Source organism: Methanosarcina sp. DH2, from assembly GCF_020804225.1.
Taxonomy (GTDB): domain Archaea; phylum Halobacteriota; class Methanosarcinia; order Methanosarcinales; family Methanosarcinaceae; genus Methanosarcina.
Genome location: NZ_WJBI01000005.1, coordinates 186,965 through 272,212 on the forward strand (window position 1 = coordinate 186,965; position 85,248 = coordinate 272,212).

Consider the following 85,248-nt stretch of genomic DNA (forward strand, 5'->3'; position numbering starts at 1 on the left):
GGCAGGCTGTTGAGAAGTCAAAGGCTGAATTTGCTTATTTTGACCGGAAATCCATGAAAAGCGATGACAGGAACAGAATCTCTGAAATCCTTGAGAAGCTCGGGCTCACAGTCTTAAAAGAATCTGAAATCAGGGAAAAGTACGGGCCTGATAGTTAATCAGGGGTTTAAAACGGCTCATTTCTCCAAAAATGTGTGTAAAAGATGTTCCATATGTGCGCTGTCATAGATAGAAGGCGTTTCAGTATACAGGTCGGCAAGTAATGTTCAGCATTAATATCTCTCCAATTCTCCTCCGTTTCCTTTTTGGCGGGAGTACAGTTGTAGCTTCCACACTGATTGCGCGGAGTTTCGGGGGTAGGCTTGGAGGAATTTTTGCAGCTTTTCCCGCAGTTTATCTTGCAGCAGTTGTAGGCCTGGGGACGGAGTACGAAGGCAGTGAATTGATTCTTGTTTCCGAACAGCTTTCGAAAGGTGTACTTGTGGGAATGGCGGCAGATATCTGCTGTGCCCTTGCAGCCAGCTACCTTATCCTTAAATACGGATGGAAAATAGGCCTTATCCTCTCCCTTCTTTTCTGGGCTATGCTTGCCCCTCTTATTTACATTACATGGTTCGGATTCTGAAGAATATAGAAACCGTAGCTTAAAAAAAGCGATGACAGATAAAACTAAAATAAAAATAGAAGGTGAAAACCAGATTTATCATGAGTTTTTTAATGAAACTGGATATCCGGGACCTTGGCGTAAGGTTTCTTTTTGGGGGCACGGCTGTTGCTGCCTGTTATATCCTGCTTCAACACCTTCCCTCAAAGTCCTTTGCAGGGATTTTTGCCGCTTTTCCGGCATTGATGTCTGCAGCCGTAATAATGGCAGAGCACTTCGGAACCTCTGAGCAGGCGGCAGACATTGCACTGGGAGCCAGTGCAGGGATGCTGGGCTGTACAGTCTGCATGTTCACTGCAATTTTTTGCATGGAACATCTGAATAAGTGGGGTTTATCCATGGCGATCGCCCTGTCAGTCTGGTTTTTCAGCTCATATGCAGCGATCATGCTGATGCAGGGGATTATTGAAAAAAGAAAAAGATAGAGAAACAGCAGGGAAAAAACATTTTAAAGATTCAAGCTTCAAAAAAGCCTCAGAAGTTATGCTTCTAGCCCTATCTTTAACATTCGTTTTTTATTTTATTTTATTTTATTTTATTTTATTTTATTTTATTTTGGCTTTCTATTTACCTTTATTTTTTCTTTTTATGCGCCCTGTTGCTTTACTTATTGTTTCATTTTCATTGGTTCTCCGCAACAAGTTATATTGCCGGTACAGCAGGCATCTGTAGCGCAGCAGGCTTCCCCACATGCGTTTACTACCTTAAGTTCGAACCCGCATCCTTCACAAATAAGAACCTGACCCTCTTTCAATTCGCTGCAGTTCATTTTATGTCACCTCAATTTGCTTGATAGAAAAAGTATGTAACTCAGGTTCAAACTGCTTTTGAAACAATGATTCTGAATATTGTTCCATAAAGGATGTTATTCCATAATGAATATTTTCCATCATGAGTATTGTTCTATATCCTGAAAAATTTCTATTAACCTGAATTTAAAGAAAGAATCTGTATCTAAAGGAAAAAGGGAAGAGAAAAGAGGAAAGGAGCAGGAGTCAAACTTCTGTCTTCATCTCAGCGTGCCCGATTTTATTCGAACCCGCCGGGAACTGCCATTTCTGACCCTGTGCCGACTCCTGAAGGGACTGCACGTTCTTTAAAAGTCCTGTACACTCTGAAAAGCAGCAGTCCGGAAAGCAAAAATGCCAGAAAATCTGAGATCGGATAAGCTGCCCAGACTCCATCCAGACCATAAAAACCGGGAAGGATGACAACAAGGGGGATCAGGAAAAGGAGTTGCCGGCTAAGGGAGAGAATGAAAGAGGGCCTGGCTTTACCCAGAGCCTGGAAAAGGGTCATTGCGACTACATTCAGACCTATCAAAGGCATCCCAAGTAGCATAATTAATACAGCCCTTTTTCCAACTATAAGGTATTCTGGATCAGCACTGAAAAGCCCGAGAAGTTGCTCTGTGAAGAGATTAACGACAATCAAGCCAAGGAGCCCGAAGGTCGTTGTCACTATAAGAGATAATTTTACGGCTTCGGCTATCCTTCCGAACTGCCTTGCTCCGTAATTATACCCTACAATTGGCTGCAGGCCAAATGCCATACCCAGGAGAGGCAGGAAGATGAAGGAATTAATCTTTATTATAATGCCAAAAACAGCAATTGCTACATCTCCTCCATAGCTTGCAAGGGCATTATACACAAAGATCATCATGATACTGCTCGAGGCCTGCATAACAAAAGATCCGAGCCCTATAGCTCCTATTTCTTTTATAATGCCAGCATCCGGTTTCAAGTTTCTGGATTTGAAGTGCACAGCTCCTTTTCCTTTAAGGCAGTACTGCAGAAGCCAGACCGAACTCACTGCCTGGGACAGTACAGTTGCAATTGCAGCTCCCTTCACACCCATTCCAAATCCGAAGATAAAAAGCGGGTCAAGAAGGATATTGATAACAGCTCCTATCAGCATGGCATTCATGGCAAGGCGGGCATTCCCTTCGGCTCTGACGATGTGCTGGACCGAGACTCCGAAGACGAAGAAAAGCCCTCCTGCAATTATATATTCAAGATATTCCCTGGCATAGGGCAGGATTCCGGGAGTAGCCCCGAAGATTTCCAGAATAACGTCGAGGTAAAGAAGGCAGGGAACTGCAATAAGTATGCTGAGTATCAGGCTCAGGGAAAAAACATTTCCGAGAGTTCTCTCGGCCTTTTCGATTTCTCGAGCTCCAAGGGCGCGTGAGATGATAGAAGAGCCTCCTGTCCCGAGAACAATTCCAAAAGCCATGATTATCATCTGGATTGGAAAAGCTATCGAAAGCCCGCCTATGGCCTGGACACTTTCTGTCCCATATGCCCTTCCTACAAAAAGGGTGTCCACAACATTATAGAGAGCCTGTACCAGCATTCCGATGATTACTGGGGTTGAAAGTTTGAACAGGAGCTTTTTTATACTCTCTTTTCCCAGAAATTCACTTTTTTCTTCCATATTCTATGCTTCCGTCTCGTTTATTATTTCACGTCATCCTGCCTATCCGGACACGAAGGCTCAAATCCGGGTTCAGAGAGCTTAAACGCAGCCTTCTGGACCAGCTGTCTGAAAATTTCCTTTTCTTCCGGTGTGAAATCCGAAAGGAGAGTGTCTATAAAAGAAATCAGCTTTTCAAGGATTACTACTCTGATCTCCTTCCCTTTTTCGGTCAGGTAAACCTTGTAAGCCCGGAGGTCACCTCTATCCCTTTGCCTGTACACGTACCCTTCTTTTTCCAGGCTCTGGATTGCTCTTGTGCTTGTTGCTTTGCTGACTTTCAGGGCTTTTGCAAGGTTATCCTGAGAAATGCCGTCTCTATGGTATAAAACCATTAAAAAATCAAATTGTCCACTCCCGATCCGGTAAGCTTCGAGTTCCTTTGCCATGTATGCCAGGTGGCTCCGGTATATATGGGCGATCGGGCCGCAGATCTCTCTTGGATCTTCCATAATTTTATCCTGAGTTTTTTGTAAAGTTGAGAATTTTTTGAGATAAAGGATGTTTGGGTATAGTTTCATATGAAACTAATCTGATGCCCTTAAGGTTTCATATGCATATAATAGTTACGAATGAAACTAAATAAAACAGGAATCCGGCGGATTTCGGCATACTTCCATAAGAGCAGGAATTTCCGGGTTTACATGCTTAAAATTCCGGGCTTATATGCTTAAAAAAATGTATATAGAACATGCTAATATGTTAGAATATGTTCGATAAGGACCTGATCCGGAAATGGCTGGATGAAGGCACAATTAATCATACACAGGCAGATAAGATGCAGACAGACCTTGTCGAGTACAAACAGGAGCATAGGTCAAAAAAACAAATCATTGCCTTTTCGACTATCGGGGCGATTTTAATCGGGATTGGAGCTATTCTGTTTGTGGCGTCCAACTGGGAGAGAATCGGTAATAATATTAAAGTTTTTCTGCTTATTGGAAGCACGGTGGGAATACATTACACGGGTTATCGTTTAAAATATGAGACCCAGAAATACCCCAGATTGGGTTCTGCCCTTGTTTTACTCTCAGCCTTTCTCTTTGGAGCCAGTTTCTTTTTAATTGCCCAGATTTATAATGTCAACGCCAATAACAGCACCCTCGTCCTGATCTGGATTATTGGAGTTTTTCCTCTCGTCTATGGCTACCGGTCTGCGTCAATTGCCGGGCTCTGTTCTCTGCTCTTTTATCTCTGGATTGGCCTTCTTTACATGGAAAGGACCGACCTGAGTGAGCTGGTTACCATATGGGACCTCTGCCTTATATCAGGCATTGCTGTCTATTTTACTGGCACTCTTCACGGGCTGGCAGAAAGGGTAAAATATGCCGAAAAGTCGTTTAAGTTTATAGGGTTGCAGGCTGTACTCCTTGCCTTATTTATACGTACCTTCGAACTTGGAGGATATGAAGTTGAAAAAATAATTCCTGTAATTTACGCTATCTCAGGAATACTTTTCCTGGCAGTCCTGCTCCGAAAACCTCTTCGTACAGGTCTTGGAAGCTTTCAGGCAGACATGAGCATATCCATACTTGCGCTATTGATGGCAGGAGTTACTCTTACAACAATATACATTCCTGGATCGGAAAAAACTTACATGATTTTCTTTAATATTATCTTCCTTGGACTTTTAACCCTGCTCCTCTATGCCGGGTACAGTACTGAAGATCTGGGGATCATCAATACCACAATGTTCTGGTTTGTTCTCCTGATTTTTGCGAGATATTTTGATTTCTTCTGGAAACTGCTTCCGAGATCACTCTTTTTCATGCTGGGAGGGCTTGTCCTGCTGGTCATAAGTGTGTTATTGGAAAGAAAAAGAAGGGAATTTAAAGCCCGGTTTTCCGGAGGGGAACAATGAAAAGCGGCCGTTTGAGATTTAAGGGATGTGAAACCAGAGCTCATTCAGGAGCAGGGAGGGTTCAGGGATGACTCAAAAGAAGATTTTCTACCTTACTATAGTTTTCTGGCTCCTGATTTTTTCAGGCTTTATTGCCTACAAGGAATACACCCTTATGACCGGAACAGAAGTTATACTTAAGACCGAGCCAGTAGACCCAAGAGACCTTTTCAGGGGAGACTACGTGACCCTTAATTACGAGATCAGCGCTCTGGACCTGGAAGAGATTCAGGCTGCAGATCCTTATTTTGAATATAACGACCGGATATATCTGGCACTTGAACTGGAAGACGGATACGGGGTGCCTAAAAAAGTCTACAGGACTTCTCCAGACAATGAACTTTACATCAAAGGCACGGTAAAGGAAGTCATCTACGATTGGGAAACCGACGAAGACGGTATTACAACAGAAGGTCCTTACTCTAAAGAACTCAGAGTTAAGTACGGTATCGAGAGCTATTTTGTTCCCGAAGGCAGAGGAATAGAGATAGAAAGTCAACAGTGGGCAGGGAGAGCAGGGGTCGATGTAAAGGTTGTTGTTGACAAATATGGAAATGCTGTGATTAAGAGTTTATTGGTTGAGGGAAAAGAGATTGAGATTTAAGCTTGTTGCAAAAACAGAGGTCGTCCACATTTCATGGTTGAATCCCCAGTTACGCTTCCCGAATCGCTATTCGGGAGTCTACTGTCCTTTTTGCTTCACTTCCTGAATTGCGTCTCGGGATCACAGAAAATTATAGATTTTCTGGGAATTACACTGTAAGTTTATTAGCTCTCTGTCCTTCCCGAGTTTCGCGTCGGGATCACAGGAAATCAGAGATTTCCTGGGAGTTGCACTGCAAGTGCAACAGCACGAGGTCCTTTTGTTTTTCAATTATTCGTCGGTCTCTCCTAAAGATATTAAGATATACCGGTGGCTAGTCCTTTAATTTTAATTATATTGTAGAACTTCTCAGAATCAATCTTAATGGCATCTTTCATCGTTCGTGCCCAGAGCGTCAGGGAGGCCAGAGCAGTTTAAGAAAGTGAACTACTCCTCCCTTTCGCTTACGCTCCGAGGAAGGAGCTTCTTATTTCATTCCCTGAACCACTTTTCATGAGTCCACAGGCTCAACCCTGCGTTCCACAGGTGAATTATATCGTAATTAAGTTTTGATCTATGAGTGCAAATTTCTTGATGTTAATTGCGGAGTTTGCATCCCTATCGTGAAATGTGTTACATTCAGGACAAAACCATTCTCTGACTTTGAGAGTCAAATCCCTATTGTAATATCCGCAATTGTTACATACTTTACTTGATGGTTGGAATCTACCTATCCTTAATATGGTTTTTCCACTCCATTCAGCCTTATACTGTAATTTTGTTACAAAGCTACTCCATGATGCATCACTAATTGATTGTACTATATGATGATTCTTAATCATACCATCAACGGAAACAATTTATGTTGATAGAAGTTTCACTGAAAAAAAGAAGGTTTTGCTTTTACTTACTTAATAGGGGCAGTAGAAGGTTTTGCTTTTACTTATTTGATAGGGGCAGTTATTGGATGTAACTATCGGCTTTATAGAAAACTGATTTAAATTAGCTTCAAGAGACCGAAGATAAATATGTAAAAGCATATCAGACCATCCGGTTCAAATTTATGGAGATTTTTTATTCTAGAGGATTTCTACAGAGCCAACAATCATATTTTATAAATTCACGACGCAAAATTCACTCCTTCATGAACTCCTTAACTTCCTTTAACATTTCCCTGATCTTAATATTCTGTGGGCATACCTCCTCACATTCCCCGCACTTAACACATTTCCCGGCCTTTTCCTCAGGTGATAGAAGAACTCCATACTGGAATCTGGCATTTTCCACATCATCAAGCATTAAAATGTCATTCAAGTAACTTAAGTTCCGCGGGATATTTACACCCTCCGGACAGGGCATACAGTACCTGCAGCCTGTGCAGTTGACCTTTGTCCGGGCCCTGTAGATTTCCTTAACTTCTGCTATCAGGCTTTTTTCTTCGGCTAAAAGAGAGTTGGGGTGCCCTTCTTCTGCAATTTCCAGGTTTTCTTTCAGGTGCTCCGGTTTCGACATCCCACTCAGGACAATACTGATTTCGGGATAGTCCCAGAGGTAACGAAAAGCCCATTCTGCCGGGGTTCTTTTGATTTTGGCACGGTCCCAGACCTTCCGGGCTTCTTCCGGGACTTTTGAGGCCAGGTTCCCACCCCTCAAAGGTTCCATGATGACCACTGCAAGGCCCTTTTCAGCCGCGTATTTCAGGCCCTCAACTCCTGCCTGGAACTCTTCATCCAGAAAATTGAACTGAATCTGGCAGAGTGACCAGGGATAGGCGTCCACGACTTCCTTGAAAACGTCCAGCTCGTCGTGGAAGGAAAAACCGGTGTATTTGATTTTCCCGGTTGCAAGGGCCGAGTCCAGGAATTCCATTATTCCGAGTTTCTTCAGTTTCTTCCAGTAGCTCTTCTTTACAGCATGCAGGAGATAGAAGTCGATATAGTTCGTCTGGAGTTTTTCAAGCTGCTCGTCCAGAAAACGATCCATGTCCTCTCTGGTTTTCACACGCTTGCAGGAAAGTTTGGTCGCCAGGTGGACTTTTTCCCGGTATCCATTTTTGAGAGCTTTTCCCAGGAATACTTCATTCATTCCGCCGTGATAGGAGTATGCCGAATCAATGTAATTTACTCCGTGATCAATGGCATAACGGAGAAGTTCAATTGCCTTTTTTTCGTCTATCTTATCGGGCACCCCACCGAGAACCGGAAGCCTCATGCAGCCGTAGCCTAGAATAGAGGCTTTCTCACCCGTGTTTCCTAATTTGCGATATAGCATTTTTTGCCTCAGTAATTGGATCTATCCGGCAATATAGAGCTAATATATCTAAAACCTTTACCGCCCGAGTTTCGCTTCGGGAGCCCGAGGTCCTTTTCGCTCCACTCCGTTTCGCTCAAGAGGACTAATATATATTAATATCTGCTATCTGAGCTCAAGAGGAAGAATTAGAGAAACTTTTAAGAGCTACGGTTAAGAGTTACTGTTAAGATTTACTGTTAAGATTTACGATTAAGAGCTACCGTTAGTAAATACTGTTAAGGAATACTGTTATATCCAATCCTTCCCTATGACATATCGATAATTATGGGGAAGAATATCCAAGAAATCAAAGAAGTTAAGGGCTTTTTGCCCAGGTCTATTGTTTACGCTGAGCGAATAAATGAGGATTTTGGCGAAGGGCTTGCAGGCTTCTATAAAGCTATCTGGGCTGAGAGGGAAGGCGGACTTTCCATGAAGCAGAAGCACCTGATGGTCTTTGCTATCGCCTGTTCCAACAACAACGTGGAAAGTGCGGTCAAGATCCTGGAAAGGCTTCATAAATTCGGAGCTACAAGAGCCGAAATTTCGGACGCTATGATGATGGCTGCCTGGACCGGCGGGATTCAGAATTTCACGGATTTCAGTGCAGCTGTACTGAAGGAAATGGAGAGGCTTGGCTTTTAAAAAGTCGAATCTCTCATTTTTTTGAGTGTTTCTTTTGAAAATTCGTTTTTTTGTTATTACCGCTTATTTTTTTAGTTCTCTTTCCCCGGATCATATTTATATCTATATCATCTCTTTCATTCTCTGAATAACTTTCAAATAAATTTTAATGCTGTGTGCAAAAAATCCTTCCAATTTATATAAAATGATAGTTAAATATTGATAAATATTCGGAGACCGGAAAAAATGTACTGTGCAACTGAAGGAATGAGCAAGATACGCAGCCAGGTTCTCTTTAGAGAAGTCCAGAAGATGGACCAGATGTGGGTCAGGCTCGTCGTCGGGGTTCCGGTACTTTTTTCCTGGTATGGCGCCTACCAGCAGCTCTTTCTCAGGAAACCCTTCGGGAACAATCCTGTTCCTGACTGGATGATATTTGTTTTACTGCTGGCTTTTGGGGTTCTTTTCCCTCTTTTTTTCTATTCCCTTAAAATGATCACCGAAGTCCGGAAAGATGGCCTATACGTCCGCTTTTACCCTTATCATCTTTCTTTCAGACCCTTTCCTTTAAAGGGTATCAGGAGTTATGAAGTCATGACCTATAGCCCAATCAGGGATTACGGAGGTTGGGGCATACGCTACGGGCTAAAAGGGACTGCGTACAATGCAAAGGGCAATAGAGGCGTGCTTTTCGAATTTGCGGAAGGGAGCAGAGTAAAAAAACTGATGGTTGGCTCACAGGTCCCGGAAAAACTTGCTGAAGCTGTCAGCAAAGCAATAAAAATACAAACTTCAGGATGATACGGCAATTTAAATGGCTGCCTTTATTAAGATATTCTCTAATTCAATAAACCCTGTAACTCCAAAATTCACTTAATTTTTCCTGTTTATTAATTTTTCTATAATGTTCTGTAATTAAGTTTCTTTTTGCAGATTTTCTTCAAAAAATTTATTACTATAGCTATGTTCTGCTCATTACCTGGACTTTTAAATTAAACGTGATATAGAATTCCTACTTTTTTTCGGAAGGTTTATTTACTCAGTTTTAATAGAGAAAACTAGAAGGATTTTCAATTATGAAGGATTTTCAATTATAGACCTTTCCAGTCAAAAACGTTTTCAAGAGCAGGGCACTTACTTATTTAACCACTTTCTTTGAAAGGAATGTCTTTAAATTAAGCTAAGATATATATTAACTGTAAGATATGTATTCACTGCAAAGTTGCTAAAATATGTTTAAGTTGCCGGTTTCGTATAAAAGGGCACTTGCCTGATATAGTAGTGTAAATAATGTGTTGATAGGGCATGTGTCTGGTCAGGTCATAGTACAAGGAGGGGCTGCCACGGAACATACGGAAACAGGTTTAATCTTTCGAGAAGTACAGGATCTGCACAATAATATTTTTCTGGTTTCTGTCCTTTATCCTGCTCTTCTGCTATGGTATATTGAGGTCTACAGCCTGGTCTTTGGAAAACCTGCCGGGATTCAGAATGTCCCTGACCTCTACCTGTTAGCTCTCTGGTTTGTCTTCGGGGTATTTTTTCCTCTTCTGTTCTACTGTACAAAACATATCACAGAGGTCAGAAAGGACGGAATTTATATCCGTTTAATACCTCTGAACCCCTCATTTAAGAAAATCCCTATTTACGTGGTTGAAGAGTGCAGGATTCAGGCATATGACCCTTTTACCGGAAAGGATTGCAACGATACGACCCTTTCAAAAAGAGCAAATTTCGTTGTAACCCTGAAACTCATCACCGGAAAAAGAGTGGTAATCAGCTCTAAGAACCCAAAAGAACTTCACCAGGCTATTATGTCTGCTGTGGCTAGCTTTTGATCAAAGACTAAAGAACTGCGGGATTAAAGGAAATAAGAAAAGAAATCGATTTTTAGAAAGCTGTTCACTCCTGCTTCCGGAAATCCTGGACAAAACAGAATTATAACGTACCTGAAAAATACCCCTCTTCAAACTTTTTCGTTTCTTTTGGCACGCTTTTTTATGTATGTCTTATTCCCTTTTTTTGAAGGTTATTTTTCCTTTTTTTGAAGGTTATTTTCCTTTTTTTGAAGGACCGCCAGACAATCTGGTGGAAGCACTCTGTAATATTGGATTTAAAAACGATTTTTTCGGATTATCTTATAGTTTATATCCTGCCGATCCAATATTAAATATTGATTTCGGGCAGATAAAGAACGGGAAGCCTGACAGGAGGAAGAAGTATTAGAGCAGGTACCGGAGCAGGTGAGATGAAAAAGTTCTCAGGTGAAGGGACGGAAGCTCTTTACAGGGAGCATGCAGGAAAACCTGTTATTGAACTCGAACTTAAAAGCTTGTTGCAGCTTTTTGATTCTTTTGATCCCGCTCCGTTTAGAGAAAAAGACCTTGATCCGGACGCAGAAGAATATATTTACAATGCCGTAGATGAATTTCCCCTGAAAAAGCCCCTTGAAATAATGATACATCTTCCATCTGCCGAAGTCAGCGCCGAAATCGAAACTGACCTTAAAGAAGCTATAAAGAACCATTTTTCTTACAAAAAGCTCCTTACCGAAATAGAACTGAAAAGGCTTCTTTATCAGGGGAGAAGAAACCTTATAATAGCCCTTACCTTCCTTTTCGTCTGCCTGCTCGTGATCCGGCTGCTTTCGGCTTTTGAAGAAAGCCTTGTAAACACCCTGTTCTCTGAGGGGCTCCTTATCATTGGCTGGGTTGCTATGTGGGAGCCGGTACATATTTTCCTCTACGGCTGGTGGCCGATTGTTCACAGGCGTAACATTTACGAAAAAATTGTACATATGGATGTCTATATAAGGACAGCGCCTCCAGCAGAGGAGAGAGCTTCAGGGTATTCTTTTACGCTAAAAAAGAGTTCTGAATAACTTAATTTCTGAAACTCACAAGTAAATCCTTATATACAACATAATAATAGTTTAGAGAATGTTTACATTAATTTAAAAGTGTTACGTAAAAATAATCCATAAAAAATATTCTGTAAAAGAATATTCCACAAAAAAATGTTCTGTAAATAAATATTATGTAAAAGGTAGATAAAAAATGGTCAGAAGGGTGGATATCTCCCCGAAAGGGACAGAAGCCCTCTACAGGGAGCGTGAAGGAAAGCTCTTAATTGAACTTGAACTTCACAGTATGATGCAGATCTTTAATTCATTTGATCCTGCTCCTTTTCACGAAAAAGAGCTTGATGAAGAAGCAGAAGTGTATATTTATAACATAGTTGGGGAATTCTCTCTAAAAAAACCTCTTGAAATTGTCGTATATGTTCCACCGTCCGAATTTTCTCAAGAAACGGAGAGCACCCTTAAAGAAGCAATCAGGAACCATTTCCTTTACAAGAAAGTTCTTACCGAGGTAGACCTGAAAAGGCTCCTGCAGCGGGGAAGGAGAAACATGACCATTGCCGTTATTTTCCTTTTTCTCTGCCTGCTTATGATCAGGCTTGTATCAACCTTTGAAAGTGGGCTGTTAAAGACCATGCTTTCTGAAGGCCTGACTATAATTGGCTGGGTTGCTATGTGGGAGCCTATTTATGTTTTTCTTTATGGGTGGTGGCCTATTGTGCAAAAAAGAAATGTTTATAGAAAGATTCTTGATATGGATGTAAGTGTATTATCATACTCACAAGGAGTAAAAAAGGCAGATAACCGTTTATTCCCTGATAGTCATTTATCCCCGGACAAAAGCTGACTGCAGACTAAAAAACCCTGGTTAAGGCCTTTATTCAAAGATCTGCGCGTCCACGACCACATGCAGGACGCCCGGAGAATACTTCTTTATCCTTCGGGTTGCCAGTATCTCCGCTTTCTTTCCCAGGGGTTCGGCAGCTTTTTTGATCCTTTCTTCAGGCCTGGTCCTGGCAAGGTTTTCGGGCACTGTTTCATGGTAATGCAGGACCCCTCCGCTTTTTTTCAAAGCTTTTATAGCCGGCTCCAGATAATGGTGTGTTGTCCCCACATAACCCATAATTACCCTGTCCGCCACCCCTTCGGGAGCAAACTGAGAACAGTCTCCCGGAACCGGGGTGATAATGTCCTCCACATGGTTCAGCCTGATATTTTCCTTCAGATAGGCAAAGGATTCAGGGTTTATTTCAATGCTTGTAATCTCTTTTGGCCTGGCGTGGACAGCCATAGGAATTGAAAAATAACCTATTCCTGCAAACATATCCACAACAGTTTCCCCTTCTCCAAGCCTGCTCATCCTTTTTCTCTCTTCCAGGTTGCCTTTGGAGTACATCACTTTTGTTACATCCTGCTTGAAAAAACAACCATGCTCTTTATGGACGGTTTCGGTCCCGTTTCCAAGAAGAAGTTCCCTTTTTGGCTGGCGGAACTGCCCTTCAATTCCGAAGTCTCGGACAACGCTCCTGCACTTTGGGTATATGGAAAGCAGAGCTTCTGCTATCCTGATTTTCTCACTTTCGAGCGCATCCGGGATGCTGATTATTATTATATCTCCAAGGACCTGCCAGCCTGAAGGGACATGGGAAAGTTCGGCTGCGGAGAGGGAGCCTTTCAGGTGTCCTTTGAGGGAGGCTGGGATTTCCAGGAATTCTGGATCTTTCTGTTCAATTACAGGAAAATCTTCCACTTTTTTTCCTGCAGTCTCAGTTACAGGAATTTCTAGAAAAGTACCTTCTTCGGCCTTAATCCTCTGGATTTTTCTTGCGGTATCCAAAAATTTCCCGGCAATTGCTTTTTCCCTTATTTCTTCTCCTTTTTCAGGCGGAATCCGGATTGCTCTATACATTGGAGTTGAAGGATAGCATGCATGAGATTAATGTTTTGTGTTTCAGGTCTTTTTCTGGAAACCGAAAAGTTAATTTTTACTCTTCTATACCAGATGATTTCGCTGCGCCAATGTTGGTTAAAGTCCCGACAACGATATCCTCTTCTTTTTCCAAACCTTCCAGAATTTCTGAAGCAAGAAGGTTGTTGACTTCTCTTCTTTTTAGGGGGTCAACCACGTACCTCAGCCTTAGTTCTATCCAGTTCTCTCCTATTGATGTGTAGGTGTTGGTTTGCACATCATAAGTAGCTAGAAAATATTTCTCTTCCATATTCAGTAGTTCTTCTTTTGCGGTAGATTCAAATTCCTTTACTATGGGGTCTGCAATTTTGAGTATAATTTCCTGAGCTTTCTTCCAGTTGCTTCCATAGATGAGCATAATCCGAATTTCGTCCCAGATGAAAGAGAAGTCTCGTGTATAATTTTTGATCGGCTGGTTAAGGACAAAGCTGTTCGGGAGCTGAATTATCCTGCCTGTGTACTGATCCGAATTTTCCCACTCCCGAATTTCCATAAGCTTGGTACTGAAGTTCCCTATATCCAGCACATCGCCTATATTATCTCCTACCTGAATTCTATCTCCGGCTTTAAAGGGATTTGATGTGATTATGAGAATTCCCCCGGCTATGCTTCGCAAGAGGTCTTGAAGTGCGATTGCAATGCCTGCACTCAAAATCCCATAGGCAATAATCAGTGTGCTGGTTCTTTCAATCCAGATTGCAATAAATGAGGCAAAAGCAAGAACTGTGACAAGAATAGATACGGTTTTCCGCAGAGCATATCTATCCCTGGCAGTTGTCACTCTTTTCAGGATAAAGTCACCTGCAAGAGAGTTTATAATGTAGGCAAGAAGGATCACAATTAGTGAAGCCAGAAGAGAATCCAGAAGAGCATTATTCTCATCAAAAAAATCAGTTAAGTACCGCATGTATGCGGTAAAAAGAATCAAAGCCAGAAAGATAAAAGTATTCAGGCTCTGGATAACCCTCATGTATTATTCTATTAGGGGTTTTTATATATCAAGGTGGCCAGAGCCTTCTGATACTTAATTTAGCCAGAGTTAAGGTTTATTTCCAGGGATTTTTTATTCAGATAATTCAGACAATTTTTATTTTTTATTCAAATATTTTAGTGTTTTCTTCTGACCAACCAGGCTGGTTTATGGCCAGGAATTTGAGAGTAATATTTCCGGTATTGTATGCAGTCTGAATAGCTCCTGCAGGGATGTATATTAGCTGATCCTGGCGCAGTTCTACCGGGATTCCATCAATATAGAGGATACCTTCTCCTTCAAGGATATAGTGAACTTCCGGATTTTTCATCATATGGGGAGCGATACTTTCTCCAGGTTCGATAACCGAATGAGCTATGCTGTAGTTCAGGTCAAGGTTTCTATCAATGTTTCCGGGGTTCAGCAGTTCCGCAACATGAATATTTCCAGGCTCTTCAAGATATGTGCATTCGGTCAGGTTCTTGCAGAAGATGTAGTCATCTGCATAGAAACTTGAACCTATTATGTAAGCCCGCCCCTCAAAAGTAGCCTTTTTAACGAAGGTAAACCTGTGGGCAGGTTCGGAACTTTCCGACTCCTTCCAGCTGTAATCTATCCAGCCTTCACCACTTCCACTCCGGGCTGCCTCAATGAAGAGATTTCCTATGGGCTTTCCTTTGGCGTCCAGAAGCCCACTCATGTTTTCTCCTTCACTTTCTATATCAGGAGGGCAGACTACCTGAGTCCCATTCATTGCCCAGACAAAAATATAGAAATTATCGCTGTACCACGGGGATTTTGCCTCTCTGAATGAGGGAAAGAGCTTCTCTCCCTGTGACTCAACAAGTCTGGCTGTAGCCCTCACTTTATATTCAATGTTTCTCCTTTCTGTCGCCATATTACTCTCCCCTTTTGCAAGGATAAGAGAGTCCGGAGGCGCAGGGCCCAGGGAAGTCTGTTCTATGGTTGTATTTTCTCCTGCAGCCAGGGCTTCTCCTGTCACTCCCGAGGGAGAGTCACTCAGGTTTTTATTTTCAAGTTCTTCTGCAATTGTTGCCGTTTCGTCCTGAGTTCCACAGGTAAGAATGCCCATGAAAAGTGCAACTGCAAGCATTCCGCATATAATCTTTATTAAATCCATATGACTTCCTTACTTTTTTGACTTAACCTTCAATGCTTCTTAAGTTGTCTTCAGAACTTCAGAATCTGCTTGAATATATAGTTATAATAATTATCAGAAGTATTATTTTATTTTTTTCACTCAGTCTATGCAGGAAGCTGTTTAAAGAAGCTTTCGTTTACTGAAATTCCGGATAATTTCATAGTAAATCAGATTATTCTATGTATTGTATGGCAATATGACTCAGAAATTAATGACTTCTTTATGGTTCTGTGACCTTATGTTCAATCCTGAATAACTTTATATCGATTTGAGCTGAAAAATCCAGAAAATATAAAAAGAGCAGAGAAGTAATGTAAGAGGTAATAACGCAAAAAAGTAGTAACGTAAAGAGGTAAAAATGCCGGAACATTATAACCTTATTTCCTGGAACGTAAATGGTCTCCGGGCTGCTGTCAAAAAGGGCTTTCTGGACCTTTTAATCGGGTATGAGTTTGACGTTGTTTGCGTGCAGGAGACCAAGGCTTCTCAGGATAAGCTTCCGCGTGAAGTCAAGAATATTCCAGGTTACTATAATTATTTTGTTTCCGCAGAGCAGAACGGTTACAGCGGAGTCGGAACTTTTTCAAAGAAAAAACCTCTGAACACCGAAAAAGGCATGGGGATCGAGACTTTTGACAGGGAAGGCCGCTTTTTAAGGACCGATTATGAAGATTTCATCTTAATGAATATATATTTCCCGAACGGCAAAGCCTCCCATGAGCGCCTGGGATACAAAATGGCTTTTTATGACACCTTTTTAGATTACGCAAATGCCCTCAAAGCCGAAGGCAAAAAGCTCGTCATCTGTGGGGACGTGAACACTGCCCATAAAGAGATCGACCTTGCCCGCCCAAAGCAAAACGAAATGATATCCGGTTTTCTTCCAGAAGAGCGTGTATGGATGGATAGATTCCTGGCTGCCGGGTATCTTGATACCTTCCGCATGTTCAACCCTGAAGGCGGAAATTATTCATGGTGGTCAATGAGGACCGGTGCGCGTAAAAAGAATGTTGGCTGGCGGCTTGACTATTTCTTTGTCAGTGAAAACCTCAGGGGAAATGTAAAGGCTGCCCTTATTTATCCTGAAATCACAGGTTCGGACCACTGTCCGGTAGGGCTGGAGCTTGAATTTTAAGTTTGGCTTTATTTCCAAAGTTTTATTACCCTTTCTTTTTCATATATTATTTCTAAGAATCTTCATATGTTGTTGTCTTAGCTTGTCTGCAAGTGGAAATACACTGTAGGAGGCTAAAGTTGATCTTATTGCGATTAACTGCATACTAAATTACTATAGAAATGATGAATGGGAATATTATCCTTATAACGCGTTAAAATTGGCTTTTAGATAAGTTGAAAAATGAAGATTTAACTAAATCTCCATTTTTATTTTTTCCTTCCTTTTCGTTTCTCTGTTTCTTCACTTTTTTTCTTTTCTGTTTCTTGAACATTTATCAACTTTTTCTTTTTCTCTTTGAGTATTTGTATTCCCTTATCGAAATCATTTGACAGGTCCTTTTTTTCAATCTCACTGGTTAGATTACTTAATGATTCTATTTTCCTGTTTTCAAGAAATTCTATCGCCCTGTCGAAATTATTTTCTGGTTCTTTCATTCCACTATTAACCAAGTTTTTAGCCCCCCCATAGAGTCATCTTAAAGACGAATAATTATTTCACAGCCTAACTTTGCGAACTACCTGAAACCACAAATCTCGTGGCTTTTTGGCTCATATTCAAACTATTGTTTACAAATTCTTAGGAACTACCCAAACCCCTTGAATATTGTTTTAACTAGTTTTATTTCTTTATCTTTAATTTCACAATTAGGAAAATCCGTGTTATATACAAATTAATAGCTGATTAAGGCTATTCACCGCGAAAAGAATGTTAGGAAAGTTGACGTTTATATTCCCCGGGTCTTTAGCCCAGGGTTTTGTGTTTCTTCATATAAACCATGGTATAATTCTGGTAATGAGCTTGTTTTAACTACTGCACTTCCTCATGATCGATGCTAATCTGGACAAAAAAAGTCAATAGAATACTCGACTTTTACTTATGATACTGAAGGGGCAAAAATTGAGTTTTAAAAAATCTCAATAAAAGAAAAGTAATAGACAGTGTAAGAAGAAGCCCAGAGGCGCTGCATCTACTGTATCCCCCAATACAATTTCTTCGGAATATTATGCTCCCCCAAGCACATTGATTCGAAGAAGGATTAGCGACCTCCAGGAGATTCTTTTATTTTGATGATACACCAGCTCTATTCCCCAACTCCAGCACATAGTAATAGCAGAAACTATATTAAATAAATTATATCAAAAATGGTTTTCAAGCAAAAAATTGTTTGACGTAAAAAATTTCAAGCTCATTATGCATTTTTCTTTATATTCACGGTTTTTTCAACGACATTAAAATTTTCAATATAATATAATTATTTAATTATACCAAAGTTTAAATTAAAAACTAATTTTTCATATCAATTATGATATATATCTCCATGGCATTATGATACATGCTTAGATTGAGAGAAATAGGGTTTCCTCTCAATCCAGGGTTGGATCGCAGGTAGGGATTGAGAATAGGGACTCAGATCCTACCATCTACTTCTAAACTGAACTTCTGAAAGATTACCTCTTTTTATCCTTCCTAAATTTATCCTTCCTGAATTTATCCTTCCTGAATTTACCCTTCCTGAATTTACCCTGATCTCACACTTTTGAGTTTGTGGCGCTATTTTGGTTTACATTGACTTTGGTCTTTAATCTTAATTTAACCGAAAAAAGCTGAAATAGATGTTTATTTTTATTTTTCCGGGATTAGGGAATTTATTTATATTTGAGATATTAATACTATAATATGTCTTCATTGGTTGGTGATGCTGAAGCTATTAGTCAACAAATCCCTCCGGAGACGGCTTTTGGATGCGTCCTGATCCTGGTGATTATTGGCCTGGCTCTGCTCCTCCTTTTGTTCTTCACTCTACGCCATGATATCCGGAGTAATCCGAGCATCTAATTTCCCCTACTCCGGGATCTTTCAGGCTGATTTAGCTGTGATTTTCCTGTTTCTTCAAATAGTCAAGGCTACGATTGAGTATGTCCAGCTGTCAGGTCTACCTGATACCATCGTTGAAAATTATCCCTACTGACGGTTTAAGCCTACAAGGAAGAGAACTCCCCGAGAACTGGTCCAACAGCTTCTTTGAGATTTTATTCAAACAATGACTCCTCTCCGTCCAAACCCATATTTTGTCTGTGTAACTGTCCTGTACAGTAGTTCCAGGAATGTCAGGAAGCTTCATTGTCCTGGACTTATACATTAGCCGAAATTGGCGGTGGCCAGATCTTATTCTGAAGGCGAAAACTCTGGTTTAAAAATATCTTTCTTTGAATTATTCTTCTTTGAAATACTTAAAAAAGATGAAGAAAGCAAAGAAGGCCACGTATCCTGCCAGTCCGTAATTTCCAGTTGCAATTCCAACTATTCCCTGAATTCCTAAAAAGCCAAAAAATCCTAAATAACCTAAATTTCTACGATTTTCCATAGAGTTACTAATATAAATATCTACTTAAAATTTTCTAAAATTTAATGCTTATAATTCGTTTATACACTAACTTTGTCCCTCTTGCCTGCCCCTTGAGAACCTACTTCATATGACATTTATTAAACAGCCTACCTTTTTTTCTACTATTTCTGATTCAGAACGCCACCAGTTTCCCTTTTTCTATCCTGGCAACCTTTAAAGGTAAGGTCCACTTTTTAATTTTCCCATGCTCTCACCGGACGCAGACGACCGGTCTTTCAAAAAATATCTGGAAAAGAACCTTGAAGCCTGAGTGACAAATTTTAAACCTTTCACGCTTATTTTGAAACTTTTTTCTGGCTCTTTCTCTTTTCTTTCCCTTCTTATTTTCCTTCATTGACACGTAACATAAAAATTAATTCTCTTGACTCTGGATACGCGTTAAAATTCGCAGATACATATAAACGCCCCCGCCAGCTTTTCTGACGGCCCTTCAAAAAAAGAAGAAATAAATAAGAAATAAGTAAGAAATAAGTAAGAAATAAGTAAGAAATAAGTAAGAAAGAAGTAAGAAAGAAGTAAGAAAGAAGTAAGAAAGAAGTAAGAAGGAAAAAGAAGTAAAGGGAAGGAAAATAGGAAAAAGAAACGTGAGAAAGCAACAAAGAGCTATAAAAGCAGAATTGGGTATTATCTACCGATTCTTTTCTTATTTTTCTCTTTATTTCTTCTTCTTTGTCTTTTTGGGGAAGACCGCTCTCCTTAGTCGGGAGTGACAAAAACCACACAATATGGCTAATACGGTTTTACGGGTCAGAATTCAGGATTCAGGATTTCGAGCCAGTCTTCAGGATTCCGAATTTCGAGCTAACCGCTTATGATTCAGTTCCCTATAACTTCATTTTTATGAGACCAGTTCACCTGTGAAGGCTTTCTACATGAGAGCGTCTATTTTTTAATTTTTTCCAGATATGAATCTCATTCGATTCTGGTTTAATGTCCTTTCAAAAATGTAAATTCCGAAATATTTCTTTCTTCATTTTTTGTATTGATTTTTCGGAAGGGAAATCAAGGATTCTTTTCTCGTAAAAACTCACAGATTCATTTATCAAGTTTCTATTGTCTGAGATATATTTAGGGAATCTTGAATCCAGGGTAAATGTGTAAGCCCAGTCTTCTTCCGATCTTATAGACCTTCCAATACTCTGGCACACTGAAATAGCAGTTTTGTATTTATAAAAAAATTTGTCTTTGTCCTTTCTTGTTGAGATGTAAAGATCACTTATATCCGGATACGGGACTTTAATCAAAATTTGAAACCTGGAGGAATCATCTGCAAGGTCTACACCCTCTGTCATGGAAGGGGTGCAAAGCACAGTAGGTTCAGGGGATTTTAGATGGCGGTTCAGAACCTCCAATCTATTGTGCTGGTTATGTGTTAAAATTCGGGAATGCCCTTCTTTACAATAAGATTTTAAGTATTTCGAGATGTCGGAATTTGATGTATGAATGATTCCTTTATATTTCGGGAACATTGATAATATGAAATCCACAGCCACTACCAGGTTAGCCCACAAAATCCGGTCGTTATTCAGAACCAGGTTTTCAAAATTCAGTTTGCCTATGGAAAGATGATATACTCCATGGTTTTCCGATGGGAATGTGGGAGGAATTGGAATAAAAATAGTTTCTTCCGGGTCAAGCCCCATGTTTCCGGCAAAATAAGAACAGTCCAGGATAGTAGCAGACATTATTATGCGGATTTTTCCAAACCTGAAAAATTTGTCTTCAGCGTATTCATTAATAAAAATGGGTCTGAAATTAACTGACTCAATTTCCTTATATTTTTCTTTTCCTTTTTCTTTTTCTTTAATTTCTAATATCCAGTTAGAGGGGTTTTTCCAGTATTCTAACAAAAATCTCGTTATTTTACCATGTAAGTTTACTATTTTATTGAGCCTCTCTACCCTGAGCTGGGCTTCATATTTCGATTTCTCGTTCTGGTCCCTTTGTGAATTAGCAACCAGGGATGAAATATCATCTTCATTATCACGTTTTTCTTTTCTTAACCTATCTTTGCAAACATCAATTAAATCCTCAATTCCACTATCAACTTTACTCCGTATAACTTTTACAATCTTATGGAGCTCCTTATCAGGATAATTTAATTCTTCCAGATTGAGAAATTCTTTTGCTATTTCTTCAGGAATTGTGTTTTGAATATTCTCCAGCCAGGAAGCATATACTTCCAGCTTTTCCTTCATTGTAACTTCTATGTTGCTAAGATCCGGAAAGTGAGAATCCGGCAGGAATTTTAAATTATTATTCGAAAATGTGAATTTAATGAAGTTCGCTACCTGAAATTCTATGTTATGCCCTTCATCAGCGATTAAGACTTCCCGTTCCCCAAAGTCGCCTACATAATTAGATTCTATTAAAAAATAATTGTAATTAAAAATCGTAATTGGCGAGTTTAAACCTTTCATTTTCTGGACATAATACTCGCATCTCTCCCGTTCCGCAGTTTTCCAGCATAGACCTCCTCTACTGGAAGAAAAGCCTGCAAAAAGAGTATTTTTGTCCTTTGCATTTTCATCCTTTGCATTTTCATCCTTTGCATTTTCATCCTTTAACTCTTTGTAGTCCAGATCGCATTTAACAGGTTTTCTGTCACATTCCGGTATTATATCCAATTTTTCCAGAATCTTATGCTTTTTATTTTCGCTGTCCTCATCTTCCTCTTCGTCTATGGAAAGTTTACAAAGGCCTTCAGAACACAGGTAATTAGACCTGTCTTCCTTTTTTTCTCCCATTTCTTTCAACATTTTACAAATCCAGTTTCCTCTTCCAGTGACTTCATTTACGCATTGAGGGTAATCTTCAACGTATTGTTTCTGGAGGGATTTCTGGTTGGTGCAGATGTAGGCATTTTTAAAATACCTGGCAATTGCAATAGACAACGCAGTTTTTCCCGAACCCGTTGGAGCCTGAATTATAAAGTTTATCTTTCCCCTATCAAGTCCTTCCTGAATTTTATCTAAAACATGTTCTTGATAGCCCCTGAATTCACCATGAGGGAAAAAGTCTTTTATGACCATATAAATTCCAGTTTAAATTTATAAATGGTATATATACTATAGTGTTCTGTAAGATTTATTAAACATTGCTTGGGCATGTTTAATCTGTTTTGCTCTTAACTTCTATCCAAGTCCATTTTTCCCATTTATGATCTCTTATCCTCTGTATCTCTTTTACGAAAAAATTAATTTTGTCGTCAACATTAACATCAACGAAATTTAGTGTTCTGAAAAATCCATCTCCAGGTATCCCGTGTTTATTTACAACAAGTGCAGCCAGAAAAGGATCTCCTTTCAGTTTGTTGTATACAACTATAAGGTTTAATACGTCTGTAAGTTGCTGCAGATTTTTTGGGTTATGCTCAAGCCCACATTTTTCTTCCATTTTCCCATATGTTATTGTATTTTTTGGACTATTTGCGATGGTAATAAGATAATTATAGACATTTTCTGCATTCAGTTTTATCTAAAATTATCACCTGTGAGATTCATCTTCGTTGAGCAACCATTTCAACTCCTCAATATCTTCGAGAATCTTTCCTTCGAGTTCCTCTATCTTTTCAATTATAATTTCCGGCTTTTCGTACCTGACTTCTTCATACTCGATCTCTTTGTATCTGGAAATGGAAAGATCGTAATTGTTAGCTTTGATTTCGTCCGCTGGCACGTAGAAGCATTTCCCTTTTTTATCGGCCGGGTTTTCTTCTCTTCATTTTCTGAACCGCTCGATAATGTCCGGAATATTTCCTTTTCTGTCTACCGAAGTCCGTTTATCGTCCAGGGAATACCCATCTGTTTCCATGTCGTAGAACCAGACATTTTCCGTGTTCCCGCCCTTTGTGAAGATGAGCACTGCGGTTGAGACGCCTGCATAGGGCTTGAAGACGCCTGAGGACATGGAAACTACCCTTCGACAGGCATTTTTCGAGCAGGAGCTTCCGGAGGTCTTTGTGAGCATTCGAGCTTCCGAAGAGCACGCCATCAGGTACGATAACGCCGCACTTCCCGCCAATTTCAAGCAGCCTGATCATTTTCTCTACGAACAGGAGTTCTGTCTTTGTGGTGCCAGGGTCAGCCTGTCGTTGATATCGTTTTTATCAATGCTCTCTTTGAAGGGAGGGTTTGCCAGGATAACTGTGAACTCTTCTTCTCAGCTATACTGGTTGGGAGCATGTCAGTAGGTTCGATAGAGGAGCCCTGATCCCGTGAAGGACCATGTTCATAAGCGCAATCCTCTGACCATTGTCGAGTCAAAATCAAAACCGTAGAACCTGTCCTTATGCAGTTTGTCCCACGCCTTTTGCTCGGTTATGTGGTCTCCGATCAGGTTGTGCCAGTCCCCTTCCTCGTCTTCAATGACCATGTCAGAACTTGTGTATTTCCAGAGGATATACCTGTAAGCCGTAAACAGGAAACCAGCCGTCCCGCACGCAGGGTCGCAGATCCTGTCATTAACGTCAGGGTCAACAAGCTCGACATCATCCTGATTATGTGCCTCGGCGTCCTGAACTGCCCGTTCTTCCCTGCAGTTGCAAGCTGGCTCAGGAGGTACTCGTAAATATCTCCCCGCACATCAGAACTCTGCCCTGAAATGTCGAGCTCATCAATGATCCCTACCGCTTCCTGCACAAGAGACGGCTTAGGGACCATGAATACAGTGTCCTTCATATGCTCTGAAAAAAGCGTCTTCTCCCCATCATGAATATCTTTGATAAACGGAAACACAACATCCCTGACGTGTTTCATCATCTCCTCAGCCGGTTTGTGCTTCCATTCCGACCACCTACACTCCTCATGTCCCTCAAAGATAGAAGCATAAGCCTGTCAGGTAGCATTCGCCCGCCTCTGTTCCAGCACGTCCATATCCTCAAGCCTTTTCATGAAAATGAGGTACGACATCTACTCAATGGACTGCAAAGGATTGGACAACCCTCAGCTCCAGAACCTGTCCCAGAGGGCATCTATTTTTGACTTTTTTTCGGGTGGGAGTCTCATGCGATCACCTGTTTCTAACCTGTTGTGAACGTTAGTTTCGGGTATTGGATTTTAAATGTTGTGCTTTGTTGTGGATTTTAAGTAGCAGTACTGCTAAAAAACAAGATTACAATCGTTATTTTTTTATATCATTACTTACATATATAAAATTGGTCCATAGGGTCAGTCCCTGATGTATGAAGAAGACGTACAAAGAAGATATGTGACTTAAGTAAGTAGAAACTTGACTAAGTAACTTGACTAAGTAACTTGACTAAGTAATAACTTGACTAAGTAATAACTTGACTAAGTAATAACTTGACTAAGTAATAACTTGACTAAGTAATAACTTGACTAAGTAATAACTTGACTAAGTAATAACTTGACTAAGTAATAACTTGACTAAGTAATAACTTGACTAAGTAATAACTTGACTAAGTAATAACTTGACTAAGTAATAACTTGACTAAGTAATAACTTGACTAAGTAATAACTTGACTAAGTAATAACTTGACTAAGTAATAACTTGACTAAGTGACTTAACTGAGTAATAACTTAAATAAGTAGTAAATTAACTGAGTACAGAACTAAATTACATAAAATTGGACCAGACCTTATGGATCACTTTAAAAGATTCTAAAAGGCTTTTCTAGTAAATTAATTCCTTATTTTAACTCAATTTTGGTTTTGGATTCTAATTATTCCAGGTTCCGTTTCGTGCTTGTTTTAGCCCGCATATGCTATCAGTTATTTCCAGTTTTCAGAACCCCGTACTCTCACCGGTCGCAGGCGACTGGCCTTTCAAAAAAAGCCCTTAAAAAGAGCCTTGAAGCCTGAATGTTGAATTCTTAAGCTCTGGAGTTCAGTTTTTTATGTTCCGGTTATCAGGAAAAGGCTTTTGCATGAAACTCTTATTTTTAACCTTTTTTGATAAGCCTTTTATTAGCTTGATGTTTTAACTTTTGGGTATTGTTTAGAGCATTCGTTTCCGGTGTTGGCTTTTAAATATCATTCCTATGCCACAATATGAGAGCATTAAGCATGCCTTTGTGACAAATTTCAGGATAATTCTCTCCCCATTAAGGTTTTTAAGGATTCTTTTCTGTAATCTGGTCATTTAAGGCTCAATAACTGATTTTCAGGATAAACTTCAGTATAAAAGCCAGGCTTGAGGGTTGAAGAAAACATACAAAGAGTATATATAATAATAACAGAATAAACTAATTAATTTAATCTTTGTAAATTAAGATCTTAAATGGACTGAGGAGGAATATAGTGGGACTTATTAGCGAATTTAAAGAGTTTCTTTATGAGTACAAAGTAATTCCCCTGGCAATTGCTTTGATCATGGGTCTTGCAGCTACTGCTTTTATAAAATCTTTTGTAGATAACATCGTCATGCCGATCATAACACCTTTCGTTCCCGGAGGGGCCTGGAGGACGGCAACGCTTGAAATTGGACCGATAGTGCTGGGCTGGGGTCCCTTTTTGGGAGAATTGATAAACTTCATTATTGTTGCATTCGTGGTCTTTATCATTGCAAAAAAAGTGATGAAAGAAGAAAAGGTAACCAAAAAGTAACTGAAAAACGCAGCTGTTTTATATCTCAATACAGTTAAGAATTAGAGTTGGTCTATAGTCTAAAGCCTTTCCAGCAGCATACAACCTGAATTTATTAAACAGCCCACCCTTTTCTTTTCCACTTTTTCCAGATTCAGAATGCCGCTAGTTTCCGTTTTTCTATCCTGGCAACGTTTAAAGGTAGTTGATTCACGATTGAATCTTCCCCGCGCTCTCACCGGTCGCCTGCGACCGGCCTTTCAAAAAAAGCCATGAAAAACAAAAATTAACTTTGCCAGCCGATTTTTTTAAGTTTTTCGTGGCCCGATTTATTTATGAAACCAATTTTCCTGTGAAGGCTTTCTGCATGAGGGCATCGAAGAGAGTATTGATTTAAGGGGAAGATTGTTTTGAGATTGCTCTATCTGCATCCTCACCGGTTTTTTTCTGTCCCTCTGAGTTTGTGGCTGCTTTGTGGCTTTTTTTCTTCTTTTTCTTCTTTTCCTTCTTTTTTTGTAAGACCGCTCTCCTGCGTCGATCGTGTCAAGAACTTCTTGATCCTGGAAACCGTGTTATAATTCACAGGTAAAAATAAACGCCCCCGCCAGCTTGTCTGGCGGCCCTACCTATAAAGAAGAAACAAGTAAGAAATAAGTAAGAAATAAGTAAGAAACAAGTAAGAAATAAGTAAGAAGGAAAAAGAAGTAAAAGGCAAAAAAGGAAGAAGAGGTTTGAGAAAGCAACAAAGAGCGATAAAAACATAATCGGGTTGTTATTTGCCTATTCTCTTCTCTTTTGTCTTTTGGGAAGGCCACTCCCCCTCGTCGAGCGTGACAAAAGGGTTCAATAGAGTCTCTTCGAATATTATGCTCCTCCAAGCAAGTTTATTCGAAGAAAGGATCAGCGACCTCCAAGTGATTCTTTATGTGGTAGATTATACCCCACCTTACTTCCCAACTCCAGCATATAATAATAAAATAAATTATTTTAAATCAATTATATCAAAAATTGTTTTCAAGCAAAAAATAATTTCGCGTAGCTTATTTTAATGACATTAAAATGTTTGACATAATATACTTTTTTCAATTATATTAAATTTCAAATTAGAAACAATCTTTCGTATCAATTATGATATATATTGCAAATGCATTATAAATGTACAGATTAAGAGTAATAGGGTTTCCTCTTAATCTTTGGGCTGGATCGCAGGTAGGAACTTGAGAATAAGGACTCAAAACTCTACCGTCTACTTCTTAGCTAATTTTTAGAAAACATTAACTCACTTTAAGAGTTCTTAACTTATTTTAAAAATCCTTGTTTATAATACCTTGGTCGTCCATCATTACGTGATTTATTTATTCTTACCCAAATTTGACAGATTCTAGTATTAATACATTGCATGGTTGCAAAAACGTATTGCTTTGAGGCATATCTATAGAATTATGCAAAGTCGCGAGGAATTTAAGAACATTATACTTAATAGAGGACGACTTGCTTCTTGTTAAACGGCATTATTCGATTACCGTGAACCTTATAGTGAATTCTGTCCCATTGTTCCTTTTCAGTTCAAACTCTCCACCTAACTGGTCTACAAGGGAAGCTACCAGCTGAAATCCAAGACTGTCAAGATCTTCAATTTCAAAGTTTTCAGGAATGCCCACGCCGTTGTCGGAAATGGTCAGAACGAAAGCGGTACTCTTACAGTTTTCGTTTTTGATTTCTTCTATACTGCTTATGCATTCTCTGTTTTCATCTCTACGTAGTTTGATTTGAATCTCTCCTTTGTTTCGGTCTGGAAACGCATGTTTGAGAGAATTAGAGGTGAGTTCATTGACAATTATTCCTAAAGGAACTGCAGTATCCATGTCAAAGAGAATATTTTCTTCAAGGTCCAGTTTTAAGCTGATATCAATATTTCCAAGCCTGTAGGTTCGGAAAAGATTCTCAACAAGTCTCTGAAGGTATGGCGAAAAGTTCAGGGTATTAGTTTCTCCACCTTTGTACAGTTCTTCATGAATAAGAGCCATAGATATAACTCTGTTCTGGCTTTCCCTGAAGGCTTCCAGAATTTCCGAATCTTGAATACACTCCCTCTTGTTGAACTTTTCAGCCTGAAGGTCAAGTAAAGAAGAAATTACCTGAAGGTTATTCTTGATCCTGTGATGAATTTCTTTCTGACGGGTAATATCTATTTTTGCCAGGGCTTCTTCTGCCTTTTTCCTCTTCAGAGCCTGTGTTATCGCCGGCGCTATAGCTTCAAGATCCTCCTGTTGCTCAGAGGTATAGCCGCCTTCGAGGTTTGCAACCGCAAGTATGCCCACCGTTTTTCCGTCCAGGATAATTGGCACGCCAAGAAATGATTTAATCGACGGATGTCCGTACGGTAAACCTATACTATTAGGGTGTGATTGCAGGTCATTGGTAAAGAAGCTTTTTCCGGTGTCAATTACACAGCCGTATAGTCCGTGCAGGATAAAATTACCTGGAGGACGGTGGTGTCCAGTTTTGTCATGCATCAGACACTGATTCCATCCAATTTCACTTATTGCGATATCGTGCAGTAGCCCGTCAGTGCCCACTTCACCAATGAAACCAATTTTACTGTCGGTTATTTCAAGAGCTACAGATAAACATTCTTGCCCTAATTTTTCTTCTGTTTCAGCCTTCACAATGCTGCCGAAGATTCTGTTAATTCCTTCAAGAATAAGATTGTATCTGCGTATCTTCCGTTCTTCTTGCTTGCGCTTTGTGATGTCGCTGGCGGCACCGAACCATTCAACAATTTTGCCATTTGCATCCATTATCGGAACCGCACGCGAGTACGTCCATCCTACACTGCCGTCAGCTCGCCGGACCCGATGCTCCAGTTTGAAAATGCTTTTCGTCCTTATTGCCTCATTGATGACGGCACTCACATGTGGCTGATCTTCCGGGAGAATGTATTCCTGAATCCAGGTAGGGCTTGAGCTTTCCGTGTCGGCGAGAAAACCCCGGCCACAGAGCCGGTTCATCTCGCTCCAATTTGGGTTCATGCGATATATCACTTCCGAACTGGCCGTCACAAGAGCGCGAAAGCGCTCTTCACTCTTCCGCAACGCCTCCTCGGTCCGTTTTCTCTCGGTAATGTCCGTCACGAAGCTGCGGTAGTGCAGCAGATTGCCCGGGGTGTCGAACACCGGCTGCACGAAAAGTTCTACGGGTACACGCGTGCCGTCCCTGCGGAGGTATTCTTTTTCGTAACGGACGGGTTGCTGGGTGCGGAGAGCCTCAGCTAGGCGTGCGGCCTCATCCTCACGCCATTCAGGTGGGGTCAGGTCGGTATTCCAGGTCAGTTGTTGCTGGATCAGTTCTTCGCGGCTGTAGCCGGTGAGGTCGACAAACGCCTGGTTGAACGTGAGCAACCTGCCATCCGGCGCGCCGATACCGAAGGGCATGTCGGCTTTCTCCACCACGTCGGCCAAGAACCGTTCGTGCTCCGTCACCTGGTGTAGCGTCTCCTCGCTTTGTGCCCGCTCTATAATATCTGCCGCATGCCGGGCGAGAAGGTTAAGCAGATGAAGAGCGTGATCATCAGGCCGGCCCGGCGTTTTATAGTGTGTCGAGAATATGCCGAGGGGCCTTCCCGACCGACTCACGAGTGGTGTAGACTGAACCGCTCGCACGCCGGCCTTAAGCTGGATTTCCAGTGCAGGGGTGCCGACAAAGATAGGGCTTTGTTCAATGTCTTCTACAATGACTCTCTCTCCGCGCCCGAGAGCCGTGCCACAGACTCCCCTGCCCTCAGAGACACTGTTCCAGAAGTCCAGCCACCACTTTGGAAATCCACGCTGAGCCACGATCTTGAGGGCAGATGATTTTGGGTCCAGTAACTGGATGTTGCCAAAGTCAGCGCCGGAAATGGCGATTGCCGCATCAACGATCTCGCCAAGGACTGGTTCCAGGTTACCTTCACGCACGAATAGCGTGCCGAGTTTCTGCAGCCTTTTCATGACGTCCAAGTCGAACACCAGCTGTTTTTCGTTCTCCTTCAACGCGTCTTCTGCCTGCTTTCTCTCGGACAGTTCCATTTTAAGATTTTCAAAAAGGCGAGAATTTTCCAGAGCCAGTGATATCAGTGAAGCAAGCTGAGATGCAAAATCTAAGTCATTATCATCGAATGTAAAAATAGACCTATGATAGTTGAAAAAGAGCACTCCGACACCTTTATCCCTGATGATAAGAGGGACAACCAGTACGGAACGAACGCCCCGTTTCTTCATGTGATTGCGATTCACCCGTTCGTCATTAAAAGCATCATTGATAACAACAGGCTTTCTTATTTTGATGGCAAGCACAGCATGCGGCTCTTCCTCATCGTTCATCTCCGATCCGATTATATCTTCTGGGAAACCATGAGCATAGCGCATGACCCAGCGCTTACCTTTTCTCAGAGAGATGGCAGCTGTTTCACACCCAACTGCCCTGGCTGCTTCTGAAACAGTCTTCTGCATCATCTCATCGAGGTCGAGGGTTGAATGAATGATCTGATTGATGCTCTCGATTGCCTCGCGGATAGCATCCCTCCTATCGAGCTCGATGACACTTTTCCGCGCGGAACTTTTTGATTGCTCCCATTTTCCTTCCTTTTTGATCAAAGCAAACTGGTGATTTGTGACAATATCGATAATTTCGATTGTATTGCATTTATCGAGGAAATAGGTACACAGAGCTATTATTGGATACTTGCCTATAATAGAATCCAGTTTTTTCTCATAATTAACGAAATCATTCAGGCTCTCTTTTTCCAGCCAGCATACACTTTCTGTCACTCTCAATCCGTCATAGCCACTGGCCAGAGCCAGATTGAGTTTTTCAATCCAGCCATCTAAAATTTTTTGTGAATTGAAAGCCCCTTCTTTTAAGTACCAATCAGCATAAGGAATGACTTCGATTTGCCCTTTATTAAAATAAGTATCAAAATTGGGAATAGACTTTCTCAAAGCTTTTTTTGCTTCTTCTACACTTAGAGATTCTGACGTAATCCAGATACAAAATTCATTATTTTCCAGTCCTGCTTTAAAGTAAGGGATAACTACATTCATCAGTTCTTTATTTATCTGGTGGAACTGGCAAAAATGTGTTCCCCAGGGTATATTCCCAACAACATCAACACCAGAAACTCTAATGTTATTCATGTTTTTCTCCGATACAAGGGTACAAAGTCAAAAAATTCTTGTCTCAATGTCCTTACTTTAAGTAAAGCCACAGATTTTATTTTATCTGATTCTAAATGTATTTTTGGGAACATACTTTTATTTTTTACGCCTATATAATTATTTGCTTATAAAAGTACAATTGATAAATAATTATCTACAGAGTTTTCTATAAAGCTGCATTTATGTTTCTGCATATCTAAGAGAATTTGTCAAAGAATTGCGACAAAAATATAATGGTCTGTTCCGACAAACTCCTGAAGCTTGGAAGTAGACTATTGGAACAATATATTTCTTTAATGAATTTCTTAATTTAAAATCTGGAAGATATCAATCTATTATCAGACAAATAACAGATAGATTTAGACCAAATTGAAGACATTAAACAATTAAAGGCAGTAAAAAAGTAATGAAAGAACAACTCCTGAAGGCATATATCAACTGCATTCCCAAATATAGCCTCTCCGAAAATGTCATGCTCTCCCAAGCGCGTTTATTCGAAGAATGATCAGGGCCTCAGGAGATTCTTTTATTATGGTACAGATGATGCCCCATTCCCTAATTGGACTTCCTAACTCCAGAATATACTAATGACATAAATTATTTTAAATTAATTATATCAAAAATTGTTTTCAAGCAAAAAATAATTTGACGTAAAAATTTCAAGCGTATTATAGAAATTTTCTTATGTAATTTCTGTTCTTATGCAATTTCTGTTCTTATGCAATTTCTGTTATTTTCAATTACATTAAAATTTTCAATATAATATAATTATTCAATTATATCCAAGTTTAAAATAAAAACAAATTTTTCTTATCAATTATGATATATATGACCATGCCATTATAAATGTACAGATTAAGGGTAATAGGGTTTCCTCTTAATCTATGGGTTGGATCGCAGGTAGGGCTTGAGAATAGGGACTCAAAACCCTACCATATCTACTTCTTAGCTGATTTTCGGAAATCTTAACCTATTTTAAAAGTTTTTAACTCATTTTAAAAGTTCTTATTTGTAAAATCTTATATCCGTCTTAAATTCACACTTCTACCTAACTTGCGTCTCGTGAATGCTGAAACTTTTATCCTTTCTAAGGCAGGCAGGATGCATACACCATTTTTCCATCATAACTGAAGTTAAGGTTCCTTCATTAGAATACTAATCGGGGTTATCTTCTATAGCGTTAGATTGCTTTAAGGATACTCTGAAGGGTTTTTCGCACACAAAGGTATTAAACTGCTTCTTTTCCCATTCAATCCCTTTAGCTGTTCAATTCTGCTTTACATTGAACCTTATCTTGAATTCAGTACCTTGATTCTTTTTTAGTTCAATTTCTCCTTCCAATTGATCAACAAGGATGGCTACCAGCTGCAGGCCAAGAGTATCCGGGTTTTCAAAATGGATGTTTTCGGGAGTGCCAGCTCCATCATCTGAGACTATAAGGGTATATCCGATATTCTTTCCAGTAAGTTCTTCGTTATCATTATTCGATTCATTGCCGGCTTTTTCTTCTTTAAACAGTTTAATTCGAATTTCTCCTCTGTTTCTGCCTGCAAATGCATGTTTGAGAGAATTGGAGACAAGTTCATTAACAACTATACCCAGAGGGACTGCAGTATCCATATCGAAGAAAATTTTTTCTTCGAGGTCCGTGTTCAGGTTAATATCGGTATTCCCAAGCCTGTAAGTATGGAATAGATTCTCAGTGAGTCTCTGCAGGTATAATGAAAAATTAAGGGTATCTGTTCCTTCGCCTTCATAAAGTTCTTCATGAATGAGGGCAATTGATATTACTCTATTTTGGCTTTCTCTAAAAGCTTCCAGAACTTCCGGATCTTTTATACATTCTTTATTGTTGAACTTTTCAGCCTGAAGGTCGAGTAAGGACGAGATTACCTGCAGGTTATTCTTAATACGGTGATGAATCTCTTTCTGGCGGGCGATATCTATTTTTGCCAGAGCTTCTTCTGCCTGTTTGCGCTCAGTGATGTCCCTCGTGGTAATAACTACTTGCCCATCGGAGGAAGGCAGAGCGATTGCACTCACATCCGTCCAGATGATGCTGCCGTTTTCCTTGATTATCCCTATCTCTGAACTTTGAATCGACCCTTCCTCTTTCAAAGCCCTTACGCTTGGTAACTCCTCAAACAACATCTCTGTGCCATCTGACCTGAGATATTTTCGGGTTGCTTGCTTTCCTTTAAGTAAATCTGATCTAGAGAGACCCAGGATGTTCTCCAGGGCAAGGTTTACATCCAGGATATTTCTTTCTTTATCGGTGATAGAAACTCCAACAGGCAGCAGCTTAAAGAGAGCTTTCAATTTGCCTTCGCTCTCTTTCAACGAATAATAAGCTTTCTCAAGCTCTGCTGTACGCTCTTTAACCAGGTTTTCTAAGTTGTCCAGCGTCTCTTTTAGCTTAATCTCTGCCTCTTTTTGTTCAGTGATATCATTGAAAAGAATTGCTACTTTGTTACTTTCTCTACTTCCAAACTGAAAGGCGTAAATATCGTACCAACCGCCCATTAGTGGTTTTGCTTCACTAATGAAGTGCCTGGGTTCGCCAGTCAAGGCAATAATGCCATATGTGTCAAACCAGTGTTTTTCATGATCAGGAACGAGCTCTCGCATCGTTTTTCCTGCTGCTTCGTGCAGTCCTGTTTGCCTCTCGAACGCTGGATTTGTCTCCAAAAATCGGTAATCAATTGGCTTGCCACTTGCATCAAAAATCATTTCGATGATGCAAAAGCCTTCATCAATCGAATTGAACAGAGTTCGATATCTCTCTTCACTCTGGCGTAGCAATTCCTCAGCTTGCTTGCTTTCAGTGACATCACGGGTGTAAGAGAGTACACCAGTTACCTGCCCGGTCTCATCATAGCGTGGCTCGTAGATTGCTTCAAACCATCGTGGTTCGCCGCCGGGGGATAGTTGCAGGAGAGCCTGCTCGCGCATTCCCGTATTAAGCACGCGGCGCTTGATTGACTCCAGCTGCTGTGCCTGGTCTGGCGGCAGTAAATCAGCATCGGTCTTGCCTATTACATCCGATACAGATAATGGGGATGCCGGATTGTATATCCAGGTATAACGCAGGTCGTGGTCTTGTTCAAAAATGATCTCCGGGGAGTTTGCGATGATGATCTGCAGCCGTGCCTCGCTCTCGTGAAGTGCTTTGTTTGTTTCCTGGAGTTTCTCATACTGAGTCTGCAATTCCTCATGGGATACTTGCAACTCCTCGGACTGTTTCTGGATCTGCTCGTATGCCTTATACAGAGCTTCATCAGCCTGCTTATGTTCGGTAATATCTCTAAAAATTGCTGCGAACTTACCTTTCTCAGGGCTGAATGCATAAATATCTAAATATTTATCCGTCGCCTGACTAAATATCTCAAAATGCGTTGACTCGCCTGAAAGTGCCACTTCGCCGAATTTTCTAATCGCTATAGGGCTCGCGTTAGGAAATACTTCAAGGGCAGACTTGCCCAGTATTTGTTCCTTCTTTATACCTGTAATGATCTCATAAGCAGGATTTAATTCCAGGTGAAGATAGTCACACGGCTTACCATCTTTGTCACAGATTATCTCTGCAAGGAAGAAAGCCTCGGTCATGTTTGTGAAAAGCATCCTGTAGCGTTCTTCACTTTTCTGAAGAGCTTCCTCAGCCTGTTTGTATTTTGTGGTCTCACGTAATGATAAGACTAAGCCAGTCACGTTTCCACCGGAATTTTTGACTTGAGCTAGACTCCAGTCCCAATAAGTGACTCCGCGTTCGGGCTGATCGGGATAGACAAACGGCTTGTCCTTGTAGAATATCTCTTCGCCAGTATCCCGGACCTTCCGGAAAATCGCCTCGTTTTCCGCGTGAGGATATAATGCGAAATGGTTCTTCCCGATCATCTCCTCCGGCTTCATCTGGCACGATTCGGCATAGGCGGGGTTGACCCACACAAAATTGAACTGCGGATCGAGAAAGACCAGCATAACGTCGGTCGCCCGCATGACGCTTTCAAGCAAGCTTCGCTCATGGCTAAGCACCTCTTCAGTTCGCCTGCGCTCGGTGATATCTCGGATGATAACGACTGTCCGAGGCTCTCCATTGTTATTAATTAAGAAGGCAGTGCTTACTTCTCCTGGGAAAGTAGTTCCATCTTTTCTCCTGTAAGTAAGCTGAGCTTTTGCTGATCCAGAGCTTGCACGTTCGTCCAATAAGGCAGATAACTTCGGATCTGTCAGGTCAAACATTACATCTCGATCCTTGCCAATAAGCTCTTCTTCAGACCATCCAAGCATTCGACAGGCAGCCGGATTAGCTGAAAGGATTTTTCCACCATTTCTTGGGTCTGTTAGAATAATTGCATCCATGCTGTGGTTAAAGAGCAGGCGATATTTCTTTTCGTTTTCATTCAATAATTCACAAACTTTCTGGCGTTCTTCAGTCTGAGTCCGTAAATCTTCTGACTGGACCTGCAATTCTTCTTTGGATGTCTTCAACTCTTCAGATTGGGTCTGGGACTCCTCATAAGCCTGGCGTAGTGCCTCTTCAACCCGCTTGCGCTCTATGATATCTGCAGCCTGCCGAGCCAGAATGTCGACCAATATTAGTTCGCGCTCAGATGGCATGTGAATCTGGCTGAAATAGGTAGAGATAATGCCTATAAACTGACCCGATCGGCTGACTAGAGGCGTGGATTGAACGGCTCTTACTCCTTCACTAAACAGCATATCCAGAGCATCACTCCCAAGGAAAATGGGACTTCGAGTGATATCCTCCACGATCACACGTTCCATTCGTTTCATTGCAGTTCTGCATGCTGCTGCTTCCCCTGTGTCAACAAACTCAAAAAACTTTAAAAAAGGAAGCTTAAATCCCCTCTGGGCTACAATCTTCAATTTTCCTGTTAACGGATCGAGAATCTGTATGTTTCCTTTGTCAGCTCTGGTTATTGCAATTGCAGCCTCGACCATTTCCTGGAAAATAAAATAGGAATCGCCACCTTCTATATACTGCGTACTCAATTTGTGGAGAATATTCGTGTCTCTAACCTCGACTTCGAGCTTGTCCTTAAGTTTAACCAGCTCATTCTCCGCACGCTTGCGTTCAAAAATCTCGGCACGTAACCTTTGATTGGCTTTTTCGAGCTCGGCGGTTCGTTCCCGTACCCGGCTTTCCAGTTCGTTGGCATACAGGCGGTCAGAATTAGTCATAATTTTCCAGCCTTGTTTTTAAAATAAGAGACTAATACATCCATCAGGTCTTCTTTTATGCGGTTAGAATTGGCAAAAGTTTATTTCCAGGGTAATATTTCCAATAATATCAACACGAGCAGATCTAATTTTACTTCTCGTGTTCTTCTCCGACACTCAGGTATAAAGCTGAAAAGTTCTTGTCTTAAATCTTTATACAGCAAAAAATAACACAACTTTCGAGTCTATCGGAACAAATTAACTCTATCCGTATGATTTTGACGAAGATTTAGGTATACAGAAATTTAATGTACAATTTATAAGTAAATTGCACAGACAAGTATTTATTATATTGTATTTATGAACTTTAAATTTATAATCAATAAAAAATAAAAGCAATTTTTCCAAAAATACTTTTAGAATTAGATAAAATAAAACCTATAGTTTTAGATAAAATCCAGTCTGGCATCTTAGACCGCATAAGCCTGCGGAGCACCCGCCAGATTCCGAAGGGCAAGTCGTGTCGATTCCTTGCGGAGCACTATTTACGGGATGTAGCAGTGAATTACATCCCGCTGGCTGAGAGGATCTGGGCTTATCTTTCGGTTTTAGTCGTGTGGGCAGGGATGAAAAGAGGCTTTCAGAGCCTCTAACGAGGTAGGGTTTATGGAGGAGTAAATACCCCATCATAGCTCATTTTTCTATATTTCTAAACCAGATAGTGAATTCTGTTCCCTTATTCCTTTTTATCTCGATTTCACCATCTAATTGATCTGTCAGAACGTTTACAAGTTGCAGACCAAGTGTATCAGGGTTTTCAAAATCAATTTTTTCGGAAATGCCAATTCCATTATCTGAGACTATGAGGGTGTACCCAGTACCTTTTCCGGCATGTTCTTTTTTATTGCTCAGCTCGTTTCTAGTCCCTTCACTAAAGAGTTTGATTTGAATTATCCCCTTATCCCTGCCTGGGAATGCATACTTGAAAGAATTGGAAATAAGTTCGTTAACAATCATTCCTAATGGAACTGCAGTATCCATATCAAAGAAAATGTTTTTTTCAAGATCTAAATTTAAGCTGATATCGATGTTTCCAAGACTGTATGTCCGGGAAAGGTTTTCAACAAGTTTCTGAAGGTAAGGCGAAAAATTCAGTGTATCTGTTCCTTTGCCTTCGTGCAATTCCTCATGGATAAGTGCAATAGATATTATTCTATCCTTGCTTTGCCTGAAGGCTTCGAGAACTTCCGAATCGTTAATACATTCTCTGTTATTGAACTTCTCAGCCTGAAGATCTAAAAGGGACGAAATTACCTGAAGATTATTCTTGATCCTGTGATGGATCTCTTTCTGGCGGGCACTTTCTATTTTTGCGAGAGCTTCTTCAACCTTCTTGCGCTCAGTAAGCTGCATCTCGATCTCCACCCTTGCCTTCTGTATTTCCTCATGAGTCAGGAATTCCCGCCTGCGCCAGAAGTGAAGCAGCCAGCTAGATGCAACGGCAATGGCATTGGCAGTGAACATGCTGAGAAGCACCGTAAAAGAAGCTTGTGGTGACATCCAAAGATTGGGTGCAATAATCAACGTCCCCCCGACGGTGTACACCAGGGACAGAATAAGCTGGTTGATGAACCGATTTGGGATGGCGAGAACCATGACGAAAACAGCGAGAACCGTGACAATGGTATGGGCGACGAAGTTATCAGGCCGCGTCGCACTCACAGCAATGTTGGTGAGCGCCATAAAGAGACCCCAAAAAAGTTCAGCCCGGTCATAGGAGCGGTAGTTAGGAAGTCTTCGCAGGCTTTTGAGTAACAGGATGGTGTATGTAACGATAGCAAGTCTAAGCGCTAAAAGTCCATAGAACATCCGTGAGAGCCCAAAGAAACCATAATCATTGACTATAAGAACTGCAAAAGGCAGCATGGTCAGAAAAATGAAAATCCGGGCTAAAGTGACGTCCGCACCAAAGTTTATCTGTCGAAAGTGATCCTCTTGCTCCGCGTTCAACCCGAATGTCAGCCATTTCTGGATTCTTCCGACTTTGTTCATTTATCATCCCTCCTGGATTCGATACGATAGGGAAGCAGCTCGCTGAGCCTGCGGCATAGTTCGTTCATTCCCCTCCTTAAACCCGATCATCTACACCCTACCCAGCATTGCGCAGTTGAAGCGCGCCAGCTCCTCACTCGCTGCACGTAGTCCTTCGACGCGCGCCGGATCTTACTCTCCGCCTGCTTACTCTCGATGATGTTCAGAACTTCCAGATTAATATCAAAATCAGGAACAGATAGTCTAAAGGCTTCTTTTGACTCTTTTACTTCAAGAGGTTGTGATGTGATCCACATGCACAGCTCATTGTTCTCCAGTCCTGCTTTGAAATAAGGGACAGGTATTTTTACCAAGTCTTCTTTTCTCTGATTGAATTGGCAGAAATGCGCCCCCCCATGGAGTATTTCCAGAAACATTAACACCAGAAGTTCTAATGTTATTTCTCATATTTTCTCTGACATTCAGGTACAAAGTCAGAAAGCTCTTGTGTCAAAATTTTTGCTTGATCGAAAGTTGCAGGTTTTATGTTATCTAATTTTAAGTATCATATGTTATCTAATTTTAAGTATCATCCAAAAAATTAATTATATTAAATACTAATTATAATAATTGGGTGTTTAAGAACTAATTATAAAATAAATAATAAAATAAATATTTATCTATAAAGTTTTCTTATAAAGATTTCACACTATAATTTTACATATTTAAGAACATTCATCAAAAGAAATGTTGACCGAAAATAAAGTTAACTTGTTCCTTTAAGACTTCTAAAAATTGTAAATAGACAGTCGAAACATTCTATTACTTATTGAGTGTTTCACTTAGAAATTAGAAATTATTGGTCTAATAGCAGATGGATAATAAACAGATTTAGACCAAAGTAAAAACCCCAAAAAAGATGATGGTAAAAGGCAATAAAACAAGTTATACAAGAAGAAACCCAGAGGCACTGCATCCTTACTGCATCCCCCAATGCAGTCTTCGAATCCTATCTATGCTTCCCAACTATTGAATTCGAAGAGAAGATCAGCGGCCTCACGGGTGATTCTTTATGTGGTAGATTTTACCCCACCTTACTTCCCAACTCCAGCATATACTAATAAAGTAAATTATATTAAATTAATTATATCTAAAATTGCCTTCGAGAAAAAAATAATTCGGCGTAAAAAATTTCAAGCTCATTATGACATTTTTTATGTAATTTCTGTTATTTTCAATGGTATTAAAATTTTCAATATAATATAATTATTTAATTATATCAAAGTTTAAAATAAAAACCAATTTTTCGTATCAATTATGATATATATATTGATGCTGTCTTAGATGTACAGATTAAGGGTAATAGGGTTTCCTCTTAATCTATGGGTTGGATCGCAGGTAGGGCTTGAGAATAGGGACTCAAAACCCTACCATCTACTTCTTAGCTAATTTTCAAAAACATTAACTCTTTTTTGGAAATTCTTTTTCTTTGAATTGAACTTATAACTTAGTCCTCTTGAGCGTAGCGAAGCTCACTGCTAAGACCATAATTTAGCCTCTTGAGCGTAGCTAACTTCTATAACCCACAAATTAGTCCGCTTGAGCGCAGCGAAACGGACAGCACACTACAGAGCCGTAACTCTACCGAAAAGGACAGCGAGCTGTTGCACTTACAGTGCAACTCCCAGAAAATCTCCGATTTCCTGTGATCCCTAATCTCAATTCGGAAGGTAAATTATCAACCCGTAAAGGTGACAGTCTCAAATTAAGTTCAATGAATCCAGGCCTACTTTAATAAAAGTCAGTCCAAATATAATCTGGGCAATTCCCAAAGCGCGAACGATAGAAAAGTAATATTTACTGTTAATAAAATACTTTGACTTCTCTACAATTAACGCAACAATTACTTTTGACCCTACAAGAAGTAAATAGAAACCTGCTATGAATAAGATTGTAGCCCATACATGAACACTTAAACTCTTAAAGATTATCGGACCTCCAATGGAAAGCCAGAAAACGTATGGGTGTGGGTTCCCGAAGTTGACAATAATTCCTTTTTTAAGGGCGTCTTTCTTTCCTACATTTAATTCAACGCTGTCCTTTTTGATTTTCATGGATTCGATTCCTGAATATATCAGATATGAAGCCCCGAAAAAAGCAATAATTCCGATAAAAAGATCAGAACTTGTTAGATGCGACAGAACAAACAGTACAGCTAAAATTATTGGCAGATCTGTAATTAAAGGAGAGACTGCAACTTTTATTCCTTCCCACTTGCCATGCTGCAGTGTTTCAGAGATAGTTACAGCCAGGAGCGGGCCCGGAGATGTCCCTGCAGCAAGGCCGAGAAACGCTCCCATAGCTAAATATTCAATAAGATCCAGCATCTGTAATACCTCATTTTTCACATGTCAGTTCAAAGGACCTGCTGTAAAAGCTGCTTAGCAAGCCAAGAGTTCCGTATTCATTTAATTTAACACAATTAATTTGACAGATAATTAATTTGACACATTTAATTGGACACCTAATTAAACATCTACTTCAACCCTTAATTAAACACATAATGTGCATGCATCCATTCATACAATGAAGGCGAGATGAATACTTTAATGCCGTAAATAGTACAATGTATTATGCCTGCGAATAAGATTTAATGCTATATAACCACATACTATTTTAAAAGGAATTTCGGGTCTTTAAACCCTTATTTAAACCCTTATTTTTTTGGAAGGAGGCACTCAGGCCTCAAGTTTCGAAAACAATAATGCTCCAATCGCACAGACAAGGGCTGACAATGCACCTATTACCGCCAGATCACTGTAAATGCTAAATGTGCTCATCCCGACAAGGACTCCTCGAAGTCCGTCAACCCCATATGTAAGGGGGTCGATCCTGCTTATGAAATAGATTGCAGGGGGGAGGTTTTCAAGGGGGAAGAGGGCACCGGACAGGAAGAAGATGGGCATTATCAGGAAGTTCATGATCAGCTGGAAGCCGTGCATATCTTTCATTTTTGAGGCTATGGCGAGGCCAAGTCCTGTAAAGAAAATTGCTATAAGGGACATGAAAATTAACCCAAACCCAAGGCTGGCTAGGCTGGAAATCCTGAATCCCAGTACATAGGTCAGGCTCAGCACGATCAGGCCCTGGATCATGGCTATTGTTGCGCCTCCAAGGGTTTTTCCGACCATGATTTCCGTCCTTGAGATCGGAGCCACGAGGGTCTCTTTGAGAAAGCCGAACTGCCTGTCCCAGATTACTTCCAGGCCTGAAAAGACAGCTGTAAAGAGGATTGACATTGATATAATCCCGGGTGCGAGGAAGTCCATGTAGTTTGCTCCTCCGCTTGCTTTTGTATACATTGGCCCGAAACCGAACCCGAAAGCGACCATAAAAAGAAGGGGCTGCCCGAGAGACCCGATCAACCGGGCTTTTGAGCGCCAGTAGTGTTTGAGCTGCCTGAGCCAGAGGATGTAAATTACTTCGATCAATTCCTGCTCCTCCTTCCCATACCTCTCATAAACCTTCTTTTGTTTCCTCCGCCTCCGTTTTCGTCTCGTATGTCCCTGCCTGTAAGCTTGAGGAAGGCTTCTTCAAGGGACTCGGTACCGGTATTCTCTTTTATCTTTTCCAGGGTGCCGGACTCTATGATTTTTCCATGGTCTATGATTGCTATTTCGTCAGCTATCTCTTCGGCTTCGTCCATATAGTGAGTAGTCAGAAAAATCGTCATACCCCTTTCTTCATTCAGGTTTTTTATATGGGTCCAGATTGACTTTCTCGTCTGGGGGTCAAGTCCCACAGTAGGCTCGTCCAGGAAAAGGATCTTCGGGTAATGGACAAGAGACCGCGCAATCTCAAGTCTGCGCTTCATTCCTCCAGAGTACTTTTTTACATAATCTTTCCTTCTTTCCCATAACCCTACGATTTCAAGGGCCTGCCGGATCCTATCCTCCCTCTCTTTTCTGGGAACTTTGTAAATCACGGCATGATACTCCATGTTTTCGTATGCAGTAAGTTCTTCGTCGAGGCTGTGGTCCTGAAAAACGATCCCGAAAGAAGCCCTTGCATTATCCTGTTCTTTCAGGGCATTAAAGCCGTTAATTCGGATTTCTCCAGACGTGGGTTTCAGGACTGTTGTAAGCATCTTGATGGTCGTGGACTTGCCTGCTCCGTTAGGGCCGAGGAAAGCAAAAATCGAACCTGTTTCTACATTAAAACTGATGCCCTTCACTGCCGTAAAATCCTCGAATTTTTTTGTCAGAGATTGGACTGAGAGTATGTTTTGCATGACTGGACCTGAAATTATTTTTTTAATAAGGAAAGGATTAGTTTAGAGATATCTAAGTAAAAAGTATCCTGCTCCTGAAAGAAGGTCTTGAGCAGTTTAATTAGATATATGTAAAGAATGATATTTATTAAAAGTATATCTTTCTGCTACTGGAAATGAAGACATTATTTATAAACTCTTTTGTTGAAATAACATCTCAATTCTAAATCGTCTGCTATTATTATGTTGATTCCATTACTATTATGTGAATTACTTTACTATTATATAAATTCCCTTACTATTACCTGGATTCTACTACTGTTATGTGAATCCTGCTATAATTCTGTGTATTTTGTGGATCTGTTTCTGCTGTGCTTTGTCTCTTCAAACCGGTTTCCGGCTTTACTCTTATTTTTTTAAAAAGGAAAGGGTTTAAATCTTTGAGGAAATGTTTTATTGAAGACAACACGAGCAGGCTTTCTGGTTTTGATGAAACAGCAGCCACGCCTTACTATTATTTGCGCGTCTTACTATTGTTGACACGATTTACTATTATTGATGTTTCAACTTTTGGTTCTTCGAATCTGTTTATTGATTACTCTTCGATAACCATTAGTCAATAATTATATCAGATACTTATTATATCGATACTTATCGTTTAGTTTATGGTCTATCAGATATTTATGAATCTACCATAATACCTGTGAATCTACAATGATATTTATCATTTAATCCTTGTCTGTCAGATATTATTCATTAATTCATCAATTCATTGATTCATTAATTCACGAATTCGTTAATTCTCAACTACTTACATTCAGTTCGGCACATCAAATGTCATCTTATTTATCAGCCTATCTAACAGGCGGGAGCAATTAAATATGAAAAGAAAATGGGAAAGGGACCTGGGACTTCAGGGACGGATGCTTTTCACGATGTTTCTTCTGGCAGTAGTTTACCTTTTTTTCCTTGCATTCCTTTCATACTATGGAACGTCTCAGGTTTTCATGATTTTATTTATCGGACTTTTCATGGGCATTCAGTACTTTTATTCGGACAAAATGGTGCTCTGGACAACAGGAGCACACATTGTCTCAGAAAGCGAAGCCCCGCAGCTGCATGGTATGGTAACCAGGCTATGCGCAATAGCCGACCTCCCAAAACCACAGGTAGCAATTGTCCAGACCCGGGTCCCAAACGCCTTTGCCACAGGCAGAAGCCCGAGTAAAGCTGTTGTTGCAGTCACAACAGGGATTATGGAAAAACTCTCTCCAGCCGAACTTGAGGCAGTGCTTGCCCATGAACTGAGCCATGTCAAGAATAGGGACATGGCTGTCCTGACGATTGCCAGTTTCATCTCAACGGTGGCTTTCTACATTGTCCGCTACAGCCTCTACTTCGGAAATATGGGAGGAGATAGGCGGCGGGATGGAGGAGGCATTATACTTGTCTGGTTAGTTTCAATTGCAGTCTGGGTAATCAGCTTCCTGCTGATCCGTGCCCTTTCCCGCTACAGGGAATTTGCTGCAGACCGGGGGTCGGCAATCATTACAGGGCAGCCTGCAAATCTTGCCTCTGCTCTTATGAAGATAAGCGGGCTCATGGAAAGGGTGCCAAGCGAGGACCTCAGGAAGGTGGAGGGAATGAATGCCTTCTTCATTATCCCTGCAATCTCAGGTTCTTCGTTTATGAATATCTTTTCCACTCACCCTTCTGTTGAGAAAAGGTTAGCCCAGCTTGAAAAAATGCAGCAGGAAATGAGTTAATAAAAGAGGAAATAAAAAAACAAAAAAGGTAAATTAAATAAGAAATGACTAACGGGATCGATTAAAAAACGAATGATTAAGGAGATAAGTTAAGATGGGTTTGCGGGATTTTATGGATGCAGTCATGGGGAGGAGCAGGCTCCCGAAAGCAAAGAGTGACAAACTGTTTGCGATCTCTACAGCAAGCATCACTCTGGAAAGCAATCTGGGCCTCAAACCTTCGGGATCTGCAGGCATCTGCTTTAAGCCAATGGGGACTACATCTTATGAATCTGCCCGAAAGGAGATTCAGGAACTTCTAGAGTTCAGCTCAAAGGAAACCGAAACCGAGTTCAGGCTGGAAAAAGACGAGTTCAATTTCCTCTGGGCTATTTTTAAGGACCCTGATTTTGAAGATCTCGTTGCAAATATCCACCTTGTGAGCCAGACCCTTGAAGACCGCGGCTTTGGCGAGCAGATTCTATGCGCCATTTACAGGTTTGACAGTGAACCTGAAGCCGGGACATCCGGACATGAAGGAAAAACCGGTGGAAAAGCTGGCGGCAGAAAAGCTGTCTACTGGATTTACAACTTCAAACAGGGAGCTTATTATCCCTTCATCCCGCTTGCAGGCAAGCAGAGAGACAGCCCCTTTGAATTCAGACTCAGGTCAGAGATGGAAAGGGAAATGCCTGTCGAGAAGAATGTGGAAAAATGGTACCCTCTCTGGGGAATTCCTTTCTAAACTGGCGTATCTGAGTTTTCCCTTTTTCCTATTTTCGGCCTTAGCTTTCAATTCTCTTTCAGCCTTAGCTTTTAATTCTCTTTTCAATTTTCCAGACCTTTATCAGTTCTTTTTTCTGTTTTTTAATTTGATTTGAGTTCAAATTTTCTTTTATTTTGAAGTTTCTGCATTTTGCCTTCCAAAATTAAGGTTTATATAGAAACCGACAATATTTAAATGTAAAAAGACAGTTTAATTTTCAATGCTTCTCTTTGGACATCTGGGCGTTACGCTCGGGATATTTTTTGGGCTTGGGATTTTTATACCCAGATTAAGGAATATCATAGACCCAAGGTATCTGGCAATCGGAGCTATCCTGCCTGATCTAATAGACAAGCCTATAGGCGAAGTAATCTTTGCTTCAACTTTTTCAAGCGGACGCATTATAGGTCATACCCTGCTGTTCTCCTTTCTTCTCTTTCTGATAGGTTTATACCTGTACGAAAAAAGGAGAGACATAAGGGGGCTTTCCCTGACTTCGGGCTCTCTTTTACACATTTTTGAAGATCAGATGGGGTCAGATCCTCAAACTTTCCTCTGGCCCCTGTTTGGATGGAGTTTTCCTAGAGACTCAAGGGATTACATTGGGCTGGAACATTTAATGCAAATGCTGGTAGAATCTTTCCACCTTGAGTTTTTGCAAAGCCACATGACTGAAATTCTGGGAGTGGTAATAGGGTTTGTTCTGGCTTTTTATTTGTCAAAAAAAATTGTAGGTCGAGAAGAACTCTGATGAGATCGTAAGAGAAGAAGATAAGACCGTAAGAGAAGAAGATAAGATCGTAAGAGAAGAAGATAAGATCGTAAGAGAAGAAGATAAGATCATAAGAGAAGAACTTTGAAAGAGCTGCGAGAAAAGAATTCGGATGAGATTGTAAAAAAGCAGTTTATAAGGTCAGAATGAATTTTATAATGAAATAGCCGCATATTATGAAGCCTGTTATGTAAAGTCCTGCTGTCAAGGTATCTGGTTTTTCATTCTTTTTTTTCATTCTTTTTTTCATTCTTTTTCCTCTGTTTTTCTCTATGTGATTTTTTTCTCCTGTTCAGGATATTACATCTATAATATATGAACCTGTTATACAACTGTTGTACTAAGTGCCTATCCGAAAAGTCAATAGTGGCACGTTGTAAAGTCACAATAGGTCTATAATATCGAGTATCTGTTCAGGCCCTGTATATCTCTAATTGTAAAAGTTACAGCAGGTCACAACACTTTTCGGATAGGCTCTAAGTTGTATTTACACTTTTGAAGTGGGCTTTTTGTTTAAGAGCAGAAGGATAACGCCCAGTAAAGTAACAACAATACTATTGATGATGATTATTTTTCGCAGAACACTTTCGTTAAATGTCTTTTTCCATACCGAAACATATTCGCTGGAAATGTAATTTTCTGCAGGATATTCTTGAAAAAGCTTGTCCAACACTGACTTTTCCGAGCCATCCGCTGTATAGATGAAGATTTCGTTTGCATATTCCGGATGAAAATAATCATTCGTTTTCTTATAGTCGAGATTCCTTGTTACAAATTCATTAAAAGTGTCCGCATCATACTGATAGAGTCCATAGTTTCTTTTTGCATCAAAGGAGACGTAACAAATATCATAGCTGTTTATGCCTGCTATGGTATAGGTTTCATTTTCATAGTTAACCCTGCTGCCGATTGCCCGGGTCAGCATTTCATCGGTATATGCAAAGTGCTTTTTCAGCAATTTCTTTGAAATTGTAATTTCGTGGACGCCGTCCCGAGGAAGCCTGCCTTCTTCCAGATATCCTGTACCGTAGGGGATAACAGTCTGATGAAGATAATCCTGTGCTATGGATTCAGGTACAGCAATGAGATTCAATTTATCCAGTAATCTGTCTTCGCTTGCAGTCTTATAAATAAGGGTATCTAAATAACTGGTATCATAAAGAATTACATTTTCAATCCCGTCCATTGAAGCAATATGAGGAATGTCCTCGTAGGTTATCATCCGATCATAGTTTTCGGAATCGATATCCAATCCAGCACCTCTGGCATAAACTGCATTAAGGTCACCATATGTGTGGTCTACCTGATAGATAGCAATGATATTGCCTGGGGGTATGGTTTCCGTACAATAACCATTGGTAATCTGAGAATATGTGAACAGGGATAAGGCTGTGATAACAAGTAATGTTAGTAAGACTGACAGAATTTTGGTTTTTTTATTTGTGGGGATTATTTTTAGCCAACTCCATGCTGCGAATGGGGAAGTGTATCATAATACTCGGTAGATTCTACTCTATAGATATTAATCTTATTTTTTGTTTACTGGTCCGTTACTTATCAATATACGAGGCATTATGCGAGGGATTGTGTAATCAAACATTTTCGCAAGTTTTTTAAGCTGTTATTTAGTATTTAATGCGCATGCCCGTGCTAAATCTATACTTTCTCGCCTTCGAGATTCTGGTTTTAGTGCTCTTTCTGGCCTGTCTGCAAAATGCATGGCAGCGAGGCTCCTATGTAGTCTGGCAATTTCTTGCCGGGGTGCTTTTCGGCTTGCTGCTGGAATGGGCTACAATCCAACAGCTCGATGCCTACGAATACGGACGCTTTCTTGTAATGCTTGGGCCTGTCCCTGTGGTCGTTGGGGTAGCCTGGGGAACTATCATCTATAGCGTTTGCTCCTTTTCCGATAAAACCAACCTTCCGGAATGGGTACGACCGGTGCTCGATGGCCTGATGGCCTTGAATATCGACCTTTCCATGGATGCAGTAGCCATCCGCCTGGGCATGTGGGATTGGGGAAAAGGTCTTGATTATCAGTACTTCGGTGTTCCTTACAACAACTTCTGGGCATGGTTCTGGGTTGTGTTCTCATTTTCAGCAAGCCTTCGATTGCTATCAAAGCTTCCCGGCTTCTGGGGACGCTGTTTCTCCCCTGCAGGAGCTATAATCTGCGGCACTACAGGCGTGCTTATTACCAACGAGCTCATTACCAACATTCCCAATGACCTGATACATTACGCTACTATCATTGCAGTCTTAGGAAGTGCTCTGTTATTGGTTTTGGCATTACGCCCGGAAGTCTCGGTCCAGTCTCAGGCTGCATTTGTCTTTCTTGTACCTCTCGGATTTCATGCCTACTTCCTGATAGCAGGATTAGTTTCAGGCGCCCTCCTGGACCCACCCTTTTTGCTGGTGGTAAGTATAGTTATGAGCATAGTAGCAGTTGGGCTTCATCGAGATGCTCTAAATTACTGGTATCGGTCTAACAGAGAAAGCAAAACAGAGAAAACAGGTAATTAGACCACTGACTGACCTCACCTTACAATCCTTTTACGCCTGTCTTTTAAGGGCCAACCCAACGAGGGAGCATTACAAACGAACATATCTAATTAGTGAGGGGAAAATAATGTCCAGATTTCCATTCTCAACTGGGGTGTAAAACTTTTAACAACAATACTTCCTCCTGAAAGTACAAATGTAAAAATTAAATTTGCTCAGTATCATGCTTTTGAAGATCAGGCAAAAAGGCTTGAGATAGCAAAGAAGTTTATTGAGGCCAAGTTTAACAAGTCCCAGGCACTTCTTGATTACCTTAAACTTGAGGTATCCATAAATTAAATTTGATATTTCGGATGAACTCAAAAAGTTAGAAGAGGCCAAAACCATTAAAGAGGTTATGGGGGTTGAAGGAGGCCTGGCTTGGAAATACTGGAACGAATTTTCAAAAGCTATCCCTAAGAAATATGAGTTCTGTTCAAGGATAGATCAGTACAGGCGGCCTATGGGCTCAGGAGATATGGTAAATACATGCTGAACTATGGCTATGCTCTGCTTGAGGCTGAATGCTTGAAAGCCATAAATACTGTTGGGTTAAATGCTCATGTAGGGTTTTACATGAGATGAACCCAAGCAAGAACAGTTTAGCTTATGACCTTCAGGAAACTTTTAGATTCCTTGTGGACCTGGCAGTTGTCAACCTGATTGAAAATGGAACAATGGATAAGAAAGACTTATCACGACTGAGAATTACAACCTGAGGTTAAGGGGGTCAGGGGGTTATCTCATTACTTGGCAGGGAAAACTAAAGAACTTGATTTTGTTCTCCCCGAGTTTGGGGGTCAGAGAGTTGATTCCCACGAAATTAGGCAAAAGACCCTGAATATTTCCTATTCAGATTGGAAAAAGCTAGGGTTTTCTAAGGGGACTCTACATTACATGAAGCAAAACGCCATGTCAGATAAACCATTCACTCTAAACAGCCATGTTTTAGAAAGGGTTAAAGCTTGGGAAAACTTAGTTTCTGGGGGTCAGGTTAAGGCTTAGGAGGGTTAGATTTTAGAGAACTAGAATATTAAGTCTTTTCTGTGAGTTATTATAGAGCGGATCCTAAAACCCAAAATATGCCTTTTTGAATTCCACATTTTAAATAGCTAATTGGGTTTCTCATTATATGGGCATTACTGAATTCTGAATAATAAAAAAGTGGATCTTATGATCAACTTATTTACTATACATTTTCTTATTTTTAGAGACTTAGAAGATTTACACAAAAAAGAACTACTCAAATCAGAAAGTGCGGAAATTTAGCAATTATCTATGAAAATAAGAATATGAGAAGGCTGAACTTGTAGATATTTAGATATAGTTTTTTAATAATATAAACGCTAATAGAATATATTCAGTGAATTTTAACTTAAAAGAGTTCCTTGATTTTAAAAATAAATTTGTATCATTTTTTAAAAAAAGCGTTTTTTAGAGACTCCTTGGTTCGGGTCTTCCTTTCTGTTCCTTGGAACCAATTTAATATTTTGTGGTAAGACTTTCTTAATGTATAACTGCATCTACAGCCCCTATAATCATACTATCAAAAAATATAGTTTAAAAAGAATGGATATTTATACCCTCCACCCTCCCAATCTAATGCATAAACTTGACCAATCTTATCAAAAGCTACTCTTTGTTATTTCAATCTGATTTATTTCAATCTGATTTTCATAAAGTATTGATAGATTTAAGTATTTAGAGGGTTTTACAAAGCTCATTTCTCCATTGTTGAAATTGTTGATTTGTCTTTATACAGACCTGCGTTGTAACTTTCTCCAATATCACAATTATTTATGCTTCCTATAGCTGTGGCCTCTCTATATAAATTACTGAAACTAGTTCTCGATATATAGCCAGGGAATTTTGACATATCCTTAGAGATACCCCCAATAATATCACCTTTACCTACCCAGTCGGCTTTAACGGTCAAAATCTCTTTCTCACCTGTGTTCCCGTTATATATCTCCATCTCAATCTCAGATAGACTTGCAGAATCTAGAGTATTAGATATTTTGAAAACTTTATCCTGTGTAACCATGAAGCCTGACTTGTAAGAGCCATAACCTGTCATTTGGTCATATGTATATACTGATAAAGAAATATAAGTTCCATCATCTTTTTTGGTTACAGACATACTAGTGTCAGTAACTATACTTCTTTCTTTTTCAGTCCAAGATGCAGATGCGTAGGTTTGATCATCACGAATCATTGTTTTTTGTTCTAGCGCGTCTACGTTCACTGCCATTGAAAGCAAGAGAACAAGGAATAGTAATATCTTATATAGATTTTTCATATTATCTCCTTCATATAATAGCTAGCAAATAAATAATAATATATTATTATTTATTTACATTATTTATTAAGAATAAGATAACTAGTCTATTAAATTTACGTAATTGTTATATCACTAAAATTAGTTACGCAGTGGTACATAAGGTGTCAATATATTAATCAAGAATAAATAATAGATATGTCATGTTTTTCATAAATGAGGTCTATATGCTCGCTTTTTCAGAATTGATTAATAACTTATGGACATTACTACAATAAATCCATTTACTAACTCAGTTGAGATTAGCAGGCAGAGATCTGGCAAGATATTCTCAAACTACATTATGGGCAGGTTACTGAAAGGAATATTGAGGAGAAATATTCTAACTTTTATGTAATTTCTCAGCTTGTAGTTGCTACTTCCAATGTGTTGAACAGGTTCAAGAAGCTGAATAAAGGGAAAGCCTTGGAAAGAGCAGATTAAGCCTTTTAACTTCTGCCTTGTAGGTACCCAAGCATTTGAGGAAAACGGTAAGGTCGTTAAGCCTTTAGCTCCTTTCACAAAAAACTATCAGAAAATAGTACATGAACCATTTATTGATTATGAAACTGGGGAAGTTAAGGAAGGATCTCAATATTTCAAACCATTAAGCAGAACCATCATGCAGTATGTTGAGCACCCAGAAAATAAGTTCGAGGGTAATATTGGAATTTTAGATAGAAAATATATTCAAGCTGATGGGTTGATCTATATTGGAAAGGAAGCAAATAATATTGAAGATCAGCCTTTGGACGTTATCAAGCCTCAAGTTTTCATTAATGAGGAAGAGATAACAAACTTTATTTTGGATTTGACTCCTGAGGACGCCAGAAAAATAGGGATTAAGCATAGGAGTGAGCTAAAGTATCTTAAGAAAAATGCGAAAGAGGGAAAGTTAAATTTTAATTCCAAAAATGTGAGAAAAATCATAAACTATTACTATACATCAATATGTGAGCATGATCCAATTTATTAAACCTGATGTCATGAAGCTAGTTGACTAGCTTCGTGATTAAGCTATGGAAAACTTGAATTTTCAGTTAAACAATAAGCAAGCTAATCTATGTTGCGTTTTGTTTTCAAAGTGTTTATCTGTTGGAATTTAAAGTTGCGTTTATCATCTTTTTCTTAGTTTATCTAATCTTTTTTCTTTATTACTTATCGTGGTTGATATATGTTCTAATAGCTCTTTGTATTTTGGTTCTGTAATTTGGTTCTTATGTATCTTCCATTTTTCTAAACGTTCATCTGATTCTTCAATTGTTAAATTTAGTTCTTCTAGTTTTTCAAAAGTCACTTTGTTGCTCTTTATATCATCGATATAAGCTTCGAGATTTGTTATTGTTTCTTTCTCTGCTAAGTCACGCCGTATTGTCATTTCTTTTGTAATCTTACATGGATTTGATTCCATACTTTCTTTTAACGGATAGTAAAATTTGTCAAGGCTATCTTCTAAGTTTCTGATTTCTTTTTCGTTTTTCGTATATATTATCGCTACCATTGACAGGATGAGTGAGAGCATTGCTATTCCTGTATCTAACATTGCTTGTACTTCCGTATAGTGACTTCTGATCCTGAACATTCGTTAATATATTTGTCTCAATACTAAACATATTACTTTATATATTCGTACTAAATATCTGGATCTGTGGCATCACTGTTTAAAAAGTTCTTCAGAATATTTAAAATTAATATAAACATCTGGCTGTTGATAATACTATTATTTTTTTTAACTTTAATTTTGATGATTTCTGTATATGGATCATTAATCGTAGCAGGACAGCTCAATGAATTGCTATTGGGAAACTTCTCTTCAGTGAATTTAGAGGTATTTACTGAGTTCATTATAATAGCCGGGATAGCTTTTACTTGCTTTATTTTTCCTTTGAATTATATTTTACTAAGAAATTCAAAGCCCGAAGAAAAATTTATTAAACCTAAATATTTAGTTCCTCTTTTTATTATTCATATCCTATTAGTATATGCCACTGTATATGTGTCCATAGCGTTTTTTTATGTGATAACGTATGGAGTTTTTATGCCTCCTGAAATATATTACATATTCAATAATAATGTAATAAACTTGAAGGAGTATCAGTTAATTCACGCTCAGTCTTACGTAACAGGAATATTTTGTGTATCAATAATTTTGTTGACGTACACTTTATATTCTTTATTTTGTGCATATGAGATAAAGAAAGGCTTTTTCAATTTATCTTACTCTCAAATAATTAATAAAATGAGTAGTCATTTCGAAGTAGAGAAAAACGAAACAAAGACTGGAGAATCTAGATATCGAAGTTTAATAGAAAAAATGTTTAATTATAAAATGGCAGAAATCTATTATAGATCTTTTATTTACTATTTTTCAGCCATATGGATTATAGAGCCGGTAATTATTACGTTTGTTGTTTTGAGGGACACTATCTCTAAAGAATTTCTCACTGTTGTTTTAACTATGAATGACCGGTTTACAATTACATTTTTTTTGCTGAATATAATTTTTATTTTTATTCCTGCCTATATTTTTTCCAATCTGAGAGAAATTTACGGGTTTAATATTACAACGTTTCTTAATAAAAACAAAATTGATAAAGGCATAGATTTTTATTGCAAGTATTTAAGTATAATTACCTCGCTTTTCATAACTCTGAATATATATGGAATATATCATATCCTTGAGGAGTATGGGAATATCGTTCCTAACACCAACGCCAAAGCTGCTCTTTCACTTATTGTAATTTATGCAACAAATTATGCTTTTTCGAAACCAAGGGAATTACTTAGTGTATTTCTTAAGTATATAATATACGAATCATAATTAACTCCTAGTGGAAACGAACAGAAGAATAAAGCAATAAACTTGGTTTCTTAAAAGTAGGGCTGTGATCATTTCTACAAAAGCATTCAAAAAATTTGCTTTTTTATTAATCTGACTTTATAGAAAAGAATTAATTTTAGCTAGGGCAATTTTGAAAATTAATGGTTGTGCATAACTTCTGCACAAGCGTACAAAATATTCGAGATCCCTATATCCCCTTAATTTAGTGCGGGGTAATAGGGATCTTGAATTTTTAGTGCGTTACTGACAAATTTTCACAGCACTGCTTTTTCTAAAAATTACCTTAACTAAAATTCGTTCTTTTCTATAAAGTCAAATAAATAAAAATATCAATTTTTGCAGAGTAATCACAACCTCTATTTTTCAAAAATTTACCATGTGAATAAATAATACGTTTTATAATAAATGGTTTATAATAAAATTAAATTTCTTACCTTTTGCAGATGCATTACTCAATTTTTAGAAAGTTGCCTCGACCAAAAAATACGTTTTTTTCATAAATTTGTTAAAATAAGTGAAAGTTTTTGTATTGTATATTTATCCTGTGCCACCTTCTCAAGTTCTGCCCTTAGCTTGGAATTGTGCCTTTCTAGCCCCTCAGATCGAGCCCGGCTCTTTGCAAGTTTTCCGGGATCAGTGGACTTTGATAATGATAATTCATTATTTTATCTATCAACTTCAGCATTTTTTTTCCGGTAACACCTGTTTTAGATTGTGTTTTTCGAAGTTTTTAACTTCTCGCATCTTTTCCCAAATTTCACCCCCCCAAATTTTTAGGGTTAATAATAAAAATACAATGATTGAAAAAACAAAAGCAAATAACGGTGGTTGGTTAAGTTTTTTATATGTATGAGCATAAATTGTTATAGATATGAAAATACAAGCGAGTATAGCAGTTGTATCTAAAAAGTCAATTTTACAAATTCTCTTGAAAAAGGTAATATTATAAAAATGGGGAGTATCCTGTTCTAAAGAAATAAAAAAAGAAATCATGTAATAAGAAAAACAAATTATGTACACAAGGAGAACTATAAAGAAAAGATATGAGATAAGTAAAAGCCAATTAAATTTTTCAAATATAGAGTCAGAGATGAAATAAACAAGCATGCCGTTGTACATTTCAACGGAAATTACAAAATAAGCAAGAATAACGAATAAGCTTTTAAATAAATCGATTGTAGAGTTAAATTTGTCATTAAACTTTCTTTGTTCTTCTTTTGTTTTATTTAGTTTCCTTAATGGATTTAACTCAATATCCTTCTTATAATTGAATAGACTTTGAAGTACCAAAATAAAGATCGCTATGAATATTCCATACAATGCCCCAATTGTTTGCATTATTGTTGCAGGCAACCACGTAGGATCACTCATCGAATAAGTATACTATGCATCTATTTAATAAATTTTTTGATGTGTTGATTAAGGTGTCCAGATACACATACATAAACTGAAGTTACCAAAACTTCCACCATAGTTCATTATTCTCAGCGAACTTGTTGTTTAACTTGGTTGTTGTTTAACTTAAGTGTTGTTTAACTTAAAATCCAAGTGAAATATGTGGTGTTTTAATATCAGTTTTGAGCGCTTTATAATACCTGTTTGGGTCAAATCTACATACTAAGATACTTCACAAATAGCAGTAGAAAGCATTTAAGTTATATCGAAATAGAAAAAGTTGAAGATACTGGTTTTACAAGAAGCAGAAAAAAACGGTAAGACAGTTTATAAAGCTAAGCAGGCATATTAATTGAATAAAGTACGCAAAGTGTATTTAGTGATAAGAGTATAATGAGATAAATGTTCAAGCTTGCAAATATAGTAGAGCAGATTGCTGAATACGAAAGAATTATTCAGACAGAAAACTAGATTTCTTTAAGTTAATACTTTTTTTTATCTATATACGCCTAAATCAGCTTATACTGTTGACACAGCTGTATTATTTGAATCATAAATCCAATAAATGTAACTATACTTGCAGGTGTTTGGACTAAATCACCTAACTTTGATTGTTTAGATTCATTCAATTTACTTAGAATCTCCATTGTTTTATCGTTTTGAGGAAGATAGCTAATCGACTTTTCAAGTTCATCCAAGCGATCTTGTAAGATTTTGTTTAAATCATCTATTTGTTTAGCTAAATTAGAGTTTGATACTTCGTCAGAATTAATGCCTAGTTGTGATATCTTGTTTAGGTTTTCAACATCTGCTTTAACTGTGCTGAGCATCAAAATAACATTAGAATAATTTAATCCAATGTTAGAAATGTTAAAACTCATACAACTTAATTTATCTTTAGTATTGACAATTTCAGCTGTTACTTCTTCTTTAGCACTGACAATTTCACCTATTATTTCTTTTTTAGCACCTATTATTTCACTTTTCATATCTTCTCTAAATTCAAGAAGTTTACCATCTAACTTTTGCGCTGGGACTACTTTCATCGTAGGGATCTGCCCAAGCACAAAAAGCAAGGCATCATATTGTTTCGCCAGATCTCTTTCGTTTTTCATTACCTCAATCTTGTTTAGAAGATATCTATTTTCAGGAAGATCTGCTACTTTCATTTTCAACAAATAAGCAAGATCCTCTACTCTTTGTGTCATTTCCTCCTGACTACTAACTTCCCATTTCTGAACTTCTCCATTGATTTCACATGCAATGTCTTCTGTATCAGTTCCTTTCGCTTCTTTGCATACGGTCTTTGCTTTTTCTTGGATTTCTTTTAGAAGCTCTTTTAAATGTCTGTCCAATATTGGTAATCCTTTTCTCAGAACTTCTGTCGCAAACGGTGTCTTTTTATCGGTGTTTCTCATTAGTTCAGCTGCATGATCACAATATTTTCTATAAAAACTAAGTTCATCTTTTTTTGCCCCAAAGTCCAGATTTTCTAGATTCTGGACTTCTTTTAGTGCATTCGCAAGGTTATTAATAGCTTCAAAGAGCAATTCTTTGCTTTTTGAACTGCCAACGGCATATTTAGCTTCTGCCAGATATTTGTCAACTTCTTCTTTTGCCTCCTGCTTTTTGAAAATTATTATATGGAAAGAACGATAAAAATGGAGACAAAACTGAGAAGGATTATCCCATCTCGGCCCCTGTGCTGCTTTTTCAAAAAATGAGATTGCTTTTTCCAATTCCTGTTTATAATCTTCTTCTTTTTCTGCTGTGGATGCCTTGAATATAGAAACCTTTCCAAGAGAGTGGTTTGCATAGGCTCTCACTGAACTGTATTTATTTGTGGTTAATTGAATTAAGTCGTTCCATGCCTGTTGTTTATCTGGAACTTCAGGAAAAATAGAACCAAGGACATCGGCGACCTCCATCCTTACATCACTTCTCTCATCACTGGTAAGTCTATGCAAATCGTTCCACGCCTGTTGTTTATCTGGCACATGAGAAAACGCAGAACCAAGGGCAAAGGAGGCCTCCATCCTTACATAACTGTCTTCATCACTGGTAAGTCTGTGTAAGTCGTTCCATGCCTGTTGTTTATCTGGAACTTCAGAAAACATAAAACCGAGGGCAGGGGCGGCTTTCCTCCTTACATAAATGTCTTGATCATTGGTCAATTTATGTAAGTCATTCCAAGCTTGTTGTTTATCTGGTAGTTGTGGAAAATTATCTTTTAATTGATTCAACGCCTCATAGCGTTCTATGAGATCATCACTTAGGCAATGTTTGTGAATCTCCTCTTGGTCTATCAACTGCCTAACACCATAGGTTTCGATAAATCTTAATGCTTAAAACAGTTTCTTTTTGCTTGTTGTTTAACTCGAGTGTTATTTAACTTGGTTGTTGTTTAACTTAAGTGTTGTTTAACTTAAAATCCAGGTTTTTTTTTTTCAATAGCTTATTCATGAAGCTAGTCAATAAACCAGCTTCATGGAGCCGGAATTAATAATGTTGGCTTATACTATTTACTTTGAAACCTAACTCATTTATAGATTAATTTTCAATGAGCTATTTTAACTAGTATAGTAGTTGCAAAATTAATCAGTGAAATTGCTGCTGAGAATCTTTGAAGTATTCTATCATATTTTGATTGTTTAAACTCGTCAACCCTTTCAGAATATTCTTTATATAGTTCATAGTTATCTTTAGAAGATTCATATACTAAAATTTTGATCTCTTCCAAGCGTTTGAAAATATCATTGTTTAAACCATTTAGCTTCTCAGCCTGTATGGAATCCAATTTTTCGATAGAGATTGTATTTAGGCCTTCTATCTTACTCAGTTTTTCCAATTCCTCTTTTATGGATTTGAGATTTGATATAACATCAGCCGAATTCAGTTTGATTTTTGAAATATCAAAGCTTATGCAACTCAACTTATCTTTAATGTAAATAATTTCACCGAAGATGAGGTCAAATTTTTGAAATTTTTCATCTAACTTTTGGTCTAATTCTTGCTCTGAAACTACTCTCACAGTGGGGATTGATCCAATCACATAGCTCATAGTCTCAAGCTGCTTCATAAGATTTGTTTCATGCCTCATTGCTTCAATCTTGTTTAGAAAATACTCATTTTCGGGAAAGTCTTTAACTTTAATTTTTAAAATACAAGCAATGTCTTCTACTTTTTGCGCTACTTCTTCTTGACTACCACCAATTTCCCATTTCTGAACTTCCTTACTGACAGCGCAAGCAATTTCTTCCTTAGCAGTTCCTTTCGATTCCTTGCAAGCTATCTTTGCTTTATTTTGAATTTCTTCGAGAAGCTCTTTTAGATTTCTGTCAAGAATAGGCAGCCCTTTTTTCATAGCTATTGTTGCAAAAGGTGCTAATTCTTCAGCATCTTTCATCAGTTCTTCTGCACGATCACAATGTCTTCTATAAAAATTAAGCTGACTTTTCTTTATCTCCAAGTCTAGATTCTCCAAATTCTGGACTTCTTTTAATGCTTCTGAGAGGTTTTCAACAACTTCAAAGAGCAATTCTTTGCTTTTTGAACTGCCAACGGCATATTTAGCTTCTGCCAGATATTTGTCAACTTCTTCTTTTGCCTCCTGCTTTTTGAAAATTATTGTATGGAATGAACGATAAAAAGGAAGGCAAAACTGAGCTGGATTAACCCAGCTTTTATTTGATTCTTGTGCTGACTTTTCGAAAAACTCAATAGCTTTTTCCAATTCATTCTTGTAATCTTCTTTATTTTCTGACTGGGAAGCCTTAAAGATAGAAACTTTTCCAAGAGAGTGATTCGTATAGGTTCGCACCTCCCAGTCTTCGTCATTAGTCAATTTATATAAGTCGTTACACGCCTGTTGTTTATCCGGCATGTGGGAAAATGCAGAACCAAAAGCAATGGCGGCTCTAGACCTCACATCACTGTTTTCATCACAAATTAATCTATGTAAGTCGTTCCACGCCTGTTGCTTATCCGGCACGTGGAAAAATGCAGAGCTAAGAGCATTGGCAGCCCCAGACCTCACATAACTATTTTCATCAGTAGTCAATTTATGTAAGTCGTTCCAAGCCTGTTGTTTATCCGGCATGTGGGAAAATGCAAAACCAAAAGCAATGGCGGCTCTAGATCTCACATAACTGTTTTCATCAGTAGTCAATTTATGTAAGTCGTTCCACGTCTGTTGCTTATCCGACATGTGGTAAAATGCAAAACCAAGAGCATTGGCAGCCCCAGACCTCACATAACTATTTTCATCAGTAGTCAATTTATGTAAGTCGTTCCACGCCTGTTGCTTATCCGGCATATGGGAAAATGCAGAACCAAGAGCAATGGCGGTCCAAAATCTAATATTTCTGTCTTCATCATTAGTCAATTTATGTAAGTCGTTCCATGCCTGTTGTTTATCCGGCATGTGGGGAAACGCGGAACCAAGGGCTTCGGCGGCCCTAGGCCTCACGTTACTGTTTTCATCAGTGGTCAATTTACGTAAGTCGTTCCACGCCTGTTGCTTATCCGGCACGTGGAAATATGCAGAACCAAGAGCATCAGAAACCCTATATCTCACATACCAGTATTCATCATTAGTCAATTTATGTAAGTCGTTCCACGCCTGTTGCTTATCCGGCACGTGGAAATATGCAAAACCAAGAGCTTCAGCAGCGTCAGATCTTACACGACCGTCTTCATCAGTTGTCAATTTATGTAAGTTATTCCATGCCTGTTGCTTATCTGGCAACGATGAAAATTTATTTCTTAACTTATCCAATGCCTCGTTACATTCTTCCCACTTATTAAAATATTGGTTGTGAATTTTCTCTTGATCTATCAACTGCCCAACACCATGAGTTTCGATAAAACTTAATATTTAAAACTTTTTCTTTTTGGTTGTTGTTTAACTTGAGTGTTGTTTAACTTGAGTGTTGTATAACTTGGTTGTTTAACTCAAAAAAACCCGAATTTTCCCTGATGTATTCATGAAGCTAGTCAATAAACCAGCTTCATGGGACCGGAATTAATAATGTTGGCTTATATTCACACATTCAAGAGTAATAATATTTTAGAATTTTTTTCACATTTTTGGAATTAAAATTTAACTTTCCCTCCCTCGCTTTTTTCTTTAGATAATTTAATCCATTTTTGGACTCGATTCCTATTTTTCTGGCTTCTTCAGGGGTTAAAGCCAAAATAATGTTCTTTATCTTTTCTTCATCAATGAAAAGCTGCGGCTTTTCTACACCCAAAGGCTGGTCCTCAATATTGTTTGCTTCCTTTCCAATGTAAATCAAGCCGTCAGCTCGAATGTGTTTTCTCTCTAAAACTCCAATATCGCCCTCAAACTTGTTTTCAAGATGATCAATATACTGCAAAATTGTTCTACTCAGCGGTTTAAAATACTTAGATCCTTCTTTGGTTTCTCCAGTTTCATAATCAATGAATGGTTCGTAGACTATCTTCTGGTAATCCTTTGTAAACGGAGCCAGAGGCTTGACGGCCTTACCGTTTTCAATAATTGCCTGAAATGCTACAAGGAAAAAGTTAAAAGGCTTTATCTGCTCTTTCCAGTCTTTCCCTTTATTCAGCTTCTTGAACCTGTTCAATAGATTGGAAGTAGCAACTACAAGCTGAGAAATTGCATAAAAGTTAGAATATTTCTCCTCAATATCCCTTTCAGTAATCAGCCCATAATGCAGTTTAAGAATATCTTCCCATATTTCAGCCTGCCAATCCTCAATTGATTTAGGAAAAGGATTTGTCAAGTGTCCTAGCCCATGAAGCTTGTAAGATCGTTCATCTTCCATAAATTTGATTTTTTCATTTTCATAAGTATACAGAGCATATCTTTTCGAGGAAATTCCATAAAACCAGAGGTTTTCTTTTTCAGGTTTAAGTAGAGGAATATCCAAGTTATAGGGATTAAGAGGTTGAAAGAACTCTGAAAGTTCCTTAGCTCTTTCAGGAGGCACAAACACAGAATCAGTATCCGTGTAAGCGTGGATAACTCCAAGCTCTTTTAACCTGGCTTCAGCCATGGTTAAGAAAAGCCTGGCTCCTGAGGTAATCATAGCACCAAGGAGAGGATGAAAATACTTGCCAGGCTCCTCAAACCTGTTTTCTCCTGTCACAAAACTCTCAAGCCCATAAACTTCAATTTTACTTTTCTTATCTTCTGGGTTAAGCTCAATGAATATTCCATAGCCGAGAGCATTAACAAGGATCTTCATAGCCTGAGCTCTGCTTGATAACTGCTGAAATTCAGGTTCCTTTTTATCAATCTTCTTTAACTGTCCTTTGATCTTTTGTCTTTCTTCTACAAGTACCTGGATAACGTTGTCTTTTTCAGGATCAATATCAATTCCAAGAATCTTTGTTTTCTTTAATCCCTTCTGTATCCCTTTAGGAATGAATTTCACAGCCTCTATGATCTTTGGAACCTTACCAGTAAGGAGGTATGAACCTATAACATCAGGTAAAGAATAGCACATCTCAGAACTGGAACTCAGATAATTGATTCCTACATTAAGTCCTGTGTTGTCTTCTTTGAAATCCATCCTAGTAGGTAGAATATCTTCGTCAGGCTGAATTTTAACCATAACATTAAGCAATTTCCATATGTCCTGGTTCTGAAGATCTGAAAGCTTCAGGCTTGAAAGGAACTCCTTAATTTCCTCCGTAACGTCCTTAATTTCCAGACTTTCAGCTATTATATATTCCCAGATTCCCATTAACATAATAACTGTAGGATACATGCTTGTAAAATCAAGAACTGTAACCTTTGTGGGTACTTTCCTGATTTTACACTCTGTTCTTCCTCCATAATAGGAAGACATTATATGTCCAATGACTTCATCTGGAAAATTTGGATTCATTTCCAGGAACGGTTTTACTCCTAACTGCTCAAGAGCATGTTTTCCAATGGAAGCTTCACTATAAATTTTCGTTGGAGGTATGCGAATCTGATAAACCTTGAGTTCCTTAATTAGTGCCTCATATACTTCATAGGTAGCGTCAACATCAGTAATGTTGTAATCAATGTACTTTTCAGTAACCTTTCCATGTTTAACTCCCTTCATCTTCTGAGTAGGAGTGTTAAGCATCTTTGCTGCTTGCTCAAGGGAAATGTGCCTGGTTTCTTTTTTCTGAAGGAGAACTTCAGCTATTTTTTGGACGTCCAGAAAATAACCTGAGAAATAATTCTCTCCTTTGTTTTGCTTGGTAGTTGTGAATCTGAAACTGTAGGCATCTCCAAGCTTTTTAATTACTATAGGTGGGTTGAAAGGGTCATCTGAGAGGGTAAGGGTAAAGCCTCCCCTGTTTCTACCTTTTGAATCTCCTGATCTCTTTGCTAGCCTGCTTAAGTCAAAGGCCAGATTAAATCCAACACAGAGGGTTTTAAGCCTAAAGATTTCAGGATAAAAAACATCGTCTACAAACTCGTCCAGGGAATACAGGCTTATATCATGTTTTCTTGCATACTTTTCTACGGTTTTTATTTCCTTTTCACTCAAGTTTGTTGGATCATAGAACAAACCCTCAAACTGAAAATAGCCGTTATGGAAGATCTGAAAAGATCCAATTGTGAGGTTTTGTTTCTGATCTGTAATAGTTTCCGTATCAAAAACCAGTAACCTTGAATGCATTAAAGGATCTCTGAGGATTTTAAAACTCCATTTTGCTTTAGGCTTTCCTGGTTTACGAGTGAAGGGGCGAACTGCAATTTTGGGCATAGTCTATCAGCTCATGACCAAGTTTGATTAACTGTTTTCCAATTTCCCTTAGATATGCTCCGACGCTTATCAGCTGAAAAGCTACCTTTTCCAGATACGAGGCATTTTTTGACCTGGATTTTCGAGGTACTTTATTTTGTTCAGCTGTAATTATGGCATGGCAATTTTTGCAAAGAGTTGTTACAAGGTCAGAATTACTTCTCCCGAAGATATGATGTTCCTCAAATTCCTCATGATCAAATTCCCAACAAATATTGCAATGAAGATCTGACTCTTCATTTTGCTTATTTTCCGTTATATTTTTTTGATTAGTTTCTTTGCTCATTTGGCTCGCTTCCTATTGTTTGTAATTTTGGCATAGCAGTTTTTACACAGTAACTCTTTCCTTTCGGAACCTGCTCTTGTAAAAATTTGATGTTTTTCCAATACAACTGAACCCTCTCTTCCACACATTCTACAACGAGGGACAGCTTTTCCATTCCTAATGTCCTCTTTTAAACATTTTTGATAGGTTTCTTTATCCATGGTTTCACCTCTTAGTCCTGGTAAATTTCCAAAAATTCTGGCTCCTCCTGTGCTTCCATTATCTCATAGAGAGCTTGAAGATCTGTCTCAAAATGATGAGTTTTGCCTTTAGCATCTACTATCTGAATATCTTTGAATTTGTCAAGGACAGAAGGATCATTGTTTTTTACAGCTTTCTGAACACAGGCAAAATACTCTCCGATCAAAGACCTATCCTTAGAACTGGCTGTGATAATCGTTTTTTGCCCTTCTGTGGAGTAGATCAACATTCCAATCTGGATGGAATCTGAAGCTGTAACTTTCCAATTTGCTCCTGATTTGTACAGATTCTTTCCAAGATGCTTGAGTGCAAATTCTGTTCTTAAGCCCATTTTTTCAAGCACAGAAGTAAGATTTCCATCCTTCCTCATTTCTCTCAAAACTTGGATAGCTAGGTTTCTATCTCTCTTGTCCTGAGCTGAAAGACTATCCCATGCACGATTACTCAACTCATAGTCTGATATCCGAGTTTTTCTAAGCTGACTCAGGCTTCTGTCAGGAAAGTACTCATGTTTCCTGATGATTTCTTTAGCATACTTGGAATCTCTGGGCTGTGCTTTCTTCCATTCGCCATAAGTTCTATAGTCTTTGGAAAATCGTGGCCTGCTCACTTGTCAGCCTCCATCATTCTTATGAAAGCTGTTCTCATAACTTCAGCTTGAGAGCATCCAAATTCTTTCGACTTCTTTTCCAGTTTCTCCTTGAGGTAAAAGGGTAAACTGACTAATAATCGGATTTTTTTTGCCATGTATCATAAAATATGACCAGTTTTTATATAGGTATTTGATAGCTATTTTGATAGCAAAAGTGATATATCTAATTAAAATAAGTAATAGTATCTGAGAAAAAAGTGATGCAAACTTTTGATACAACATAATTTGACATGGATGGTAACATGAAGAAAAACAACATGGATTTTGAGACTACCGTTCTTGATTATTTGTCACGGCATCTCTATGAAAGGAGGGAGCGACTTATAGAGTATCTTATGAAGAGTCATCCTGATGACACAGGATATAGCGAAGCGAGCATTAATCGAAAACTAGCAAACATGCGTAAGAATAATTTGATCTTAATTGAGAGAGATCCTGATGTCCTAGCACTATATGGAATTAAAAAAGAGGCTGAAAATGCATCTTATATAATTGATAAGAGTGCTGGGGAGATATTAAAACACCTTAATTATGTTTTTAAGAAATATGAAACAGGGGAAATTATTGATAAAAAAGTATCATTAAAAGACATGTCAAAATACGGTATGACATCATTTTTGAGTTCAAGTCATCTTAATATCATGGTATCAGATTTGGATAAAGAAGACGATGGTTTAATAAATATTCTACTTGAAATTCTATATCATCAGATCATAAATAAGGGAAACAAACCAGACAATAAAGAAATATTTTTGGAGAACTTAAGGAACCTGTTGAGCAAATATCCAGAAGAGCATGAAAAATACACAATGATAAGACGCCGCGTTATCAGACTTCTTGGTTATTACAATGATAAGGCTGTCCTTAAGCAGTTGAAAGCCGATATAGAAGCAGGTAGATTATCGGAAACTAAAGAAGATTATTGGGACAGGTTCACAGCTAGGGTCATTGAGGATGGGAGAACAGAACTTTTCGATCTCGAAATTTACCTGAGAAAAGAAGGAAACACAGAAGCAGCCGATACTCTTGTTGAAATTAGAAATCAAGCATTTGCTAAAGCTAGAAATTCCAAAGATTCTGATTTACCTTGGGAGGCTGCGGTTAGTAGTACGCTACCTGTAGATAAAAAATTACCAAAAGTAATAACAAAGTTAAATGAGGCCTTAAAATGAGGTCGCTTCTTCTCAATGGTCATGGCATAGATATGCGTGTTGATGGGGGTAAGCTTCACATTAAAGAGGGTAGATCCTCGCCAGATGAAGAACCTGAAGAATATGTATTTGCTCCAAAAAGGATAGATATTGACAGCATTGTGATTTATGGGAGAAAAGGGAACCTTACTTTAGATGCTATTCGATGGCTGATTAAGCACAATGTCCAGATTTCTATCTTAGATTGGAATGGTAAGCTTTTGACAACAATGCTTCCTCCTGAAAGTACCAATGTAAAAACAAAGTTTGCTCAGTACCACGCTTTCGAAGACCAGGAAAAACGGGTTGAGATAGCAAAAAAGTTCATCGAAGCCAAATTTAATAAATCTCAGGCAGTTCTTGACTACCTTAAATTAAGGTATCCAGAAGTTAATTTTGATGTTTCAGATGAACTCAAAAAATTAGAAAAAGTCAAAGCCGTTAAAGAAATTATGGGAGTTGAAGGGGGTTTGGCCTGGAGATACTGGAATGAGTTTTCAAAAACAATTCCAGAGAAGTATGAGTTTTGTTCAAGAATCGATCAATATAGAAGACCTATGGGTTCAGGAGATATGGTAAATACTATGCTCAATTATGGCTATGCTCTGCTTGAGTCTGAGTGCCTGAGAGCCATAAATACTGTTGGGCTAGATCCTCATGTAGGGTTTTTACATGAAATGAATCCTAGCAAGAACAGCTTAGCCTATGACCTCCAGGAGCCTTTTAGATTCCTTGTTGATTTAGCTGTTATTAACCTGATTGAAAATAACGCAATGGATAAAAAAGACTTTATTATAACCGACAGTTATAATCTAAGGTTAAAGGGGTCTGGGGCCAAGAAAATAGTTAATGAGTTTTCTAACATGTTAAGCAAAAGTGTGGGTTATGGAGATAAGCAGACTACCTGGGGGTCTATCTTACTCTTAAAAACTAGAGAGTTAAGCCATTATTTAACAGGAAAAACCAAAAAACTTGATTTTGTTAATCCTGAATTTGGGGTTTTTAGGATTGATTCTCAAGAGATTAGGCAAAAAATCCTTAACATTTCTTATGTTGATTGGAAAAAACTAGGGTTTTCAAAGGGAACTTTACATTATATGAAACAAAATGCCACGTCAGATAAACCCTTCACCCTTAACAACCATGTTTTGGAGAGAGTTAAAGCTTGGGAAAACTTAGTTTCGGGGGGCCAGGTTAAGGCTTAAGAAAAGTTTTAAGTTTTAAGATTTTGGGGCTAAGTTTTAAAATTTGGGAGGCATGTTTTAAAGTTTGGGGTTAAAGAAAAAAAACTAAATGTTTTTTACAATTTTTTTTTAAACTAGTTTTTTACAAAGAACTTTTAAGAACTGTTTTTAAAAACATTTTAAGAACTTTTTTAAACAAATATTGCTCATGAATTCCTAAATCCCACTTTCCGCAGAAGTCCGCAAAAATGCCAATCATTTTCCCAATAAGGCAATGGTTTAAAAACTCATCTCGCCTCTAAGATTTAATATTGGGCAAATAGGCAAACAGATTATACTTCTGTGTACATCTGCGGAATACCGGCTAAATCCAAAAAATAATATTTTTTCCTATAAATGAACGAATGCATTAAGAAAAACCAATAATTCTGAAGGCTTTGAGTTAAACAACATTCAAGTTAAACAACACTCGAGTTAAACAACAACTAAGTTAAACAACAAGCAAAAAGAAACCGTTTTAAGCATTAAGATTTATCGGAGCTTATGGTGTTTGGCAGTTGATAGACCAAGAGAAGATTCACAATCAATGTCTTAACGATGATCCAAAAAAGCGCATATATGCATTAAGACATCTTGGTTTAGATTTTTATCAAATACCTGATAAACAACAGGCATGGGATGACTTACATAGACTGACCAATGATGAAGACAGTAATGTGCGGTCTAGTGCTGCTGAAGTTCTTGGTTCTTTGTTTTCTCAAATGCCAGATAAACAACAGGCATGGAATGACTTGCATAGACTGGTCAATGATGAAGACAGTGATGTGAGATATAGTGCTGCCGAAGCTCTTGGTTCTGCTTTTTCTCAAGTCCCAGATAAACAACAGGCATGGGATGACTTACATAGACTGGTCAATGATGAAGACAGTGATGTAAGGTATTATGCTGCTGAAGTTCTCGATTCTACGTTTTCTCAAATGCCAGATAAACAACAAGTATGGGATGACTTAGTTAAACTAACCAGTAATGAAGACAGCGATGTGAGGTATAGTGCTGCTGGAGTTCTTGGTTCTTTGTTTTCTCAAGTCCCAGATAAACAACAGGCATGGAATGACTTACATAGACTGATCAATGACGAAAACAGTTTTGTGAGGGATAAAGCTACCTCTGCTCTTGGTTCTGTTTTTTCTCAAGTCTTAGATAAACAACAGGCATGGAATGACTTATACAGACTTACAAATGATGAATACGGTAATGTGCGGTCTAGTGCTGCTGAAGTTCTCGATTCTATGTTCTCTCATATGCCAGATAAACAGCAGGCATTGGATACCTTAATTAAACTGACCAATGATGAAGACCGTTCTGTGCGGTCTAGTGCTGCTGAAGTTCTTGGTTCTTTGTTTTCTCAAATGTCAGATAAACAACAGGCATGGAATGACTTGCATAGACTGGTCAATGATGAAGACAGTGATGTAAGGTATAGTGCTGCCGAAGCTCTTGGTTCTGCTTTTTCTCAAGTCTTAGATAAACAACAGGCATGGAATGACTTACATAGACTGACCAGTGACGAAAACAATTTTGTGAGGGATAAAGCTACCTCTGCTCTTGGTTCTGCTTTTTCTCAAGTCTTAGATAAACAACAGGCATGGAATGACTTACACAGACTTACCAGTGATATAGATAGATCTGTTAGGTATAGTGCTGCCGAAGCTCTTGGTTCTGCTTTTTCTCAAGTACCAGATAAACAACAGGCATGGGATGACTTACATAGACTGACTGATGATCAAGACATGTATGTGAGAATCTATGCAAATCATTCCCTTGGGAGAGTTTCAATATTCATGGCTTCCAAGTCAGAAAAAGAAGAAGAATATGAAAGAGAGTTGGAAACAGCAATCACGTTTTTTGAAAAAGCAGCAAAGGAAGCAACTCACTATAATCCAGCTCAATTTTGCCTTCCTTTTTATCGCTCTTTCCATACAATCATTTTTGAAAAACAGGACGCTAAAGAAGAAGTGGACAAATATCTGAAAGAAGCTAAAGACGCAATTAGAGGCTCAAAAAGTAAAGAAACACTCTTAGAAGCTGTTGAAAACCTTGCAGAAGCATTAAAAGAAGTTCATAGTCTTGGAAATCTGGACTTAGAGGCACAAAAAAGTGAGCTTAACTTTTATAGACAATACTGTGATCGTGCAGCAGAACTTATGGACAATGCCGAAGAAACAGCACCTTTTGCGGTTAGAGCAATGAAAATAGGTCTGCCTATCCTGGACAGAAATCTAAAAAGGCTTATCGAAGAAATTCAAAAGAAAGCAAAGATCGCATGCAGGGAATCGAAAGATACAGATGCAGAAGAAATTGTATGCGAAATAAACAAGGAAATTCAAAATATTATAAGTGATGACCAGAAGCAGTATATAGGAATCTTAGAAGATATTGTTTCTATTCTGAAGATAAAAATCCCTTCAATTCCTGAGAATAAGTTTATTTTTCGCAAAATTGAATCACTAGACAACAAAATGATTTCTCCTGAGAAATATAGTGATTTGCTTCTTATTATTTCTATGATGCCTACTATGAAAGTAGTCTCAGAGCAAGAATTAGACCACAAACTTCTCAAGTTGGATCTTATCTACGATAAAACGGTTAGTATTGAAGCCAAATTGGACTTGATTCAAAAAGAGCTGGATAGAGGTCTTGAGAAGCTGGATATTCTTTCTCTGGAGGTCGGAGGAAAAGAAGGAGAACTCATCCAAACCTTTTCAAAAAAGATTCTTGAATTGACAGAAAAAGGGGATAAAGAAGCACTGAATAGTTTCCTTGAAAATATAATCAAAAAGGAAAATATACTAATTGAAGAAATCGAAAACTCTTTTGCATCCCTGGAAGAAAAGAAAGAATCAAAAAGTAATGTCTCGAAAATCAGGTCAGTACTCGATAAAGTCAAGCATCCCATAAAATCATTCGGGAAAGATGTTACAAATGAGATTATTGTGGGTTATGCCGCTGAAGAAATCGTGAAGCTTGTTTTTCAGTTAGTCTCAATGGCAACTTTGGGAGTTCCAATTCCTCCTCAGATTTTAAATCTCATAAGTAGCATGACAAAAGACCTCAAGAATTACAGGATTTGACCAGTCTTCTGTTTTTATCTTAATATTATGAACTTACCTCATTCCAAACTGCGAATTTACTCTCAAATAATGGATACTCAAGTCAGTTTTAATTATAAAACGGTTTAAAATTCTTGTAGATATGTAATTAAGTTTGTTTTAAGTTAAACAACATCTAAGTTAAACAACAATCAAGTTAAACAACAACCAAAAAGAAACCGTTTTAAGCTTTAAGTTTTATTAAAACTTATGGTGTTGGGCAGTTGATAGATCAAAAGGAGATTCATAATCAGTGTTATAGCGAAGATCCAAAAGTGCGTAGACATGCGTTAGAGCAATTACAGAATTTCTTCTCTTCCATTCCAGATAAACAGCAGGCATGGGATGATTTACATATACTGATAGATGATCAAGACAGTTCAGTGAGGTCTAGTGCTGCTAAAGCTACTGGTTCTGCTTTTTCTCAAGTGCCAGATAAAAAACAAGCATGGAATGATTTACATAGACTGACCGATGATGAAAACGGTTGGGTGAAATCTAGTGCTGCTAGAGCTATTGGTTCTGCGTTTTCTCAAGTGCCAGATAAACAACAGGCATGGGAAGATTTACTTATACTGACCTTGGATCAATCCAATTGGGTGAGGTTTAGTGCTGCCTCTGCTCTTATCTCTGCTTTTTCTCAAATGCCAGATAAACAACAGGCATGGAATGATTTATTTGCATTTACCATTTATGAAAAGTGGATTGTGAGGTCTAGTGCTGCCTATGTTCTGGGTTATGCATATCCCCACGTGCCAGATAAACAACAGGCATGGGATGATTTGCATATACTGATAGATGATCAAGACGGTTCAGTGAGGTCTAGTGCTGCTGAAGCTATTGGTTCTGCTTTTTCTCAAGTGCCAGATAAAAAACAAGCATGGGATGACTTAATTAGACTTACCAATAACGAGGACGATTCAGTGAGGTCTAGTGCTGCTGAAGCTATTGGTTCTGTGTTTTCTCAAGTGCCAGATAAAAAACAAGCATGGAATGATTTACATAGACTGATAGATGATCAAGACGGTTCAGTGAGGTCTAGTGCTGCTGAAGCTATTGGTTCTGCGTTTTCTCAAGTGCCAGATAAAAAACAAGCATGGAATGACTTACATAGACTGATCAATGATGAAGAAAGTTATGTGAGAGCATCCTCGAATCATTCTCTTGGAAGAGTTTCTATATTTATGGCTTCCCAGGCAGAAACAGATGAAGACTATAAAAAAGAGTTAGAAATAGCAATAGAATTTTTCGAAACTGCAGTAGAGGAAGTATCTTACGATAAATGGGCAAATCCGTCTCAATTCTGTCTCCCATTTTATCGCTCATTCCATACAATTGTTTTCAAAAAACAAGAAGCTAAAGAAGAAGTGGACAGATATCTGGAAGAAGCTAAAGCCGCAATTGGAGATTCAGAGAGCAAGAAACAGCTTTATGAAGCTGTTGAAAACCTTGCAAACGCATTAAAAGAAGTCCAGAATTTGGGAAATCTTGACTTGTTGAAAATGAAAGGTGAGCTTAATTTCTATAGGAAATACTGTGATCGTGCTGCAGAACTAATGAAAAATACCGATGAAAAAGCTCCTTTCGCGACAGAAGTACTGAGAAAAGGGTTTCCTATACTGGATAGGAATTTTAAAAAGCTTCTCGAAGAGATCCAAGAAAAAGCAAAGATAGTATGTGAGGAATCGAAAGGAACTGCTACAGAAGAAATCGCATGTGCAGTTAATAGAGAAGTTCAAAAGTGGGAAATAGATAGTCAGAAAGAAATGACATTTTGCGCAAAAAATCTTTGCCGTGCTCTAAAATTAATTATACCTCCAGTCTCAGAAAATAAATTCATTCTTAATGAAATTGAAAACGCCCTCAATGAAAAAAATCTTATAAATTTATTCACAATAACTTCCACTTTTATAGGTTCAATACCAGCGTTAAAAATGGTAACTGATAAATTAAACAATCTTGAATATTTAGTCCTTGAAGTTAATTCAAAAGTTGATGAGTTAGTAATTCTTTCAAAACCAGGATTTAGTGAAGAATTTGTTATATCATCGGGAATTCAATTACCTGGCTTAAGTGCTGAACATGTGGTTACAATACCTTTGCAAGAAATTTCTTATTTTGAATTAAAAGAGGATTTAGAGAAGATTAAGGGTAAAAGTATCGAAAAAATATCACAATTACCAATTAAATTAGCTGAAAAACTTAAAAATTATCTTCTAAGAATTGAAAGAAATGACATTCTAAAAAGAATGTTATAACTATTCATATTAATTGTGATAAGCAAGTCAAAAATATTTAAATGAAGTATATTTTCAGTTAATAGAAAAATTTTAATTTGCCACAAAAATTTGACCTTTTTATTACAGAGAGGTTATAAAAATACATTGATTTTTACGTAGGGCAACTTTCTAAAAAAACGATTGTGCATAAACTACACAAAAAAAAATACTAAAAAATTTGAGATATTTACTCGAAGAAATATATAGAATTAACTTGCATTTTTGAGTTAAACAACAACTGAGTTAAACAACAACTAAAAAAGAGGTTATGCAAAACTCTCACAAAACAGCGTACAAAAAAATGATTTTTTTATTAAATCATGTTTATGAAAATACATAGTTTTTTGGTTAAGGCAAATTCAGAAAAAAACGGTGCCGTTGAAATTTATCAGTAGCGCACTAAAAATTCAAGATCCCTATTACCCCTTAATTTAGTGCGAGGGATTAGATTCGAACCCACGAAATCCTTCTATGTCAGATTGTAAGGCTTACAAGAAAGGAGGCTTGCCGAATCTTCAAAGCCCCAGGTTTATTACAGCAAACTCACATGCATGAAAAGAACGAGTTCGTGTCTGTTAGTTTATTTTGTATATTTTTGCAATATTGTGTAATCATAACTATTTCTTCTCTCACTCTAAAATTTCCAACTCCTTAATAAGTTCTTCAGAATACTCCGGCACCGCCCCTGGTTTTGATGCTACATAAGTCCCGAGCATGCTGGCAACTGAAGCGGCTTTTGAAACTCCGTACCCTGAAAGATAAGTATAAAGAAAACCTGCAGAAAAAGCGTCTCCTGCTCCGACAGTATCTGCAACTTCTACAGGAGTGGTTTTTATTTCCTCATAGACTCCATCCTGATAGACAGCGGCTCCCTCAGGTCCTTTTGTTATGCAAATTACTGATATTCCCGGGTATTTGTCACTAAGCAGGCGGCAGAGAGTTCTACAGGCATATGTGGTGCCAAAAAGCATACCGGAAATTTGGGCTGCCTCTTCCTCATTCATTTTCAGTATTGTGCAGTGCTCAAGGGAAGATAAGATCCATTCTTTTCTGTAGAATCCGGCTCTCAGGTTTACATCGTAGAAAAAGTGTTTTGCCTTTATTTCCGAAAGCAGCCTTTTCAGCGTCTTCCTGTTTTCTTCCGACCTCTGGGCAAGGGTCCCGAAACAGAAAACGTCCCATTCCTCAGCTGCAAGAGCCTCAAATTTCCTTTCATCCGGGGTAATCGCATCCCAGGCCACCACTTCATTTATCATGAAAATAGGGATTCCTTCGTCTTTAAGTTTGACAGTAACGGTTCCTGTAGGCCTGTGCTCATCAATCAGAATATATGAGGTATCGACTCCCATTTCTTCAGCTCTGGCAAGGAGAGTTTTACCAAGCTCATCCTTTCCGACTGCGGTGATTACAGCCGGTTTTGCTCCTAATTTCGCAAGGTGGGCTGCAAGGTTAAGGGGAGCACCTCCTAAATGGGCTGTGCCTTTGATGATATCAAAAAGGGCTTCTCCGAATGTCAGGGCTTTAATTGGCTTCGCCTGCTCTCCTTTCACTTTTCCACTCCATATTACTGATTCATTTTCACTCTAATTTACTAATTGGCGATCCTCTATTAATTGGTCGCCGTTATTCCCGAATATCCAGAACAGCATCTATATAGTTTCTTTTCCTACGCTGCATAAGCTGTTCAACTTAAACTTGTTTCGTCTCTGCTTACGGGCCTTTACTTCTAATTCTGGTTTACTTACAAAACGGCTTTATACCTTACTTGCTTACGGGAAACCCTGTTAAAGTTAAAGACAGGGGAAAATTAACATACACGAACACAGCAGCTTTCTTGGCACTGAAAAAGTGGGTAAACTCCTTTTCAGGCTCTCAGCCCCTTCAATTATAGGGATGCTTGTTTACGCCTTTTACAACATAGTGGACACTATCTTCGTTGGCAGGGCTCTCGGGGAAGAAAGCGTATCCGGAATTGGTGGGCTGGTAATAGCTTTTCCAATCCATATGCTAGCAATGGGAATTGCGATAGGGCTTGGGGTAGGAGGAGCTTCAATTATTTCAAGGTCTCTGGGATCAAAAGAGCCACATAAAGCTGAAAAGGCTCTTGGGACCGTGTTTTTCCTGGGAGTTTTCCTGGGGCTTGCCTACTCGCTTACAGGGCTTGCTTTTCTTGAGCCTTTACTAAAGCTCTTCGGGGCAACACCTAACATTATGCCATATGCTAAGGCTTACCTTGAAATCATAATGGCAGGTTCGGTTGTTTTTACTCTTGGGATTGCAACCGAAGACCTTGTAAGAGCCGAAGGCAACGCCCGTTATGCAATGTTTGGAATGCTCCTGGGGGCTGGCCTGAACATTCTGCTTGACCCTATCTTCATCTTCGGGCTTGATATGGGGGTCAGGGGAGCTGCCATTGCAACTATACTTGCCCAGCTTGCATCCGCGGTTTTCCTGCTGCGCTATTTCCTTGCCGGAAAAAGCTCGGTCGCTTTCAAACCGAAGATGCTGATCCCAAGCTCTGCAATCTCAAAAGAAGTAATAGCAATAGGCATCGGTCCTTTTATCGTTGAGGCTTCAAACAGCACCATGATGATTTTTGTAAACAATGCCCTTGCAACTTACGGAGGTGACGTCTCAATTGCAGCCTTCGGGATCATTCACCGCCTTCTCCTGCTTATCTTCCTGCCCATGCTAGGGATATCTTTTGGTCTCCAGCCCATTGTAGGCTATAACTACGGCGCAAAACATTTCTCAAGAGTAATCGAATCGGTCAAAGTCGCACTGAAAGTCAGCACTCTCTTCTCCCTCCCGGGTTTTCTGGTCTTGTTCTTTTTCCCTGCTCCTATAATCCATATCTTCAGCTCTGACCCCGAACTCACATCTGTGGGAACCGAAGCCATGCGGATTGTGGTACTTATCCTGCCCTTCATCGGTTTCCAGCTTGTAGGCACCACCGTGTTTCAAGCTCTTGGAAAACCCAGACCAGCCTTCATTCTGTCGCTTGCAAGGCAGCTCCTTTTCTTGCTGCCTCTTGTTCTGGTCCTGCCGAGATTTTACGGGCTGGACGGAGTCTGGGCTGCGTTTCCGATTTCGGATTTTCTGGCGTGCGTGCTGGCTGCCGGGTTGATGGGAAGGGAGTACAGGAAATTCAGGATAAGAGAGAAAAAGAGAGAAAAGCTGTAAATCGGGCTGGAAAATTGAAGCTAGATCGGGATAAGAGACCAGGGTTGAAGGTTGAGTAAGAAAAATAAATAAAGATACAGGAAATTTAAAAAGACGGAAAGGTTATCTGGCACTCATGTCAGACTGCATTATCCCGAATATATTTTTTTCAGTGTCGAGACAATATGCAAGCCAGCCTACGCCGGGTATGGATCTCTTTTCCATAGTCACTTTGCCGCCGTGCTTCTGTATCTGAATCAGGTATTTATCTATGTCCGGGACGTCTATCGTGCAGATATAGGCGATTATCGGGTTGTCTACTCCCAGTTCTCCTACCTGCCTTCTCATCAAGCCGCCATTGATTCCCGGCTCGTCTCGTTTACCGGTTGTTATGCTCCAGTATTCGATGGGACCTTCCCACTTCTCTATCTTCCAGCCGAAAACATCCTCGTAGAACTTCTTTGCCCTTTCAATATCTTCTGCATGTATCTCGAAATGAACTACTCTTGGCGTGACAACTACCTCCTGTTATAATTAGATAATTTGGATGGTATTTATATATGAATTTAGGCTTTGCTTTTTTTAGACATTTGGTTTTTTCAATTCAATAGAGTATAAAGAGATCAGGCAATCGGAAAATTCAGACAATTTTTCATCTTGTCGCTCACAAGCAGGGTTGTTGTAGAGAGTAGAGGAAATTTATGAAGAAGGAAAAGAAAAGAGAAAAGCTGCAAATTGAGTTGGGAAATTGAAACTAGATCGGGATAAGAGATAGGGGGTTGAAGGTTGAGTAAGAAAAATAAATAAAGAAAAGGTTATTTATAAAGAAAAGGTTATTTGGCGCTCATATCAGGCTGCATTGTCCCGAACAAATTTTTTTCTGTGTCGAAGCAGTATGCAAGCCAGCCTATACTGGGTATGGGACCTTTTTCCATAGCCACCTTGCCGCCATGCTGTTTTATCTTATTCAGGTACTCGTCGATATCCGGGACATCTATGGTGCAAACATAACTTTTTATTACAGTCTCTTCTCCAGGTTCTTTTCCCTGCCTTTTCATCAAGCCACCATCGATTCCTGGCTCTCCCTCTTTACCGGTTGTTATACTCCAGTAATCCATGGGACCTCCCCACTTCTCTATTTTCCAGCCGAAAATATCTTCGTAGAACTTCTTTGCCCTTTCAACATCTTCTGCATGTATCTCGAAATGAATTACTCTTGGCATGATACTTACCCCTATTTGTTCAGATGGTATTCATATAAAAAATTAACTTTTGGTTTTATTAGACATGTATTTATTCTGTTTCGGATTTCTGATCTTTGGGCTGGCTGCTTTAATAGTAAAAAATATAGGGGATTTAGTCACAGGAAAGAAAAAAAATGAGGTGGAGAAAAGGGTTGAGAGAAGGGAAGGAAGGTAGAGATAGGAAGGAAAGGATGGGAAGGAAGGTAGAGATAGAAAGGAAAGGGATGGGAAAGAATGCAGATTTTGATAAAACGCTTCTCTATTCTTGATTTCGGGAGAGTTTGAATGGAAGTAACAGCTTATTAACCTGTCACAGGTCCTATCGGGACAATATATGGCCTCTCTACATCATTTTTCACCAGGGCCTGTACACCATAGACCTGTTTTATGTTCTCGACGGTAAGGACTGAAGCAGGATTCCCAGCCGCGAATATTTTGCCCTCCTTCATCATGATCATTCTATCGGCATATCTCGAAGCCAGGTTCAAATCATGAAGTGCCATGATCGCAGAGATTCCTTTATTCTTCACAATACCCTTCATAATTTCCATAACCTCGAGCTGGTGCCTTATGTCAAGATTGCTGGTTGGCTCGTCAAGAAGAAGAATATCTGCCTTCTGTGCAAGTGCCCGTGCGATAAGTACCTTCTGCTGCTGGCCTCCGCTGATTTCGTTTATGTCTCTCATGGCAAAATCCATCATTCCGAGCAGTTCCAGCACTTCCAGTACATAATCCAGGTCTTCCTTACTGCTCTTCCATCCAAGGTAAGGGCGTCTGCCCATAAGAACGGTATCGATAACAGAGGCAGGAAAAACACCTGCAATACTCTGCGGTACATAGCCCAGTTTCCTTGCAATTTCCATCCGGGTCATTTTACTGATATTATGATCGTCCAGCAGGATGCTTCCTCTTTCAGGATTCAGTATCCGGTCAATACACCGGATCAGGGTGGATTTGCCTGTACCATTAGGACCGACAATGCCAAGAACTTCTGCGCTATTCAGTTCCATTGATATGTTTTCAAGGACAGGTATGCTATTATAAGCAAATTCAATGTTGTTTACCTTCAGTTTCACCAGTATTCCCTCTTTCGTTTCATAATCATATACAGGAAAAGCGGAGCTCCCATAAAGACGGTTATCGCTCCGACAGGAAGAATTATTGGAGCCAGAACTCTTCTTGCTACAAGGTCTGCGCTAATCAACAGCAATGTGCCGAAAAGGCCGGATACGGGAAGAACAAACCTGTTATCGCCTCCTATAACAATGCGAGTGAGGTGCGGAGCAACCAGGCCTATAAAGCCGATTGTTCCCGTAAAACACACAATGCATGCAACCAGCAGAGTTGTAACTGCCATCAGAATTATCCGGGTACGTTTGACATTCACACCCAGGCTTGCTGCGGTTTCGTCTCCTGCAGCCATTAGATTGAGGTCCAGCGACTTAAACATGAGCAGGGGAAAGCAGCATACAAGTGCTCCGGTTATAATGGTAACCCTGGGCCAGGAGGCTCTATCAAGGTCGCCAACTGTCCAGAAAACTGCTTCTTTTACGGCTTCCGCTTCGCCAAAGTATTGAAGGATCGTTGTCATTGCAGCAAACAGATACATCATCGCAATGCCAGCCAGAATCATGGTTTCAGGAGTTGCACCTTTTCGGTTTGATAACCCCAGGATTATAAAAGAACATAAGAGGGCGAATATGAATGCGTTGCCTATTACAAGATAATCTCCCCCGATGATACCCGCACCTGTAAGGATTGCAAGGGACGCCCCGAAACCGGCGCCCGAGGATATGCCAAGCGTATAGGGACTTGCAAGAGGGTTCTTGAGTAATGCCTGCATTACGCAGCCGGCAACCCCAAGCCCGAAACCTGCAACAATCCCCATAGATATACGGGGAAGCCTGAGGTTCCATATGCATACATCTGCAAGCCAGCCAGGTTCAAAGTAAGCTGGAAATAACCTGTTCAGTATTGAAGAATAAGTCTCCCAGATAGAGAGATTTGCAGATCCTAAAGAGGCAGATATGCCTGATACGAGGATTATTGAAGCTAAAAGGAAGAAAATAAGGAGTATTTTTCTTCCAATGAACTTATTATATTGTATTTTAACTTCTTCTTTGGTCAAGGTATGCTGTTTTGTTTCCAAGGATACACATCCAGTGCAACAGGCAATTTATTGTATTTTTATTTGGTAAGTACAGGAAGTGGCCTGATGACGGAACAATCTATCATAAAGCCAGCACCAGAGTAAGAATCATTAAGACGGTCAACCCCAGCCTCAAACATGCACTTACCGAGATTATTTTGAGGCTCAGCACAGGCCCGAAAATCCCGGAATAATAAGGGAGCCTGTGTGTAAGGATATACCGGGTACTGACCAGGAGATTTCCCGTAAGTAAGGTTAACAACGCTAACTTGAAATCCAGAACCTCTGTTTCTATTAAATCAGCAATCGTGATGTATGCAGCCGTGGGATTGGCAACTACAAGCGGAATAATTGCCAGAGCCTCTGGAGGCAGCGGCATCCAGCCAAGATATTGAGAGAGAGCATCAAATGCTCCCAGATCAATGAGAACAAAAACGAGAATGCTCACAGGAAACGCTACGAGTACAACTCGTTTTAAAAGCTTCACCGAATTGAGCACACTTCGTTTGAGAGCGGTCCTTACAACCAGTTTCTTGCCCTCGGTTTCAGGAGCAGATGCACAGTCTGTACAATCTTTCCGGGTCAAAAGCGCCCTGCCGGCAATAAAAACAAGCAGAGCTACTATCGTGCCGTTCAATAAGAATAAAGAGAGATAGGCAATGCCCACTACCCCCAGGACAGGTATGATTGTAGGGGAGATATAAACAAGGCTTTCGTAGATAGTTTGGGGGAACCAGGTTGCAACGGTTGCCAGCAAAGTTTCTTTCTGGTCTATCTTACCTTCACCGTAAAATTCCGAGAGCATCGCTACTGCTGCGATTGGCGAACCAAAAGCGGTTATAAACACAATTCCCGAATGGGGAGTGAAATGCGCGCTGTGCAATATCGGTTTCACCACCGGGAACAATCGGTCAAATATACCGAACTCAACTGCGATGCTCGCTAACAGTATACCAGCGACCGTGAAAGGGAAGACAGATATCCAGAGTTCAACTGCACGGACTACCGAAACAATTATCATGGCTATTGCCGTGGCTATTACCGTGGCTTATAATTTTTTTCCTTCCACCAGCATCATTTTATTGAACATTCTTACAGACACGTTCACAAGCCCTGCAGCTTCAAACATACTGATAACCTCTCCCGGGTCAGCCCCATTGTAAAAAGGCAATTCTTTTCCGATTTCTTCCCCAAAGTGATGGTTTCCGGGATGAGAACGCTTGACAGGGATATCGGTAAGGACTTTGCCTCCGGGCTTTGTCACTCTCGCCCATTCTTTAAATGCCGAGTCCGGGTTTGCCAGGGTCCAGATCAGGTGTCTGCTGACAACCGCATCGAACTGCTCAGCCTCAAACGAGAGATTTTCTGCATCCTCCACAACAAAATTTACAAAATTTCCAGTTTTTTCCATCTTCTCCTGTGCCCTTTCCAGTTTACTCCGTGCCCAGTCCGCGCCTGTTACATCATAGCCCATCTCAGCCAGCAGCAGCGCTAAAAAGCCGGTACCTGTTCCCATATCCAGCACTTTCAGTTTCCGGTCGGTTCCCAGGAGCTGAGTGATCACTTCTGTCCAGAGTTCCCTTTCTTCTTCAGAATGCACTCCATGTGCTGCAATGGCATCGTAATCATGTTCTGCAGTGTTCCACCATTCCCTTATTTGCGGTTTTACTTCCATTTGCGGTTTTGCTTCTTGCGGTTTTACTTCCATACGTTCTCACCTACGTCCATAATTGTAAAAGTTGCAGTCATTACTTTTTTGTCATAAAGGTCCTTCACGCCTTTTTCAGGGTCCCTATATCCGACCTTGAACATCCACTTCCCACCTTTTTCCAGTTCAATGTCAACCATGCCTTCCTGGTCGGTTGTTACTTCAATAGGATTCTCCCGATTGCCGGCATGTATTCCATATACAATTATATCCGGCAGTCCATGCCCGTCATACAATATTTTCAGCAGGATATGTTCTCCGACCTTATACTGTCTGTAGCCCAGCGGAATTATTTCCAGTTCGTGCCCGACTGTCGGATCATATTCTGCCTGACAATTTCCTCCTGCCTGACAATTTACGATCTGACAATTCCCTACCTGACAGTCCCCTACCGGAAGGATGGTCTTCGTATATTGCTGGTAATACTTCGGCCCCTCCAGTCCGGGATGGGGCAAATTGAGGATTCCGCCATCGTATTCTACTCCAATGGTGTGGTATCCTGCAAAAGCCGGTATGAATTGCATCAATAAGTGATCCTCTGCGGTACTGACCTCAACTTCATGATTTTCTCCCCAGGTGCCAGAGATAGCGGGAGTCACTTTTTCGACCTGAACCGCTTTGTCACTTTTCATATTGTGCCCGAAACAAAGGTCACACACCACAGGATCTCCGGGAGAAACATTCTGCATGCCGTGTTCAACCCAGATCTCATGCCCACGTACGATATCGGGAATATCCTCAAGAAAAAATGGAGGAAAGGATTCTTTTCGGGAAGCTTTTTGCGACATAGTCCCTCACTCCGGAAGAGGATATGCCCAGGTTCCGGCGACCTCGAGATTATGGAATTTTTTGAGGTACTCTTTGTGGATTTCTGCCGGGTCAATATCTTCAAAAAGCTCAGGGTGCATACTTTTGGCAAAATAAATATGCCCTATTACCCACCTGGGCCCGCCGATAATATCCCTGTCGACCAGGTAGACGTTGTTATTTTTCACAGCATTGACCTTCTCGAAGCCCGGCCTGTCTGAAAGGACTTCTGTCAGCAGATTTTCCATATCTTCTTCCGTTTTTCCAGGGCCACTGTCAAAGCCTTTCATTAAATCCGCAAACATGAAGTCAGGGTTTTTCTCGATCACCCACTCGGGATCTACTTCAATGGAGGTCCCGGCTAATCCAGTAGCGATATTGAGCCCTCCAGTCTCTTCAGCCACCTGGCCTGCACTGGGATCGTCCGGGGTTATCACCCACCACTTTTCCTCGCTCCCTGACATGTACTCATAATAGAAAGTCGGCATCTCGTCGGCAGTCAGGTCACTGGTGCGTTCTTTTACGAGCTCCTCATAGTCCTGCATCCAGCTGAGGAGTTCGTTAGCCTCTTTTTCTTTTCCCAGAACAAAACCCATGGTTGTTAAGTCAGAATCTATGCTTTTCTGGGAAGCTAGGCCCATTACAACCACAGCCGTATTGGGAAGATTTCTGGCTATATCGTCGGCATTTTCTGCCCGCGAGAGAGGCAGGAGGACTATATCGGGCTCGAGAGTCAGCACCATTTCATAATCAACCGATTGGCCGTGCATTGAAACCTCAGGGAGATCCAGGAGCCCAAACTCAGCCATACGCTCATGGAAAGCTCGATCAACCCCTACGATCATATCTCCTGTTCCGAGAGCAAGAAGGGTTTCTGTAGTGCGGTAATCCGTGGGAATGATGTTTTTTACCGGCAGAGTCACGTTTACCTGCCTGCCAGCTCCATCAACAAGAGTAAGCTCTTTCGCTTTTCCAAGATTGATAAGCTCTATTCTGGTTACATCAAGCATATCGATGCTGCTATCGCCTGTTGCATCTGCAAACTCTGTCTGACTGCCTGAGCCCAGAATGATGCTTTCTGTGTACTCCACATCTTTCATATCTATGGTTCTGTCTCCATTCGCATTTCCGAGGATGTTGAGTGTGATATCTGATGTAGCTACAAAATCCGGTGCAGCTGCAGAATCCGATACCACAGCTGAATCAGACAAATTCGCAGTATCAGAGGCGTTCGCAGAACTTGATGCTGTAACAGGTGATGTCAGCAACGTTAGCAGCAGTAAGCCGACGATTATTCCAACCATGACTTTTGTTTTCATGCCATTCACATCTGTTTACTCCTGGTCAGATACATAGCCGTGGTCAAACCGATCAGAGTAAGCACTGCCTCAAACCCGGATGCGGTTTTCTGCGTATTTTCTGCTTCGATGTCTCTCATGTCTGCATCAATATCACTGGCTTCGGGAACTCCCCAGTCCGTATCGATACTATGAGCTTCTGTATCTCCGAGCAGGCCGTTGGAAATACGAAGATCGCCTTTCCCACCGCCAATAACTTCAAGACCGACGCTGGCAAGCTGTCCGGAACCGCTTACCCCGGTTACTCCTTCCAGATTAAAAATCACTCTGACCTTGCCGTTATCAACCGAACGCCACTGCACCGGTACTTCTGCCTCCCCGATACTCCCGTTTTCAACACCGACAATTTTCAGGACATCCGGGTTGAAGACGAGAACAAACTGCCCCGCATCAAGGTTCTCAACACTATCGATATTTACAGTAGCATAAACCGTGCTTCCCTCCACTATTTCTGGAGTATCTATACTGACCGTTGCTTGCTGCGCCTGAACCGGGACTGCTGCAAATGCCGCAATCAATGCAGCAAAGCAGATCCCGAAAAAAGCACTTCTTTCCAACCCCTTCCACAGTTTTTTTTTCATCCGATCACCCTTTGAATTCTTATAAAACAACTGTTTCAATACCAGTCAGGACATCGCAACTGGATAACAGATGCCATTATTTTGTATGCAGGAGCAGCAAATTCACTGAAAGTACTGCTACACCCAGCAAAGCGCGACATCCAGCACGGCTAGTGAATTTAATGCCATTAAGGCTCGCTGGAAATACAGGCAGAGAAAGCTGCTCTTTTCCTGTGTTCTTCCACAAAGTGGTAAAAACTTTTGAGTTCATTCTTTATTACTAATTTGAAAAAAAGTATTATTTATGTAAGATATTAAGTTTCCTATTTAGTCCTATATTTATATTAAACTAATTTTAAGTAATACGAGTTAGCTAATTTCTTTCACCTCTTATTACCTAATTTATTAAACAGGGAGACATTGTGCAAAAACGAGAGTCAATGCTTTTTATGCTAAGAAAAATCCAGAATCAAATGAAATCTAATAAAAACTTATAAATAAGAGGGAGCTCCAAAGAACCAGAAACTGATAAGTATCTTTTGCAAAAATGATACTTAGAAGCCTCCAAAGAAACGAATTGATCAGGTTTAATCGGCTAGTTCTCAAAGTGGTCTCGAGCTAGGAAAAAAATAGAAATTGATCTAGCAGCTGCCGATAAAATATTTGATTCTTCATTTCTTCCCGTCAGCTCGATGAACCGATAATGACCGATAATAACCGATAATATTCTATCAGGTCGGATTCGGGGTTTTGAAAGTTTTTGAGTAAACAACAAAAAAGAGGTTTTAATCCTTTTTCAGCTAAAAACAGGTCTATGTATTCGATGAAAAGTTCCATATCTTCAACACCGGTTTATCCCAATTTGCCTTCGCCATTCTCTTTCAATAGCTCTTTTCATATACCTTCTGATATATTACTGCTCATCATAATATCTTGACATCATCATTGTTTCAAAATTCACTCTTTCTCTCTCGGAGGATTTCAAAATTATTCCGCCGCGTATGATATTGAATGTAAGAAGCACAGAGAAGGTCATTGAGAATGAGACGGTCCATATTGTTTGTTTTAAGAAGGCCTCCCAGATCAACTATCGTCCTCAAATGAAGGTATTCACCATTTCACTGGCTGGTTGAGATTTTTTGCAGTTTATGATCAAAAGGAAGTTGGATTCAACTTTTTAAACGAAAACTCTGGTTGGCGTCGCAGGTTAATACGATTGCCCAAGATCGCCAAAACAATCAAAAAATAAAAAATAAGATTTAAAACTTTCTCAGGCCTGACATTATTTTTCTCATCTAAAAAAATTCTGTTTTCCTTATGAAACATATCTAGTTTCGACTTCTTATATCGTATTAGCCATAAAATCCGGGCTAAATTATATAAAAATCAATAGGGGAATAGAAAATATGCTGTTGTTGGACATAACAACATTTGATCCTGGACAGGGTGTGGAGTTGTTTAAACGATGGGAACTGGTAGAAAGCATGGAGTTTCCAAAAGGGTTGAAAGTCATAAAGGGTTGAAAGTCATTAACCAGTGGTTTGATTCCGGAGGAGGACGTGCCATCACTCTATGACGTGGAGACCATTGAAGACTATATGGCATATAATTTCCCATTTACCGATTTGTGCCATGTTGAAGTCTTCCCGGTAATGGAAGCCGGCGCCTATAAAAAATTCGCCGCACAGCATATGGAAAAATTGAGCAGTCTCTGTGGTTGTCCAGAAGATATCTCAGCCGGCAAAATTTTACTTTTTTTGTTTTCCGACTCTATAAATTTTATGGCACATCCGGTTCTGAAGAGAAAAAAGAAATCCTCTTACTTCTCTTACAGAGATAGCTAAAAATTCATGAAATGATAAAATCCCCAAAAAAATGTTTTGCCGGAAAAGCTTATTCGAACACTGTTACGATGTTTTTAAGTCGCTTTTTGTGAGTTTCTTCTCAATAATTTCAAAATAAGCAATGAATATGCGATTAATGGGAGTTAAATAATTTTTCAGGGCGAGCAGTATAACGATGGAAAGCGATGCAACAAGCAGGGAACCCGCTATATCCATTGGAAAATGCAGCCCGGAATAAACTCTCGCAAGCCCGCTGATTAACGCAAGCATGAAAAATATCGCGCCACTGCGCCTCAAAGATATAAATGTCAGGAGCATCAGTGAAACAGAAAACATTACAGTAGCATGGTCAGAAGGAAAAGAAGACTCTGCGGCATGCGTTATAAGGAGTGTCCCTGTAGGAACCATAAAAGGCCTCGGGTGGAAATAGAATTGGGTAATGATGAAATTTATTCCCAGGCCAAGAATTGATGCGTATCCGGCAAACAGTGCCTCCTGTCGATATTCATTTTTTGCAAGCCATGTATATGCAAGATAAGCAGCGAAAACATAAATGAGATACTGCGCTGCGAATACCATCGTGGTGTCAAGAGCAGTGTTCTTTCCAGCCATATCATTGATGATATTAAATAGTGCAAGATTCGGGTCCGTTATCATAAAGCTCACTTTTAAGCATACAAACTTGACTTACATTATTTTATACCATTAATTGACTTTTGGTCGTCCCCACTTGCATGCTTGATTATTTAGGACTTACGCGGTTGAAGCACATTTTCATAAGTTACATTAAAATACTTTTTTTAATATATTGGTATAAATATAATCAAAAAAAAAAAAATCTCTGGGTTGAATTAAATAAATCCTCCTAAATGCACTGATCTTGATTACATCAACTTTCTTATCGCTTCTTCTCGCGTATTTAGCTGTACCGAAGCTTCTAAGTGCAGTTATTTAGATTCTAATMATCCAGCTCATGAC

The 85,248-nt window shown here is 39.3% G+C and carries 69 protein-coding genes and 7 pseudogenes (1 of these 76 running past the window's edge); 30 read left to right on the forward strand and 46 right to left on the reverse strand.

Going from position 1 to position 85,248, the window contains the following annotated elements; translation table 11 throughout:
• The 3 genes from FXV91_RS09650 to FXV91_RS09660 form a co-directional block, all read left to right on the forward strand.
• On the forward strand, positions 1 to 158 hold the 3' end of the coding sequence (locus FXV91_RS09650) for a D-aminoacyl-tRNA deacylase (RefSeq protein ID WP_229390374.1). Its footprint begins 739 nt before the window's first position; 158 of the gene's 897 nt are visible here — the last part of the coding sequence; its start codon lies beyond the left edge, outside the window; its stop codon occupies positions 156 to 158.
• A gap of 104 nt (positions 159 to 262) precedes the next feature.
• Positions 263 to 625, forward strand: a complete 363-nt coding sequence (locus FXV91_RS09655) for a DUF3147 family protein (protein ID WP_229390375.1) — start codon at positions 263 to 265, stop codon at positions 623 to 625.
• 80 nt (positions 626 to 705) lie between these two features.
• Positions 706 to 1,089, forward strand: coding sequence for a DUF3147 family protein (locus tag FXV91_RS09660; RefSeq protein ID WP_229390376.1), 384 nt, complete (start codon positions 706 to 708; stop codon positions 1,087 to 1,089).
• Between the two features lie 182 nt (positions 1,090 to 1,271).
• Here the strand turns inward: FXV91_RS09660 and FXV91_RS09665 are convergent, their stop codons facing one another.
• The 3 genes from FXV91_RS09665 to FXV91_RS09675 form a co-directional block, all read right to left on the reverse strand.
• Entirely contained in the window at positions 1,272 to 1,433 is a 162-nt protein-coding gene (locus FXV91_RS09665) for a hypothetical protein (RefSeq protein ID WP_229390377.1), read from the reverse strand.
• A 260-nt stretch (positions 1,434 to 1,693) separates the two neighbouring features.
• On the reverse strand, positions 1,694 to 3,100 hold the full coding sequence (locus tag FXV91_RS09670; RefSeq protein ID WP_229390378.1) for an MATE family efflux transporter: 1,407 nt from the start codon (positions 3,098 to 3,100) through the stop codon (positions 1,694 to 1,696).
• Positions 3,101 to 3,123: 23 nt separating this feature from the next.
• The gene (locus FXV91_RS09675) at positions 3,124 to 3,591 is read right to left on the reverse strand and encodes a MarR family transcriptional regulator (RefSeq protein WP_229390379.1); all 468 of its coding nucleotides are present in this window, start codon (positions 3,589 to 3,591) and stop codon (positions 3,124 to 3,126) included.
• Between the two features lie 257 nt (positions 3,592 to 3,848).
• Between FXV91_RS09675 and FXV91_RS09680 the strand changes: the two genes are divergently transcribed.
• Together FXV91_RS09680 and FXV91_RS09685 are read left to right on the forward strand one after the other, a co-directional pair.
• Positions 3,849 to 5,000: a DUF2157 domain-containing protein gene (locus FXV91_RS09680; RefSeq protein WP_229390380.1), complete on the forward strand. Its 1,152-nt coding sequence runs from the start codon at positions 3,849 to 3,851 to the stop codon at positions 4,998 to 5,000.
• Between the two features lie 67 nt (positions 5,001 to 5,067).
• Entirely contained in the window at positions 5,068 to 5,643 is a 576-nt protein-coding gene (locus FXV91_RS09685) for a GDYXXLXY domain-containing protein (RefSeq protein ID WP_229390381.1), read from the forward strand.
• 530 nt (positions 5,644 to 6,173) lie between these two features.
• Here FXV91_RS09685 and FXV91_RS09690 read toward each other — a convergent pair.
• A pseudogene (locus FXV91_RS09690) lies at positions 6,174 to 6,479 on the reverse strand (zinc ribbon domain-containing protein); the annotation flags it as partial.
• A 277-nt stretch (positions 6,480 to 6,756) separates the two neighbouring features.
• Positions 6,757 to 7,893 (reverse strand): aldo/keto reductase, encoded by a 1,137-nt coding sequence (locus FXV91_RS09695; RefSeq protein ID WP_229390382.1) that lies wholly within the window; start codon positions 7,891 to 7,893, stop codon positions 6,757 to 6,759.
• Positions 7,894 to 8,199: 306 nt separating this feature from the next.
• On the opposite strand from FXV91_RS09695, the gene FXV91_RS09700 reads away from it, so the two are divergent.
• The 5 genes from FXV91_RS09700 (at position 8,200) to FXV91_RS09720 (ending at position 12,245) form a co-directional block, all read left to right on the forward strand.
• Positions 8,200 to 8,559: a carboxymuconolactone decarboxylase family protein gene (locus FXV91_RS09700; protein ID WP_229390383.1), complete on the forward strand. Its 360-nt coding sequence runs from the start codon at positions 8,200 to 8,202 to the stop codon at positions 8,557 to 8,559.
• A 225-nt stretch (positions 8,560 to 8,784) separates the two neighbouring features.
• On the forward strand, positions 8,785 to 9,339 hold the full coding sequence (locus tag FXV91_RS09705; RefSeq protein ID WP_229390384.1) for a DUF6141 family protein: 555 nt from the start codon (positions 8,785 to 8,787) through the stop codon (positions 9,337 to 9,339).
• 491 nt (positions 9,340 to 9,830) lie between these two features.
• Positions 9,831 to 10,376, forward strand: coding sequence for a DUF6141 family protein (locus tag FXV91_RS09710; protein ID WP_229390385.1), 546 nt, complete (start codon positions 9,831 to 9,833; stop codon positions 10,374 to 10,376).
• Between the two features lie 410 nt (positions 10,377 to 10,786).
• Positions 10,787 to 11,419: a hypothetical protein gene (locus FXV91_RS09715; RefSeq protein ID WP_229390386.1), complete on the forward strand. Its 633-nt coding sequence runs from the start codon at positions 10,787 to 10,789 to the stop codon at positions 11,417 to 11,419.
• 175 nt (positions 11,420 to 11,594) lie between these two features.
• Positions 11,595 to 12,245, forward strand: coding sequence for a hypothetical protein (locus FXV91_RS09720; protein WP_229390387.1), 651 nt, complete (start codon positions 11,595 to 11,597; stop codon positions 12,243 to 12,245).
• 30 nt (positions 12,246 to 12,275) lie between these two features.
• On the opposite strand, the gene FXV91_RS09725 is transcribed toward FXV91_RS09720, so the two are convergent.
• The 3 genes from FXV91_RS09725 to FXV91_RS09735 form a co-directional block, all read right to left on the reverse strand.
• Positions 12,276 to 13,307, reverse strand: a complete 1,032-nt coding sequence (locus FXV91_RS09725) for a class I SAM-dependent methyltransferase family protein (protein WP_229390388.1) — start codon at positions 13,305 to 13,307, stop codon at positions 12,276 to 12,278.
• A gap of 76 nt (positions 13,308 to 13,383) precedes the next feature.
• Positions 13,384 to 14,337, reverse strand: coding sequence for a mechanosensitive ion channel domain-containing protein (locus FXV91_RS09730; protein ID WP_229390389.1), 954 nt, complete (start codon positions 14,335 to 14,337; stop codon positions 13,384 to 13,386).
• A gap of 124 nt (positions 14,338 to 14,461) precedes the next feature.
• Positions 14,462 to 15,478, reverse strand: coding sequence for a cache domain-containing protein (locus tag FXV91_RS09735; RefSeq protein WP_229390390.1), 1,017 nt, complete (start codon positions 15,476 to 15,478; stop codon positions 14,462 to 14,464).
• Between the two features lie 379 nt (positions 15,479 to 15,857).
• On the opposite strand from FXV91_RS09735, the gene FXV91_RS09740 reads away from it, so the two are divergent.
• Positions 15,858 to 16,634 (forward strand): exodeoxyribonuclease III, encoded by a 777-nt coding sequence (locus tag FXV91_RS09740; protein ID WP_229390391.1) that lies wholly within the window; start codon positions 15,858 to 15,860, stop codon positions 16,632 to 16,634.
• 248 nt (positions 16,635 to 16,882) lie between these two features.
• On the opposite strand, the gene FXV91_RS09745 is transcribed toward FXV91_RS09740, so the two are convergent.
• Positions 16,883 to 17,125, reverse strand: a complete 243-nt coding sequence (locus tag FXV91_RS09745; RefSeq protein ID WP_229390392.1) for a hypothetical protein — start codon at positions 17,123 to 17,125, stop codon at positions 16,883 to 16,885.
• A gap of 1,228 nt (positions 17,126 to 18,353) precedes the next feature.
• Between FXV91_RS09745 and FXV91_RS09750 the strand changes: the two genes are divergently transcribed.
• Positions 18,354 to 18,512, forward strand: coding sequence for a hypothetical protein (locus FXV91_RS09750; protein WP_229390393.1), 159 nt, complete (start codon positions 18,354 to 18,356; stop codon positions 18,510 to 18,512).
• 376 nt (positions 18,513 to 18,888) lie between these two features.
• Here FXV91_RS09750 and FXV91_RS09755 read toward each other — a convergent pair whose 3' ends face one another.
• The 6 genes and pseudogenes from FXV91_RS09755 to FXV91_RS09780 all read right to left on the reverse strand — a co-directional run.
• The gene (locus tag FXV91_RS09755) at positions 18,889 to 19,041 is read right to left on the reverse strand and encodes a DUF3796 domain-containing protein (protein ID WP_229390394.1); all 153 of its coding nucleotides are present in this window, start codon (positions 19,039 to 19,041) and stop codon (positions 18,889 to 18,891) included.
• A 980-nt stretch (positions 19,042 to 20,021) separates the two neighbouring features.
• The gene (locus FXV91_RS09760) at positions 20,022 to 22,115 is read right to left on the reverse strand and encodes an ATP-dependent DNA helicase (RefSeq protein WP_229390395.1); all 2,094 of its coding nucleotides are present in this window, start codon (positions 22,113 to 22,115) and stop codon (positions 20,022 to 20,024) included.
• A 79-nt stretch (positions 22,116 to 22,194) separates the two neighbouring features.
• A complete protein-coding gene (locus tag FXV91_RS09765) occupies positions 22,195 to 22,479 on the reverse strand; it encodes a hypothetical protein (protein ID WP_229390396.1) in 285 nt (94 codons plus the stop codon).
• Positions 22,480 to 22,569: 90 nt separating this feature from the next.
• Complete coding sequence (locus tag FXV91_RS09770) at positions 22,570 to 22,761, reverse strand: hypothetical protein (protein WP_229390397.1); 192 nt, start codon at positions 22,759 to 22,761, stop codon at positions 22,570 to 22,572.
• Positions 22,762 to 22,803: 42 nt separating this feature from the next.
• The gene (locus FXV91_RS09775; protein ID WP_229390444.1) at positions 22,804 to 22,992 is read right to left on the reverse strand and encodes an N-6 DNA methylase; all 189 of its coding nucleotides are present in this window, start codon (positions 22,990 to 22,992) and stop codon (positions 22,804 to 22,806) included.
• A 76-nt stretch (positions 22,993 to 23,068) separates the two neighbouring features.
• A pseudogene (locus FXV91_RS09780) lies at positions 23,069 to 23,125 on the reverse strand (hypothetical protein); the annotation flags it as partial.
• Positions 23,126 to 23,151: 26 nt separating this feature from the next.
• Between FXV91_RS09780 and FXV91_RS09785 the strand changes: the two are divergent.
• Entirely contained in the window at positions 23,152 to 23,295 is a 144-nt protein-coding gene (locus FXV91_RS09785) for a hypothetical protein (RefSeq protein ID WP_229390398.1), read from the forward strand.
• Positions 23,296 to 23,313: 18 nt separating this feature from the next.
• On the opposite strand, the gene FXV91_RS09790 is transcribed toward FXV91_RS09785, so the two are convergent.
• Together FXV91_RS09790 and FXV91_RS09795 are read right to left on the reverse strand one after the other, a co-directional pair.
• Positions 23,314 to 23,457, reverse strand: a complete 144-nt coding sequence (locus FXV91_RS09790; protein WP_229390399.1) for a hypothetical protein — start codon at positions 23,455 to 23,457, stop codon at positions 23,314 to 23,316.
• Complete coding sequence (locus FXV91_RS09795; protein WP_229390400.1) at positions 23,418 to 23,843, reverse strand: N-6 DNA methylase; 426 nt, start codon at positions 23,841 to 23,843, stop codon at positions 23,418 to 23,420. Before FXV91_RS09795 ends, FXV91_RS09790 begins: the two co-directional genes overlap by 40 nt.
• Positions 23,844 to 25,343: 1,500 nt before the next feature.
• Between FXV91_RS09795 and FXV91_RS09800 the strand changes: the two genes are divergently transcribed.
• Complete coding sequence (locus tag FXV91_RS09800; RefSeq protein WP_229390401.1) at positions 25,344 to 25,649, forward strand: MscL family protein; 306 nt, start codon at positions 25,344 to 25,346, stop codon at positions 25,647 to 25,649.
• A 1,490-nt stretch (positions 25,650 to 27,139) separates the two neighbouring features.
• Here the strand turns inward: FXV91_RS09800 and FXV91_RS09805 are convergent.
• The 7 genes and pseudogenes from FXV91_RS09805 to FXV91_RS09835 all read right to left on the reverse strand — a co-directional run bounded on the left by FXV91_RS09805 (position 27,140) and on the right by FXV91_RS09835 (position 42,326).
• Positions 27,140 to 30,802, reverse strand: a complete 3,663-nt coding sequence (locus FXV91_RS09805) for a GAF domain-containing protein (RefSeq protein ID WP_229390402.1) — start codon at positions 30,800 to 30,802, stop codon at positions 27,140 to 27,142.
• Between the two features lie 1,287 nt (positions 30,803 to 32,089).
• On the reverse strand, positions 32,090 to 36,025 hold the full coding sequence (locus FXV91_RS09810) for a PAS domain S-box protein (protein WP_229390403.1): 3,936 nt from the start codon (positions 36,023 to 36,025) through the stop codon (positions 32,090 to 32,092).
• Positions 36,026 to 36,697: 672 nt separating this feature from the next.
• Positions 36,698 to 37,411, reverse strand: a pseudogene (locus FXV91_RS09815) (sensor histidine kinase); the annotation flags it as partial.
• 731 nt (positions 37,412 to 38,142) lie between these two features.
• Positions 38,143 to 38,472, reverse strand: coding sequence for an MEDS domain-containing protein (locus FXV91_RS09820; RefSeq protein WP_229390404.1), 330 nt, complete (start codon positions 38,470 to 38,472; stop codon positions 38,143 to 38,145).
• 1,323 nt (positions 38,473 to 39,795) lie between these two features.
• Positions 39,796 to 40,422, reverse strand: a complete 627-nt coding sequence (locus FXV91_RS09825) for a LysE family translocator (RefSeq protein WP_229390405.1) — start codon at positions 40,420 to 40,422, stop codon at positions 39,796 to 39,798.
• Positions 40,423 to 40,773: 351 nt separating this feature from the next.
• On the reverse strand, positions 40,774 to 41,526 hold the full coding sequence (locus FXV91_RS09830) for an ABC transporter permease (RefSeq protein WP_229390406.1): 753 nt from the start codon (positions 41,524 to 41,526) through the stop codon (positions 40,774 to 40,776).
• Complete coding sequence (locus tag FXV91_RS09835; RefSeq protein WP_229390407.1) at positions 41,523 to 42,326, reverse strand: ATP-binding cassette domain-containing protein; 804 nt, start codon at positions 42,324 to 42,326, stop codon at positions 41,523 to 41,525. Before FXV91_RS09835 ends, FXV91_RS09830 begins: the two co-directional genes overlap by 4 nt.
• A gap of 860 nt (positions 42,327 to 43,186) precedes the next feature.
• Here FXV91_RS09835 and htpX point away from each other — a divergent pair.
• The 3 genes from htpX to FXV91_RS09850 all read left to right on the forward strand — a co-directional run bounded on the left by htpX (position 43,187) and on the right by FXV91_RS09850 (position 45,567).
• Positions 43,187 to 44,071, forward strand: a complete 885-nt coding sequence (gene htpX, locus FXV91_RS09840) for a zinc metalloprotease HtpX (RefSeq protein WP_229390408.1) — start codon at positions 43,187 to 43,189, stop codon at positions 44,069 to 44,071.
• Between the two features lie 94 nt (positions 44,072 to 44,165).
• Complete coding sequence (locus FXV91_RS09845; protein WP_229390409.1) at positions 44,166 to 44,795, forward strand: hypothetical protein; 630 nt, start codon at positions 44,166 to 44,168, stop codon at positions 44,793 to 44,795.
• 241 nt (positions 44,796 to 45,036) lie between these two features.
• Positions 45,037 to 45,567 (forward strand): metal-dependent hydrolase, encoded by a 531-nt coding sequence (locus FXV91_RS09850; protein WP_229390410.1) that lies wholly within the window; start codon positions 45,037 to 45,039, stop codon positions 45,565 to 45,567.
• A 508-nt stretch (positions 45,568 to 46,075) separates the two neighbouring features.
• Here FXV91_RS09850 and FXV91_RS09855 read toward each other — a convergent pair.
• Positions 46,076 to 46,840 (reverse strand): hypothetical protein, encoded by a 765-nt coding sequence (locus FXV91_RS09855; RefSeq protein ID WP_229390411.1) that lies wholly within the window; start codon positions 46,838 to 46,840, stop codon positions 46,076 to 46,078.
• 389 nt (positions 46,841 to 47,229) lie between these two features.
• Here FXV91_RS09855 and FXV91_RS09860 point away from each other — a divergent pair, with 389 nt between their 5' ends.
• The 4 genes and pseudogenes from FXV91_RS09860 to FXV91_RS20210 all read left to right on the forward strand — a co-directional run bounded on the left by FXV91_RS09860 (position 47,230) and on the right by FXV91_RS20210 (position 49,134).
• The gene (locus FXV91_RS09860; RefSeq protein WP_229390412.1) at positions 47,230 to 48,111 is read left to right on the forward strand and encodes a carotenoid biosynthesis protein; all 882 of its coding nucleotides are present in this window, start codon (positions 47,230 to 47,232) and stop codon (positions 48,109 to 48,111) included.
• Positions 48,112 to 48,222: 111 nt separating this feature from the next.
• Positions 48,223 to 48,429: pseudogene (locus FXV91_RS20200) on the forward strand (CRISPR-associated endonuclease Cas1); the annotation flags it as partial.
• 58 nt (positions 48,430 to 48,487) lie between these two features.
• Positions 48,488 to 48,848: pseudogene (gene cas1 / locus FXV91_RS20205) on the forward strand (CRISPR-associated endonuclease Cas1).
• Positions 48,849 to 48,879: 31 nt separating this feature from the next.
• Positions 48,880 to 49,134 carry a hypothetical protein gene (locus FXV91_RS20210; RefSeq protein ID WP_345945494.1) on the forward strand — a complete coding sequence of 85 codons (255 nt, stop codon included), beginning with the start codon at positions 48,880 to 48,882 and terminating at the stop codon, positions 49,132 to 49,134.
• Between the two features lie 715 nt (positions 49,135 to 49,849).
• Here FXV91_RS20210 and FXV91_RS09870 read toward each other — a convergent pair.
• Positions 49,850 to 50,389 (reverse strand): hypothetical protein, encoded by a 540-nt coding sequence (locus FXV91_RS09870; RefSeq protein WP_229390413.1) that lies wholly within the window; start codon positions 50,387 to 50,389, stop codon positions 49,850 to 49,852.
• Between the two features lie 679 nt (positions 50,390 to 51,068).
• Here FXV91_RS09870 and FXV91_RS09875 point away from each other — a divergent pair.
• On the forward strand, positions 51,069 to 51,422 hold the full coding sequence (locus FXV91_RS09875) for a hypothetical protein (RefSeq protein ID WP_229390414.1): 354 nt from the start codon (positions 51,069 to 51,071) through the stop codon (positions 51,420 to 51,422).
• A 141-nt stretch (positions 51,423 to 51,563) separates the two neighbouring features.
• On the opposite strand, the gene FXV91_RS09880 is transcribed toward FXV91_RS09875, so the two are convergent.
• Complete coding sequence (locus FXV91_RS09880; RefSeq protein WP_229390415.1) at positions 51,564 to 51,989, reverse strand: hypothetical protein; 426 nt, start codon at positions 51,987 to 51,989, stop codon at positions 51,564 to 51,566.
• 201 nt (positions 51,990 to 52,190) lie between these two features.
• Here FXV91_RS09880 and FXV91_RS09885 point away from each other — a divergent pair, with 201 nt between their 5' ends.
• Complete coding sequence (locus FXV91_RS09885) at positions 52,191 to 53,267, forward strand: hypothetical protein (protein ID WP_229390416.1); 1,077 nt, start codon at positions 52,191 to 52,193, stop codon at positions 53,265 to 53,267.
• Positions 53,268 to 53,966: 699 nt separating this feature from the next.
• Here the strand turns inward: FXV91_RS09885 and FXV91_RS09890 are convergent.
• The 8 genes from FXV91_RS09890 to FXV91_RS09925 all read right to left on the reverse strand — a co-directional run bounded on the left by FXV91_RS09890 (position 53,967) and on the right by FXV91_RS09925 (position 63,731).
• Positions 53,967 to 54,659 carry a hypothetical protein gene (locus tag FXV91_RS09890; RefSeq protein ID WP_229390417.1) on the reverse strand — a complete coding sequence of 231 codons (693 nt, stop codon included), beginning with the start codon at positions 54,657 to 54,659 and terminating at the stop codon, positions 53,967 to 53,969.
• 533 nt (positions 54,660 to 55,192) lie between these two features.
• Positions 55,193 to 56,992, reverse strand: a complete 1,800-nt coding sequence (locus FXV91_RS09895; protein ID WP_229390418.1) for a HEAT repeat domain-containing protein — start codon at positions 56,990 to 56,992, stop codon at positions 55,193 to 55,195.
• Between the two features lie 248 nt (positions 56,993 to 57,240).
• Positions 57,241 to 59,523: a HEAT repeat domain-containing protein gene (locus FXV91_RS09900; protein WP_229390419.1), complete on the reverse strand. Its 2,283-nt coding sequence runs from the start codon at positions 59,521 to 59,523 to the stop codon at positions 57,241 to 57,243.
• Positions 59,524 to 59,734: 211 nt separating this feature from the next.
• Entirely contained in the window at positions 59,735 to 62,419 is a 2,685-nt protein-coding gene (locus FXV91_RS09905; protein ID WP_229390420.1) for a hypothetical protein, read from the reverse strand.
• The gene (locus tag FXV91_RS09910; RefSeq protein WP_229390421.1) at positions 62,385 to 62,744 is read right to left on the reverse strand and encodes an HNH endonuclease; all 360 of its coding nucleotides are present in this window, start codon (positions 62,742 to 62,744) and stop codon (positions 62,385 to 62,387) included. The genes FXV91_RS09905 and FXV91_RS09910 overlap by 35 nt, the downstream gene beginning before the upstream one ends.
• Positions 62,741 to 62,944: a hypothetical protein gene (locus FXV91_RS09915; protein ID WP_229390422.1), complete on the reverse strand. Its 204-nt coding sequence runs from the start codon at positions 62,942 to 62,944 to the stop codon at positions 62,741 to 62,743. The genes FXV91_RS09910 and FXV91_RS09915 overlap by 4 nt, the downstream gene beginning before the upstream one ends.
• Before the next feature lie 11 nt (positions 62,945 to 62,955).
• Complete coding sequence (locus FXV91_RS09920) at positions 62,956 to 63,594, reverse strand: hypothetical protein (protein WP_229390423.1); 639 nt, start codon at positions 63,592 to 63,594, stop codon at positions 62,956 to 62,958.
• Positions 63,591 to 63,731, reverse strand: coding sequence for a hypothetical protein (locus tag FXV91_RS09925; protein ID WP_229390424.1), 141 nt, complete (start codon positions 63,729 to 63,731; stop codon positions 63,591 to 63,593). The genes FXV91_RS09920 and FXV91_RS09925 overlap by 4 nt, the downstream gene beginning before the upstream one ends.
• A 135-nt stretch (positions 63,732 to 63,866) precedes the next feature.
• Between FXV91_RS09925 and FXV91_RS09930 the strand changes: the two genes are divergently transcribed.
• The 4 genes from FXV91_RS09930 to FXV91_RS09945 all read left to right on the forward strand — a co-directional run bounded on the left by FXV91_RS09930 (position 63,867) and on the right by FXV91_RS09945 (position 71,417).
• Positions 63,867 to 64,808: a hypothetical protein gene (locus FXV91_RS09930; protein WP_229390425.1), complete on the forward strand. Its 942-nt coding sequence runs from the start codon at positions 63,867 to 63,869 to the stop codon at positions 64,806 to 64,808.
• Positions 64,805 to 66,031, forward strand: a complete 1,227-nt coding sequence (gene cas1, locus FXV91_RS09935) for a CRISPR-associated endonuclease Cas1 (RefSeq protein WP_229390426.1) — start codon at positions 64,805 to 64,807, stop codon at positions 66,029 to 66,031. The genes FXV91_RS09930 and cas1 (FXV91_RS09935) overlap by 4 nt, the downstream gene beginning before the upstream one ends.
• A 536-nt stretch (positions 66,032 to 66,567) precedes the next feature.
• Complete coding sequence (locus tag FXV91_RS09940; RefSeq protein WP_229390427.1) at positions 66,568 to 69,141, forward strand: HEAT repeat domain-containing protein; 2,574 nt, start codon at positions 66,568 to 66,570, stop codon at positions 69,139 to 69,141.
• A 242-nt stretch (positions 69,142 to 69,383) separates the two neighbouring features.
• A complete protein-coding gene (locus FXV91_RS09945) occupies positions 69,384 to 71,417 on the forward strand; it encodes a HEAT repeat domain-containing protein (protein WP_229390428.1) in 2,034 nt (677 codons plus the stop codon).
• 650 nt (positions 71,418 to 72,067) lie between these two features.
• Here the strand turns inward: FXV91_RS09945 and FXV91_RS09950 are convergent.
• Entirely contained in the window at positions 72,068 to 72,988 is a 921-nt protein-coding gene (locus tag FXV91_RS09950) for a carbohydrate kinase (protein WP_229390429.1), read from the reverse strand.
• 298 nt (positions 72,989 to 73,286) lie between these two features.
• Between FXV91_RS09950 and FXV91_RS09955 the strand changes: the two genes are divergently transcribed.
• Complete coding sequence (locus FXV91_RS09955; protein WP_229390430.1) at positions 73,287 to 74,621, forward strand: MATE family efflux transporter; 1,335 nt, start codon at positions 73,287 to 73,289, stop codon at positions 74,619 to 74,621.
• A 102-nt stretch (positions 74,622 to 74,723) separates the two neighbouring features.
• Here FXV91_RS09955 and FXV91_RS09960 read toward each other — a convergent pair.
• The 9 genes and pseudogenes from FXV91_RS09960 to FXV91_RS10000 form a co-directional block, all read right to left on the reverse strand.
• Positions 74,724 to 75,095: pseudogene (locus FXV91_RS09960) on the reverse strand (VOC family protein); the annotation flags it as partial.
• A 338-nt stretch (positions 75,096 to 75,433) separates the two neighbouring features.
• Positions 75,434 to 75,823 carry a VOC family protein gene (locus FXV91_RS09965; RefSeq protein ID WP_229390431.1) on the reverse strand — a complete coding sequence of 130 codons (390 nt, stop codon included), beginning with the start codon at positions 75,821 to 75,823 and terminating at the stop codon, positions 75,434 to 75,436.
• Positions 75,824 to 76,146: 323 nt separating this feature from the next.
• The gene (locus FXV91_RS09970) at positions 76,147 to 76,920 is read right to left on the reverse strand and encodes an ABC transporter ATP-binding protein (protein ID WP_345945495.1); all 774 of its coding nucleotides are present in this window, start codon (positions 76,918 to 76,920) and stop codon (positions 76,147 to 76,149) included.
• The gene (locus FXV91_RS09975) at positions 76,917 to 77,972 is read right to left on the reverse strand and encodes an iron ABC transporter permease (protein ID WP_229390432.1); all 1,056 of its coding nucleotides are present in this window, start codon (positions 77,970 to 77,972) and stop codon (positions 76,917 to 76,919) included. The genes FXV91_RS09970 and FXV91_RS09975 overlap by 4 nt, the downstream gene beginning before the upstream one ends.
• 103 nt (positions 77,973 to 78,075) lie before the next feature.
• Complete coding sequence (locus tag FXV91_RS09980; protein WP_229390433.1) at positions 78,076 to 79,014, reverse strand: nucleoside recognition domain-containing protein; 939 nt, start codon at positions 79,012 to 79,014, stop codon at positions 78,076 to 78,078.
• A 27-nt stretch (positions 79,015 to 79,041) separates the two neighbouring features.
• Positions 79,042 to 79,701: a class I SAM-dependent methyltransferase gene (locus FXV91_RS09985; protein ID WP_229390434.1), complete on the reverse strand. Its 660-nt coding sequence runs from the start codon at positions 79,699 to 79,701 to the stop codon at positions 79,042 to 79,044.
• Positions 79,692 to 80,489: a DUF4198 domain-containing protein gene (locus FXV91_RS09990; protein WP_229390435.1), complete on the reverse strand. Its 798-nt coding sequence runs from the start codon at positions 80,487 to 80,489 to the stop codon at positions 79,692 to 79,694. The genes FXV91_RS09985 and FXV91_RS09990 overlap by 10 nt, the downstream gene beginning before the upstream one ends.
• 6 nt (positions 80,490 to 80,495) lie before the next feature.
• Positions 80,496 to 81,827 (reverse strand): ABC transporter substrate-binding protein, encoded by a 1,332-nt coding sequence (locus FXV91_RS09995; protein ID WP_229390447.1) that lies wholly within the window; start codon positions 81,825 to 81,827, stop codon positions 80,496 to 80,498.
• 5 nt (positions 81,828 to 81,832) lie between these two features.
• Positions 81,833 to 82,447: a cohesin domain-containing protein gene (locus FXV91_RS10000; RefSeq protein ID WP_229390436.1), complete on the reverse strand. Its 615-nt coding sequence runs from the start codon at positions 82,445 to 82,447 to the stop codon at positions 81,833 to 81,835.
• Between the two features lie 1,520 nt (positions 82,448 to 83,967).
• Here FXV91_RS10000 and FXV91_RS10005 point away from each other — a divergent pair.
• Complete coding sequence (locus FXV91_RS10005; protein ID WP_229390437.1) at positions 83,968 to 84,270, forward strand: hypothetical protein; 303 nt, start codon at positions 83,968 to 83,970, stop codon at positions 84,268 to 84,270.
• Between the two features lie 63 nt (positions 84,271 to 84,333).
• Here the strand turns inward: FXV91_RS10005 and FXV91_RS10010 are convergent, their stop codons facing one another.
• A complete protein-coding gene (locus FXV91_RS10010) occupies positions 84,334 to 84,882 on the reverse strand; it encodes an undecaprenyl-diphosphatase (RefSeq protein WP_229390438.1) in 549 nt (182 codons plus the stop codon).
• Between the two features lie 243 nt (positions 84,883 to 85,125).
• On the opposite strand from FXV91_RS10010, the pseudogene FXV91_RS10015 reads away from it, so the two are divergent.
• Positions 85,126 to 85,248, forward strand: a pseudogene (locus FXV91_RS10015) (IS701 family transposase); the annotation flags it as partial.

What these genes read in the sequence shown, in the direction of transcription:
- FXV91_RS09655 (WP_229390375.1), top strand. Translation starts at nt 263, where the DNA reads ATGTTCAGCATTAATATCTCTCCAATTCTCCTCCGTTTCCTTTTTGGC.
- FXV91_RS09660 (WP_229390376.1), top strand. Translation starts at nt 706, where the DNA reads ATGAGTTTTTTAATGAAACTGGATATCCGGGACCTTGGCGTAAGGTTT.
- FXV91_RS09665 (WP_229390377.1), bottom strand. Translation starts at nt 1,433, where the DNA reads ATGAACTGCAGCGAATTGAAAGAGGGTCAGGTTCTTATTTGTGAAGGA.
- FXV91_RS09670 (WP_229390378.1), bottom strand. Translation starts at nt 3,100, where the DNA reads ATGGAAGAAAAAAGTGAATTTCTGGGAAAAGAGAGTATAAAAAAGCTC.
- FXV91_RS09675 (WP_229390379.1), bottom strand. Translation starts at nt 3,591, where the DNA reads ATGGAAGATCCAAGAGAGATCTGCGGCCCGATCGCCCATATATACCGG.
- FXV91_RS09680 (WP_229390380.1), top strand. Translation starts at nt 3,849, where the DNA reads ATGTTCGATAAGGACCTGATCCGGAAATGGCTGGATGAAGGCACAATT.
- FXV91_RS09685 (WP_229390381.1), top strand. Translation starts at nt 5,068, where the DNA reads ATGACTCAAAAGAAGATTTTCTACCTTACTATAGTTTTCTGGCTCCTG.
- FXV91_RS09695 (WP_229390382.1), bottom strand. Translation starts at nt 7,893, where the DNA reads ATGCTATATCGCAAATTAGGAAACACGGGTGAGAAAGCCTCTATTCTA.
- FXV91_RS09700 (WP_229390383.1), top strand. Translation starts at nt 8,200, where the DNA reads ATGGGGAAGAATATCCAAGAAATCAAAGAAGTTAAGGGCTTTTTGCCC.
- FXV91_RS09705 (WP_229390384.1), top strand. Translation starts at nt 8,785, where the DNA reads ATGTACTGTGCAACTGAAGGAATGAGCAAGATACGCAGCCAGGTTCTC.
- FXV91_RS09715 (WP_229390386.1), top strand. Translation starts at nt 10,787, where the DNA reads ATGAAAAAGTTCTCAGGTGAAGGGACGGAAGCTCTTTACAGGGAGCAT.
- FXV91_RS09720 (WP_229390387.1), top strand. Translation starts at nt 11,595, where the DNA reads ATGGTCAGAAGGGTGGATATCTCCCCGAAAGGGACAGAAGCCCTCTAC.
- FXV91_RS09725 (WP_229390388.1), bottom strand. Translation starts at nt 13,307, where the DNA reads ATGTATAGAGCAATCCGGATTCCGCCTGAAAAAGGAGAAGAAATAAGG.
- FXV91_RS09730 (WP_229390389.1), bottom strand. Translation starts at nt 14,337, where the DNA reads ATGAGGGTTATCCAGAGCCTGAATACTTTTATCTTTCTGGCTTTGATT.
- FXV91_RS09735 (WP_229390390.1), bottom strand. Translation starts at nt 15,478, where the DNA reads ATGGATTTAATAAAGATTATATGCGGAATGCTTGCAGTTGCACTTTTC.
- FXV91_RS09740 (WP_229390391.1), top strand. Translation starts at nt 15,858, where the DNA reads ATGCCGGAACATTATAACCTTATTTCCTGGAACGTAAATGGTCTCCGG.
- FXV91_RS09750 (WP_229390393.1), top strand. Translation starts at nt 18,354, where the DNA reads ATGTCTTCATTGGTTGGTGATGCTGAAGCTATTAGTCAACAAATCCCT.
- FXV91_RS09755 (WP_229390394.1), bottom strand. Translation starts at nt 19,041, where the DNA reads ATGGAAAATCGTAGAAATTTAGGTTATTTAGGATTTTTTGGCTTTTTA.
- FXV91_RS09760 (WP_229390395.1), bottom strand. Translation starts at nt 22,115, where the DNA reads ATGGTCATAAAAGACTTTTTCCCTCATGGTGAATTCAGGGGCTATCAA.
- FXV91_RS09765 (WP_229390396.1), bottom strand. Translation starts at nt 22,479, where the DNA reads ATGGAAGAAAAATGTGGGCTTGAGCATAACCCAAAAAATCTGCAGCAA.
- FXV91_RS09775 (WP_229390444.1), bottom strand. Translation starts at nt 22,992, where the DNA reads ATGTCCTCAGGCGTCTTCAAGCCCTATGCAGGCGTCTCAACCGCAGTG.
- FXV91_RS09790 (WP_229390399.1), bottom strand. Translation starts at nt 23,457, where the DNA reads ATGGTCATTGAAGACGAGGAAGGGGACTGGCACAACCTGATCGGAGAC.
- FXV91_RS09795 (WP_229390400.1), bottom strand. Translation starts at nt 23,843, where the DNA reads ATGATGAAACACGTCAGGGATGTTGTGTTTCCGTTTATCAAAGATATT.
- FXV91_RS09805 (WP_229390402.1), bottom strand. Translation starts at nt 30,802, where the DNA reads ATGAATAACATTAGAGTTTCTGGTGTTGATGTTGTTGGGAATATACCC.
- FXV91_RS09810 (WP_229390403.1), bottom strand. Translation starts at nt 36,025, where the DNA reads ATGACTAATTCTGACCGCCTGTATGCCAACGAACTGGAAAGCCGGGTA.
- FXV91_RS09820 (WP_229390404.1), bottom strand. Translation starts at nt 38,472, where the DNA reads ATGTTTCTGGAAATACTCCATGGGGGGGCGCATTTCTGCCAATTCAAT.
- FXV91_RS09825 (WP_229390405.1), bottom strand. Translation starts at nt 40,422, where the DNA reads ATGCTGGATCTTATTGAATATTTAGCTATGGGAGCGTTTCTCGGCCTT.
- FXV91_RS09835 (WP_229390407.1), bottom strand. Translation starts at nt 42,326, where the DNA reads ATGCAAAACATACTCTCAGTCCAATCTCTGACAAAAAAATTCGAGGAT.
- htpX (WP_229390408.1), top strand. Translation starts at nt 43,187, where the DNA reads ATGAAAAGAAAATGGGAAAGGGACCTGGGACTTCAGGGACGGATGCTT.
- FXV91_RS09845 (WP_229390409.1), top strand. Translation starts at nt 44,166, where the DNA reads ATGGGTTTGCGGGATTTTATGGATGCAGTCATGGGGAGGAGCAGGCTC.
- FXV91_RS09850 (WP_229390410.1), top strand. Translation starts at nt 45,037, where the DNA reads ATGCTTCTCTTTGGACATCTGGGCGTTACGCTCGGGATATTTTTTGGG.
- FXV91_RS09860 (WP_229390412.1), top strand. Translation starts at nt 47,230, where the DNA reads ATGCCCGTGCTAAATCTATACTTTCTCGCCTTCGAGATTCTGGTTTTA.
- FXV91_RS09875 (WP_229390414.1), top strand. Translation starts at nt 51,069, where the DNA reads ATGCAGTATGTTGAGCACCCAGAAAATAAGTTCGAGGGTAATATTGGA.
- FXV91_RS09880 (WP_229390415.1), bottom strand. Translation starts at nt 51,989, where the DNA reads ATGTTAGATACAGGAATAGCAATGCTCTCACTCATCCTGTCAATGGTA.
- FXV91_RS09885 (WP_229390416.1), top strand. Translation starts at nt 52,191, where the DNA reads ATGATTTCTGTATATGGATCATTAATCGTAGCAGGACAGCTCAATGAA.
- FXV91_RS09890 (WP_229390417.1), bottom strand. Translation starts at nt 54,659, where the DNA reads ATGAGTGATCCTACGTGGTTGCCTGCAACAATAATGCAAACAATTGGG.
- FXV91_RS09905 (WP_229390420.1), bottom strand. Translation starts at nt 62,419, where the DNA reads ATGCCCAAAATTGCAGTTCGCCCCTTCACTCGTAAACCAGGAAAGCCT.
- FXV91_RS09910 (WP_229390421.1), bottom strand. Translation starts at nt 62,744, where the DNA reads ATGAGCAAAGAAACTAATCAAAAAAATATAACGGAAAATAAGCAAAAT.
- FXV91_RS09915 (WP_229390422.1), bottom strand. Translation starts at nt 62,944, where the DNA reads ATGGATAAAGAAACCTATCAAAAATGTTTAAAAGAGGACATTAGGAAT.
- FXV91_RS09925 (WP_229390424.1), bottom strand. Translation starts at nt 63,731, where the DNA reads ATGGCAAAAAAAATCCGATTATTAGTCAGTTTACCCTTTTACCTCAAG.
- FXV91_RS09930 (WP_229390425.1), top strand. Translation starts at nt 63,867, where the DNA reads ATGGATGGTAACATGAAGAAAAACAACATGGATTTTGAGACTACCGTT.
- cas1 (WP_229390426.1), top strand. Translation starts at nt 64,805, where the DNA reads ATGAGGTCGCTTCTTCTCAATGGTCATGGCATAGATATGCGTGTTGAT.
- FXV91_RS09965 (WP_229390431.1), bottom strand. Translation starts at nt 75,823, where the DNA reads ATGCCAAGAGTAATTCATTTCGAGATACATGCAGAAGATGTTGAAAGG.
- FXV91_RS09980 (WP_229390433.1), bottom strand. Translation starts at nt 79,014, where the DNA reads ATGATAATTGTTTCGGTAGTCCGTGCAGTTGAACTCTGGATATCTGTC.
- FXV91_RS09985 (WP_229390434.1), bottom strand. Translation starts at nt 79,701, where the DNA reads ATGGAAGTAAAACCGCAAGAAGCAAAACCGCAAATGGAAGTAAAACCG.
- FXV91_RS09990 (WP_229390435.1), bottom strand. Translation starts at nt 80,489, where the DNA reads ATGTCGCAAAAAGCTTCCCGAAAAGAATCCTTTCCTCCATTTTTTCTT.
- FXV91_RS09995 (WP_229390447.1), bottom strand. Translation starts at nt 81,827, where the DNA reads ATGAAAACAAAAGTCATGGTTGGAATAATCGTCGGCTTACTGCTGCTA.
- FXV91_RS10000 (WP_229390436.1), bottom strand. Translation starts at nt 82,447, where the DNA reads ATGAAAAAAAAACTGTGGAAGGGGTTGGAAAGAAGTGCTTTTTTCGGG.
- FXV91_RS10010 (WP_229390438.1), bottom strand. Translation starts at nt 84,882, where the DNA reads ATGGCTGGAAAGAACACTGCTCTTGACACCACGATGGTATTCGCAGCG.